Source organism: Streptomyces sp. SCSIO 75703, assembly GCF_036607905.1.
GTDB lineage: Bacteria > Actinomycetota > Actinomycetes > Streptomycetales > Streptomycetaceae > Streptomyces.
Genome location: NZ_CP144555.1, coordinates 5,719,888 through 5,834,302, shown reverse-complemented (window position 1 = coordinate 5,834,302; position 114,415 = coordinate 5,719,888). Strand labels below are relative to the sequence as shown.

Here is a 114,415-nt window from a genome sequence, read left to right as displayed (position 1 = left end):
CAGAAGATCGCCCTGGAGGTCAACCACGCCGAGACCGCGTTCGCCCACCCCCTGCCCGAGGACGCCGAGGCCGACTGGGCGCTGCGGTGGTTCACCCCCGTCACCGAGGTCGCCCTGTGCGGCCACGCCACGCTGGCCACGGCCCACGTGCTGCGCACCACCGGCGCCCACCAGGGCCCGGTCCGCTTCGCCACCCGCAGCGGCGTCCTGACCGCCGCTGCGGAGGCGGACGGCTCGGTCACCCTGGACTTCCCCACCGCCCCGCTCACCCCGGCCGGGGTCCCGGACGGCGTGGCCGCGGCGCTGGGCGCCGAGCCCCGCGCGGTGTTCGACACCGGACCGTCGGTCGGGGACCTGCTCGTCGAGCTGGCCGACGAGCGCACCGTGCGCGCGCTGACGCCGGATCACCGCGCGCTGGCCGCCTACTCCGCGCGCGGGGTCATCGCCACCGCCCCGGCCGAGGACCCCTCCCTCGGCCACGACTACGTCTCCCGCTGCTTCTTCCCGAACGTCGGCATCGACGAGGACCCCGTCACCGGCAGCGCGCACACCGCGCTCGCCCCGTTCTGGTCGGCGCGGCTGGGCCGGCCCGTCCTCACCGGCCTCCAGGCGTCACCCCGCTCCGGCCACGTCCGCACCGAACTGCGCGGCGACCGCACGCTGCTCGGGGGCCGCGCGGTCACGGTGATCGACGGCGAGCTGCTGGCGTAGCCGAAGCCCGCGCGCCCTCCGGCACAGGACGGTGCGGGAAGGGGCAGGGGAACGGGGCGTACGGGCAGCTCGTACGCCCCTCTGCCGGAGGTCAGGCGGTGGGGAGCCAGCCGACCTTGCCGGCGAGCAGCGCGTAGCCCACGAAGGCCCCGATGTCGAGCAGCGCGTGGGCCACCACCAGCGGGCCCACCCGGCCCCAGCGCCGGTACAGCAGGACGAAGACGACGCCCATCACCACGTTGCCGACGAATCCGCCGATGCCCTGGTAGAGGTGGTACGAGCCGCGCAGCAGCGAGCTTCCGGCGAGCGCGGCGACGGGCGTCCAGCCCCTCTGGCCGAGCCGGCGCAGCAGGTAGCCGACGACGATGACCTCCTCGACGACCGCGTTCTGCACCGCCGAGAGGAGCAGCACGGGGTACTTCCACCACACCCCGGGCAGCGCCTCGGGGACCACGGTGAGGTTGAAGCCGAGGGCGCGGACGGCCAGGTAGAAGGCGATGCCGGTGCTGCCGATGACGGCGGCGACGACAGCCCCGCGGCCGAGGTCGGGCCAGGGGCGGGTGCGGTCGAAGCCGAGGGTGCGCAGACTGCCGCCCTCGCGCAGCAGGAAGTGGGCGACGAGTGCGACGGGGACCAGCGCCGTGGTGATGCCGAAGAGCTGCCAGGCGAGGTCGAGCCAGGGCCGGCCGGGCGCGGCGGAGGCGTTCAGGGTGGCGGCCTGGTCCCTGAGCCCGCCGGGGCGGGTGACGGAGCCGATGAAGCTGATCAGGGCGGAGACGCCGCTGGCCCCGAGCGAGAGGGCGAGGACGAGCAGTGTCTCGTCGCGCAGGGTGCGCCGGGTGAGCCGTTCCCGGGGGGACGCCGCCCCGGACGAAGGGGTCGTACGGTCCTGGGGGGTCGAGCCCTCAGGGAGTGAATCGGCCACCGCGCCCGCCTCCGCCATGCACACCTGATCTCTGCCGGGACGTCAGAGCTTGCCCGATCAGTATGCGGCGGTGCGCACCGGGGTGCCGCGAGCGGCCCGGGAGCCCGGCGATCACCGCGCGCCCCGCTCCCGCTCCCGCTTCTCCGGCCGCCCCCGTCAGCCGCCGAGCGGCACCGGTTCGGGGAGGCCGACGGGCCAGAGGTGGACCGGGTCGCCCCGGTTGGTCAGCTCGCGGTAGCGCCGGGTCGTGGCGGCCAGCGCCTCCTCCCGGGACAGTCCGGCCTCGCGGGCCGCGTGGAAGGTGGCCGCCTGCCAGGTGGCGCCGTTGACCCGGCGCCGGCAGCGCTCCTCGATCACACCGAGGTACAGGTCCCGGTCGGCCGGCTCCACGCCCCACGCGTCGAGCCCGGCCGCGGCCAGCGGGAGCAGTTCCTCGCGGACGAGGTCCGCGGCGTCGACCTCGGCCATGCCGCCCAGCCGGCCGCGCCGGGGCCAGGCGAAGCGGGCCTCGATGCCGTGGCGGCAGGCGGCGTCGAAGTTGGCGGCGGCGGACGCGAAGGGCAGCCGGGTCCACAGCGGCCGGGGCTCCTCGGCGAGCGCGCGCACGACGCCGTAGTAGAAGGCCGCGTTGGCGATGACGTCGGTGACGGTGGGCCCGGCGGGCAGGACGCGGTTCTCCACCCGCAGGTGCGGGACGCCGTCGGCGACGTCGTAGACGGGGCGGTTCCAGCGGTAGACGGTGCCGTTGTGCAGCACCAGTTCGGCCAGCCGGGGGACGCCGCCCGCGTCCAGGACCTCCAGCGGGTCCTCGTCGTCGCAGATGGGCAGGAGCGCCGGGTAGTAGCGGCGGTTCTCCTCGAAGAGGTCGTACGCCGAGGTCACCCAGCGCTCCCCGAACCAGGTGCGCGGGCGGACGCCCTGGGCCTGGAGTTCGGGCGGGCGGGTGTCGGTGGACTGCTGGAAGAGCGGGGGCCGGGACTCGCGCCAGAGTTCGCGGCCGAACAGGAAGGGCGCGTTGGCGCCGACGGCGATCTGCGCGGCGGCGACGGCCTGGGCCGCGTTCCACACGTCGGCGAAACGTTCCGGGGTGACTTGGAGGTGCAGTTGCACCGAGGTGCAGGCGGCCTCGGGGGCGATGGACTTCGAGGTGCAGACGAGGTGTTCGACGCCGTCGATGTCGAGGGTGAAGTCCTCGCCGCGGGCGGCCACGATCTGCGCGTTGAGCAGTGCGTAGCGGTCGACGGCGGAGAGGTTGGAGGAGACCAGGTCGTCGCGGTCGAGGGTCGGCAGAATACCGATCATCGCGATTGCGGCGTCCAGCTCCCCGGCTTTCCGGTCGGCATATGCCAGTGACGTCCGGATCTCCTCCGCCAGCCGGTCGAAAACCCGGCCCCCCAAACGGTGTGGAGCTATGTTCACTTCCAGATTGAACATGGCGAGTTCTGTCTGGAAGTCGCGACTGGCGATGCGTTCGAGCACTTGGGCATTCAGCATTTTCGGCATCCCGTCGGCTCCGACGAGATTCAATTCGATCTCCAGCCCCATCAGGTTCTTCGGGCGGTCGAACCGCTTCTCCGCCAGAAGCCGCTCCAGGCCGGTCAGGCATCGCTGGAGCTTGTCGCGGTAGCGCTGGCGATCGGACAGGTCGAACTGACCTGCCACGACCTTCTCTCCCATGAGAGAGTCCCTTCTCAAAGCGGTGGGCGGAGGAGCCGGCCGCCGATGTGCCGGTCAGGGTGGATGATGCCCAGCGGAAGCGATCGATAACGTCCCCGCGACCGTCCGGCACCCGCTACCCTGATGCGGTGTGACCGCTGGCACATTCACTAGGCATGACGGTGGCCGGCGGGTCGCGGAGTACGGAAACTCGTGAAAAACGCCGATGACTACAGGCCGACCGGCCCGCCGTCATTCCCCGAGGTCATCGCCGCCCCGCCGCCGTGGAATCCGGATTTATTACAGCAAATCGACGACCGGATAGGCCCTTGTTCCGGCCGCCCGGAACGGCTAGTGGAAACACGCCCTGAACATATGTCGTATAAACTCCGGGCAGGGCAGAGGACCGGCGCCCACGGCCGAGGTTCTCACCGGCGAGCCGGCGACCGGCACGCACCCGTCCACGTCTCGGCCCGTCCCGGACCCCGGTCCCTGCCTTCGCGACCCCGTGTGCTGACAGCGTCGTCCGCCCCGCCCTCGCGCCACCGTGCCTTCGAATGAGAGGCGACCCACCATGCCGCTGCACGTCCCCCCGGCTCCCGCGCCCGCACTGCGTTCCGTCCTGACCGCCCTGTCGTCGCCCACCGCGGTCCGGGAGGCCCGCACCCCGTCCCTGCTGGCCGCGCAGGGACCGCTGACGCCCGACCTGCCGCTTCCCGTGCACGTGCTGGACGGGACGACCCCCGAGGGGGTGACGGCCACCCGCCTGGCCGGCTGGCGGTTCCTGATCCGCGCCGGCGACCGCGCGGTCGCCGCGGCGGAGACCGTGCCGACCGCCGACGGCTGGGCCTTCTCCCGCTTCTTCGAGGGCCCGTACCTCGCCTCGACCGAGCGCGCCCTGCGCCAGGCGGAGGCGCTGGGCCAGCCCTACCAGGCCCGGCTGCTGTCGATCCCGGGGCTGTACATGCTCGCGCTGTGGCTGCACGGCGACCGTACGGCCGACCCTGCGGGCGGCCACCCGCAGGCCGGGGACCTGCTGGTGCCGCTCGCCCCGGCGCCGCCCGGCGTCGCTGCCCACCGTCCCCACCGGGTCGCCGAACTCCTCCCGGTACTGTCCCACCGCGTACGGCCGGCCCGGCTGCTGCGCTCCCCCGCCGCCTGACGACGGGGCACCCGGGTGACGAGTGACAGGGGAGGGTGAACGCGCCGCACGCGCGGGTGACGCCCTCCCCCCGGAGGGCGGCGGTACCGCGAAAAGCCTGCGGACCGCCGCCCTCCGGGACAACACTGGTGGCGACGGACCCACCACCACGGGGGCGAGCATGAAGGACCCTGCACACGACCAGGCGGCCACCACCGCACCGCGCCGCGGGACGGACACCACCGCGTCCGACCGCGAGGACGGCACCACCGCGTCCCGCCACGAGGCCGGCACCGGCGGGGGCCACGAGCGCGGTCACCGCGCCGGCGGGCCCGGTTGCCCGCACCGGCCGCCGTGCCCGTCCGCCGGCTCCCCCGGCCGGGAGTCCGCCCGGCTCGTGGCCCACCACCCGGAGCAGGGATGGAGCCTGCTCTGCAACGGCGTCGTCCTCTTCGAGGACACCGGCGAGCTGCTGCCCGACGGGCGCGTCATCGCCCCGCACCGCCCGCTCACCTCGGTCTGAGCACGAGGCGGCCAGACCACGGCCGCCCGTACGACATTCCCGTGCCCGGTACGAGAACGCCCCCGCCCCTCACCCCTTCGTGGCCCCCGCCGCCAAGCCCCCCACGAGCTGGCGTTCGGCGAGCGAGTAGAAGGCGAGGGCGGGCACCATGGCGAGCACCAGGTAGGCGAAGACCCGGGCGGTGTCGGCCGCGTACTGGCCCTGGAACTGCTGCACACCGATCGGAATGGTCCACCAGGTGGACTCGGTGAAGACCAGCAGCGGCAGGAAGAAGTTGTTCCAGCTCGTGACCACGGCCAGTACGGAGACCGTGCCGAGGGCGGGCCGCGCCATGGGCAGCAGCACCCGCCAGAAGAAGCCGAAGGGACCGCAGCCGTCCAGCGTGGCCGCCTCCTCCAGCTCGCCGGGGATCTCGCGGAAGAAGCCGCGCAGGATGATGATGGTCATCGGCAGCCCGAAGGCGGCCTGCGGCAGGATCACCCCGAGCGGGTTGTCCAGCAGTCCGAGGGAGCGCAGCAGCAGGAACAGGGGCAGGGCCGCGACCGCGAAGGGGAACATCAGCCCCATCGTGAACAGCGTGAACAGCAACTCCCGGCCGCGGAAGGCGAACCGCGCGAAGGAGAAGGCGGCCAGCGCCGAGACCGCGACGACGAGGACCGTGGTCGAGACCGCGATCAGCGTGCTGCTGCCGACCAGCCGCCAGAAGGAGCCGGACGCCAGGATGTCGGTGTAGTTGGAGACGACCCACGGGTCGGGCAGTCCGACGGGGTTGCGGGAGAGCTGGTCGGTGGACTTGAAACCGGACAGCACCGCGTAGAGCAGCGGGACGGCCATCACGGCGCCCACGGCGACCAGCACCACGTGCAGCGGCAGGGCCCGGCCGGTCCGCCGGCCGCGCCCCGGCGCGCCCGCCGGGGGGACCGGCTCCGGGGCGGGGCGCTCGGGCAGGGTCTTGCGGGCGAGCGTCACGTGCCGCCTCCTCGCATGGTCGTGGTGGCCCCCTGCAGATCGCGCCGGAGCACGAACCGCTGGTAGGCGAGGGCGAAGACGAGGCTGATGCCGAACATGACGACGCTGATCGCGCTGGCGTAGCCGACCTGGTAGCGCTTGAACCCGAACTGGAACAGGGTCACCGCCATGGTCTCCGAGTGGTGGTCGGGCCCGCCCTGGGTGATCACCCACACCAGGTCGAAGAGCTGGATCGCGCCGATGACGGACAGGAAGACGCTGATCCGCAGGGTGGGCGCGAGCAGCGGCAGGGTGACGCTGCGCAGGCGCTGCCAGGCGTTGGCGCCGTCGATGAGCGCCGCCTCGTTCAACTCCTTCGGGATGGACTGGAGTCCGGCCAGGTAGAGCATCATGTGGAAGCCGAAGTACTTCCAGGTCATCACCAGGAAGAGGGTGGCCATCACCATCGACGGATCGGCGAACCACTCCCCGCCCAGCCCCTCCAGGCCGACGCCGCCCAGGATCTGGTCGGCGAGGCCGTCGCCCGGCGCGAAGATCATGCTGAAGAGCACGCCGGTGATGGCCTCGGACAGCACGTACGGCGCGAAGAACAGCATCCGGTACACCGCCCGGCCGCGCATCCGCTGGTTCAGCAGGACGGCCATGGCCAGCGCGAACGGCAGTTGCAGGGCGACGGAGAGGACGACCAGGAGCAGGCAGCGCCACAGGTCGCCGAGGAAGACCGGGTCGGCGAAGAGCCGGCTGAAGTTCTCGGTGCCGACGTAGTCGGACGGCATGCCGAAGCCGCCCCAGCGGAAGAAGGCGGCGTACAGCGCGAAGAGGATCGGCAGCAGCACCAGGACCAGGAAGAGGACCAGCGCGGGGACCTGGAAGCCGACCGCGGTGAGCCAGTGCGCGGCGCGGCGCCGGGCCCGCCCCCGGTCCGGGCCGGCGGCCGGGGGCGGTGGGTCGGCGGGGCCGGTCCGCCGGTCCGGCAGGAAGGTGGAGGTCATGGTGGGCTACTGCTCTTCCTTGGCCGTCTTCGTGATCGACTCGGCGACCTGCTGCGGGGACTTGGAGCCGGCGATGAGCGCGGCGACGCTGTCGTTGACCTCCTGGCCGACGGCGGGGGCGTACGCCTGGTCGAGGTAGAGCTGGAAGCCGGTGGTGCCCTTGAGCTGCCGCTGGACGGCCCGGAGGTTGGGGTCGGCGAGGGCGTCCTCGGCGGCCGGGACGACGGGCAGCACGCCCGTCTCGCGGACGAGTTCGCGGTCGGTGGCGGCGGAGGCGAAGAACTTCAGGAAGTCGACGGCGGCCTGCGGGGCGCCCCGGCGCAGCGCGTGTCCCCCGCCTCCGCCGAAGACCTCGGTGATCGCCCCCTTGCCGCCCTCCACGGCGGGGAACGGGAAGAAGCCGAGGTCGTCGCCGAGGCCCTTGCCCGCGTCGGCCTCGACGACCGGGGCCCACTGGCCCATCAGCTCCATGGCGGCCTTGCCGTTGCCGACGGTGGCGGCCTGGCCGGTGGGGGTGGAGTAGGCGGCGCCGAGGAACCCCTTCTGGAAGGGCTGGAGGTCGACGAGTTCCTCAAGGTGCTGTCCGGCCTGGACGAAGTCGTCGCCGGTGAAGTCCTTGTCGTCGCCTGCCTTCTGCAGGGCGGTGGCGCCGGCGGTGCGCATCGCCAGGTAGGCCCAGTAGTACATGCCGGGCCACTTCTCCTTGCCGGCCAGGGCGATGGGGGTGGTGCCGGAGGACTTGAGGGCGCGTACGGCGTCGAGGAAGCCGCTCCAGGTGGTGGGCGGCGTGCTGATGCCGGCCTTCTCGAAGTGCGCCTTGTTGTACCAGAAGCCGACCATGCCGATGTCGAAGGGGATGCCGTACACGGCGCCGTCGACGAGGTAGGGCTCCTTGGCGGCCGGCAGGAGCCCCTCGGCCCACGGCTTCGTCCGCTCGGTGAGGTCCTCGACGAGGTCCGCCGCGATCTGTTGCCGCAGGACCCCGCCGCCCCAGGTGTGGAAGATGTCGGGGAGCTTCCCGGAGGCGGTCAGGGCGGTCATCTTCGCCTTGTAGGCGTCGTTCTCCAACTGGACGATCTTTATCTTGACCTTGGGGTTCTCCGCCTCGAACCGCTTGGCGAGCGCGTCCCAGACGTCCTTGGTGGGCTGGGTGGTGGAGATGTTCCACCACTCGACGGTGGTCGTCCCCGACGAGCCGGCGTCGGAGTCGCCGCCGCAGCCGCTGAGTGCGGTCATGCCCAGACCTGCCGCGGCGGAGGCCGCCATGAAGTTGCGGCGGGACAGTGCCGGGTCGCCCATCATGCGCTCCTTGGGTACGGGACGGCGTCCGAACGACCGTCCGCTGATGCGTTCCGAAAGTTTCGGAGGAAATCCAGAAAGCTGCGTTGATGCCGCACCCTAGAGACAGGCTTCAAACCGTGGCAAGCCCTTGTACGCGATGAATCTGGCCGTGGGCGCCACAGGAGGGGCCCGACAGCCCGAACCGAGCGGAAAGCAGCCGAAACTTTCGGCCGTGCTGGCGAACGTTGGGCGGTACTCTGCGTGCACCGTCCCGGCGACAGGCCGACGGCGGTCCCGCCCCCGGGGCCCGGTCAGCCCTTCGCCGCGAGCGCCTCGAGGGCGGTGTTGAGCGCGAGCACGTTGACGCGCGGCTCCCCGATGAAGCCGAGGTCGCGGCCCTCGGTGTGCCGCTCGACCAGCGCCCGGACCCGGCCGGCGGGAAGGCCGTTCTCCCGGGCCACGCGGCGCACCTGGAGGTGGGCGTAGGCCGGGGAGATGTGCGGGTCCAGGCCGGAGGCGGAGGAGGTGACCGCGTCGGCGGGGACGTCGGACGGCCGGACGGGGTGGCCCGGCACCGAGTCGAAGCGGGCGACGGCGGCGCGGGCCTCCTCGACCCGCCGGATGAGCACGGGGTTGTCGGCCGCCAGGTTGGTCGCCCCGGAGACGAGGAGGCGGTAGCGGGTGTTGAGGGTGTTCTCCGCCAGGCCCTCGGCGGGCCGGCCCTGGAACCAGCGGGGGTCGGGGCGCGTGCCGCCGGGCAGGTCGTAGGACTGCCCGATGAGCGAGGAGCCGACGACCCGGCCGCCCGCCGACACCCGCGAGCCGTCGGCACGGCCCGGGAACAGGCCCTGGGCGACCCCCGTGACGGCCAGCGGATAGACGACGCCGGTCAGCACCGTCAGGGCGAGCAGTGCCCTCAGTGCCGCCCCGAGCAGGCGGACGGTGGAGGAGACCGAGGCGTTCACGGAGATCACCACGCTTTCGGGGCCGTCGACGGCCCGGGGGCTTCGGGGGCCGTCACAGCCCCGGGAACAGGGACAGGAGCAGGTCGATGAGTTTGATGCCGGCGAAGGGCGCGACGAGCCCGCCGAGTCCGTAGAGGGCGAGGTTGCGCCGGAGCATCCGGTCCGCGCTCGCCGGCCGGTAGGCCACACCCCGCAGCGCGAGCGGTACCAGGGCCACGATGACCAGCGCGTTGAAGACGACCGCGGCGAGGATCGCCGAGTCCGGCGAGGCCAGCCGCATCACGTTCAGCCTCTCCAGTCCGGGATGGACGGCCGCGAAGAGCGCCGGGATGATCGCGAAGTACTTGGCGACGTCGTTGGCGACCGAGAACGTGGTCAGCGCGCCCCGGGTGATGAGCAACTGCTTGCCGATCTCGACGACCTCGATGAGCTTGGTCGGGTCGGAGTCGAGGTCGACCATGTTGCCGGCCTCCTTGGCCGCCGAGGTGCCGCTGTTCATGGCCACCCCGACGTCCGCCTGGGCGAGCGCGGGAGCGTCGTTGGTGCCGTCGCCGGTCATGGCGACCAGCTTCCCGGCCGCCTGCTCCTGTTTGATCAGCGTCATCTTGTCCTCGGGGGTGGCCTCCGCGAGGAAGTCGTCGACGCCGGCCTCCCGGGCGATCGCCTCGGCGGTCAGCCGGTTGTCGCCCGTGATCATGATCGTGCGGATGCCCATGCGGCGCAGTTCCGCGAACCTCTCGGACATGCCCGGTTTGACGACGTCCTTGAGGTGGATCACGCCGAGCACCCGGGCGCCGTGCTCGTCCTCGACGGCCACCAGCAGCGGGGTGCCGCCGGCCGTGGCGATCCGTTCGACCGGCTCGCGCAGCCCCTCGGGGACCCGGCCGCCGAGCCGGCCCACCCACGCGGCGACGGCGTCCGCCGAGCCCTTGCGGACCCGGCGGCCGTCGAGGTCCACGCCGGACATGCGGGTCTGCGCGGAGAAGGCGATCCACCGGGCGCCCGCCGGCCGCTCCCGGTACCGGTCGCCGAGCCCGTACGCGTCCTCGGCGAGGGAGACGATGGAGCGGCCCTCGGGCGTCTCGTCGGCGAGCGAGGAGAGCAGCGCCGCCTCCGCCACCTCCGCCTCCCGGCCGCCGGGCACCGGCACGAACCCCGCCGCCCGCCGGTTGCCGAGCGTGATCGTGCCCGTCTTGTCCAGGAGCAGCGTGGAGACGTCGCCGGCGGCCTCGACGGCGCGGCCGGACATGGCGAGCACGTTGCGGCGCACCAGGCGGTCCATGCCGGCGATGCCGATCGCGGAGAGCAGGGCGCCGATGGTCGTCGGGATCAGGCAGACCAGCAGCGCCACCAGCACGACCAGGGTGAGCCGGGTGCCCGCGTAGGCGGCGAACGGGGCGAGGGTGGCGCAGGCCAGCAGGAAGACGATGGTCAGCGAGGCGAGCAGGATGTTCAGCGCGATCTCGTTCGGGGTCTTCTGCCGGGCGGCGCCCTCGACCAGGCCGATCATGCGGTCGATGAAGGTCTCGCCGGGCCGCGTGGTGATGCGGACGACGATCCGGTCGGAGAGCACCCGGGTGCCGCCGGTGACGGCGCTGCGGTCGCCGCCGGACTCGCGGATGACCGGGGCCGACTCCCCGGTGATGGCGGACTCGTCGACCGAGGCGACGCCCTCGACGACGTCCCCGTCGCCCGGGATCACGTCCCCGGCCTCGCAGACCACCAGGTCCCCGACGCGCAGTTCGGTGGCCGGCACCGTGCTCCCGTCGGCCTTGCGGGCCACGGTGGTGGAGCGGGCCTGGCGCAGGGTGTCGGCCTGGGCCTTGCCGCGGCCCTCGGCCACCGCCTCCGCGAGGTTGGCGAAGAGCACGGTCAGCCAGAGCCAGGCGCTGATGGTCCAGCCGAACCAGTCGCCGGGGTCGGTGAAGGAGAAGGCGGTGGTCAGCACCGAGCCGGTCCACACCACGAAGATCACCGGCGAGGAGAGCAGCCCCCGGGGGTCGAGTTTGCGCAGCGCGTCGGGCAGCGCCGCGGCCAGTTGCGCCGGGCCGAGGGAGCCGGGGCCGGCCTGGCGCCGGGCGGCGTGGTGGGCGCGGGCCCTGCGGCGGTGCGGCGGGGTGGCGGGCGCGGACGCGGTCATGTGCTCCTCGGACCTCCTTCGGGGGCCGGTCATCGCGCCAGCCCCTCGGCCAGCGGGCCCAGGGCGAGCGCCGGGACGTAGGTGAGGGCGCCGACGATCAGGATGGTGCCCACCAGCAACGCGGTGAACAGGGGTTTCTCGGTGCGCAGGGTGCCCGCGGTGACCGGGGTCGGCTGCTGGCCGGCCAGCGATCCGGCCAGGGCGAGGACGAAGACGACCGGCAGGAAGCGGCCGAGGAGCATGGCGAGTCCGGTCGTGGTGTCGAACCAGTCCGTGTGCGCGTCCAGCCCCGCGAAGGCGGAACCGTTGTTGTTGGCGGCGGACGTGAAGGCGTACAGCACCTCGGTGAAGCCGTGCGCGCCCGGGTTGAGCATCGCGTGCCGCGGGGTCGGCAGGGCCATGGACAGGGCGGTGAGGACGAGCACCAGGGCGGGGGTGACGAGGAGGTAGAGGGCGGCCTGTTTGATCTCGCGGGGGCCGATCTTCTTCCCCAGGTACTCGGGGGTGCGGCCGACCATCAGTCCGGCGAGGAAGACGGCGATGACGGCCATGACGAGCATGCCGTAGAGGCCGGAGCCGGTGCCGCCGGGCGCGATCTCGCCGAGCGCCATGCCCAGCAGGGCGATCCCGCCGCCGAAGCCGGTGTACGAGGAGTGCGCGGAGTCCACGGCGCCGGTGGAGGTGAGCGTGGTGCTCACCGCGAACAGCGCCGACCCGGCGACCCCGAAGCGCACCTCCTTCCCCTCCAGGGCACCGCCCGCGATGCGCAGGGCGCCCTCGCGGTGGGCGAACTCGGTCCACATCATGAGCGCGAGGAACCCGGCCCAGATGACGGCCGTGGCGGCGAGGATCGCGTAGCCCTGCCGCGCCGAACCGGCCAGGACGCCGAAGGTGCGGGTCAGGGCGACCGGGATGACGAGGATCAGGAAGACCTCGAAGAGGTTGGTGACGGGCGTCGGGTTCTCGAAGGGGTGGGCGCTGTTGGCGTTGAAGTAGCCGCCCCCGTTGGTGCCGAGGACCTTGATGGCCTCCTGGGAGGCGACCGCGCCGCCGTTCCACTGCCGGGCGCCCCCGGTGAACTGGCCGACCTCGTGGACGCCGGCGAGATTCTGGACGACCCCGCAGGCGGCGAGGACGAGCGCGGCGACCGCGGCGAGCGGGAGCAGGACGCGGACCACGCCGCGCACCAGGTCGGCCCAGAAGTTGCCGAGTTCGGCGGTGCGGGTGCGGGCGAAGCCCCGGACGAGGGCGACGGCGACGGCCATGCCCACGGCGGCGGAGACGAAGTTCTGCACCGCGAGGCCGCCGGTCTGCACGACGTGCCCGAGCGTCTCCTCCCCGGCGTACGACTGCCAGTCGGTGTTGGTCACGAAGGACGCGGCCGTGTTGAACGCCTGCGCCGGCGGGACGGAGGCGAAGCCGGGGGAGCCCGGCAGCACGCCCTGCAGGCGCTGGAGCGCGTAGAGCAGGAGGACCCCGGCCAGGGAGAGCGCGAGCAGGGCGCGCAGGTAGGCGGGCCAGCGCATGCGGGTGTCGGGGTCGGCGCCGACGGCCCGGTAGATCCACCGCTCGACGCGCAGGTGCCGGGTGGAGGAGTAGACCCGGGCCATGTGGTCGCCGAGGGGGACGTACACGAGCGCGAGGGCGCCGAGGAGGGCGAGGGCCTGGAGGACGCCGGCGGTGACGGGACCCATCGCGGCGCTCAGAACCTCTCCGGGAAGATCAGGGCGAGGACGAGGTAGCCCAGCAGGGCGACGGCGGCGACGAGGCCGACGATGTTCTCGACGGTCTGGGCGGTCACAGTTTCGTCACCCCGCGGGCGACGAGGGCCACGAGCGCGAAGACCGCGATCGTGACGGTGAGATAGGCCGCGTCGGCCATCGTGCGCTCCCGGGTCGGGTCGGCGGGTCGGGCGTACGGTCCGAGGAAATCCGCTGCCGGACCGGGAACGGCCGCCGTTGATGTGTCCCTTACGGCGGCCCGTCCGCCCTTGATACCGCTCTGACGGCGCCGGGCCGGGTGCGCCACGACGGGGAGGGCGCGCGGGTGACGCCCGCGGCGGGCGCGCGGCCGGGCCGTGAGCCCCCGGTCCGCGCCCTGTGGCGACGCGGGCCCGCACGTCCCGGGAGGCACGCGTCCCCCGGGTTACGGTGAGCACACTTTACGGACATATCACACGAATCGACTCGTCAGTGAGGCGCCCTCATGAGCCTGAGCATCCGCAACCAGCTCCCCGGCACCGTCACCGCCGTCCTCCCCGGCGAGGCCATGGCGACGGTCCGCGTCCGCCTGGCCGGCGGCCAGGAACTCACCGCGGCGATCACCCGGGAGTCCGTGGAGGGGCTGGGCCTGGTCCCCGGCTCGGCCGTGCGCGCCCTGGTCAAGTCGACCGAGGTCTCCCTGGCCACCGCCCCGGTCGACGGCCTCTCCATCCGCAACCTGCTCCCGGGCACGGTCACCGGCGTCACCGCGGGCACCGCGATGGCCTCCGTCAAGGTCGACGCCCAGGGCGCGGCACTCACCGCCGTGATCACCCGGGAGGCGGTGGAGGAACTGGGGCTGTCGGCCGGGGTGCCGGTCGTGGCGCTGATCAAGTCGACCGAGGTGTCGCTGGCGACCGGCTGACGGCGAGGGGCCCCGCCCGGCCGTCGCGCGGCCGGGCGGGGCCCCTCCGTCCGGGCCCTCCCGGGTCAGTCCTCGTAGGCGTCCAGCGGCGGGCAGGAGCAGACCAGGTTGCGGTCGCCGAAGGCCTGGTCGATCCGGCGCACCGGCGGCCAGTACTTGTCGGCGGTCGGCGTCCCGGCCGGGAAGACGGCCTCCTCACGGGTGTACGCGTGCTCCCAGTCGCCGGCCAGCGCGGCGGCCGTGTGCGGCGCGTGGCGCAGCGGGTTGTCGTCGGCGGGCCACTCCCCGGAGCCGGTCTTCTCGATCTCGGCCCGGATGGCGATCATGGCGTCGCAGAACCGGTCGAGCTCGGCCAGGTCCTCGGACTCGGTCGGCTCGATCATCAGCGTCCCCGCCACCGGGAACGACATGGTCGGCGCGTGGAAGCCGTAGTCGATCAGCCGCTTGGCGACGTCGTCGACGCTGACGCCGGTGGCCTTGGTCAGCGGGCGCAGGTCGATGATGCACTCGTGGGCGACGAGGCCGCCGGGGCCGGTGTAGAGGACCGGGTAGTGCGGCTCCAGGCGCTTGGCGATGTAGTTGGCGGAGAGCACGGCCACCTGCGTGGCCCGCTTGAGTCCCTCGCCACCCATGAGCCGGACGTACGACCAGGAGATCGGCAGGATGCCCGCCGAGCCCCACGGGGCCGCGGAGACCGGACCCACGCCCGTGCTCGGGCCGGCGCCGGGCTGCAGCGGGTGGTTGGGCAGGTACGGCGCCAGGTGCTCGCGCACGGCCACCGGGCCGACGCCGGGGCCGCCGCCGCCGTGCGGGATGCAGAAGGTCTTGTGCAGGTTCAGGTGCGAGACGTCGCCGCCGAAGTGGCCGGGCTTGGCGAGGCCGACCAGCGCGTTGAGGTTGGCGCCGTCCACGTAGACCTGGCCGCCCGCCTCGTGCACCTGGGCGCAGATGTCGGCGACGTGCTCCTCGAAGACGCCGTGCGTCGACGGGTAGGTGATCATCAGCACGGCCAGCTCGTCGCGGTACTGCTCGATCTTGGCGCGCAGGTCGTCGACGTCGACCTCGCCGTCCTCGGCGGTCTTGACGACGACGACCTTCATGCCGGCCATGACCGCGCTGGCCGCGTTGGTGCCGTGCGCGGAGGACGGGATGAGGCAGACGGTGCGCTGTTCGTCCCCGTTGGCGCGGTGGTAGCCGCGGACGGCGAGCAGTCCGGCGAACTCGCCCTGCGAGCCGGCGTTCGGCTGGAGCGAGACCCGGTCGTACCCGGTCACCTCGGCCAGCCGCTCCTCCAGCTCCCGGATCAGGGTGAGGTAGCCCTGCGCCTGGTCGGCCGGCGCGAAGGGGTGCAGGCCGCCGAACTCGGACCAGGTCACCGGCTCCATCTCGGTGGTGGCGTTCAGCTTCATCGTGCACGAGCCGAGCGGGATCATGCCGCGGTCCAGCGCGTAGTCGCGGTCGGCGAGGCGGCGCAGGTAGCGCAGCATCGCGGTCTCGGAACGGTGCTGGTGGAAGACGGGGTGCGCCAGGTACTCGTCGGTGCGCAGCAGCGCCGCGGGCAGGGCGTCCTCGGTCGAGGCGTCCAGCGCGTCGATGTCGGCCTCGACGCCGAAGGCGTGCCAGACGCCGCCGACCTGGGCGCGGCCGGTGGTCTCGTCGCAGGCGGCCGAGACGTGGTCGGCGTCGACGAACCGCAGGTTGATGCCGTTCTCGCGGGCGGCGGCGACGATCTCGGCGGCGCGGCCGGGCACCCGGGCGGTCACCGTGTCGAAGTAGGCGCCGTGCACGATCTCGACACCGCCCGCGGCGAGGCCCGCGGCGAGGAGGCGGGCGTGGCGGTGGGTGCGCAGGGCGATGGTCCGCAGCCCGTCGGGACCGTGGTAGACGGCGTACATGCCGGCCATGACGGCCAGGAGCACCTGCGCGGTGCAGATGTTGCTGGTGGCCTTCTCGCGGCGGATGTGCTGCTCGCGGGTCTGGAGCGCGAGGCGGTAGGCGCGGTTGCCGTCGGCGTCGACGGAGACGCCCACGAGGCGGCCGGGCAGACTGCGCGCGAACCGCTCGCGCACGGCCATGTAGCCGGCGTGCGGTCCGCCGAAGCCCATCGGCACGCCGAAGCGCTGCGTGGTGCCGACGGCGATGTCGGCGCCCAGCTCGCCGGGCGAGGTGATCAGGGTGAGGGCGAGCAGGTCGGCGGCGACGGTGACGAGGGCGCCGAGCCCGTGGGCCTGCTCGATCACCGGCCGGATGTCCCGCACGGCTCCGGAGGCGCCCGGGTACTGGATCAGCACGCCGTTGATCTCGCGCTCGGCGACCTCGGCCGGGATGCCCTCGCTCAGGTCGGCGACGACGACCTCGACACCGGTCGGTTCGGCGCGGGTGCGGATCACGGCGACGGTCTGCGGCAGGGCGTCCGCGTCGACGAGGAACAGGCCCTTCTTGTTCTTGCCCATGCGCCGGGACAGGGCCATGGCCTCGGCGGCGGCGGTGCCCTCGTCGAGCAGCGAGGCGCCGGAGGTCGGCAGCCCGGTGAGGTCGGCGACCGTGGTCTGGAAGTTGAGCAGGGCCTCCAGCCGGCCCTGGGAGATCTCGGGCTGGTACGGGGTGTACGCGGTGTACCAGGCCGGGTTCTCCATGATGTTGCGCAGGATGACCGGCGGGGTGAAGGTCCCGTGGTAGCCGAGGCCGATCATCGAGTGGAGGACCTCGTTGCGGTCGGCCAGGGAGCGCAGCTCGGCCAGCACCTCGGCCTCGGAGCGCGCGTCCGGCAGGTCCAGCGCGTCGGCGTTCTTGATCACGTCGGGGACCGCGGCGGCCGTCAGTTCGTCGAGCGATCCGTAACCGACCTGGGCGAGCATCTTGGCCCGCGCCTCGGCGTCGGGTCCGATGTGGCGTTGTGCGAAGGGCATGGCCGCTTCGAGCGCGGAGAGCGGCGTGCGGGGGACGGTCATGGCGGGGGCCTCCTGGTCTGCGCGACCTTCGAGGGGCACCACGGCGCGGGTGCCCGGACGGCCTCCCCCTCTGTCATCTCGACCTGAGAGCTTCACCGGGCCGCCCGGAGGCGCCGGCTTTCACCGTCGGTGAGAGCGGAAGCCGTCGACACCCGCCCTGCTTTCCAGAGTGACCTCGTCCGTGCGGTACGTGAGCCTGAGAGATTCCGGGGAGGAGTTGCTCCTTCGGCGCCTCCGGAGACCCCCGGAGGACTCTCCCGCACGGGGTCGTCAGCCGTTTGCCAGCCTACCAGCGAGGCCGGTGGCCGGTCCGGTCCGCGGACATCCCGGGCTTCGAGTGGCCGTGCGCCCCAATGTGCCCTTTCGTAGGAGCTACGGATGATTTCGCCGGATGCTGTGCGACCCAGTGGAGGGCCCGTGCGTACCGACATCGACCCGCGCAACCTGATCGGCCGCAAGGCGTTCGACCGCAACGGCACCAAGATCGGCACCATCGACGAGGTCTATCTCGACGACGCCACCGGCATCCCCGAGTGGGCCGCCATACGGACCGGGCTCTTCGGCCGAGACGCCTTCGTGCCCCTGGAGCCCAGCGAACTCGTGGACGGCACCCTGCGCGTGCCCTTCGACCGGGCCCTGGTCAAGGAGGCCCCCGACTTCGGCGTCGGCCGCCACCTCTCCCCGGAGCAGGAGCTCCAGCTCTACCACCACTACGGCCTCGACGTGGCCGCCCCTCCCCCGCCGCCGGACCGCGACTTCGGCAACCTGGCCGGCCGGGGCAGCGAGGACACCTGACCCGGCCCGGGGCGGGCACGGCACGCAGGGCCGGGAGCCGGCCGGTGACCCGGGAGAGGCCGCACACCGGCGGACGTCCCCCACGGCCGGTCACGCGCCCGTCGCCTCGGGGCCGCCCCCGCCCTCGCCTCCGCCCTCGCCTCCGCCTTTGCCGGGCGGGACCAGCGGCAGCGGCTCCGCCGGCTCCAGCTCCGGATCGTCCACCGGGAAGGTCCGCACCCGGCCCGGTCCGGAGTACGGCGTCTCGAACCGCACCGTGACCCGGCCCAGCCCACTGCCCTGCGCCCAGCCGTGCCCGTACCGCGCGTGCCGCAGATCGTGCCCCGACGGCCACCGGCGCCCGTCCGGCCGCCCCGCGGGCTCGGCCGGCCCGGTGGGCTCTGCCGGCTCGGCGGCCGGTTCGTCGGCACGCTCGCCCGCCGCCTGCGCGAACAGGTCCTCCTGCGTGTAGTGGGCGAGACCGCTGACGCCGACCCCGAGCAGCCGCACCCCGCCCGTGGTGTCCACCGTGTCCAGCAGCCGCCCCGCGGCCTCCCGGACCACGGCGGGGTCGTCCGTGGGCCCGCGCAGCGTCTCGGAGCGGGTCAGCGTCGAGAAGTCGTAGCGGCGGACCTTGAGGACGATGGTCCGCCCGGACAGCCCGGCCTCGCGCAGCCGCCGCACGCACCGGTCGGCCAGCCCGCGCACCTCCACCCCGACCCGCACCCGGTCGTGGATGTCGACGTCGTAGGTGTCCTCGACCGAGACCGACTTGGTCTCCCGCTCGGCGACCACCGGCCGCTCGTCGTGGGCCAGCGCCATCGCGTACAGGCCGTGCCCGTGGGCCTTGCCGACCAGCCGCACCAGTTCGTCCTCGCCCGCCTCGGCGATCTCGCCGACGGTGGTGATGCCCGCCCGCCGCAGGTGGTCGCCGGTGGCCGGCCCGACGCCCGGCAGGGTGCGCACCGGCATGGGCGCCAGCAGGTCCCGCTCGGTGCCCGGCTCGATCAGCACCAGTCCGTCGGGCTTGGCCTCCTCGGAGGCGATCTTGGCGAGCATCTTGGAGGCGGCCAGCCCCACCGAGCCGGTCAGCCCGGTGGCCTGCCGGATGCCGGCCCGCAGCCGCGCCCCCGCCTCCCGCGCCGAGGCGGCGTCCCAGGCGGCCCCGCCGGCCTCCAGGTCCACGAACGCCTCGTCCAGGCTCAACGGCTCCACCAGCGGCGACAGCGCCCGCAGCAACCCCATCACCTGCTCGCTGATCGACCGGTACAGCCCGAAGCGGGGCACCAGGTAGGCGGCGTGCGGGGCGAGCCGGCGGGCCTGGCCCATGGGCATCGCGGAGCGCACGCCGAAGACACGGGCCTCGTAGGAGGCGGTGGCGACCACGCCCCGCGGCCCGAGCCCGCCCACGACGACGGCCTTCCCGCGCAGACTCGGCTTCGACGCCTGCTCCACCGAGGCGAAGAAGGCATCCATGTCCAGGTGCAGGATCGTGGGCGCGGCTCTCACGGGTCCGATGCTGCCCTACGGCACCGACAACGGCGCTCAGGCCCGCGGGCCCCCGGCCCGCGCGCTCAGGCCCGCGGGCCCCCGGCCCGGCCAAGGGTGCCGCCGTCGTGCCGCCCGGGACCCGCAGGGCCGCCCAGGGGCCTCAGACCGCCCTGTTCCGGCGGCGGGCCAGCTCGTCGGCGGGATTGTGCCCGACGAGGGTCTCCCCCGTGTCGATGCGCTCCCCGTGGAGCTGCGACAGGGCGCCCTCGACGTCGCGCCAGACCACGCCGACGGCGATGCCGAAGATGCCCTGGCCGCCCTGGAGCAGGGCGTGGACCTCGTCGGGCGAGGTGCACTCGTAGACCGTGGCACCGTCGCTCATCAGCGTCATCCGCTCCAGGTCGCGAAAGCCCCGCTCCCGCAGGTGACGGACGGTGGTCCGGATGTTCTGGAGGGAGACGCCGGTGTCGAGGAACCGCTTGACGATCTTCAGGACGACGACGTCGCGGAAGCTGTAGAGGCGCTGGGTGCCGGAGCCGTGCGCGGGCCGCACGCTGGGCTCCACGAGCCCGGTGCGGGCCCAGTAGTCGAGCTGCCGGTAGGTGATGCCGGCCGCGGCGCACGCCGTCGGCCCGCGGTAGCCGATCTGCTCGGTCGCCATGGCCGTCGCTCCTCCGCCGCTGGGCACGGCCGTCGGTCGCTGCGGAGCGTGATCGGCCCTGCCGCCGTGCGGGGTGTGTCCCCCGCCCGGCCGGAGCCTGGCCCCCGGTGGCGGGTACGGTCCGCCCGCCCCGAGGCCGCCGGCGCCATCCCCAGCCGTACCGTCGCCGCTGATCCTCACGCCGACCTCCGTCCTTGACCCTGCCTCCTCGACGGTAGGCAGTCACCAAGGGTGCGTCAACGATCGCCACACTCGGCACGCCGAGTGATAATCACCCTTCGAGTGGTTTCGCGTGACCCACCGCGGGGAAAGGCTAGCCGAATGTGCCCGGAGGCCGGTTGTGGGGCCGCCCGGAGGCGGCCCGCGGGTCACTGATTGCTGGTGCCGAAGTCCTCGGGCGAGATCTGGTCGAGGAACTCGCGGAACTTCTCCACTTCGTCCTCCTGCTCGTCCGGAATGGCGATCCCGGCGTCGTCGAGCACCTCGTCGCTGCCGTAGATCGGCGTTCCGGTGCGCAGGGCGAGCGCTATGGCGTCGGACGGCCGGGCGCTCACCTCGACTCCGCTCGCGAAGACCAGCTCGGCGTAGAAGACCCCCTCACGCAGGTCCGTGATGCGTACTTCCGTGAGCTCCTGGCCGACGGCTTCCAGCACGTCCTTGAACAGGTCGTGGGTCAGCGGCCGCGCCGGAGCCATGCCCTGCTGGGCGAAGGCGATCGCCGTCGCCTCCCCCGGTCCGATCCAGATGGGAAGGTAACGGTCGCCTCCCACCTCGCGCAGCAGCACGATCGGTTGGTTGGAGGGCATCTCGACCCGGACACCTACGACATCGAGCTCGTTCACACAGCAACCCTAGGCCGTGCCCGGGACCTTTGGGTAGTCGGGCCGGGCACGGGTGGGAGAGATCCGGGCCGGGACCCGGCGGGTTCAGGGCAGGCGCACCCCGAGGGCGGTCCGCACCAGCGCCGCGTGCAGCCGCACCGTCAGTCCCGCCAGCTCGTTGGTGCGCTCCTCGGCATGCGCCCTGGTCTGCGGGTTGCGGTGGCGCCTGAGCGGGGCCACCACCTGCTCCACCAGACCGGCCTCCCGGTCGGCGGCGGCCTTCATCACCCGCAGGTGGCGCGGCTCGATCCCGAACCGCCCCAGTTCCGTCACGAGCGCGGCCACGGTGACCGCCTCGGCGTCGTAGGCCCCGTCGGGCAGCGGGGCGATGAGCCCGTAGGACTCCCACTCCTCCAGGTCGCCGCTGTCGATCCCGGCGGCGGCCAGCAGCTCGTCACGGCCGATACGGGCGGCCGTCGGCCCCTCGTCGGGCGCCTCGGGGGACTCACCGTCCCGCTGCCGGCCCAGGGACGGCAGGCGCACCGCCTCGCCGCGCTCCACGGCGTCCAGGTGCTCCCGGATCGCCTTGAGCGGCAGGTAGTGGTCCCGCTGTATGCGCAGCACCTGGCCGAGCCGCTCGACGTCGCGCGCGCTGAACTTGCGGTACCCGGCAGGGGTCCGCCGCGGCTCGACGAGCCCCTCCGACTCCAGGAAACGGATCTTGGAGATGGTGATGTCGGGAAACTCGTCGCGCAGCGCGTGCAGCACCGTGCCGATGCTCATCAGCCCACTGTCCGCGGCGGTGGTGCCGTGTCCGGCACCACCGCTCGGTGTTTGAAGCATGGACCTTCCCTGGTTCCCCCGGACCGGGTCCGGGGGAGAGTCAGTAGCCCCGCTGGCTCGCGTAGAAGACCAGCCGGTACTTGCCGATCTGCACCTCGTCGCCGTTCGACAGCGCGACCTGGTCGATCCGCTCCCGGTTGACGTACGTCCCGTTCAGGCTGCCGACGTCGGCCACCGTGAACGAGCCGTCCGCGCCGCGGCGGAACTCCACGTGCCGGCGCGAGACCGTCACGTCGTCCAGGAAGATGTCGCTCTGCGGATGGCGTCCCGCGGTGGTCAGCTCACCGTCCAGCAGGAAGCGGCTGCCCGAGTTCGGACCGCGGCGCACCACGAGGAGGGCGGAGCCCAGCGGCAGCGCGTCGACGGCCGCCTGCGCCTCGGGCGACAGGGACGGCATCGCCGTCTGCCCGGTGACCTCGGCGTCGTACGCCTCCAGGCCGGAGATGGAGATCGTGGACGTCGTCTCGGAGGAACGCTCCGCAGCCGCCCCGCCACGCAGCGGAGCGCCGCAGTGGGAGCAGAAGCGGCTGTTCTCCCCGTTGCGGTTTCCGCACCTCGTACAGACCAGGGCCGACATGGAGTCCTCCTGCCGCGATTGCCCGAAACCTATGCCTCCGGACTGCGCGGGGTCAACGGACGCCGCGCCCTGGCCGCCCGAAGTGTCACCGCCCGGACCAGCCACCTGGTCCCGGAACAGCGGACGCTGGCCTTCCGCCTCGGGCTGCTCCGCGCGGTGGCGGGCAGTGGCGTTGTCGCGGCCCTCTCGCGGGCTCTTGCCGAACAACTTCGCAAACAACTTCACGGGCGATTCCCCTTGACCGAAACAGACCCGCCCGTGGGGCAGGACGAACCCTTACCGAACGTACTGGTCGACCCGGACACCTTCACAACGTCCGTCTCCACCAGACAGTTTCCACCACGCACCACCCAATCGGTGCGCCGACCCCCCGCAACCTCATGCCCTCGCCGGTCGCCGCGCATGCACCACCGGTTCACCGCGAGGACGACCGAGCGTAGTCAGGCCGCTTCGCCGCTCGCAAGGCGTCCACAATGATCTTGCTCGACCGCTCCACAGTAACGGTGGCCTGTTCCTTTTCGAGAGTCTGCACGACGCCCCCAGGGATGTTGAGTGCCGGTTCCAGGTCCTGCGGCTTGCCGATGACCAGGAAACGATAGGGCGCGTTGATCTTGTTCCCGTCGACACTCACACTCTTGCCCGATTCCGTCAGATACGTGCCGGCCACGATCCGCACGCCGTTCACCTGGATCGCCTCGGCACCCGCCGCGCGCAGCTCCTGGACCGCGTCGAGCAGCATGTCCGCCTCGACCGTCCCCTTCGTGTCCTCGATCGTCATCGTGATGCCGGGCCCCTGCGCGGCCACCGTGCCCGCGAGGATGCCGAGTTGACGCTCCTTCTCCAGCGTCTGCCTGCGGGCCTCCTCGGCCTGGTCGGAGCTGTTCTCCAACTCCTCGCGCTGCTTCTCCAGGCCCCGCCTCTCATCCTCCAGACGCTCGGTGCGGTCGTCGAGTTCATCGAGGATACGGACCAGATCCTCCTGGCGGGCGCCGCGCAGCGCGCTGCCGCCGCCGCTGTTGGACGCCACCTGGACGGCCAGCCCGAAGCCGAGGCCGAACAGGAGCAGGGCGACGATGAGTTGGGCCCGGGTGACGCGGGGCGGCCACAGGCCGTTCACCAGGCGCTCCCGGCCGGTCAGCGGAGCCGGGGGCTCCGGGGCCGGTGACAGGGCGTCCGGGGCCGCGGTGGGCTCCTTGGGGGCGCCCTCCCCCGGTGCGGCGGGCTGCTCGTCCTTCCCCGCCGGGCCGTCCTTTCCGGGCGGGCCGTTCTTCCCGGGCGCGTCGGTGGGCGGCACCTCGTCGGGCAGGGCCTGGCGGAGGCGGTCGGCGGGCCGCTCGTCGTGGTCGCTCATCGGCCTCACGCCCGGAAGACGTGCCGGCGGATCGCCGCGGCGTTGGAGAAGATGCGGATGCCCAGCACGACCACGACGCCGGTGGAGAGCTGGGCGCCCACGCCCAGCTTGTCGCCGAGGAACACGATCAGCGCGGCGACCACCACGTTGGACAGGAACGACACCACGAAGACCTTGTCGTCGAAGATGCCGTCGAGCATGGCCCGCAGTCCGCCGAAGACCGCGTCGAGCGCCGCCACGACGGCGATCGGCAGGTACGGCTCGACGGCCGCCGGCACCTCGGGCTGGACCAACAGGCCGGCCACGACTCCCACGACGAGGCCCAGTACGGCGATCACGATGTGCCCTTCTCGGTTATCGGCTGTGCGGTTCGTACGATCACGCTCGGTGCGGCGGGCAGCCGGAGGTCACCCGCCTGCGACAAGGCGGTGCGGATGCCGTAGTTCTCCTGCAGCGCGTGCAGGTACAGCCCGTCGGCGCTGTCCTGGAAGGCTGTGGCGAGTTGCCTGCCGTCCCCCACCGCGAGCACCGTGTACGGCGGCACCAGCGGCCTGTTGTCGACCAGTATCGCGTCTCCCGCGGCCCTGATCGCGGACAGCGCCGTCAGCCGCTGCCCGTTGATGGAGATCGCCTCCGCCCCCGACTCCCACAGGCCGTTGACCACGCGCTGCATGTCGCGGTCGCGGACCCGGCCGGTGTCGGCGAAACCGGAGGTGCCGCGCGGCCGTCCGTCGCCGCCCGTGGCGTCCTTGGCGTCGTCGACGACCAGTTTCACCCCGGGCCCGTGCACCGCGACGGCGCCCGCGAGCACGCCGACCAGGTCGGAGCCGTCGCTGTCGCCGCTCTTCTCCAGCGCCTCGCGCCGACGCGCGTCGACGTCGTCGCGGAGTTCGTCGACGTCCTTCTCCAGCGTGTCGGCGGCCTCGGTCTCCCCCGCGATGCGGTCGATCAGCTCCTCGCGTTCCTTGGCGACGACGGGCGCGGCGACCCGTGCCTGGGCCGCGCCGACGGTGACGACCAAGGCGGCGAGCACCAGTCCGGCCGCTAGCCCGAGCTTGGAGCGGAACGTCTTCGGCAGCCCACCGGTGCCCTCGGCCTTCTTCCGCGCGGCCGCCTCGGCGTAGCCCTCGTCGAGGCTGTGGTCCATCACGTTGGTGATCAACGACATGGAGGCGTCCGGGCGTGCGGGCCGCCGCGGGGATGTGCTCCGAACGGGGGGTTGCTGCGGCATGCCGCACATCGTCGCACGCCTGGGCCGCTTGCTCCGAACGGGCCCACCGGCGTGCCGGACAGGCCCCCTTGGGGACACTTGTCCGGCACGCGCGCGTGGCGGGTGGTTTTACCGTCCGGCGCTGTCCACGACCGCCGACCACTCGTCGAGCAGGGCCTGGGCGGAGGCGTCGTCGGGTCCCTCGGCCCACAGGTGGGTGACGGCCTCGGCGGGGTCGGGCAGCACCATCACCCAGCGCCCGTCGGTCTCGACGACCCGGACGCCGTCGGTGGTGTCCACGAAGCGGTCTCCGGCCGCCTCCACGACCCGCCGCATCACCAGGCCCTTGACGGCCCACGGGGTGGCCAGGTCCCGCTTGAGGACGTGGGCCCGCGGGATGCGCGCGTCGATCTGGCTGAGGGTGAGCTGGGTCCGGGCGACGAGCCCGATGAGGCGGACGAAAGCGGCGGTGCCGTCGTAGACGCTGCTGAACTCGGGGACGATGAAGCCGCCCTTGCCGTCGCCGCCGAAGATGGTCCCTTCCTCGCGGCCCACACGGGTCAGGTCGTCCGGGGACGTCGTCGTCCACTCGACCTGCGTGCCGTGGTACGCGGCGACCTGTTCGGCGATCCTGGTGGTCGTCACGGGCAGCGCCACCCGGCCGCTGCGCCGCTCGGCGGCGATCAGGTCGAGCATCACCAGCAGGGCCCGGTCGTCCTCGATGATGCGGCCCTTCTCGTCCACCAGGGACAGCCGCTCGCCGACGGGGTCGAACCGCACGCCGAACGCGGCGCGCGAGGAGGCGACGATCTCCCCGAGCCGCACCAGCCCGGAGCGGCGCACGTCGGCCGACTCCGTGGGGCGGGACTCGTCGAGGCCCGGGTTGATGGTCAGCGAGTCGACGCCCAGCTTGCCGAGCAGGGAGGGCAGGACGAGGCCCGCACTGCCGTTGGAGGCGTCCACGACCACCTTGAGCCCCGACTCGGCGATCCCGCCGGTGTCGACGTTGCGCAGCAGCGAGCCGGTGTACGAGTCGAACACGCTGGACGGGAAGTGCAGGTCGCCGATCTCGCCGGGGAACGCGCGCCGGTACTCCTGCCGTGCGAAGACCCGGTCCAGTTTGCGCTGGCTGCCCTGCGACAGATCGGCGCCCTGGCTGTCGAAGAACATGATGTCGACCGAGTCCGGCACGCCGAGCGTGGTGCGGATCATGATGCCGCCGGCGCTGCCCCGCGCGGTCTGCTGCCGCGCCACGGGCAGCGGGACGTTCTCCAGGTCCCGGACGTCGATGGCGCTGGCCTGAAGGGCGGAGATCACGGCTCGTTTCAGCGCCCGGGCGCCGCGCGAGTGGTCGCGGGCCGTGGTGACGGTGGAGCCCTTCTTCAGGGTGGTCGCGTAGGCGCCGGCGAGCCGGACGGCCAGTTCGGGCGTGATCTCGACGTTGAGGATGCCGGAGACGCCCCGGGCACCGAAGAGGTGTGCCTGGCCGCGGGACTCCCAGATGACGGAGGTGTTGACGAAGGCGCCCGCCTCGATCGTCTTGAACGGGTAGACCCGCACGTTGCCCTGGACGATCGATTCCTCGCCGACGAGGCATTCGTCGCCGATGACCGCGCCGTCCTCGATCCGCGCGGCCCGCATGATGTCGGTGTTCTTGCCGACGACGCAGCCGCGCAGGTTGCTGTGCGGGCCGACGTACACGTTGTCGTGGACGACGGCCTTGTGCAGGAAGGCGCCGCTCTTGACGACGACGTTGGAGCCCACGACGGTGTGTTCGCGGATCTCGGCGCCGGCCTCGACCTTGGCGTAGTCCCCGATGTACAGGGGTCCGCGCAGTTCGGCCTCGGGGTGCACCTCGGCGCCTTCGGCGACCCACACGCCGGGCGAGATCTCGAAACCGTCGAGGTCGACGTCGACCTTGCCTTCGAGGACGTCGGCCTGGGCCTTCACGTAGCTCTCGTGGGTGCCGACGTCCTCCCAGTAGCCCTCGGCGACGTAGCCGTAGATGGGTTTGCCTTCCTTCATCAACTGCGGGAAGACGTCGCCCGACCAGTCGACGGAGACATCGGCCTCCACGTAGTCGAAGACCTCGGGCTCCATGACGTAGATGCCCGTGTTCACGGTGTCGGAGAAGACCTGGCCCCAGGTCGGCTTCTCCAGGAACCGCTCGACCTTGCCCTCGTCGTCAACGATGGTGATACCGAATTCCAGCGGATTGGGGACACGTGTCAGGCATACGGTGACGAGCGCGCCCTTTTCCTTGTGAAAATTGATCAGGTCGGTGAGGTCGAAGTCGGTGAGGGCATCGCCGGAGATGACGAGGAAGGCGTCATCCTTGAGCGCCTCCTCGGCGTTCTTGACGCTGCCGGCGGTGCCGAGCGGCTTCTCCTCGTTCGCGTAGGAGAGCTCCATGCCCAGCTCTTCGCCGTCGCCGAAGTAGTTCTTGACGAGGGAGGCCAGGAATTGGACCGTGACGACGGTCTCGTTGAGCCCATGCTTCTTGAGCAGCCTGAGCACGTGCTCCATGATCGGCCGGTTGGCCACCGGCAGGAGCGGCTTGGGCATGCTCGAGGTCATGGGGCGAAGGCGTGTGCCTTCGCCTCCGGCCATCACGACAGCCTTCATGTCGGAAGCGTCCTCCTCTGAGAGACGACGGTCAGGCCGACCTGCACCCCTCCAGATTGTCCCGCACTTCTGTCACGCGGGCCATCCGGCCGCTCCGGCCGCGCAATCGGCGAGTTCAGTCGGCCTCGGTGTCCGCGCGTACCAAGCGTCGGACCTGTACCACGTAGAGAACTCCTGCCCACCAGTAGAGCGTTGTACCCCATCCTGCGAACGCCCATCCGAAAACAGCGGCGAGTGACGCGATCCATCCGCTTCCGTCGCTCAGCAGGAGGAGGGGGAAGGCGTACATCAGGTTGAAGGTGGCGGCCTTCCCGAGGAAGTTCACCTGGGGCGGCGGATAGCCGTGGCGCCGGAGGATGCCGACCATCACGAGCAGGACGGCCTCGCGGGCGAGGAGGACGAGGGTGAGCCAGAGGGGCAGGATCTCGCGCCAGGTGAGGCCGAGAAGGGTGGACAGGATGTACAGGCGGTCGGCCGCGGGGTCCAGGAGCCGGCCGAGGCTGCTGATCTGGTTCCAGCGCCGGGCGAGTTTCCCGTCCAGGTAGTCGCTGACTCCGCTGAGGGCCAGCACCAGCAGGGCCCAGCCGTCGCTCTGCGGGCCGCCGAACTCGGGCCGGAGGATCAGCCAGAGGAAGAGCGGTACGCCGGCGAGGCGGGCCATGCTGAGGATGTTCGGGATGGTGAGGACCCGGTCGGTCTGCACGCGGGTCTCCTGGACCTCCACGCGGGGGCCTCCTGGGGGAAACGAGCCAATGATGCCCGCCGAGCCTACCTCAACGCGAAAAAGCTCCGGCTCTCGGGGCGTATTGCCCAAGAGCCGGAGCTGTAAAAGGAGTTCGGCGGCGTCCTACTCTCCCACAGGGTCCCCCCTGCAGTACCATCGGCGCAGTAGAGCTTAGCTTCCGGGTTCGGAATGTAACCGGGCGTTTCCCCTACGCTATAACCACCGAAACACTATAAAACCCAGCCAACAAAGACTGTTCGTGGTTTCAGAACCAACACAGTGGACGCGAGCAACTGAGGACAAGCCCTCGGCCTATTAGTACCAGTCAACTCCACACTTTACAGTGCTTCCATATCTGGCCTATCAACCCAGTCGTCTACTGGGAGCCTTACCCCATCAAGTGGGTGGGAGCCCTCATCTCGAAGCAGGCTTCCCGCTTAGATGCTTTCAGCGGTTATCCCTCCCGAACGTAGCCAACCAGCCATGCCCTTGGCAGAACAACTGGCACACCAGAGGTTCGTCCGTCCCGGTCCTCTCGTACTAGGGACAGCCCTTCTCAAGACTCCTACGCGCACAGCGGATAGGGACCGAACTGTCTCACGACGTTCTAAACCCAGCTCGCGTACCGCTTTAATGGGCGAACAGCCCAACCCTTGGGACCGACTCCAGCCCCAGGATGCGACGAGCCGACATCGAGGTGCCAAACCATCCCGTCGATATGGACTCTTGGGGAAGATCAGCCTGTTATCCCCGGGGTACCTTTTATCCGTTGAGCGACGGCGCTTCCACAAGCCACCGCCGGATCACTAGTCCCGACTTTCGTCCCTGCTCGACCCGTCGGTCTCACAGTCAAGCTCCCTTGTGCACTTACACTCAACACCTGATTACCAACCAGGCTGAGGGAACCTTTGGGCGCCTCCGTTACCCTTTAGGAGGCAACCGCCCCAGTTAAACTACCCATCAGACACTGTCCCTGATCCGGATCACGGACCCAGGTTAGACATCCAGCACGACCAGACTGGTATTTCAACGACGACTCCACACACACTGGCGTGCATGCATCAAAGTCTCCCAGCTATCCTACACAAGCCGAACCGAACACCAATATCAAACTGTAGTAAAGGTCCCGGGGTCTTTCCGTCCTGCTGCGCGAAACGAGCATCTTTACTCGTAGTGCAATTTCACCGGGCCTATGGTTGAGACAGCCGAGAAGTCGTTACGCCATTCGTGCAGGTCGGAACTTACCCGACAAGGAATTTCGCTACCTTAGGATGGTTATAGTTACCACCGCCGTTTACTGGCGCTTAAGTTCTCAGCTTCGCCCCACCGAAATGGAGCTAACCGGTCCCCTTAACGTTCCAGCACCGGGCAGGCGTCAGTCCGTATACATCGCCTTACGGCTTCGCACGGACCTGTGTTTTTAGTAAACAGTCGCTTCTCGCTGGTCTCTGCGGCCACCCCCAGCTCAGACCGAAAAGATCATCACCAGGAATGGCCCCCCTTCTCCCGAAGTTACGGGGGCATTTTGCCGAGTTCCTTAACCATAGTTCACCCGAACGCCTCGGTATTCTCTACCTGACTACCTGAGTCGGTTTAGGGTACGGGCCGCCATGAAACTCGCTAGAGGCTTTTCTCGACAGCATAGGATCATCCACTTCACCACAATCGGCTCGGCATCAGGTCTCAGCCTATTGCGAGGCGGATTTACCTACCTCACGGCCTACACCCTTACCCCGGGACAACCACCGCCCGGGATGGACTACCTTCCTGCGTCACCCCATCACTCACCTACTAACCGCTTGGTTCAGCGGCTCCACCACTCCCCTTCACCCGAAGGATCCAGGACGGCTTCACGGCCTTAGCATCACGATGCTCGATGTTTGACGCTCCACAGCGGGTACCGGAATATCAACCGGTTATCCATCGACTACGCCTGTCGGCCTCGCCTTAGGTCCCGACTTACCCTGGGCAGATCAACTTGACCCAGGAACCCTTAGTCAATCGGCGCAAACGTTTCTCACGTTTGTATCGCTACTCATGCCTGCATTCTCACTCGTCAACCGTCCACAACTACCTTCCGGTGCTGCTTCACCCGGCAGACGACGCTCCCCTACCCATCACGATCCCCGTTAGAGGTACATATCGCAATGACACGACTTCGGCGGTACGCTTGAGCCCCGCTACATTGTCGGCGCAGAATCACTAGACCAGTGAGCTATTACGCACTCTTTCAAGGATGGCTGCTTCTAAGCCAACCTCCTGGTTGTCTCTGCGACTCCACATCCTTTCCCACTTAGCGTACGCTTAGGGGCCTTAGTCGATGCTCTGGGCTGTTTCCCTCTCGACCATGGAGCTTATCCCCCACAGTCTCACTGCCGCGCTCTCACTTACCGGCATTCGGAGTTTGGCTAAGGTCAGTAACCCGGTAGGGCCCATCGCCTATCCAGTGCTCTACCTCCGGTAAGAAACACACGACGCTGCACCTAAATGCATTTCGGGGAGAACCAGCTATCACGGAGTTTGATTGGCCTTTCACCCCTAACCACAGGTCATCCCCCAGGTTTTCAACCCTGGTGGGTTCGGTCCTCCACGAAGTCTTACCTCCGCTTCAACCTGCCCATGGCTAGATCACTCCGCTTCGGGTCTTGAGCGTGCTACTCCACCGCCCTATTAGGACTCGCTTTCGCTACGGCTTCCCCACTCGGGTTAACCTCGCAACACACCGCAAACTCGCAGGCTCATTCTTCAAAAGGCACGCAGTCACGAGAGCAAGGCAAGCCTTGCTCCGACGCTCCCACGGCTTGTAGGCACACGGTTTCAGGTACTATTTCACTCCGCTCCCGCGGTACTTTTCACCATTCCCTCACGGTACTATCCGCTATCGGTCACCAGGGAATATTTAGGCTTAGCGGGTGGTCCCGCCAGATTCACACGGGATTTCTCGGGCCCCGTGCTACTTGGGTGTCTCTCAAACGAGCCGCTGACGTTTCGACTACGGGGGTCTTACCCTCTACGCCGGACCTTTCGCATGTCCTTCGCCTACATCAACGGTTTCTGACTCGCCTCACAGCCGGCAGACTGTGAACAAGAGATCCCACAACCCCGTATGCGCAACCCCTGCCGGGTCTCACACGCATACGGTTTGGCCTCATCCGGTTTCGCTCGCCACTACTCCCGGAATCACGGTTGTTTTCTCTTCCTGCGGGTACTGAGATGTTTCACTTCCCCGCGTTCCCTCCACACTGCCTATGTGTTCAGCAGCGGGTGACAGCCCATGACGACTGCCGGGTTTCCCCATTCGGACACCCCCGGATCAAAGCCTGGTTGACGACTCCCCGGGGCCTATCGTGGCCTCCCACGTCCTTCATCGGTTCCTGGTGCCAAGGCATCCACCGTGCGCCCTTAAAAACTTGGCCACAGATGCTCGCGTCCACTGTGCAGTTCTCAAACAACGACCAGCCACCCGTCACAACCCGCCGAAGCAGATCTATACCGGGGCCAGCAACCGAAGACACAGCCATCACGACCGCACCCTCAGACACCCAACAGCGTGCCCGACACGATCAGCCGCCCAGATCAGCGTTCCACACCCCGCAAAGGGGCAGTACTAGCGCCTGGTCCATCCTGAACCATGCCGAGTAGTCAACGTTCCACCCATGAGCAACCAGCACCGGACATTCGCCGATGTACTGGCCTCTGGACTGCCGAAGCAGCCTAGAAGCGCTCCTTAGAAAGGAGGTGATCCAGCCGCACCTTCCGGTACGGCTACCTTGTTACGACTTCGTCCCAATCGCCAGTCCCACCTTCGACAGCTCCCTCCCCGAGGGGTTGGGCCACCGGCTTCGGGTGTTACCGACTTTCGTGACGTGACGGGCGGTGTGTACAAGGCCCGGGAACGTATTCACCGCAGCAATGCTGATCTGCGATTACTAGCGACTCCGACTTCATGGGGTCGAGTTGCAGACCCCAATCCGAACTGAGACCGGCTTTTTGAGATTCGCTCCACCTCACGGTATCGCAGCTCATTGTACCGGCCATTGTAGCACGTGTGCAGCCCAAGACATAAGGGGCATGATGACTTGACGTCGTCCCCACCTTCCTCCGAGTTGACCCCGGCGGTCTCCCGTGAGTCCCCAGCACCACAAGGGCCTGCTGGCAACACGGGACAAGGGTTGCGCTCGTTGCGGGACTTAACCCAACATCTCACGACACGAGCTGACGACAGCCATGCACCACCTGTACACCGGCCACAAGGGGGGCACTATCTCTAATGCTTTCCGGTGTATGTCAAGCCTTGGTAAGGTTCTTCGCGTTGCGTCGAATTAAGCCACATGCTCCGCCGCTTGTGCGGGCCCCCGTCAATTCCTTTGAGTTTTAGCCTTGCGGCCGTACTCCCCAGGCGGGGCACTTAATGCGTTAGCTGCGGCACGGACAACGTGGAATGTTGCCCACACCTAGTGCCCACCGTTTACGGCGTGGACTACCAGGGTATCTAATCCTGTTCGCTCCCCACGCTTTCGCTCCTCAGCGTCAGTATCGGCCCAGAGATCCGCCTTCGCCACCGGTGTTCCTCCTGATATCTGCGCATTTCACCGCTACACCAGGAATTCCGATCTCCCCTACCGAACTCTAGCCTGCCCGTATCGACTGCAGACCCGGGGTTAAGCCCCGGGCTTTCACAACCGACGCGACAAGCCGCCTACGAGCTCTTTACGCCCAATAATTCCGGACAACGCTTGCGCCCTACGTATTACCGCGGCTGCTGGCACGTAGTTAGCCGGCGCTTCTTCTGCAGGTACCGTCACTCTCGCTTCTTCCCTGCTGAAAGAGGTTTACAACCCGAAGGCCGTCATCCCTCACGCGGCGTCGCTGCATCAGGCTTGCGCCCATTGTGCAATATTCCCCACTGCTGCCTCCCGTAGGAGTCTGGGCCGTGTCTCAGTCCCAGTGTGGCCGGTCGCCCTCTCAGGCCGGCTACCCGTCGTCGCCTTGGTGAGCCATTACCTCACCAACAAGCTGATAGGCCGCGGGCTCATCCTGCACCGCCGGAGCTTTCGAACCCTCTGGATGCCCAGAAGGATCAGTATCCGGTATTAGACCCCGTTTCCAGGGCTTGTCCCAGAGTGCAGGGCAGATTGCCCACGTGTTACTCACCCGTTCGCCACTAATCCCCACCGAAGTGGTTCATCGTTCGACTTGCATGTGTTAAGCACGCCGCCAGCGTTCGTCCTGAGCCAGGATCAAACTCTCCGTGAATGCTTTTCACGGGAGCGGAACAGTCGGAGGAATAGTCCGACCGTTCACAGCGTCCTCGCTGTGTATTTCAAAGGAACCACAACATCAGGAACAGAGTCCCGACGTCGGGGTATCAACATATCTGGCGTTGACTTTTGGCACGCTGTTGAGTTCTCAAGGAACGGACGCTTCCTTTGTACTCACCCGAGACACTGTCTCCGGCTTTCCTCCGGGCGCTTCCCTTCGATGTTTCCCACACTATCAGTGTTTCCCGGTCCCCCTGACCACCCTCCTGCGGGCATGCAGGAGCGGATCCGGAGATAGGATCTGACGAGTTGGGTGCCCGCAGGGGCGACGACGCCTTGGCGTCATTCAACCTCAAGCAGGAGTAACGACTGTACACGGAGCCGCGGAACAGGTGCAAATCCATGGGGAGTGTGGTCTAGACCTCTATTGGGACCACTCGTGCGGAACCGGTACTTCCTATGACATACGCTGCTCCCCAGTGCGCCGTCCGGGACAGGCAGTGACGGCCCCTATATATCTCCACCCCGGGAGGCTTCCCATGACCACCGTGTCGTCCCCGCTGGCCGGACGCGCCATCGGACTGGCCGCCGTGCCCGATCCGGTCTTCTCCGGGGCCATGGTCGGCCCGGGTACCGCCATCGATCCCGTGAGAGAGCCCTCCGAGGCCGTCTCCCCCGTGGACGGTGTCATCGTCTCCCTGCACCCGCACGCCTTCGTCGTCGTCGACGAGAACGGCCACGGGGTGCTCACCCACCTCGGCATCGACACCGTGCAGCTCAACGGCCAGGGCTTCGAGCTGCTGGTGAGCAAGGGCGACACCGTCGCCCGCGGCCAGGCCGTGGTGCGCTGGAACCCCGTCGAGGTCGAGGCGGCCGGAAAGTCCCCCGTCTGCCCGGTCGTCGCCCTGGAGGCATCGGCCGAGGCCCTCTCCGAACTGCGCGAGGACGGGGACGTCAAGGCCGGCGAGAGCCTCTTCCTCTGGCAGTGACGTCCGGTACGTGACGTCGGCGCCGTCGGACGACGGCGGGCAGGACAACCACCGCGGCGGCGGGATCCGCCGCACGATCGGGACGGGTGAGATGGAGACAACGCTGCGAGGCGTCGGTGTGAGCCACGGTGTGGCCATCGGCGAGGTACGGCACATGGGGACGGCGGTGCTGGAACCGCCCGCCAAGCAGATCCCGGCCGAGGACGCCGAGCGCGAACAGGGGCGTGCCCGCCAGGCCGTCGAGGCGGTGGCCGCCGACCTGACGGCGCGGGGCAACCTGGCCGGCGGCGAGGCGCAGGCGGTGCTCGAGGCGCAGGCCATGATGGCGCAGGACCCCGAGCTGATGTCCGACGTGGACCGGCGCATCGCCGTGGGCAGCACCGCCGAGCGCGCGGTGTACGACGCCTTCGCCGCCTACCGCGCGCTGCTCGCGGGCGCCGGCGAGTACCTGGCCGGGCGGGTGGCCGACCTGGACGACGTGCGCAACCGCATCGTCGCCCGGCTGCTCGGCGTGCCGATGCCCGGCGTGCCCGACAGCGACGAGCCGTACGTGCTGATCGCACGGGACCTGGCACCGGCCGACACCGCGCTGCTGGACCCGACGCTGGTGCTCGGTTTCGTCACCGAGGAGGGCGGGCCGACCAGTCACAGCGCGATCCTGGCGCGGGCGCTCGGCGTCCCGGCCGTGGTGGCGCTGCCGGGGGCCGGGGAGCTGCCGGAGGGCACCGTGATCGCGGTGGACGGCAGCACCGGTGAGATCTTCGTGAACCCGAGCGCGGAGAAGCGGGCCGCGATGGAGGCCGACGCCGCCGAGCGCAAGGCGGCGCTGGCCGCCGCGACGGGCCCCGGCGCGACCTCCGACGGTCACAAGGTGCCGCTGCTGGCCAACGTCGGCGGCCCCGCCGACGTGCCCGCCGCGGTGGCGGCCGGGGCGGAGGGTGTCGGCCTCTTCCGTACCGAGTTCCTCTTCCTGGACGACAGCGAGAACGCGCCGTCGAAGGAGAAGCAGGTCGCCGCCTACCGGCAGGTGCTGGAGGCGTTCCCCGAGGGCCGGGTCGTCGTGCGGGTGCTGGACGCGGGCGCCGACAAGCCGCTCGCCTTCCTCACCCCGGCCGACGAGCCGAACCCGGCGCTGGGCGTGCGCGGGCTGCGCTCGCTGCTGGACCACCCCGAGGTGCTGCGGACCCAGCTCGCGGCGCTGGCGGAGGCCGCCGCCGGACTGCCGGTGTACCTGGAGGTCATGGCGCCGATGGTCGCGGACCGCGCCGACGCCAGGGCGTTCGCCGAGGCGTGCCGCGAGGCCGGGCTGCACGCGAAGTTCGGTGCCATGGTGGAGATCCCGTCGGCCGCGCTGCGGGCGCGGTCGATCCTCCAGGAGGTGGAGTTCCTGTCGCTGGGCACCAACGACCTGGCGCAGTACACCTTCGCCGCCGACCGTCAGGTGGGCGCCGTCTCCCGGCTCCAGGACCCGTGGCAGCCGGCGCTGCTCGACCTGGTCGCGTTGTCCGCCGAGGCGGCGAAGGCCGAGGGCAAGAGCTGCGGTGTCTGCGGTGAGGCCGCGTCGGACCCGCTGTTGGCGTGTGTGCTGACGGGTCTGGGGGTCACCTCCCTGTCGATGGGCGCGGCGTCGCTCCCCTACGTCCGGGCGACGCTGGCGAGGTTCACGCTGGCGCAGTGCGAGCGGGCCGCGGCGGCCGCCCGCGCCGCCGACAGTGCCGAGGAGGCGCGCGCGGCGGCGCAGGCGGTGCTGTCCGGCGAGTAGGGCGAGTAGCCGGTCGGGCCGGCACGGTCAGGGGCGCTCCACCCGCGGTGGGGCGCCCCTTCGTGTCAGTGGTGGTGCCCCGGTCCGGGCCCGTCGTCCCCGAGGCCGGGCGGGGCGCCGTAGTCGACGTCCGGTTCGGGTGGGATGAGGTCGCCGGAGTCGCCGTCGGTGCAGTAGGCGTCGAAGACCTCGGCGGCGGTGAGGGGTTCGAGCCCGTAGCCGCGCAGGCGCCAGCCGTAGACCTGGTCGCGGCGGCCGGGGGCCCAGGCGCGCAGGACGAGTCCGCCGGGGCTGTGGGTGGCGAGGCCGAGCGCGAGGACGCTGGTGAACTCCAGGGCCTCGGCCTCGTCGGGCGGCTCGGGTCCGTCGGGGCCGTCGTCGGCGTGGAGGACGGAGACGAGGGTCTCCCCGGCTCCCCAGACGCTGCACACCAGGTGGCGGTGGCCCGGCGGGGCGGTGTCGAGGACGCGTCGGACGAGGTCCCCGGCGCGGCGGAAGGCGGCCAGGCCGAGGTCCTCGCCGCAGGTGGCGCAGGCGCCGAGGCGGGCGAGCAGGCCGGAGGTGTACTCGCGGACGGCCTGCCGGACGGCCTCGTCGACGAGGACCGGGACGAGGTCGGCGAGGGGCTCGCCGGCGTAGGGCACGGTGGGTCCGGTGACGGCCAGTTCGGCGGTGTAGCGGCTGCGGCTGGCGGGGGCCTCGGGGTCGAGGCCGGTGCGGTCGCAGAAGTCGGCGTACTCCTCGGGGTCGAAGAGGGCGACGGCGGTGTGGCTGCCCTGGCCGTCGCGGGCCCGGAGCAGGGCCTCCACCTGGTGGAGGTAGGTGGTGTGGTCGTCGAAGGCGAAGCTGCGGTAGCGGCGCATGGCGCGGAAGTCGTGCTCGTCGGCGAGCAGTCCGATGGTCCCGGCGATCTCGCGGCGCAGGACGCGCCGCATGGTCTGGTCGGTGAGTGTCATGTGTCCCCCCGTGCACGGTGTCCAATGCTCACTCACCGTAACCGGGGGCACTGACAACCGGGCGGCGCCGGCCGCCGGGCGGGGCGGCCGGCGCGCTCGGTGACCGGCGCGCTCGGTGACCGGTCAGGCGCGGGTGCGGGCCCGGCCCAGTTCCTCGTAGAAGCGGAGCAGGTCGACGTCGTCGACGGAGCCGGGGTTGACGGCCTTGTCGAGGGGGGTGCCCTGGAGGAGTCGCTTGACGGGGACCTCGATGCGCTTGCCGGTGAGGGTGTGCGGGATGCCGGGGACTTCGATGATCTCGTCGGGGACGTGCCGGGGGGAGCACTCCTCGCGGATGGTCCGCTTGACGCGGTCGAGGAGGGCCCGGTCCAGGACGGCGCCGGGGGCGAGCTGGACGAAGAGCGGCATCCAGTAGCCGCCGTCGGCCTCCTCGACGCCGATGACGAGGGATTCCTTGATCTCGGGGAGGCGTTCGACGGCTTCGTAGATGTCGGCTGAGCCCATGCGGACGCCCTGCCGGTTGAGGGTGGAGTCGGAGCGGCCGTGGATGACCACCGAGCCGCGGGAGGTGAGGGTGATCCAGTCGCCGTGCCGCCAGACGCCGGGGTAGGTGGAGAAGTAGCTGTCGTGGTAGCGGCTGCCGTCGGGGTCGTTCCAGAAGCGGATCGGCATCGAGGGCATGGGGTTGGTGACGACCAGCTCGCCGACCTCGTCGGTGAGGGGTTCGCCGGCCGGGTCCCAGGACTGGAGGTCGGTGCCGAGGCCGGGGGCCTGGAGTTCGCCGATGTGGACCGGGAGGGTGGGGACGGCGCCGGCGAAGCAGGAGCAGACGTCGGTGCCGCCGCTGACGGAGGCGATCCACAGGTCGGGGCGGACCTCGTCGTGCAGCCAGCGGAAGCCGTCGGGTGGCAGGGGGGAGCCGGTGGTGGCGACGCAGCGGACGCGGGAGAGGTCGTGGTCGCGTCCGGGGTGGAGGCCGGCCTTGCGGCAGGCCATGACGTAGGCGGCGGAGGTGCCGTAGAGGGTGGCGCCGGTGCGTTCGGCGATGCGCCACTGGGCGCCGGTGTCGGGGAAGCCGGGGCTGCCGTCGTAGAGGACGATCGTGGTGCCGGTGAGGAGGCCGGAGACGAGGAAGTTCCACATCATCCAGCCGGTCGAGGTGTACCAGAAGAAGCGGTCCCCGGGGCCGAGGTCGCAGTGGAGTCCGAGCTGCTTGAGGTGCTCGACGAGGATGCCGCCCTGGGACTGCACGATGGCCTTGGGCAGGCCGGTGGTGCCGGAGGAGTACAGGACCCACAGGGGGTGGTCGAAGGGGACCTGCTCGAAGACGGGCTCGGTGTCCTTCGCGGTGAGGCCGTCCCAGGCGAGGGCGCCGGCGGGGGTGTCGGTGCCGAGCAGCGGGATGTGGACCACGGCGCGCAGGGTGGGCAGTTCTCGGCGGAGTTCGGCGACGGTCTCGCGGCGGTCGTGCTCCTTGCCTCCGTAGCGGTATCCGTCGACGGTGAACAGGACGACGGGTTCGACCTGCTGGAAGCGGTCGAGGACGCTGCGCGCGCCGAAGTCGGGGGCGCAGGAGGTCCACACGGCGCCGACGGCGGCGGTGGCCAGGAGGGCGACCACGGCCTCCGGGATGTTGGGCAGGTAGCCGCTGACGCGGTCGCCGGGGCGCACGCCGAGGGCGCGCAGTTCGGCGGCGAGGGAGCCGACCTGGCGGCGCAGTTCGGCCCAGGTGACGGGGCGCGGGTCGTGGCTCTCGTCGACGTGCAGGAGGGCCGGTTCGCCGGGGCGGGAGTCGGCGGCGCGCAGGGCGTGCTCGGCGTAGTTGAGGGTCGCGCCGGGGAACCACTGGGCGCCCGGCATGGAGCGGTCGCCCAGCACGCGCGCGTACGGGGTGGTGAACCGTACGTCGAACCACTCGGTGACGGCTTTCCAGAAGGTGTCGAGTTCCTCGACGGACCAGCGGTGCAGCGCGGCGTAGCCACCGTCGGCGGGGGCGCCGTGGTGTGCGGCGGCCCAGCTCTGGAACCTGGTGATCTGTGCCTGGGCGATGCGCTGCTGGTCTGGCTGCCAGAGCGGCTGCGGGTTCTCGGTCGGCATGGGGCGGCTCCCGGACTGTGCGCGTCGTGTGCGTCCTCCGCGCACGTGCTGGGGTGTGCGCGTGACGCGGCTGACAGGGACGATGCCATGTGATCGACATCCGCACCAGGGGCCGCCCCGCGGGTGCCGGGACCGGCCGGTCGGGCGGTCAGGTGTAGCGACCCTCGAACCAGGCGCGGGCGGCGAGGGTGTGGAGGGGGAAGGCGAGTTCCTCCGGGTGCCGCAGCAGGTCGCGGGCGCCGGTCTCGTCGGTGGCCGTGAAGGGGGGCAGATCGTCGGCGGGGCGCTCGGGGAGGAGGCCGAAGAGCAGGAGGTGTCCGTCGGGGGAGCTCATGGCGTCGGCGAGGCGTACGTCGCGGCTCGCCGCCTCGATGCGGGTCTCCTCCCCGAGTTCGCGGACGACGGCGTGCCGCCAGTCCTCGCGGTCGTCGACGAAGCCGCCGGGCAGGGCGACGCCGCCGCGCGCGGGCTCCACGGTGCGGGTGATGACGACCAGGCCGGTGCCCCGGGTGTCGTACACGGGCTGGAGGGCGACGGCGACGGGCAGCGGGTTGCGGTAGGCGACGGTGCCGCAGGCGGGGCAGGCGCGGGGCCAGCCGGAGACGTGGTCTCCGTAGGGCGCTCCGCACCGCGAGCAGTGGGAGCCGGGTACGGAGGGGGGAACAGGTGCGTGGGGTTCGGACACGCGGCGGACTGTAGCGGATGCTCCGGTCCCGGGAGGGTGGGTTCGGCGCGGTCGCTCAGGGCCTGCCGGGGGCCGGGGAGCGGCCGGTGACGGGGAAGTCGAAGTAGGTGTCCGGGTGGGGCTCGTCCTGGAGGGTGTAGTGCCACCACTCCTGGGGGAGGTTGCCGAAGCCCGCGCGTTCCAGGGCGTCCTTGAGCAGCAGCCGGTGGGCGCGCTGGGTGCCGCCGACGCGCGGGTCGAGGGTGTGGGCGAGGGGGTCGAAGCAGTCGAAACCGGTGCCCATGTCGACGGAGTTGTCGGGGAAGCGTTCGCCCGCGGGCGCGTGGCAGGGCACGAGGGGCTGTCCGGGGCGGTAGGGCGGGGTCGGGCGGGCCGGGAGACGGACGAGGGTGAGGTCGACGGTGGAGCCGCGGCTGTGACCGGACCGCTCGGCGACGTAGCCGTCGGCGAAGAGGCGGTCCTTGTCGACGTCGGGGTAGAACTCGGTCTTCATCCGCTGGTCGGCGGGGTCGGCTGCCCAGCGGACGAAGTGGTCGACGGCGCGCTGCGGCCGGTAGCAGTCGTACACCTTGAGGGAGTGGCCCGCGCCCAGCAGGCGGGTCTGGGCGCGGTGGAGGGCCTCGGCGGCGGGGCGGGTGAGGAGGCATTCGGGGGCGACGTAGCCGTCGATGGGTTCGCCGGTGAAGGTGTGCGGGCCGGCGTAGCGGATCTCCTGGAGGATCGTCGGGTCGACGTCGCGCAGGGCGACGAAGTCCGCGGGCGCCCGGGGGCCGGGGGCCGCCCCGGCCGTGGCCGGGGGGAGGGCGGCCGGGGCGAGCAGGGCGGCGAAGGTGGCGGCCAGGGCGCGGACGGCGACGGACAGGCGTGTCATGTCCCCTGCCTCTACCAGGCGGCGGGGGTGAGGGGGAAGCGGCCGCGCCGGGACGCTGCGGCGCGGGTCAGGGGGCGGCGCGGCGGCGTTCGGCGGACTGGGTCATGGCGTGCTGGACGACGCCGACGATGACGTCCTTGACGGACTCCCGGTCGCGGGCGTCGCACATCACGAGCGGCACGTCGGCGTCGAGGTCGAGCGCCTTGCGTACGGTCTCCTCCGGGTAGCGGGCGGCGCCCTCGAAGCAGTTCACGCCGATGACGAAGGGGATGGAGCGCCGCTCGAAGTAGTCGACGGCGGCGAAGCAGTCCTCCAGGCGGCGGGTGTCGGCGAGGACGACCGCGCCGAGCGCGCCTTCGGAGAGTTCGTCCCACATGAACCAGAAGCGCTCCTGGCCGGGGGTGCCGAAGAGGTACAGCACCAGGTCCTCGCGGAGCGTGATCCGGCCGAAGTCCATGGCCACGGTGGTGGTGTGCTTCCGCTCCACCCCGCTGACGTCGTCGACGGGCCGGCCGGCCTCGGTGAGCACTTCCTCGGTGCGCAGCGGCCGGATCTCGCTGACCGCGCCGACGAGCGTCGTCTTGCCCACGCCGAAGCCGCCCGCCACCAGGATCTTGAGGGTGACGGGCTCGACGGGGGGCTTGCCGCGCTGGGAACGCCCGAAGATCATCGATCTGTTCTCCTCACAGTGCGCGCAGGCCGCTGATCACGTCGCGCAGGATGTTCTCGTCGGGCAGTTCGGCCGGGGGCACGGGCCGGTTCACGTGGACGAGCCCGGCGTCCACGAGGTCGCCGACCAGGACCCGCACGACCCCGATCGGCAGGTCGAGGTCGGCGGCGAGTTCGGCGACCGGCCGCGGGGCGTCCTGGCACAGGCCGACGATGTCCACGTGTTCGGGGGCGAGGGAGGCGTCCGCTTCCGGATCGTCCGCGTGGGGTTCGGCGACGACCACCGCGATGAGGTCGAGGCGGTGCTGGGCCGCGCTGGTGGTGCGGCCGCGTGTCATGGCGTACGGACGGACGACGGGGCCGGCCTCGTCGTCGAACCAGTGGTGTCTTCCCTGACCGTCTGCGCTCATGTCATCCCACTACCCGCCCGCGGGCGGTTCGGAGCGCGGGGCGGTGCCCAGGTGCACGCCGACGCGCTTGACGAGGAGGGTCATCTCGTACGCGACCAGGCCGACGTCGGAGTCGGCGTCCGAGAGGACGGCGAGGCAGCTTCCGTCGCCCGCGGCGGTGACGAAGAGGAAGGCGTCGTCGAGTTCGACGACGGTCTGCCGGACGCTGCCCGCCTCGAAGTGGCGGCCGACGCCCTTGGCGAGGCTGTGGAAGCCGGAGGCGACGGCGGCGAGGTGCTCGCTGTCCTCGCGGGTGAGGTCCTCGGAGGCGCCGGTGGCGAGGCCGTCGCCGGAGAGGATGACGGCCTTGCGGATGCTGGCGACACGGCCCACGAGGTCGTCGAGGAGCCAGTTGAGCTCCCGGGACGCGCTCGTGGTGTGGCCGGTCGTGTTCGGTGCGGTCATCGACCGTCCCCCTTCATTCCTTGCGTTTCCCCTCGCGCCGGTGGTTCCTGTGGTCCTTGCGGCGCCGGGGGTGTCGGTGGTGGCTGTGATGTCGGTGCGGGCTCGTCCGTCGGTGCCGGTGCGGGCGGCCGGGGCGCCCCGCCGTGGCCGTGGGCGTCCCCGTCGGCGGCGTTCTCCCGGCGTCCGCGCTGCCAGCCGCGCTGCAACGAGGCCATGCGGCTGCGGACTTCGTCGGCGTCGCGGTCGGCGGGGGTGGCCGGCGGGTCGGCGGGCCGGCCGGCGGCGCGCTTGAGCTGGGGGGCGAGGCTGGCCTGCCGGACGCGGCGGGGCAGCGCGCCTGTGGTGCCGGTGGCGGGGTCCTCGGGCGGGAGGCCGGGGCCGGGGGTGCCGCCCGTGGCGCCCGGGGTGCCGGCGCCGGGGCGGGGGGTCCGGCGGCGGGAGGGGAGGGAGGGCAGCGCGTCGGGCTCCTCGCGCCGGGCGGCGTCCGTCCGGCGGCGGGACGGCAGCGGGGGCGGCCCGCCCGCCCGGTCCGGCGTGTCGCCCGCTCCCCCGGGTCCGCCGTCGGCGCTCTCGGGCGTGTCGTCCGCACCGGGGCCTCCCGCGCGCGTGTCGTGCGCGGCGGAGCGGTCCGGTACGGGCCGCCCGTGCGAGCTGACGAGCTTCGGCGTACGGCGGCGCGGCAGCGGCACGGGGCCGCCGGGCGGGTCCTCGGCCGGGCCGCCGGCCGCGTCGTCACCAGGGCGCTCGGCACGTCCCCGGCCGGCGCGGCGCGGCAGGTCGTCCTCGGCGGCGGCGAGGGAGCGGCGCGGGCGGAACAGGCCGCCGTGCTCACCGTCGTCGTCGCGGTCCGGGGCGGAAACCGGCCGGCCGAGGGCGTCCAGGTCGACGGGGGCCTCCAGCTCGACCGGGCCGGCCGGCGGCCCGGAGAGTCCGGAGCGGGGCGAGGGGACCTGGGCGAGGGCGGAGCGCCGGCCGCCCTCGCGCTGTGTCCCGGCGGTGTGCTGGGGCCGGTCGAGGCGGAAGCCGACGCCGTTGGTGTCGGGGGCGTCGTCGGTGAGCAGCGCGTCGGGGATGAGGACGACGGCGGTGATGCCGCCGTAGGGGGACGGCTGGAGGGAGACGCGGACGTTCTGCCGCTGGGCGAGCCGGCTGACGACGAAGAGGCCCAGCCGGTCGGTGTCGGACAGTTCGAACTCGGGGGTCTCCGCGAGCCGGAGGTTGGCGTCGAGCAGCGCGTCGGCCGTCATGCCGAGGCCCCGGTCGTGGATCTCCAGGGTGAAGCCGTTGGCGACCCGCTCCCCCACGACCTGCACGGCGGTGTGCGGCGGGGAGAACACGGTGGCGTTCTCCAGGAGTTCGGCCACCAGGTGGGTGAGGTCGGCGACGGCCGGGCCGGTGACGGCGATGCGCGGCAGCCTGCGTACCTCGATGCGTTCGTAGTCCTCGACCTCGGCGACGGCCGCGCGGACCACGTCCATGAGCTGGACGGGCTTGCGCCACTGCCGGGAGGGGGCGGCGCCGGAGAGGATGACCAGGCCCTCGGCGTGGCGGCGCATGCGGGTGGTCAGGTGGTCCAGGCGGAAGAGGTCGGCGAGTTCGTCGGTGTCCTCGGTCCGGCGCTCCATGGTGTCGAGCAGGGTGAGCTGCTTGTGGAGGAGGACCTGGCTGCGGCGGGCGAGGTTGACGAAGACCTCGGAGACCCCGGCGCGCAGCCGGGCCTGCTTGACGGCGGCCTCGACGGCGGCGCGCTGGAGGGTGTTGAGGGCCCGGCCCACCTCGCCGATCTCGTTCTTGTCGTACTCCAGGCGTGGCACCTCGGTCTCGACGTCGACCTGTTCGCCCGCGGAGAGGCGGCGCATGACGCCGGGCAGGCGGACGCCGGACGCCTCGTGCGCCTCCAGGCGCAGTTGCCTGAGGTCGCGGATGAGGGCGCGGCCGACGCGGACGGAGAGGAAGACGGAGAAGAGCACGGCGATCAGGCCGAGGGCGCCGGCGACGACCGCCTTGGCGATGACGGACATGGCGACGGGGCGGACGCGGTCCTGATAGCGCTCTGCGGCGTGGTCGTCGAGGTCGCCGAGTTCGTCGAGGACGCTGCCGGCGGCCTGGTCCCAGCTCTGGGCGGTGATGCCGCGGGGGGTGTCGGCGCCGGAGGAGACGGCGGCTTCCTCGGCCATCCGCAGCGGGGCGGAGGAGGCGTTCTTCCAGAAGCGTTCGTAGCGGGCGCGGTCGGCGGCGGGCAGTTGCGGCAGGTTGGTCTCGTAGAGCACGGTGCGCTGGGCGATCAGGTCGGAGACGTCGCGGGTCTCGCCGCGGGTGAGGTGACCGGTGATCAGGGCGGAGCCGAGGAGGGCGTCCTCGCGGGAGAGCAGTTCGCGGGCGCGGGCGACGTTGACGAGGGCGCGGTACTGCTTGTCCAGGCCGGCGTCGTCGACGACGTGCAGGTTGGAGAGCAGGACGTGGCAGGGGTCCACCAGGCGGTTGTAGAGGGTGAGGGCCTGGGCCCGGCCGACGGTGCCCTCGTCGACGCTGCGGCGCAGCGAGCCGATGCCGTCGAAGGCGTCGAGGACGGCGGTCAGCCGGTCGGTCTCGGTGCGGCCCAGCGTGTCGCGGACCTTGTCGTCGGCGGCGTTGCGGCGGATCTCGGCGATCGCCTCGTCGGTGGCGGTGCGGCTGCGCTGGAGGGCGGCCAGTTGGTCGGAGGCGCGGGGGTCGGCGAGGTGCACGAGGGTCTGGCGGCGTTCCTGCTGGAGGACGCGGACGGTGTCCTCGACCGGGTAGCCGACCTTCTCGACGAGGGTGGAGACGCTGAACAGGCGGCCGGCCTCGCGGCCGGTGAGGACGGTGGCGAAGGCCCAGATCGCGGTGAGGGACACCAGCGGCACGAGAAGCAGCGCCACGATCTTCCGGCGGATCGACTTCCCGCGAAAGCGCATGGCCTCCCCCAGCTCGTCCCCCGTCCGGCCGGGGGTCACACGTCGGTCAACAAACGGCGCGAGCCTACTACTGACACGGGCGTAACTCGAAGGCCCTTCCGGAGTGCGAACCTCCGTACCCCTGCCGGGAGATGGATGTTTGTCCGGGTATACCATGAGATCATCGCCCGGGAGAGCGCGTTCCGGTACGGCTCCGGGTGGGCGCGATGTGCCGTGCGGGACCTGCGGTTGGCCGGAATATGTCGACCGGCGGCATCCAGGGGAATCAAACAGGCGTCCCGCTCGTCCTTCTCCATGGGACGTGGAGGCACAATCGGCCACAGGAGCCGCGTCACGCCTCCGGGCGGCGTAAAGCAAGGCAAGCCGGGCAGCCAGTGGGGAGCCGGGTCTTCGGACACGGGCGTGCGGTCTGCAGGCGGTGGGGAGTGACATGTCGATGGGCACGGCGGAGCGGCGCGAGGCGCCCGGGGGCGCGGAGAATCGGGGGGTGACGGGCCGTTCCGGGCCCGGCGCCCCGGACCGCGATGTTCCGGCGGGCGGGGACGGGGACGGCAGACGGCCGCGGCAGCGCGAGCACCCGGCCCGGCCCGAGCCCCAGGAGCAGCAGGAGCAGCAGGAGCAGCAGGAGCGTCCGCCGGCGTACCGGCCGCTGTGGACGGAGGAGCCGGCCCGCCGGCGCCGGCTGCCGGACCCGGTGCGGACGGCGGCGGTGCGCGCGGTGCTGGTGGTCGCGGTGACGCTCATCCAGGCGATGGTGGCCTTCCTGTGCACCATGGCCGGATCGTGGCTGGCCTTCCCGATGGTGCTGAGCAGCGTGGCGAGCACGGTGGCGGCGACCTGGGGCGTGCTGGACGTGTGGGTGACCCGCCAGGTGTGGAACCAGCGCCACGGCGTGGTGTCGGTGCCCAGCAGCACCGCGCGGGCCATACGCCGCGAGCGACGCCGGGCGCGACGCCGGGCACGGGCCGCCGAGCGCGCCCAGGAGCGGATACGCCGGCGCGGCGGCACGGGCCGGCTGTCACATCCCTGACGGACCGGCGGACGGGTGCCGCCGCGCCGGGCGGTGGGCGCGTCCGGGTCAGCCGGCCGCCGGGGCGGGCCGTTTGAAGGTGCGGGTCGCCGTGATCTCGCTGTGCACGGACTCCGCCTCCCCCTCCGCCTGTCGGGGCAGTCCGGGCCGCAGGTGCTCCTCCACGCTGATGTACTTCAGTCCCGCCCGCAGGTCGGCGTCGTTGCGCAGCCGGATGACGAGCGGGAACTCGGCCAGCGCGGTCGTGTCGAAGAGGCCGGTGGTGTAGAGCAGTTGCACGCCCAGCGCGTCCGACACGGCGCGCTGGAGTTCCAGCAGGTAGGTGGCGTTGGCGCGGCCGATGGGGTTGTCGAGGAAGAGGGTGCCGGCGTGCCGGTGCCGGTCGTGGCCTCGGTCGTTGCTGCGCAGCGCGGCCATCGTGCAGTAGAGGGCGATGGCGGCGGTGAGGAGCTGGCCGCCGGAGAAGACGTCGCCCATCTGCCCGACGGGCACGCGCTCGGCGCGCAGGACGGCGTCCGGCTTCAGGATCTCCACGGCGACGCCCTTGGGCCGCAGCGCCGCGGCGACCCCGCGCAGCAGCAGGGACATGCCGTCGCGGCGCAGGTCGGAGTTCTTCTTCACGGCGGCGCTGGTGGCCTCGTCGACGACCTCGCCGAGCCGTTCGGTGAGGGTGGCCTGGTCGGGTTCCTCGAAGCGGATGCGCAGGAACTCCTGCCCGGACCATTCGCCGAGCCCCTCGGGGAGCCGGGAGAGCCGCTGGGCGGAGCGCAGGGTGGCGAGGGCGGACTCGACGAGTCCGCGCAGCCGGTCGACGATCGAGTCGCGGTTGCGCTCCAGTTGGGCCAGCTCGTCGGTGAGGACGCGGAGCCGGGGCGCGAAGGCGTCGGCCCACTTGTCGGCGTGCTCGGGCAGCGCGGCGGCGGGCAGTTCGCGGATCTGCTGCCGGGCGGGGGTACGGACCTGTTCGTACCGGGTGGAGTTGGCGTGCCGGACGAGGATGTCGCTCGCCTCGCGCACCGCGGTCTCGGCGGCGGAGAGGTCGGCGGCGCAGCCGCGCAGCGACCGGCGGGTCTCGGCGGCGGACTGCCGTGCCTCCTCCAGGGTCCCCGGGTAGGGCTCGGGTTCCTCCCGCTCCTCCTCCGCCGGGTGTTCGCGCAGCAGGTCGCGGAGCATCGCGGCGATCTCGTCGAAGCCGCCGGCCGCGTCCTCGGCGGCGCGGTGGTCCGCCAGCAGGGCGGCGTGCGCCTCGCGGGCCTGTGCCAGGGCCTCGGTGCGGGAGGCCAGTTCGGCGGTGGCGGTGCGCAGCAGGGTCTGGGCGTGCCCGGCGTCGCGCGGGACGAGGTCCTCGGGGAGTCCGGTGTGGGCGTCGCCGTCCTCGGGCGCGTGCCGTTCGGCCTCGCCGCGCAGCCGGCCGAGCTGCTCGCTGGCAGTGGACATCCGGGTCTCCAGGAGCTGGACCAGTTCCTCGGCGCGGGCGGCGGCGGCCTGCCGGGAGGGGCCGTCGGAGCCGTCCGGCGATTCGAGGAGCTGTCCGGCGCGGGTGCGGACCTTGTTGCTCAGCCGGTCCAGTTCGGCGCGGGCGGCGCTCTCGTCGCTCTCGGCGCGGGCCTGTTCGGCGCGCAGGTCGGCGCCGACGCCGACCTTCTCGTACACCTGGGACGCGGCCCGGTACGCCTCCCGCAGGGCGGGCAGGGACGCCGTCGGGGCGTCGGTGCCGTCCTCGGGCACGTCGTCGGGGGCGCCGGCGATCTCGGAGCGCTCGGCGCGCAGGGCGCGGGCGGTGCGCCGGGCGTCGTCGGCGGCGCGCTGGGCCGCCCGGCGGTCCTCGTCGGCGGCGCGGGCCCGCTCCAGGCACTCCTGGGCGCGGGCCTCCGCCTCGGCGGCGTCCTCGGCGAGTTCGCGCAGGGCGGTCTGCCAGCCGGCGCGTTCACGCAGCCGGAAGGCGAGGCCGGCGAGGGCGTCGGCGGCCCGGCGGGCCTTCTGCGCGGTCTCCTGCCGTTCGTCGCGCAGCGCCCCGGCCTCGGCGGCGTTCTCCTCGGCCTCGGCCCGCAGGGTGCGCGCCTCGGCCAGCTCGGCCTCGGTCTCCTCGGCGAAGGCGCGTGCCTCCTCGGCGGTCCGGGCGAGTTCGGCGAGGTGTCCGGCGGGGCAGCCGGTGCGCCAGGAGGCGAGGCGGGCGGCGAGTTCGCGGTCCTTGGCGAGGCGGGCGGCGAGCCGGCGGATCTCCTCGTCCCGCTCCGTCGCCCGCGCGCGCAGCGCCTGCCGCTCCTCGTCGGCGGCGAGTTCGTCGTGCATGGCCGGGTTCGGCGGTACGAGGAAGACCTCGGCGTCGTCCGGGCCGGTGGCGGGGGCGGGCGCGAGCAGGGCGGCGGCCGTGCCGACGGCGACGGTGGAGCGGGGCAGCAGGGCGGCGTCGCCGAGGGCCTCCCGCGCGCGGACGTGCGAGTCGGGGTCGGTGATGATCACGCCGTCGACGAGTTCGGGCCGGGCGGCCAGGACGCGGGCGTGGTCGGTGGGGTCGACGGCCTGGGCGAGGTAGCGCCAGCCGGGCAGCGCGGGGATGCCGTGCTCGCCGAGGAACTCGACGGTGGCCAGCACGTCGGGGCCGGGCGGGAGCAGCCCGCCGTCGCCGAGGGCGCCGAGGATGCGGGAGTCGTCGGCGGCGGCGGTGCGCAGGTCGAACAGGTTCCGTTCGGCGGTGGTGACGGTGTCGTCGAGCAGGTCGCGCAGGTCGTCGGCGAAGCGGTCGAGTTCCTCGGCGGTGAGGCCGTTCGGGCCGGACCGGGGCCCGTCGGCCGGGTCCCCGTCGGTGTCCCGCCGGGGCTGGGGGATGCCGGCGCGGGTGTCGCCGGCGAGGCCGAGCAGGTCCGCGAGACGGGGCTCGGCGGCGAGTGCCTCGGCGGTGCGGCGTTCGGCGTCGTGGGCGCGTTCGGCGGCAGCGGCGGCGTCCGCGGCGCGGGCGGCGGTCAGTTCGGCGCGGGACTCGGCGGCGGCGGCCTCGCGGGCGTGTTCGCCGGCCCGGCGGGCGGCCTCGCGGGCGGCCTCCCAGGCGGCGACGGTCGTCTTCTCGGCGTCGCTGGCGGCGAGGGCGGCCCGCGCCGGGTCGGCGTCGGGGGCGCCGGCGTCGATCCAGCCGGCGCGGACCGCCTCGGCGGTCTCCTGCTCCACCTCGGTGAGCCGCTGCCGCAGGTGGCCGGCCTCGCTGCGGGCGCGCTGCGCCTCGGTGGCGGCGGTGGTGGCGTCGCGGTGGGCGGCGTCGCCGGCCTCCTGGAGGGCGGCGGAGCGGTCCTCCTCCTCGTTGGCGTGCTTTTCGGCGCGGCCGGCCGCGGCGTGCAGGGCGCGGACGAGGTCGACGGCGGCCCGGGAGCGGGCGGCGAGGGCGGGGGCGGCGTCGCGTTCGGCTTCCTGGATGGCGGCGGAGACGCGGGCGACGCGGTCGGCGGCGGCGCGGTGGCGCAGGACGGCCTCGGCGGCCTGCCAGGCGGAGTGCAGCGTACGGGCTTCGGCGAGTTCGCGTTTCTGCGCGGCCGCGGCCTTCTCGGCGGCGGTCAGGGCGAGGGAGGCGTGCCGGTAGGCGAGTTCGGCGGCGATGAGGCCCCTGCGGTCGCGGTCGCTCTCGGCGTGGGTGACGGCGTGGGAGGCGGCGGTGACGCGCTGGGCGAGGTCGCCGGCGCGCAGGCGTTCGCGGGCGCCGCGGGCGAGGAGCCGGCGGGCGAGGGTACGGGTGCGGCGTTCGGCGGCGGTGTGGACCTCGCGGGCGCGGGCGCGGGCCTCGGTGGCCTCGACGATGCGTCCGAGGAGGTCGACGGAGCCGGCGGTGAAGTCGCGTTCGGCGATCAGCTCTGCCCGCCGGCCCAGTTTGTTGCCGAAGCCGCCAACCAGGTCGGCGAGTCCGTCGGTGTCCCGGGTGTCGGTGACGGCGCGCAGCAGCAGGTCGGTGAAGTCGGAGTCCTTCTTGACCGCGAAGAGGCCGGCCGCCTCGCCCTCGTCGGCGTTCATCTCGCGCTGGTAGCGGAAGAGTTCGGGGTCGAGGCCGAGTTCGCCGAGGTGCTCGATCCAGCGGTCGTGGATCTCCTCCCAGTGCGCCTCCAGGTGCGGGTAGACCTTCCCGGCCTCGGTGAGCGCGTCCCGGAAGCCCTTCATGGTGCGGCGCCTGCCCCGTGCGCCGGAGACGCCCTCGGCGGGCGGGCGCACGGAGGTGGCCTCGGCGACGGGGAGGTTGTCCAGGGTGAGGCCGGGGCCGGGGCGGAAGGAGTACCAGGCCTCGGCGAACTTGCGCGGGTCGTTGGAGACCTGGCGTCCCCGCCACTCGCTGACCTTGCCGACGACCACGCACTCGCCGGTCTGGACGTGCTGCCACTCCAGGGCCACGTGCCCGCAGTCGTCGGCGAGCAGGAACTTGCGCAGCACGCCGGAGCTGGCGCCGCCGAGGGTGTTGCGGTGGCCCGGCAGCATCACGGAGAAGATCAGCTTGAGGAGGACGGACTTGCCGCCGCCGTTCTCCAGGAAGAGCACCCCGGCCGGGGCCGGCCGGCGGGGCGGGCCGACGGGCTCCTCCTCGAAGAACTCCGCCTGGGTGGGGGCGGGGTCGGGCACGAGGTCGCCGACACCGCGCAGGTCGAGCACGGTGTCGGCGTAGCGTGCGCCGGCCGGCCCGATGGAGTAGAGGCGGACCCGGGACAGCTCGTACATGGCGGACTCTCGTATGGCTTCGTGGCGTGGGGGCGGGCGGTCAGGAGGAGTGGAAGGGCAGTCCGGCGTCGGCGACCAGGTCGAGGTCGTCGGTGTCCTCGGCGGGCAGCAGGGTCGCGGTGCCGTCGGTGACGGGGACGATGCCCAGGTCCAGCAGTTCGGCGAGGGCGGCGCCGCCGGCCAGGTCGCGGACCTGGAGCTGGTAGCGGGCGGTGGTGCGGTAGGTGCCGCCGCCGTCGTCGCCGGTGCGCTGGAGGAAGCCGGAGTCGGTGAGGAAGGCGACGGCCTTGCCGACGATGCCGGTGGTGGAGCCGGGGAGCCGGCGGGCGTCCTTGGTGGCGCCGGTGGCACTGCGCCGGGCCCAGATCCGCCAGGCGGCCTCCAGTCCGGGGGCGTCGGTGGCGGGGTCGGTGTTCTCGCCGTCCCGCTCCGCGCGTTCCTCCAGGCGGCGGCATGCCTGGCGGACGAAGGCGTCGACGCCGTTGACGGTGACGCGGCCGATGTAGCCGTCGTCGGCGAGGTCCTCGGGCCGGGGGAAGGCGAGGGCGGCGACGGCGAGGTGGGCGAGGCCGTGCAGGAACCGGTCGCCGGAGTCGGTGGCGGCGCGGCGGGCGTAGTCGCCCATGCGGACGGCGAAGACGGAGTCCTCGGCCGCGGTCACGGCCATGCCCGCGCGCGGTGACACCTCCAGGACGACCAGGCCGAGTCCGGCGGCGACGGCGTCGGCGAGCCGCGCGAAGGCGGGGTCCTCGCGGTGGCGGCGCAGCAGTTCGGCGTACTCCTGGTCGCGGGCGGGCAGCAGCTTGGGCTGGAGGCCGAAGGCGACCAGCCGCGCGGCGTCGGCGGCGTCGGCGGGCGTGACGGGGGCGGTGGCCGGTGCGGGGGCCGCCTCCGGTTCGCGCCACTCGGCGTGCTCGGTCACGGTCGGTGCTCCTCGTCGTCCCGGGGGTGGCGCTGGGGGTCGGTGCTCATGCCGCCTCCGTCCGGTCGGCGGCCATCCCGGCGGCGTCCAGCAGGGCGGTGCCGACGATGAGGTCGGCGCCGCCGAACTCGGGGTCGTCCAGTTCGGTGCCGTCGTCGACGGCGAACAGGAGCTTCGGTTCGCCCTGGCGGTAGGCGGTGCCGACGGGCGGGCTGGCGGCGTGGACGGCGAGCAGGGCGACGAGGTGGGGCAGGTCGGCGTCGCGGGCGCGGGCGTCGGCCAGCAGCCCGGACAGGCGACGGGGCGCGTCGTGCGGGAGGTCGAGCAGTTCCATGGCGACGGCCAGTTGCTCCTCGCTGAAGCGGCTGTCGTCCGGGGTGGCGATCAGGTCGGGCTCGGGCATCTCGGCGCCGAGGTGCTCTCGCTCGACGGGCGGGGTGAGCAGCAGGTCGACGAGGTCGACGACGCGGACGGAGACGGGGGTGCGCGGTCCGGTGCCGCGGGCGAAGAAGGCGTCGGTGACGCGCAGCGCCCGGTCCACGGGGAGCGGCAGGACGGGGGCCACGAGGTGCCCGTACAGGTCGAGGCCGGAGGTGGTGGGCAGGGTGGCGAACGCCTGCCGGTCCTGTTCGGCGCGGAAGAGGGGGCCGGCCTCCAGCAGCCGGGACTGGAGCTGGGTGTGGCGGCGGATGCAGTCCTTGACGATGTCGACCAGTTCGGCGGCGCGGCGCTTCTGCTCCGGGTCCTCGGATTCGTCGCGCGCCTTGCGGATGTTGGTCAGGATCGCGTTCTCGTGCCGGTACCGGTCGGCGACGTGGTCCAGGGCCTCGGCGATCATGTCCGGTACGGCGCCGAGCCAGTCGACCGCGCGGACGTTGCGCCGGGTGGCGTCCAGGGCGCGGCGCAGGCTCTCGGAGTACTGCACGGTGCGGTACCGGGCCTGTTCGGCGGCGAGTTGGGCGTCGGCGAGCCGGCCGCGGCTGATCAGCACCTCCAGTTTGACCTCGGCGGCGATCTGGGCGCTGGTCACGTCGGTGTCGAGGGCGCCGACGAGCACGTTGACCGCCTCGTCGGTGGTGCGCAGGTAGACGGTGCCGCCGGGGCCGGGGACCTCTTCGATGAGCTTGAAGTCGTAGTCGCGGCGCACGTAGGTGCCGTCCGCGGCGAAGGTGCCGTAGACGGCGCGGAAACCGCGGTCGACGCTGCCGACGTTGATCAGGTTCTCCAGGACCCAGCGGGCGACGCGCTCGTGCTCGGCGGGGGGCCGCGTCGGGGCCTGGGCGGCGACGCGCGGGACGAGCCGGGCGACGATCTGGTCGTGGTCCGCGCCGGTGTCGAAGTCCATCGTGAGGGTGACGAGGTCGATGGCGGCGAGGGCGACCTCGGCCATCCCGTACACCGAGAACTCGCCGGCCAGGTTGGCCTTGCGCGCGTCGAGGTCGTGCAGCGGCGCGGTGCAGGCGAGCGCGCGCAGCCGCCGGGCCAGGCCCTCGTCGGCGGCCGGGCCCGGCGCAGGGCGCGGCCCCGCGCTGAGCTGGGGCGGAGCGCTGTCCGGTGGTGCGGGTGAAGTCACGGTGCACAGACTAGATCCTCGATCTGACAACAACCCAAACGACGCGGAAGCCACCGGGTGGCGGGGTGGGGGCGGGAAGAACGACGGAGGCGGTACGGCACGGAGGTTGAGGACGGGCGGGGCCGGGCGGCGGCCGGACGGGCCGCGGCGGTCCGCCCGCCGGTGCGGTACGCGTGGTGGGCCGAGGAGGGGGAGCGGGCCCCGGCACGGCCCGGTGGACGGCCGGGGGGTGGCGGGATCTGTCCGGCCGGGACCGGCGGTCGTCCTCGGGCCGGGGCCCGGTTGCGTGGGGCGGGTCGTCCCCAGGCGGGGACCCGCGGGGTGGGCGCGGGTCGTCTCCGGCCGGGACCCGCAGGGTGGGCGCGGGGCAGGGGTGGGGAGACTGGTGGGCATGACCTCGATCGACCTCAACGCCGACCTCGGCGAGGGTTTTGGCCGCTGGACCCTCACCGACGACGCGGGCCTGCTCTCGGTCGTCACCAGCGCCAACGTCGCCTGCGGCTTCCACGCCGGGGACCCGGCCACCATGCGGCGCGTGTGCGAACTGGCGGCCGGACACGGCGTGACGATCGGCGCGCAGGTCTCCTACCGCGATCTGGCCGGCTTCGGGCGGCGCGCGATGGAGGTGCCGCCCGCCGAACTCGCGGCCGAGGTGGCCTACCAGATCGGTGCCCTGGAGGTGTTCGCGCGGGCGGCGGGCACGCGCGTGGCGTACGTGAAACCGCACGGCGCCCTCTACAACCGGGTGGTGCGCGACGCCGGCCAGGCCGCGGCGGTGGTCGACGGCGTCCTCCTGGCGGGCGGGGCGCTGCCGGTGCTGGGGCTGCCCGGCTCGCGGCTGCTGGAGGCCGCCGGGCGGGCCGGACTGCCGGTCGTGGAGGAGGCGTTCGCGGACCGCGCGTACACCGACGAGGGCACGCTCGTGCCGCGCGGGGAGGCGGGCGCCGTGGTCACCGACCCGGACGCGGTCGTGGAACGCTCGGTGGAACTGGCCCGGGGCGGGGCCGTGGCCGCCCTGTCGGGGGCCCGCGTCCGGGTGCGGGCGCGGTCCCTGTGCGTGCACGGCGACACGCCCGGCGCGGTCGAACTGGCCCGGCGGGTCCGGGAACGGCTCTCCGCCGCCGGGGTGCGGGTGGTGGCCTTCGCGTGAACGTGCTGCCGGTCGGTGACGACGCCCTGCTGGTGGAGGTGGCCTCCGGGGAGGCGGCCGAGGCGCTGCGCGCGGAGCTGGAACGGCGCCGGGCAACGGGCTCGCTCGTGGCGCGGGAGATCGTGCCGGCGGCCCGTACGGTGCTGCTGGACGGGGTGGCCGACCCGGAGCGCCTGGCGCGCGAACTGACCGCCGCCCGGGTGCCGCCCGCTCCCCCGCGCGAGCCGCGCGCGGTCGAGATACCGGTCCGCTACGACGGCCCCGACCTGGCCGGTGTCGCCGCCCGCTGGGGCGTGGCGGAAGAGGAGGTGGGGCACATCCACGCGGGCGTCGAGTTCCGGGTCGCCTTCTGCGGTTTCGCGCCCGGCTTCGGGTACCTCACCGGGCTGCCGTCCCGGTACGAGGTGCCGCGCCGGGACACGCCCCGCACGGCCGTCCCGGCCGGGGCCGTGGCGCTGGCCGGCCCGTACACGGGCGTGTACCCGCGCGCGTCGCCGGGCGGCTGGCAGGTGATCGGCACCGCGGACGCCGTGCTGTGGGACCCGGCACGGGTGCCGGCGGCGCTGCTGTCGCCGGGCACGCGCGTGCGGTTCGTTCCCCGCCAGGGCGGGGGGCGCTCGTGACGGACCGTGCGCTCCTCGTCGTCCGTGCCGGAGCCCTGACGACCGTCCAGGACCGGGGCCGTCCGGGCCACGCCCACCTCGGCGTGCCGCGCTCCGGCGCGCTCGACGCGCCCGCGGCCGCCCTGGCCAACCGGCTGGTGGGCAACCCCGTCGGGGCGGCGGTGCTGGAGACCACCCTCGACGGCTGCGCCCTGCGCCCGCGTCGCCCGGTGACGGTGGCGGTGGCCGGCGCCCCGTGCCGGGTACGGGTCGACGGGCGCCCGGCTGCCTGGGGAGCGGCGGTGGACGTGCCGGCCGGCTCGCTGCTGGAGGTCGGCACGGCCGTGCGCGGGGTGCGCGCCTACGTGGCCGTCTCCGGGGGCGTCCGGGTGGAGCCGGTGCTCGGCAGCCGCTCCACCGACCTGCTCTCCGGGCTCGGTCCGCCGCCCCTGGCCGACGGCACCGTGCTGCCCCTAGGGCGGCCCGGGGTGCCCCACGCGCGCGTGGACGTCGCCCCGCAGCCGGGTCCGCCGGCCGAACTGGTGCTGCGGGTGGTGCCGGGGCCGCGCGCCGACTGGTTCACGGCCGGGGCGCTGCGGACGTTCGTCACCGGCGCGTACCGGGTGTCGGGCGCGAGCAACCGGGTCGGGCTGCGCGTGGAGGGGCCTGCGCTCCGCCGGTCCCGCCGGGGCGAACTGGCCAGCGAGGGCATGGTGCTCGGCGCGGTGCAGGTCCCGCCGGACGGCCTCCCGGTGGTGTTCCTCGCCGACCATCCGACGACGGGCGGCTATCCGGTCGTCGGCGTCGTGCGCGCCGCCGACCTCCCGGCGGCGGCCCAGGCGGTGCCGGGAACGCCGGTCCGCTTCGTGACCGTGCGGCGCCGCCGGGGCGCGGCGGCGGGCTGAGCGCACACGGTCCCGGCACGCCGTCGCCGGGGGCCCGCGTATGCCACGGTGCGGGCCGAGGGCACGGGCACGCCGGGGCGTCCGGCACGGGCGTGCCTTCCGCGCGGCCCGCCGGGGGTCCGGCCCGCCGGCATCCGCGCGGGACGGTGTCAGGCCCGCCCCGGACGCGCGGCCACCGGGGCCGGGCCCGGCCCGCCGGGCAACGGGGCACGCCTGTCCGGGGGCGGCGGAGACAGTGCGGCCAGGGCGGCGGTCACGGCCACCGACGCGCGGTGGTCGAGACGGGCGGTGGTCCCGCGCGCCTGGTGGCGGAGGTCGTCGGCGGCGAGGGCCAGCAGGTGCGGCAGCAGGTCGGTGCAGCGCCGGGCCACCCAGCCGGTGCCGGCCGTGGCGAGCCGGCGCAGGCGGGCCGAGCGGGTGGGCGCGGGGAACTCGGGCTCGGGCGAGGGTGCCGGTCCGGTGGCGGCGCCGCGTGCGGCGAGCAGCGCGTGGAAGCGCAGGGCGAGTTGGCGGTGTCCCCGTTCGCCGGGGTGGAGCCGGTCGGCGCTCCACAGGGCGCGGTCCCGGGTCCAGTCGCCACGGGCGTGCAGGTGGACGGCGTCGTAGCGGTCGGACAGGGCGTGGACCACGGCGTTGACGGCCCGTTGCCGCCGGGCCAGCGGGCGGGCCAGCGCGCCCGGGAGCCGCAGCAGTTCGCCGGGGTCGGGCAGGCAGGCGGTCACGAGCAGCGCCCCGCGTCCCGTGCAGGCGGCGTAGGCGGTGTCGAGGCCTGCGGCGACGGCGGTGAGGTCGAAGGTGTGGCGGAGCGTGTCGTTGACGCCGACGACGACGGAGACGATGTCGGGCCGCAGGGCGAGGGCGGCGGGCAGTTGCCGCTCCAGGACGTCGCGGGTCCGCGCGCCGCTGACCGCGAGGTTGGTGAAGGCCGCGGGCTCCGGGGCGAGTCCGGCGGCGAGCAGCGCGGCCCACCCGCGCCGGCCGCCGGCGGCGGGGTCGCCCACGCCCTCGGTCAGCGAGTCGCCGAGGGCCACGAACCGCACGCCGGTCATGCCGCTCCCTCCCGGACCGCCGGGTACGCGGCGGCCGGCGCGTCGTGGGCGGCGAGGAACGCGGCGACGGACCGGTCCCAGCCGAAGCACTCGGCACGCGCGCGTGCGGCTTGCCTGCGCAGGGGCTCGGGGCGGTCGAGGAGACGTTCCACGGCGTCGGCGAAGGCGTCCCCGTGGTCGGCGGCGACGGCCCCGGACGCGCCGATCACCTCGGGCAGTGCCGACGTGGCGCTGCCGATCACGGGCGTGCCGCAGGCCATCGCCTCCAGCGCGGCGAGCCCGAAGGTCTCGGCGGGCCCCGGGGCCAGGCACACGTCGGCCGACGCCTGCAGTCCGGTCAGCAGGGCCCGGTCGGCCACGTGCCCGAGGAACGTCACCGGCAGCCGTTCGTCGCCGGCCCACCGTGCGAGCCGCCCGCGCAACGGGCCGTCGCCGGCGATCACCAGGACGGCCGGGACGCCGCGCCGTCGCAGCGTCGTGAGCGCGTCGAGCGCGGTGCCGGGCCGCTTCTCCACGGACAGTCGGGAGCACATCACCAGCAGCGCCTCGTCCGCCCGCGCGTGGCGGGCGCGCAGGGCGGCGTCGTACGAGGAGGGGTTCCGTGCGGTGAGGTCGACGCCGAGCGGGGCGCGGACGACGTTGCGCGCGCCGACACGCCGGAACTCGCGCTCGGCGAACTCCGTGGTGCACACGACACGCGCGTACGCGTGTGCCGTCCGCAGGTTGAGGGCGTCGGCGGCGCGTCCGGCCGCGCCGCCGGGCAGCCCCCAGGCGCGCAGCACGCCGTCGGTGCTCTCGTGGGAGACCATCACGGCGGGGACGCGGGCGCGGCGGGCCCAGGTGCCGGTCCAGCGCAGAGTGGTGCGGTCGGACACCTCCAGCCGGTCGGGGGCCAGGTCCTCCAGGAGGCGGGCCAGGCTCCGCCTGCCGGTCAGGACGCGGTAGCCGCCGGTGCCCGGCAGCGGCGGGCCGGGGAGGGTGATCACCCGGCCCTGGTCGGTGTGCCGGTCGTCGGCGTGTGCCCCGGGCACGACGAGGACCGGTTCGTGTCCCGCCCGCCGGTAGCCGCGGCCCAGTTCGCGCAGGGCGGTGCGCAGCCCGCCCGAGGCGGGGGCGACGAAGTTGGCGAGCCGGACGATCCGCAGGGCGCTCACGCCGCCAGCACCGCCCTCCGGGTGGCGAGGACCTCGGTGTAGTGGCCGATCAGCCGGTCGCCGACGGCCGCCCAGGTGCGGCCCTCGACGGTGGCCCGCCCGGCGGAGCCGTACTCCGCCCGCCGGGCGGGGTCGGCGGCCAGCGCCGCCACGGCGTCCCGGACGGCCGCCGCGTCGCCCGGCGGCACCAGCAGCCCCGTACGGCCGGGGAGGACGAGGTCGAGGGGTCCGCCCGCGGCGGGCGCGACGACGGGGACGCCGCTCGCCATGGCCTCCTGGACGGTCTGGCAGAAGGTCTCGAAGGGCCCGGTGTGGGCGAAGACGTCCAGGGAGGCGAAGACGCGGGCGAGGTCGTCGCCGGTGCGGCGGCCGAGGAAGACCGCGCCCGGCAGGGCCTGTTCGAGGCCGGGCCGGCTGGGGCCGTCGCCCACGACGACGAGGCGCACCCCGTCCAGCGCGCAGACGCCGGCCAGCAGTTCGACCCGCTTCTCGGGGGCGAGCCGGCCGACGTAGCCGACGATCGCTTCGCCGTGGGGGGCGAGTTCGCGGCGCAGGGCCTCGTCGCGCAGGCCCGGCCGGAAGCGGTCGGTGTCCACGCCGCGGGGCCAGAGCCGCAGGCGCGGTACGCCGTGCTCGCGCAGGTCGCGCAGGGCGGCGCTGGAGGGGGCGAGGGTGAGGTCGGCGGCGGCGTGCACGGTGCGGATGCGCCGCCAGGCGACCGCCTCGCCCGCGCCCATGTAGGTACGGGCGTAGCCGGCGAGGTCGGTCTGGTAGACGGCCACGGCGGGGACGCCGAGGCGGGAGGCGGCGGCCATGCCGCGCGCGCCGAGGACGAAGGGACCGGCCAGGTGGACGAGGTCGGGCCGGTGGCCGGCGAGGGTGGCGGCGACCTTTCTGCTGGGCAGGGCGACCCGGACCTGGGGGTAGCCGGGGAGCGGGAGGGAGGGGACCGGGACGACGGGGCAGGGCGCACCGGTGTCCCGGGGGTGCGCGGCGGAGGGGGAGGCGGGGGCCGGGGCGATCACGACGCAGTCGTGGCCGCGGTCGACGAGGTGCCGGGCGGTCTGGAGCGCGCAGTGGGCCACGCCGTTCACATCGGGGGGAAAGGACTCGGTGACGATGACGACACGCATACCCGTGTTCTCGCCGGGCGGGACGTGGCCACGTCAACGTGGATCTTTCCGGGCGGGGAACGTCCCATGAGCGTTGCGCGGCCCGGCCCGTCGCGGGACCCGCGGGCGTCTCGCGCCCCGGGCGCCGGCGCACCCGGCGGCCCCTGCCCCGCGCGCCGCGCCGGCCGGGCTCGCCGCCCGGCACCGGCCCCACGACGTCGGCCCGCCGCCCCGGCAGCCCGTGGCCCGCCCCGCCGCGTCACCCCGGCGCCCGGCGGCCGGTGCCTCCGGTGGCCCACCCCGCCGCGGCTGCCCTCAGACCGCCGGGGCGTCCGGGCCGAAGCGGCTGCGGACGGCCGTCTGGACGTCGTCCTCCTCGGCCGGGTCGGCGGCGAGCCGCCGCAGCCGTTCGACGACGCGGCTGTCGCCGGTCTCGGCGTAGCGGGCGGCGATCTCGCGGGTGCTCTCCTCGCAGTCCCACAGGCATTCGACGGCGAACCCGGCGGCGAAGGACGGGTCGGTGGCGGCGAGCGCGCGGGCGGCGCGGCCCCGCAGGTGGGAGGAGGCGGTCTCCCGGTACACGTGCCGCAGTACGGGCGCGGCGCAGCCGATGCCGAGCCGGCCGGCCCCGTCGACGAGGGTCCACAGCGTCGACGCGTCGGGGCCCTCCCCGCGTACCGCGTCGCGCAGCGCGGCGAGGACCGGGGCGCGGTCCTGGACGCCGCCCCGGCAGGCGAGGACGCGGGCGGCGGCGGCACCGAGCGGGCCGGGCCGGTGGACCCAGCGGCGGGCCCGGTCGACGGCGGCGAGGCTGCGCATGCGTTCGAAGGCGTCGACGGCGGCCTCCACGACGGGGCCGGTGGCGGTGAGCGCGGCGGTCTCGATCAGGTCGAGCGCGTCGGGGTCGTTGGCGTCGGCGAGGTGGCGCAGGGCCGTGCAGCGGGCGCCCTCGGGGCCCGAGCGCGCGGCCTCGACGATCTCGGGCCGGTCCTCGGGGCCGGCCACGGCCATCAGGCAGCGGGCGGCCGGCACGTGGCGCGGGGTGCCGCGCTCGACGCCCTGCCGGGCCCAGGCGAGGACGGCGGCCACGCTCCAGCCGGGCCGGGGTCCGCAGGAGCGCATCTGCCGCTGCCAGCGGTCGAAGGACCCGGCCTCCCGGGCGGCGCGCACGCGCGTGGCGACCGACGCGCGGGGATCGTCGGCCCACAGGCGCCAGGGGCGGGGCTCGAAGGCGTCGCTCACGGTGCGGGCGAGTTCGGCCTCGCCCTCGGCGTCGCGCGGGAAGCGGGCGAGCACGGGCGCGGCGAGGGCGCGCAGGCCGGCGTCGTCGTCGCGCAGGGCCAGTTCGTCCAGGGCCCAGGCCCAGTTGGCGCCGTGGGCGGCGTAGCGGCGCAGCATGCCGAGGGCGTCCAGCCTGCCGTACGAGGCGAGGTGGCCGAGGACGGCGAGGGCCAGGCCGGTGCGCGACTCCTCGGGGTCCAGGGCGTCCTCGGGGGAGAACAGGTGGGCCTCGACGGCGTCCAGTTCGCCGTGCAGGTCGAGGTAGAGGCGGGCGTAGTAGAGGGAGCGGTTCTCGACCTGCCAGTCGTGGCGCGGGTCGTGGAGGACGCACGCGTCCAGCGCCGCGAGCGCCTCCGCGCGGGGCGCGGTGAGCGCGTGGAGCGTGCCGTCGCCACGCCCCCGCTGGAGCAGGCCGAGCAGCGTGCCACTGGGGGCTATGACCGGATCGAACATGGGAAACAGCCTCACATCAAGCGTCGACGGAACCGGGGACCACTCGTCACCTGGCCGTGCGACAACACGTCGGGGTGCCCGCCGTCTCTTGCTCGTGGTAGACCATCTTCCTCTGCCTCTCGTCGGTGGCCCCGCGGGGCCGCATCACGGCCCGCGCGGTGCGGCAACACCTGCCCAGCCATCGCGTCCGTGAATCACGTCGCCATGATGACCCGGCGGTCACTCCCGCCGCGACCGAAATTTCCGGCGCCCCCGCCGCCCCGCCGTTCCGAGCGGACCGCCTGGTCAGGGCGTCCGCTCCGGCCCGCGCCCGGCGCCGCCCGCCGGGGCGCCGGGAGTGCGCGGCCGCTGTCCGGTCACCGGACGCCGAAGAGCTCCAGCAGTTCGGTCCGGGCGAACATGCGGGCCGTGTCGACGGCCGAGGGGGTGCCGGCGGAGGGGTCGGCCCCGGCCTCCAGGAGGGCCTTGGTCACGTCGGTCTCGCCCTTGAAGGCGGCACCGGCGAGCGGGGTCTGGCCCCGGTCGTTGACCCGGTCGGCGTCGGCTCCGCGGGCCAGCAGGGCGCGCACGGCGTCGGCGTGGCCGTGGTAGGCGGCGAGCATGACGAGGCAGTCGCCGCGGTCGTTGGTCAGGTCGGCGGGGACGCCGGCGTCCACGTAGGCCACGAGTTCCTCGGTCCGCCCCTGCCGGGCCAGATCGAAGATCTTGGTCGCCAGCTCCACGACCTCGGGGTCGGGGGCTTCACTCATCGGCCGGACCGCCTCTCACTGCGAACGTACGAAGGTGGGGGAACCGCGGGTGCGCACGACGGCGAGCGGTGCCGCCGTGCGAGTGAATCGCCAGGGTACTGGCTCGCGGGGCCCCTCACCCGACACGCCCGACACGCCCGACACGCCCGGGGCGCCCCCGCGCGCGACGGCGCCGGCACGGCGGTCCGGTCCGGCGCCGGGCGGGCCGCTCGGCCACTCGGGCTCATTTCAGGGGATTTCCCTCATTTGCACCTTTTATCGTATGGATACATGCTGTGAACCTGGAAGCACTCATGGTGACTGTCCCCCCGTGAACCAGGAGAACTCAACATGATCCTCTCGATCTCCGGCGTGGTCCTGCTCGGCATCGTCGTCTTCATCTTCTTCCGCAAGGACGGCCTGAAGGCGTCGCACGCGCTGGTCGCGGTCCTGTTCGGCTTCTACCTCGCGAGCACGGCCATCGCCCCCAGCATCAAGGCGGGCGGGGAGAGCCTGGCGGGCCTGCTCGGCGGCCTCAACTTCTGACGGCAGCGCCCCCGAGCCCGACATCCGCAAGCACGTACTTCCAGGAGGCACCAGTGGCCCGGCGGCCCCTCCCCCGCATTCTGAGCAACGGTGGCGCGCAGCTCACCCGGAGCCGGGAGCTGGCCAGGACGGCGGCCGGCGGCGCCGCCGACGTCCTCCAGCCGCTGATCACGATCGCCCGCGGTCTGCGCCGGCTGGCCTCGGCCGGGCGGCGCAGATGGGCCGAGACGCCCAAGGACCGGCGCGGGGGGCTGCTGTTCCTGGCGGCCTCGGTGGTCCTGGTCGTGGCACTGGTGCCGTACGGGCCGCTGCTGGCCGCCGTCGCCCTGATGGGGGCGGCGGCCTGGACGGGCCGGGACCGCACCCCGCCCGCCACCGAGGGCCCCGACGACGACCAGACGCGGCGGCTGCGCTCGCTCTACGACGCGCTGGTGCCGTACTTCACGCACCCCGACGACCCCGATCCGCTGTACGCCCACGGGGGATCGTGGGAGAAGGCGTTCCCGTCGTACGAGTTCGACGACGACGGGCGCTTCGCCCACCTGGTGATCCGCTACCCGGCCTACTTCACCGACGGGGAGGCGCACTCCCGTACCCGGATCGAGCACCTGCTGACGGCGAAGGCGGGCCGGGGCCGCGAGTACCACTTCGCGTGGGACGAGGAGGCCAACCACCTCTCCGTCGCCGCGCTGGCGCCGCTGCCCACGGACATCGCCGCCCAGCGTTTCGTCACCGCCCCGGGCGAGACGGTGCTCGGCTTCACGGACCCCACCCGGACGCAGCGCACGCTCCCGCTCTCCCCCGGCGCCGACGGCGCGGCGTCGCGGGACGTGCCGCCGGTGGTGTGGCGCACCGGCGTCCGCTCCACGGAGCCGCACCTGCTGGTGCTCGGCCGGCCGGGCACCGGCACGTCGACGCTGCTGCGGTCGATCGCGCTCCAGGCCCTGCACCACGGCGACCTGGTGATCGTCGACGGCGGCGGAACCGGCGAGTACGCCTGCCTGACCGGGCGGGACGGCGTCCTCGCCGTGGAGTGCGGCCTCACCGGGGCGCTGACCAGCCTGGAGTGGGCGGCCCACGAGACGGAACGCCGGCTGGTCGCCCTGAACCGGGCGCGCCAGGAGGGGCAGCCGCCGCCCGAGGACACCCGGCGGCCCCTGTGGGTGCTGGTGGACCGGCCGAGCGCCTTCGCGCACCTGGCCGCCGCCGACGGGCGCCGGGACCCGCAGTCCCTGCTCCAGGTGCCCTTGCGGCACGGCCGGGCGGCCAACGTGACGGTGGCCGTCGCCGACCAGCTCGACGCCGTGGACGCCCTCGGCGACCCCGTACGGCAGCACACGCGCGCGCGGGTCGTCCTCGGCCCGGCCTCGGCGGAGGAACTGACGGCCGCGCTGGGCGTCCCCCCGCACACCACGCCCGTCGAACAGGTCCCGCCGGGCCGCGGTTACGCCCGGCTCGGCACGGGACCGGTGCACCGCCTCCAGGTCCCGGCGACGCCGGACCCGTACGACGACGCGACGAGCGACGCCCACCGGCAGGCCGTGCTCGGCCTGCTCCCGCAGCGCACCACCCCGGCGGACGGGGAACGGGCCACGGGCCCCGAGGAGGAGGAACCGGCGACGGCCCGTCTCCGCAAGACCGGCGACGGGTCGGGGCCACCGGCCGGTCCGGGCGGCCCGGCGGCACCGCCGGACGACGAGAGGTGCCCCGCGGCCCCCGAGGACACGCCGGACACAGCGCCGGTGCGCGAGACGGTCCCGGCGGAGAAGCCCGTGCGCGAGACGGTGCCCGCGGAGGCCGTCGCCGCGGAGCGCGCCTGAGCGCGCCGCGCCGGTCCCGGGCGAGCCCGCCCCGCCCCGGCCACGCCCCCGCCGCACGTCTCCGCTCCCACGACACGCCCGGCGCCCGCCGCCGCCGGCACCGCGGGAGTCGCGCCGCACGGAGCCGGGCGGGCCGCCACGCCCGGCCACACCCCGCCGCGCCCGTCCCCGGGTCCGCGACACGCCCGGCGGCGCGGCACCGTACGCGCCGGGCGAGCCCGGCCGCCCCGCCGGCCCCACCGCGCCCCGCCCCACGGGCCCCGGCACGGCCCGGCCCGGTCCGGCGCGCTCCCCGGCGCCCGCCACCACCTCGCCCCCGCGAGCCGCCGAACGCCCCCGCGGGTCAGGCCACGAAGGTCCGGGGCGACTCGCCGCCCCCCGCGCCGCCGCTGCGGACGAGCCGGGCCGCCGCCGCGAGCCGTACCGCCGCCTCCTCCGCCACGGCCCCGGCGACCGTGAACGGCAGCCGCACGTACCCCTCGAAGGCGCCGTCCACCCCGAAGCGCGGCCCGGAGGGCACCCGTACGCCCACCCGCTCCCCCGCCTCGGCGAGCCGCGAACCGGACAGCCCGCCGGTACGCACCCACAGGGTCAGCCCGCCGCGCGGCACCTCGAACTCCCAGTCGGGCAGCTCACGCCGGACGGCGGCGACCAGCGCGTCCCGGTTCTCCCGGGCCTGCGCCCGCCGCAGCCCCACCGCCTGCTCCCAGCCACCCGTGGTGAAAAGCCAGTTCACGGCGAGCTGCTCCAGGACGGGGGTGCCGAGGTCGGCGTAGGCGCGGGCGGCGACCAGGCTGCGGATCACGTCGGGGGCGGCGCGGACCCAGCCGATGCGCAGCCCGGCCCAGAACGCCTTGCTGGCGGAGCCGACGGTGACGACCGTGGACCCGGCCGGGTCGAAGGCGCACACCCGGCGCGGCATGTCGACCTCGTCGTCGAGCCACAGTTCGCTCATGGTCTCGTCGGCCACCAGCACCGTCCCGGCCGAACGGGCCGCGTCCACCAGCCGCCGCCGCTGGTCGTCGTCGGCGAGCGCGCCGGTGGGGTTGTGGAAGTCGGCGACGACGTAGGCGACGCGGGGCGCCGACTCGCGCAGCACCTGGCGCCAGCGGTCCACGTCCCAGCCGGTCAGCCCCTCGGCCATGGCGACGGGCACCAGGCGGGCCCCGGCCTCGCGCATCAACTGGAGGATGTTGGCGTAGGAGGGGGACTCGACGGCGATGCGCTCGCCGCGTCCGCCGAAGAGGTGGCAGATGGCGTCGATGGCGCCCATGGCGCCGGTGGTCACCATGATCTGCTCGGGCATGGTCGGGATGCCGCGCGCGGTGTAGCGCTCGGCGATCATCGCGCGCAGGGCGGGCAGTCCGGCCGGGTAGTCGCCGTGGGTGTGCGCGTAGGGCGGCAGTTCCTCCAGGGCGCCCCGGACGGCGCGGGTGAGCCAGGGCTCGGGCGCGGGCAGCGCCGCGCAACCGAGGTCGATCATGGAGCCGAGGGCCTCGGGCGGCAGGGGTTCGAGCCCGCGCGCGGGCAGCGGGTTGCCGGCCGGTACGGCGGTCCAGCTCCCGGCGCCGCGCCGGGACTCCAGGAACCCCTCGGTCCGCAGCGCCTCGTAGGCGGCGGCGACGGTGGTGCGGCTGACGGTCAGCGCGAGGGCGAGTTCGCGTTCGGCGGGCAGCCGGGCGGCGACCGGCACGCGGCCCTCGAGGACCAGGAGCCGGATACCGTCGGCGAGCGCCCGGTAGGCGGGCGGTCTGCGGGTGCCGGGTCCGGCCGGCCGGTCCTGCTGCGAGGCGAGCAGCCGGGCGAGCTGCACCGCCCCCACGGCCGAGGTCCACTGCGCCATGGAAATCAGTCCACCTTCCCCGTATTGGCCATGGATGGCCGTGCTTCTCGGCCCCCAGGGTGTCACGCAGCAGTCCACTACCACCACACAGGGGGGCACTCCTTGGCCACACAGCGGCGACTCGGCCGACGGCTGATCCAGCTCTACGGGGGCCTCGTGCTGTACGGCGCGAGTTCGGCGCTGCTGGTGCGGTCCGGCCTCGGCCTGGAGCCGTGGAACGTGCTGCACCAGGGGGTCGCCGAGCGCACCGGTCTGCCGATGGGCGTGGTGGTGACCGTGCTGGGCGCGCTGGTGCTGCTGCTGTGGGTCCCGCTGCGCCAGCGGCCGGGGCTCGGCACGGTCTCCAACGTGCTGGTGATCGGGGCCGCGCTGGACCTCACGCTGGCCGTGGTGCCGGACGCCCGCCCCATGGCGGTGCGGATCACGCTGCTGGTGGCGGGGATCGTCCTCAACGGCGCGGCGACCGGGCTGTACATAGCGGCGCGGTTCGGGCCGGGTCCGCGCGACGGGCTGATGACGGGGCTGAACGAACGGACGGGGCTGTCGGTGCGGCTGGTGCGCACGGCGGTCGAGGTCGCCGTCGTCGTCACCGGCTTCCTGCTGGGCGGCACGGTCGGCGTCGGCACGCTGCTCTACGCGGTGTCGATCGGCCCGCTCGCCCAGGTGTTCCTGCGCGTGTTCGCCGTCCCCGCGGCACCCGCGGGCGGGGCGGACGTTGCCGCCGGTCCACCCGACCGCGCGATACTGCCCGGGTGAGCTCCCCGATACGCCACCCCTACCTCGACCACCCCGGCCCCCTCGCCTTCGCCCACCGCGGCGGAGCGGCGGACGGCCTGGAGAACACCCTGCGGCAGTTCCGGCGGGCGGTGGAGGCGGGCTACCGGTACCTGGAGACCGACGTCCACGCCACCCGGGACGGGCGGCTCGTCGCCTTCCACGACGCGACCCTGGACCGGGTGACCGACGGCTCCGGCCGGATCGGCGCCCTCACCTGGCAGACCGTGCGGCGGGCCCGGGTCGCCGGCGTGGAGCCGGTGCCCCTCTTCGAGGACCTCCTCGACGCCTTCCCCGAGGCGCGCTGGAACGTGGACGTCAAGGAGGAGGCGGCGCTGACGCCGCTGCTGGAGCTGATCGCGCGGACCGGCGCCTGGGACCGGGTCTGCGTCGGCTCCTTCTCCGAGGCCCGCGTGGTCCGCGCCCAGCGGCTGGCCGGCCCGCGCCTGGCCACCTCGTACGGCACCCGGGGCGTGCTCAACCTGCGGCTGCGCTCGTGGGGCGTCCCGGCGGCCCTGCGGCGTTCGGCGGTGGCCGCGCAGGTGCCCGAGGTGCAGTCCGGCATCCAGGTGGTCGACCGCCGTTTCGTGCGCGCCGCCCACGCGCTCGGGCTCCAGGTGCACGTGTGGACGGTGAACGAGGCCGACCGCATGCACCGGCTGCTGGACCTCGGGGTGGATGGCATCATGACCGATCACATCGACACGTTGCGCGGGGTCATGGAGGACCGGGGCGTCTGGGTCTGAGGGCGGCCGGTATCCGGGGCGGGGCGCGCCGACGGGGGAGGCGGGGGCGCGGGTGGGCATCGACACCGTGCGGACGGACGCGGCCGACGGGGCCGAGGGACGGCGACGGGAACAACGGGGCTGGTACTTCTACGACTGGGCCTGCTCGGTCTACTCGACCAGCGTCCTCACCGTCTTCCTCGGGCCCTACCTGACGGCCGTCGCCAAGGCCGCGGCGGACGCCGACGGGTACGTCCACCCCCTGGGCGTCCCGGTGCGCGCCGGATCGTTCTTCGCGTACGCGGTGAGCCTGTCGGTGGTCGTCGCCGTCCTCGCCATGCCGCTGGTGGGCGCGGCGGCCGACCGGACGGGGCGCAAGAAGCCACTGCTGGCCGCCGCCGCGTACACCGGGGCGGCGGCGACCGCCGGGATGTTCTTCCTCGACGGCGACCGCTATCTGCTGGGCGGCCTGCTCCTGGTGGTCGCCAACGCGGCGCAGTCCGTGGCGATGATGCTGTACAACTCCTACCTGCCGCAGATCGCCCGGCCCGAGGAGCGCGACGCGGTCTCCTCGCGCGGCTGGGCCTTCGGCTACGCGGCCGGGTCCCTGGTGCTCGTCGCCAACCTGGTCCTCTACACCGCCCACGACTCCTTCGGCCTGTCCGAGAGCCAGGCGGTCCGGATCTGTCTGGCCTCGGCCGGGCTGTGGTGGGGGGCCTTCGCGCTGATCCCGCTGCGCCGGCTGCGCGACCGCCGGACCCCCGCGCGGGAGGGGGCGCCGCCGGGGCTGCGGCAGTTCGCGGCGACCGTCCGCGACATGCGGCGCCGCCCGCTGACCCTGTACTTCCTGCTCGCCTACCTCGTGTACAACGACGGCATCCAGACGGTGATCTCCCAGGCATCGGTCTACGGCTCCGAGGAACTGGGGCTCGACCAGTCCACGCTCATCGTGGCGGTGCTGCTGGTGCAGGTGCTGGCGGTGGCGGGCGCGCTGGCGATGGGCCGGCTGGCCCTGCGGCACGGCGCGAAGCGGACGATCCTCGGCTCCCTGGTCGCCTGGACGCTCACGCTGGCGGCCGGGTACTTCCTGCCGGCCGGCGCGCCGACGTGGTTCTTCGTCCTGGCGGCCGGGATCGGGCTGGTCCTGGGCGGCAGCCAGGCGCTGTCCCGCTCGCTCTTCTCCCACCTGGTCCCGCCGGGCAAGGAGGCCGAGTACTTCGCCGCCTACGAGCTGAGCGACCGGGGCATGAGCTGGCTGGGGCCGCTGCTCTTCGGCCTCACCTACCAGCTCACCGGGAGCTACCGGGACGCGATCCTCTCCCTGGTGGCGTTCTTCGTACTGGGCTTCGCGCTGCTCGCGCGGGTGCCGGTGCGCCGGGCGATCGCCGACGCGGGCAATCCCGTACCGGAAAGGATTTAGCACTCGGCGCGAAAGGGCGGTAGTGTACGCGTTTGGCCTGCCAGGCGTACCGTTACTGCGCGTCAAAGGTGCCGAAACGCTATGTCACATCTCCCAACAGAGGTGACAAACCGGACGCCGGCGGGTACTGCACTGGTTGACAAGGCTGCGGCTGCGACGGCGACGCAGGGCCCGGATCGGGAGCCGGAACGGGAATCTTTACCGCCGCCCGGACGTTGACCGGATGACGACGACAGCGACACCTGTCCTGTGGGCGACAAGCCCGGGAGGCACGATTCATGAGTGAGCGAGCTCTGCGCGGCACGCGTCTCGTGGTGACCAGCTACGAGACGGACCGCGGCATCGACCTGGCCCCGCGCCAGGCCGTGGAGTACGCATGCGAGAAGGGGCACCGCTTCGAGATGCCCTTCTCGGTCGAGGCGGAGATCCCGCCGGAGTGGGAGTGCAAGGTCTGCGGGGCCCAGGCACTCCTGGTGGACGGCGACGGCCCTGAGGAGAAGAAGGCCAAGCCCGCGCGTACGCACTGGGACATGCTGATGGAGCGGCGTACCCGCGAGGAACTGGAAGAGGTCCTCGAGGAGCGGCTGGCCGTTCTGCGTTCCGGCGCGATGAACATCGCGGTTCATCCCCGGGACAGCCGCAAGTCCGCCTGACGGGCAGGCGAGTTTCGGCACCACGCGAGCGAACCGCGGGCGCGGTACGTGACCCACGTACGGCACCCGCGGTTTCGTCATGCCCGGACACGGACCGCGCCCCGGCCCGGGCAGGCGGCGCCCGGACGGGTGCGGCCCCGGGCGCCCTGACGGGGACCCGGGCCCGGCGGTGGGTCAGCGGTCGAGGGGCGGGCGGGGCCCCCGGGACGTGTCGTCCGGCTCGTCCCGGACGACCTCGCCCTGGACGACCTTGCCGTCGGGGCGGTGCATACGGGCCTGGCGGAAGGCGTCGCCGAAGGTGCCGGGCCCGGCCTCGCGGAGCCTGCGCTCGACGCTGTGCTGGGCGCGGCGGCTCACCGCCTTCTGGACCGGGGGCAGCAGGAGCAGCAGGCCCAGCGCGTCCGAGATCAGTCCGGGCAGGATCAGCAGCAGCCCGCCCAGCATCATGAGCCCGTTGCCCTCGCTGTCGGGGCGGGCCCCGGGCGCCGTCCCGGCCTGCTGCTGTTGCAGCGTCCGCGTCAGACTGGCGAAGGCCCGGCGGCCGGCCCGCTTGATGACCACGGAGCCGAGGAACAGCCCGGCGACCAGCAGCAGGAAGACCACCAGCCCGCTGGAGGCGCCGGCGACCACGGTCAGCAGCCAGATCTCCAGCACGAGCCACGCGGCGATGCCCAACGGCAGGAAGGTGCGCAGCCGGGAGCGCCGGGGCCGGGCGGGGGGCCTGGGGGTCTGAGCGCCAGTCGTCATGTCTCCAGTGTGCCCGGACCCGGCTCAGTGCGGGATAAGGGGGTGATCAGGACGTGTCCCCGTCGGAGGTCCGCGCCGGCTTCCCGTCCGCCGCACCGGTTCCGTCACCCGGCGCGGCGTCGGAACCGGGCGCGGGGCCGGCGACGGCCCCGGGCGCCGGATCGGCGGACGTGCCCCCCGCCCCCTCCGGGGCGGGCGCCTTCCGGGCGGCGCTCTCCCCGCCGGGGGGCTCCGCTGCGCCGGTCTCCCCGCCGGGGGGCTCCGCCGGGCCGGGGGCAACGCCCTCGGTCACCCTCGCCCCCGCCTCCCCGGCCACCGCCACGTCGGCCACCGGCCGCTCCGCGGCGGGCAGGGACTCGGGCCGGCCGGCATGCTCGGGCCCGGCGGCGCGGTCGCGGCCGAGCACCTTGCCGACCCGCTCCCCCACGCCCCACGTCGTGACCCGCCACAGCGCCTCGACGAGGATGTCGCGGCTCATCTTGGAGTCGCCCAGCTCGCGCTCGACGAAGGTGATCGGCACCTCGACGACGTGGTACCCGGCGCGGATCGCCCGGCGGGCCAGGTCGACCTGGAAGCAGTAGCCCTGGGAGGCGACCTCGTCGAGGCCCAGCCCCTCCAGGGTCTCCCGGCGGAAGGCCCGGTAGCCGCCCGTGACGTCGCGCAGCGGCAGGTCGAGGGCGATGCGCGAGTACATGCTGCCGCCGCGGGAGATGATCTCGCGGGAGCGGGGCCAGTTCACCACCCGGCCGCCGGGCACCCAGCGGGAGCCGAGCACCAGGTCGGCCCCCTTGAGCGCGGTGAGCAGACGGGGCAGTTCCTCGGGCTGGTGGGAGCCGTCGGCGTCCATCTCGACCAGGACCCCGTAGCCGCGCTCCAGGCCCCAGGTGAAGCCCGCGAGGTAGGCGGCGCCCAGGCCCTCCTTGCCCTTGCGGTGCAGGACGTGGACCCGGTCGTCGGCGGCGGCCAGTTCGTCGGCGAGCTTGCCGGTGCCGTCGGGGCTGTTGTCGTCGGCCACGAGGACGTGCGCGTCGGGGACCGCCTCGCGCACGCGCTCGACGATCGCCTTGATGTTCTCCGCCTCGTTGTAGGTCGGGATGATCACCAAGGTCGTGCCCAGGGGGCCGAACCGCCGCTCTCCGCCCGCTGCCGCGGACGTCCCGTCGCCGTCGCTCACTGCTGCCCCTTCGTGTCCGTACGCAGGGGACCACCATAATGGCCGCGGCCTGCGCGGACGTGCCAGGACGTGCGGTTGGTCGCGTGATGTCCCGGAACCGGGGGCACGGGGAGCGCTTCCTGCCGTTTCGCGGCGGATGGGGGCCCGTCGCCCTTCGGGCCGGCCTGGGACCCGCTGGCTGCGGATCGACCGAGAGCCGTTGTCTACTGAGCGGACGGGCCCCACCCGGGTCACACCTCCCGACCGGGCGGAACGTTCCCTCGCGGCGGTGCTGGCGCTGCGCCTGGCTCCCAGTGGCGGTGCGCCGGTGCGGCGCTCCGTCCCTGACCCGGCGGCACCGCCGCGCGTACGCGGAGAGTTCCCCGGTCGGACGTCCGGTGGTGGACTGGGCCGAACCTACCCGTCACCTGCCGCCGCCTGTCAACAGGCGTTCTACCTGCGGCTTTCCCATCAAAGCGCAGGTCAGCGCGGTGGCGTTCCGGTCCGGCCCGGACCGAAGATCATCGCCCCGTCGGCCGTGGAGATCACTCCGCCGGGCGTACGTGGACCGTCCGGCCGCCCACCACGGTGCGCAGACAGACGGGCAGTTGGCCCCCCGGGGTGAGGTCGGGGAGGCCGGGCGTGCCGGAGCGCGGGTCGGTGGACCAGCGGGCGACCCGGTCGTCGGGCGCCTGCACCACCAGCTCGCCGGTGCGCCACACCGCGTAGTCGGCGGGGGCTCCCGGGACCAGGACGCCGGCGTCGTCGCGGCCGACCGCGCGCCAGCCGCCGCGGGTGTGGGCGGTGAACGCGGCCCGCACGGAGACCCGGTGCTCCGGCGTGCGGTGGAAGGCGGCGGCCCGGACGGTGCCCCAGGGGTCGAGGGGCGTGACCGGGCTGTCCGAGCCGAGGGCGAGCGGCACGCCGGCCCGCAGCAGGGCGGCGAACGGGTTGAGGGTGCGGGCCCGTTCGGCACCGAGGCGCTGGGCGTACATGCCGTCGTCCCCGCCCCACAGGGCGTCGAAGGCGGGCTGGACGGAGGCGGTGAGGCCGAGTTCGGCGAAGGCGGCGACGGTCTCGCCGGTGAGCATCTCGGCGTGTTCGACGCGGTGGCGGGCGGCGCGCACCCGGGCGAGGCCGACCCGCTCGGCGGCGGCGCGCACGCCCTCGACGACGGTGGTGACGGCGGCGTCGCCGATGGCGTGGAAGCCCGCCTGGAGGCCCGCCTCGGTGCACTCGGCCACGTGGGCCGCGACCGCGTCGGCGTCCAGGTAGGCGGTGCCGGTGTGGCCGGCGTCGGCGTAGGGCGCGTGCAGGCGGGCGGTGTGCGAGCCGAGCGCGCCGTCGACGAAGAGGTCCCCGGCGGCGCCGTGGGCGCCCAGCTCCCGGGCCTTGGCGACGTCCCGTTCGGCCCAGTAGCCGACCACGCGGGGGCCGTCGCCCTCGGCGGCGAGCCGCAGCAGGCCGGTGAGGTCGTCCTCGGAGGAGATGTCGGGCCCTGCGCATTCGTGAACGGTGCCGATGCCGAGGGAGGCGGCGTGGGCGAGGGCGGCGCGCTGGGCCTCGGCGCGCTGGGCGGGGGTGACGGCGCCGAGGGCGGCAGCCCGAACGGCGTGGTGGTCGGCGGCGGTCAGCGGGGCGTCGGCGCGGCTCACCCCGGCCGGGACGAGGTCGAGGAGCGCGGTGGTGACGACCGCCGAGTGGACGTCGATGCGGCTGAGGTAGAGGGGCCGGCCGCCGGTGGCCGCGTCGAGTTCGGCGCGGGTGGGCGGGAGTCCGCCGGGCCAGCGGGAGGCGTCCCAGCCGTGGCCGAGCAGGACCCGGTCGCCGGGCCGGGCGGCGGCGAACTCCCGTACGAGGGTGAGCGCTTCCTCGCGGGAGGCGGCGGCGGAGAGGTCGAGGCCGGTGAGCGCGAGGCCGGTCGAGGTGGTGTGCACGTGTGCGTCGGTGAACGCCGGGGTGACGAGCGCGCCGTCCAGGTCGACCACCTCGTCCACGCCGTCCGCGTAGGCGTCGGCGGCGCCCTCGGAGCCGACCCAGGCGATCCGGCCGCGTTCGACGACCATCGCGGTGGCGAAGGGGTCGGCGGGACTGTGCACCTCGCCGCGGCGGAGCAGCACGGTGGTGGACGGGGCGGTGGACTCACTCATGCCCCCAGTCTCGCCCCTCGCCGCCGCCGTCCGGCACGCAGGGCGGCGCCGCGCCGGGGCCGGGCGCGGCCGGGGGTCAGATACGGGGCGGGCGGGCCTCGTAGGGCGTGGAGAGCACGACCGTGGTGCGGGTGGAGACCCCGGCCAGGGAACGCACCCGGGCGAGGAGTTCCTCCAGTTCGTGGGGGGTGGCGACGCGGACCTTCAGGATGTAGTTCTCGTCGCCGGCCACGCTGTGGCACGCCTCGATCTCCGGGACGCCGGCCAGCCGGTCGGCGATGTCGTCGGGCGCGCTGGGGTCGAAGGGTTTCACGGAGATGAAGGCGGTCATCGGCAGGCCGACGGCCCCGGGGTCGACGACCGCGGCGTATCCGCGGATGACACCGCGCTGCTCCAGCCGCCGCACCCGCTGGTGCACGGCCGAGGTGGACAGGCCCGTGGCCTTGCCCAGGTCGGTGTAGCTCATCCGCCCGTCCTTGACGAGCAGCTGCACGATCTGTCGGTCCAGCTCCTCCATGGCGGAGAACCTACAGTGCGGCTGACCACCCGGGACACCGATCGGCGCGGGTCGCGGCCGGATCGCGGTCCGGCGGGGTCCCGGGGCGGGCCGCGCGGGGCCCGGACGGGGGACAAACGCACCGCACCGGGCACCCGGACGCCGCGTGTGACCAACGCCACACGTTTGCGGCGGCTCCCGTGATGTTCCCGTGATTACCGCCGAGGGTGGACGGGAAGTGCTTGGTGTGGTCGAGGCCGCAGTGCCTTCACGGCCCCAGCCCGAGGGGGAGAATCCCATGCAGAGTCTTCAGCGCCCTGGTCGCACCACGCCCAAGCGGCTCCAGCCCGTCGAGTCCGTGCCGGAGGGCGTCGAACCGGACGCCTACGACGACGAGGAACTCGACGCCTACGACACCTTCGAGATGTACCGGGTGATCTGCCCGGACTGCGCGCAGCCCATCGCGCTGCTGGCGGACGAGGAGACGCTTCCGGAGCACGCGCTGTGCGCCTCCCCGTGGAACCCGTTCGGCCTCACGGTGTGCACCGGCACCGGGCGCGAGGCCGCCGACGCGCGGCCCGCCGACGCGTCCTTCCAGCCCCACGAGCAGGACACCGCCCTGCTGTTGACGCTCCCTCGGGGGCTCGACTGGCGGACCCAGCCCTTCTCCCACGTCGGGGGTCCGGGCTCGCGTCCGATGCGGGTGCCGGTGATGCGGGCCCAGGCCGCCTGAGAGCGGTCCGCTCCGTACCGTTCCGCCGCGCCGGACCGCGCCCGCGCGGTCCGCGAGCGTGACGCGGGCGGACGCACGGCCCCCGGGCCGGCCGCCGCCCGCCACCTTCCCGACCGGTCGTCAGCCTCCTTGCGGGGCAGTGGCGTCGGCCCCTCACGCAGACGTACGTCCGGACCGCCGGCACCGCGCCGGGCGGTCCGCGAACTCACGCCCGATTCCCGGGACGGGTGACCTGTCGCCCGTCACCGCGTTGTCCGGGTATGACCCTCAGGCCCTCCTACGCGGCCCCCGGGCACCGGCACCACCTGTTCGTCCCGGTGCCCGCCGGAGCGCGTCCCCCGGCGCCGCCCCCGCAGGATCCGCCGATCTACCGCGAGCTGATGCGGGTCTGGGCCGAGCACGGCCGCACCCTTCCGGGGCGCCACGACCCGGAGTGGACCCGGCTCGCTGCGCCCCCGTACGGGCTCGGCGACTTCAGCGTCCCTCGGGTCCCGCGACGTGACGGGCGATGACCATCCGCTGGATCTGGTTGGTGCCCTCGACGATCTGCAGGACCTTGGCCTCGCGCAGGTAGCGCTCGGCGGGGAAGTCGGCGGTGTAGCCGTAGCCGCCGAGGATCTGCACGGCGTCGACGGTGACCCGCATCGCGGTGTCGGTGCAGTGCAGCTTGGCCATCGCGGCCTGCTTGGCGAAGGGCAGCCCCGCGTCCCTGAGCCGCGCCGCGGCCAGGTAGAGGGCGCGGCCCGCCTCGATCTGGGTGGCCATGTCGGCCAGCATGAAGCGCAGCCCCTGGAAGTCGGAGACGGGCTTGCCGAACTGGCGCCGTCCGGCCGCGTAGCCGACCGCCTCGTCCAGCGCGGCCTGGGCCACGCCGATCGCGCAGGCGGCGATGCCGAGCCGCCCGGACTCCAGTGCCGAGAGGGCGATGGCGAAGCCCTGGCCCTCGTCGCCGAGCCGCCGGGCGTCCGGGACCCGCACGCCGTCGAGGTGGACCTGCGCGGTGGGCGAGCCCTTCATCCCCATCTTCTTCTCGGGCGCGGCGGCGCTCAGCCCCTCGGCGTCGCCGGGCACCAGGAAGGCGGTGATCCCCCGCGGGCCCTCCACCCCCGTGCGTGCCATCACCGTGTAGAAGTCGGCGATGCCGCCGTGGGTGATCCACGCCTTGGTGCCGGTGAGCACCCAGTCGTCGCCGTCGCGCACCGCCCTGGTGCGCAGCGAGGCGGCGTCGGAGCCGGAGGCCGGCTCGGAGAGGCAGTAGGCGCCGAGCAGGCCGCCGCCGAGCATGGCGGGCAGGTGCTCGGCCCGTTGCTCCTTGGTGCCGTGGGCGGCGAGGGCGTAGGAGGCGAGGGTGTGGACGCTGACGCCGAGGCCGACGGTGAGCCGGGCCGCGGCCAGCTCTTCGAGGACCTGGAGGTAGACCTCGTAGGGCTGGTCGCCGCCGCCGTGCTCGGCGGCGTAGGGCAGGCCGAGCAGGCCGGATTCGGAGAGCAGGGAGAAGACCTCGCGCGGGAAGCGGCCGGCTTCCTCCTCCTCGGCGGCACGCGGGGCGATCTCCCGGCGCGCGATGTCGCGGACGAGGGCGATCAGCTCCCGGGCCTCCTCCGTGGGCAGTTGCCGGTCCACCGGCTGCGGGGCGCGGTCGGTCATGGCGACGCTCTCCTCCCTGTCGGGCACATCGGCGGACGGGTCCTTGGGTGGGGGCGGTTCCGCCGGGTCGTTCGGGCTGGGCCGATGCTCGCACCCCCGGGTCTCGGAAGCGGCTGACCAGCGGCTGTGCGCAGTGAGTATGCCCGATCGGACGCATGCAGTCACCAGTTAACGAGCGCTTACTTCACGAAAGTGGCCGGGGTGCGGTTCCGGACGCCGACGGGCCGGACTGGTCCGCACCATTGACCCAACTGGTCTAGTCCTCCTACGGTGGCGCACCGACCGGGGTTTCCGTGTTCATGCCACCGAAGTCATGGCCGCGGGGCCCCGACCGTCGACGCGCGTTCCCTCTTCCCCCCACGAGGAGACACCCGATGCACGTCCCGTACCTGTCCCGCGCCCTTCACCGCCTCCGGCGCCGTCCGGGCGGGGGGCGCTCCGCGCGGACGCTCCTGTCCGCCCTGTGCACCGCCGCACTCGGCGCCGGCCTGCTCGCCGGCGCCGGTACCGCAACGGCCGCCCCACCGGCCGGGCCCGACCGGGAGGCGGCCGGCTCCAAGGTGGTCGGCTACTTCACCGAATGGGGCGTCTACGACCGCGGCTACCACGTCAAGGACATCGAGACCTCCGGGTCGGCCGGGAAGCTGACCCACATCAACTACGCCTTCGGCAACGTCACCGGCGGCAAGTGCGCCATGGGCGACTCGTACGCGGCCACCGAGCGCGCCTACACCGCGCAGGAGTCCGTGGACGGCACCGCCGACACCTGGGACCAGCCGCTGCGCGGCAACTTCAACCAGCTCCGCCGGCTCAAGGAGAAGCATCCCGGCCTGAAGGTGCTGTGGTCCTTCGGCGGCTGGACCTGGTCCGGCGGCTTCGCCGAGGCCGCGAAGGACCCGGCCGGCTTCGCCCGGTCCTGCTACGACCTCGTCGAGAACTCCGCCTGGGCGGACGTCTTCGACGGCATCGACATCGACTGGGAGTACCCGAACGCCTGTGGGCTGACCTGCGACACCAGCGGGCGCGAGGCGTTCACGAGCGTGATGTCGGCGATGCGGGCCACGTTCGGCTCCGACAACCTGGTGACGGCGGCGATCCCGGCCGACGCCGGCGCCGGCGGCAAGATCGACGCGGCCGACTACGCGGGCGCCGCCCAGTACGTCGACTGGTACAACCCGATGACGTACGACTTCTTCGGCGCCTGGGACGCGGCCGGGCCGACCGCCCCGCACTCGCCGCTGACCTCCTACGAGGGCATCCCGCAGGCCGACTTCCACACCACCGCCACGGTCGACAAGCTCAAGGGCCTCGGCATCCCGGCCGACAAGCTGCTGCTCGGCCTCGGCTTCTACGGGCGCGGCTGGACCGGTGTGACGCAGGCGGAGCCCGGTGGCTCCGCGACCGGGCCGGCCAAGGGCACCTACGAGGACGGCATCGAGGACTACAAGATCCTCAAGGAGCGCTGCCCCGCGACCGGCACCGTGGCCGGCACCGCCTACGCCAAGTGCGGTGACGAATGGTGGAGTTACGACACCCCGGAGACCATCGCGTCGAAGATGACCTACAAGGAGGAAGAGGGCCTCGGCGGCACCTTCCTGTGGGAGCTGAGCGGGGACACCGCGGACGGTGAACTGATGCGCGCCCTCCGCTGACCACCCGGTCCGCCCCCGGCGGGGTGGAGGTCCGCCACGGCGGCCTCCGCCCCGCCTCACGCGTCCCGGCGGGCCGGGGCGGGGGCGGGGCAGGCCGGGTCCATCTCCTCGACGGCCCGCAGGGCGCCGCCGAGGGTCCTCACCAGCAGGTCGCGCATGGTGTCGCGGGAGAGTTCGGGGCGGCCGATCCAGTGCAGGGTGGCGCCCTCGACGCTGCACACCCAGGCGAGCAGTCCCATGCGGGCCAGCGGGCCGATGTCGGTCCGCCCGTAGGCGCCCTCGGCGATGGTGGCGACGATCGCCTCGCGCACCCCGTCGCGGATCGCGTGCACCTCGGTGTCGAAGCCGACGCCCCCGCTGACGATCGTGCGGTAGGCGGCCTGGTTCTGCTCCGCGTAGCGCAGGTAGCCGTCGATCGTGCGGTCCACGCGGTCGCGCTGCGGCAGTTCGGTGCCGCTCGCCGCGTTGGTGACCAGGTCCGCGACGGAGTCCCGGACGATCGCCAGGTAGTAGCCCCGCTTGGACTGGAAGTAGTAGTAGATCAGCCCTTTGGCGACATGGGCCTGGCGGGCGATGTCGTCCATCGAGAGCGCGTCGTAGGACGTGTGGGCGAACAGCCTCCGCCCGATGGCGATGAGTTCGGCACGGCGGGCCAGTGAGCGCTCGGTGCCGCGCGCCCGGGGACGGGCGCCGGCCCCCTGTTGACTGATATTCAAATTCGACCCTGGTCTCCTACGGGCGACAGGACATCCGCAGTATGGCAGGTCGCAACGTGGGGCAGGTCACACCAGGATCACGTCACAGCAGGCCCAACTGGACCACGAGCATCGCGGTCACCACGACGAGCGTCCATCCCAGGACGTGCTCGACGATCCCGGGACCGTCGTCGTCCCGGGGGCCTCCGGTACGGAGGCGGGCGGCGCCGGCGGTGTGTGCGGTCATGGCTTCTCGCTGTTCTCGGACGTGGACGGAATCCCCCGGGTGGCCCCGTCCACCTTGCCACCGCGTGCGGCTTTCGCGGCGGAGAGTTTGCTCACAGCCGCGACGGCCCCCGGCGAGACGCCGGGGGCCGTCGGTCCGGGGGCGGCGCGGGTCAGCGCACGCCCACCGCGTCGAGCGCCTCGCGCTGGCGGGGGGTGGGGCGCGCCGGGAAGTAGAGGTAGCAGACGCCGCCCGTGCCGGACACCACCTTGCCGTCGGCGTTGTACCGCTTGGTCCGCAGCCAGATGTTCTCGAACTCCCGCCTGCGGTAGACGCGGCGCACCGCCTCGTTGGACGGCGAGGCGGGGTCGTTGGCGATCACGTCGCCGTCCTCGGTGAAGCCGATCACGGTCATCAGGTGGCCGGCGGTGCCGTACCCCGCCCCGGTCAGTTCCTCGGCCCGGAAGGACTGGGAGGTGATGGCCGGGATGCCGGCCGCGATCAGCCGCTCCAGGTCGGTGAGGGAGCCGAGGCGGGTGACGACGGACTGGATGCCGTCGAAGGTGGCCGCGTACGCCGCGTTGAAGGGCCAGTTGCCGCACCCCTCGTACTGGTGGTCGTAGGTGTGCCGGGCCGCGTGGCAGACCTGCGGGTCGGCGTAGGAGGGGTCCACCCAGGCCAGTTGCCCGGCGGTGAGCCGGCCGCCCCAGTACTCGACGATCATCTGCGAGGAGGTCGGGCTGCACCACGCCTCGCCGCCGTTGTCGTACTCCGGGTACTGGCCCTGGTGGATCTCCTGCGAGTAGCGCGGCACGGGCAGTTCGCCGGCCGCGCCGGGCGTGGAGGCCGGCACGGTGAAGCGGTCGGGGACGTCGGAGCCCATCACGCCCAGCCGCCGGACGGTGGGGGTGGCGTTCGTGCCGGGCCTGCGGTGCAGGGTGATCCGGAGCCGGTGCGCGACCAGGCGCTCACCGCCAAAGGCGTCGTCGACGGCGAGCGTGTCGGTCCACACGGTGCTGCGGCCGTCGCCCTGCCCGTCGACCGAGGTGCGCCGGATGTCGGCGTCGCCGGAGGCCCAGCGGCCCATCACGTACCAGGGGGTGCGGGTGCCGTCGGTGTACGTGCCCTGCGCCTCGACCTGGAGCCAGGTGCCGTCCGGGGTGTGCGCGTTCCAGGAGGCGATCAGCTCGGTCGCGGGCACGGCGAGGCGGTGGACGGGCGAGGTCCAGGTCGCGTACTCCCAGCGCGCCGACGTGCCGGTGTGCGGGTCGGTGTACGTGGTGGTGCCGGCGGGGGTGCCGATCCGTACGCCGGGCCGGGGGCCGGCGACCGTGCTCGTGCCGCGGGCGGTCCCGCCGCGCCAGTCCCCGACCGTGGTCCAGGAACGGTGGTCGACGGGGCGGGCCGGGGCGCGGCCGCGGCCTCCGCCCGCGCCCGGCGCGGCCTCGGCGGCGGCCGGGAGGGCGGCGCCGGTCGCGGCGGCGGCCACGGCGACGGCCAGGACGGTGCGGCGGGAGGGCTGTCGGGCTCTGCTCATGGGCGGAACTCCCCCAGGTGTCCGGTGCGGTTCGGTGTGTGGTTCGGCGCTTCGGTGTTCGGGTCGGTGTTCGGGTCGTGGGCGAAATGCGGTGCGCCCACTATGGCGGCCCCCGCCCGCCACGGCCAGCACGCGCCCGCCCGCCACGCCACTGCGCCCCCCGATGCCGGACCTCGGCGGCCGGGTCGGGCGGGCGCCGCGCCCCCGGGCCGGGCGCCGTAGAGTTTTGGAGGTAAGACCGCACCTTCGTACGACCAGGACCCGTCATCCACGCTCTCGCCACCCGGCTGCGCCGGCTTCCCCCCTCCTGCGGACCCGTCCGGCTGATCGGCGTCGACGGACACGCCGGCAGCGGCAAGTCCACCTTCGCCGGGCGGCTCGCCGCCGCGCTGGACGGCTCGCCCGTGCTCCGGCTGGACGACGTGGCCAGCCACGACGCCCTCTTCGACTGGACCGGCCGCCTGGCGGAGCAGGTGCTCGAACCGCTCCGGCACGGCCGGACCGCGCACTACCGCCCCTACGACTGGCGGGCCCGGCGCTTCGGGCCGCCCCGGCCGCTGCCGCCCGCCCCGGTGGTCCTCGTCGAGGGCGTCGGCGCGGGCCGCCGCGCCCTGCGCCCCCGGCTGGCCGCGCTGTTGTGGATGGAACTGCCGCGCGAGGAGGCGTGGGCGCGCGGGCGGGCGCGCGACGGCGCGGAGCAGCGGACGTTCTGGGACGGGTGGATCCCCGCGGAGCGCCGGCACTTCGCCGAGGACCCCTCGCGCCCCTTCGCGCACGGTCTGGTGCGGCAGGGCGAGCGGGGTTACGAGGTGCTTCCGGGGCCGGCCGCGACCGGCGCTCCGGCCTTCTCCCTCACGCAGGGTGACGGGCCGTCCGCAGTGTGTTGAACTTGTGAAGATCCCCCTCTGGCAACTTGCCCGAGTGCCTCAACTCCGCTTGACCCGGGGGTCGTACAGGTCTTACGTTCTCCATGAGCGGCCCCAGGGAGCCGCCCGAAGACACGAAGCCCCCGGTTGTTCCCCCGTGACCGGGGGCTTCGTTCTGCCCGCGGCCACCTCGGCGACTGCTCCGCGGCGCCGGGGGGTCACCCTCGGTGACGGCGGTGCGCGCGCCCCGCGCGCCCCCGCCGCGCGAAACATGCCTCCCCGGCGCCTTCGGCGGGCGGGCCCGCCGCGGGTACCATGCCCTCGGTGCGCCGTCGGCGACCGTCGCGCGCGCAACGGCGGTGCCTGGCACCGAGGTTGGACCGAGACGCCGGCCGGCGGCGGTCCGGTGACGAACCGACGGGGGCACGCTTGGTGGGGGACGGCATGGACTTCGGCACGCAGGGGCCCCAGGCCCCCGCCGACCTCGCCTGGCTGCGCGGGGTGGACGCCTACACCATGGGCGCCTACCCGCAGGCCGAGGAGGAGTTCCGCACCGCGGTGCGCATCGACCCCGGCATGGCCGACGGCTGGCTGGGCCTGCACGCGCTGCGCGTCGACACCACCACCGCGCTGCTGCGGATGTTCCGGCACCGGAACCGCTTCGGCGAGCAGCGCGCCCGGCACCGACGCACCCTCAATTCCTGGTACTGGCTGGGCTGGTGGGTGCAGCCGGTACTGGAGAGCCCGCGGGACCTGCTGCTCGCGCACGCCTCCCACTGGCTGGACGGCCGCCACGTCCCCGAGCTGGACCGGGCGCTGGCCGGGCTGCCGCCCGTGGACGCCGACCCCCAGGTCCGCTTCCTGCACGCCTGCCGCGCCTACCTGGTCAAGGACTGGGAACAGCTCGTCCGGCACACCGACCCGCTCCTCGACGACCGGTTCCTCGGCATCGAGGCGGGCCTGTTCAGCGGCATGGCACGGGTGCGGCTGGAGATGTTCGGGCAGGCCGAGCCGCTGCTGGCGGCGGCGCTGATGCGGTGCCGCAGCGAGCAGCCGCAGCGCAAGGAGCTGCGGTACTGGCTGGCGCGGGCGCACGAGGGCACCGGCCGCAGCGCCGCCGCCCTGCCGCTGTACCGGGCGGTGTACCGGGTCGACCCGGCCTTCATGGACACCTCGGCACGGCTCGCCGCCATCGCCGAGGGCGACGGTTTCGAGGACCCGGCCGACCTCGGGTTCGTGCCCGGCGGGCCGGGGGCGGACGGGTACGACGGTTTCGACGGGCTCGACCCGCTGTTCGGCGAGGGCCGCGACCTGAAGCTGTCGGACCCGGAGCCGCCCTTCACCGCCCCGCTGCCCCCGCCCGGTCCGCCGGTGCGGGAGAAGAGTGACACCCCCGACCCCTCGCCGCCCACCGGACCGACCGATCCGGCCCTCCTCGAGGAAGCCCTCGCCGAGCTGGAGCGCATGGTCGGGCTGGAGCCGGTGAAACGGCAGGTCAAGGCGCTCTCGGCTCAGTTGAACATGGCGCGGCTGCGGGCCGGTCAGGGGCTGCCGGTCCAGCCGCCCAAGCGGCACTTCGTCTTCTCCGGCCCCTCCGGCACCGGCAAGACCACGGTCGCCCGCATCCTGGGCCGCGTCTTCTACGCCCTCGGTCTGCTCGGCGGCGACCACCTGGTGGAGGCGCAGCGGGCCGATCTGGTCGGCGAGTACCTGGGGCAGACCGCGGTCAAGGCCAACGAGCTGATCGACTCGGCGCTCGGCGGCGTCCTCTTCGTCGACGAGGCGTACGCGCTCTCCAACTCCGGCTACGGCAAGGGCGACGCGTACGGCGACGAGGCGTTGCAGGTGCTGCTGAAGCGGGCGGAGGACAACCGGGACCACCTGGTGGTCATCCTGGCCGGCTATCCGGAGGGCATGGACCGCCTGCTGACCGCCAACCCGGGGCTCTCCTCGCGGTTCACCACCCGGGTGGACTTCCCGTCGTACCGGCCGGTGGAGCTGACCGCGATCGGCGAGGTGCTCGCCGCCGAGAACGGCGACGCCTGGGACGAGGAGGCGCTGGAGGAGCTGCGCTCGATCTCCGGGCACGTGGTCGACCAGGGGTGGATCGACGAGCTGGGCAACGGGCGGTTCCTGCGCACGTTGTACGAGAAGAGCTGCGCCTACCGGGACCTGCGGCTGTCGGTCTGCCCCGGCACGCTGACCCGGGACGACCTGGCGACGCTGCGGCTGCCGGACCTGATGCAGGCGTACGGGGAGGTCCTGTCGGGGCGGGGGCCGCAGGAGTCGCCGGGTCCGTGACCCGGCGGCCGTCCCGCGGCCCCGCCCCCGTCAGCCGGCGAGCACCTCCTCCGAGGCGCCGCTGCCGCGCGGTTCGCGCACGGTGACGCGGGTGATGCCGGGCGCCTGCCGGTGGGCCGGGTCGCGGACCTCGCCGACCAGCAGTTCGAGCAGGTCCTCCAGCGCGACCAGCCCGAGCACCGTGCCGGAGGCGTCGGCGACCTGCGCCAGGTGGGTGGCGGCCCGGCGCATCACGGTGAGCGCGTCGTCGACGGGCAGTTCGGGCCGCAGCGTCGTCATCGGGCGCCACAGGTGCCGCGGGACGGGCCGGTCGGAGTCCTCCAGGTCGAGGACGTCCTTGACGTGCAGGTAGCCCGTGAAGGCGCCCCGGCCCTCGGCGACCGGGAAACGGGAGTAGCCGGTGCGGGCGGTCAGCGCGACGATCTCCCCCGGCGTGGCCGAGGGGCTGACCGTGACCAGCGACTCGCGGGGCAGCAGCACGTCGGTGACCGGGTGGGTGCCCAGTTCCAGGGCGTCGCCCAGGCGTTCCCGCTCCTCGGCGTCGAGGAGTCCGGCCTGTCCGGCGTCCTCCACCAGCCGGTTGAGCTGCTCGCTGGTGAAGACGGTCTCCACCTCGTCGCGGGGTTCGACCCGGAAGAGCCGCAGCACGCCCCGGGCGCAGGCGTCGAGGGCGGCGGTGACGGGCCGGCACAGGCGGGCGAAGGCGACCAGTCCGGGGCCGAGCCAGAGGGCGGCCTTGCCGGGGGCGGCCATCGCCAGGTTCTTCGGCACCATCTCGCCGATGACCAGGTGGCAGAAGACCACGGCGGCCAGGGCGATCGCGTATCCGAGGGGGTGGACGAGGCCCTGCGGCAGCCGCATCCCCGCGAAGACCGGCTCCAGCAGCCGGGCGACGGTGGGCTCGGCGACGGCACCGAGGGTCAGCGAGCAGACGGTGATGCCGAACTGGGCGGCGGCCATCATCTGCGGCAGCCGTTCCAGCCCGTGGAGCACCTGGCGGGCGCGGGCGGTGCCGAGGGGTTCGATCTGGCTGCGGCGGACCGAGACGAGGGCGAACTCGGCGCCGACGAAGAAGCCGTTGGCGAGGACCAGCAGGGCGGCGAAGAGGAGTTGCAGCGCGCTCACCGGGCGGCCTCCGGCACCGGGACGGGCGCGGTGCGCACCAGGCGTATGCGCTCGGCGCGGTAGTGGCCTACGCGGCGGACGCAGAAGCGCCAGCCGGGCAGCTCCACCCGGTCGCCGACGGCGGGGATGCGGCCGAGCAGGTCGGCGACGAGGCCGGCCACCGTCTCGTAGGGCCCCTCGGGCACGTCGAGGCCGATGCGTGCGAGGGTGTCGACGCGGCAGCTCCCGTCGACGTCCCAGGCCGGGCTGCCGTCCTCCGCCGGGGCGGCGGCGAGGTCGGGTGCCTCGCCGAGGGCGTCGTCGTGCTCGTCGCGGACCTCTCCGACGACCTCCTCGACGATGTCCTCCAGGGTGACGACGCCCGCGGTGCCACCGTATTCGTCGACGACGACCGCGATGGGCTGCTCGGTGCGGAGCCGGGCCAGCAGCGGCCGGACCGGCAGGGTCTGCGGGACCAGCAGGGCCGGGCGGGCGATGCGGCCGGCCGGGGTGCGCAGCCGTTCGCGGACGGGGACGGCGAGGGCGTCCTTGAGGTGGACCATGCCGGCGATCTCGTCGATCTTCTCCCGGTAGACGGGGAAGCGGGACAGGCCGGTGGCGCGGGTCAGGTTGACCACGTCCTCGGCGGTGGCCGAGGTGTGCAGGGCGCTGACCCGCACGCGCGGGGTCATGACGTGCTGGGCGGTCAGCTCGCCGAGGGACAGGGTCCGTACGAAGAGGTCGGCGGTGTCCTGTTCCAGGGCTCCGGCGCGGGCCGAGTGCCGGGCCAGGGAGACCAGTTCGCCGGGGGTGCGGGCGGAGGCCAGCTCCTCGGCGGGCTCGACGCCGAAGAGGCGGACGAGGCGGTTGGCGACGGTGTTGAGGCCGGAGATCACCGGGCGGAAGAGACCGGCGAAGGCGTGCTGCGGGCCGGCGACGAAACGGGCGACCTGGAGCGGCCGGGAGACCGCCCAGTTCTTCGGCACCAGCTCGCCGACGACCATCTGCACGGCGGAGGCCAGCAGCATGCCGACGACCACGGAGACACCGGGGACGGCGCCGGCGGGGACGCCGAGGGCGGCGAAGGGGCCGTCCAGCAGCCGGGCGAGCGCCGGTTCGGCGAGCATGCCGACGACGAGGGAGGTGAGGGTGATGCCGAGCTGGGTGCCGGAGAGCTGGAAGGACAGCTCGCGCAGGGAGGCGACGACCCGGCGGGCACGCCGGTCGCCCGCGGCGGCGGCCCGTTCGGCGTCCGCCCGTTCGACGGTCACCAGCCCGAACTCGGCCGCCACGAAGAAGCCGTTGGCGAGGATGAGCAGGGACGCGGCTGCCAGGAGCAGCAGGGGGGTGGTCATGATGCCGCCGCCTCCGCCGGGACCCGCACCGCGAGGGCACGGTCCGCAGGGTGTGGGCAGGGGGCGGCGCAGGTACTACAGGACGGTCCGTCCATCGCCGGAGGGAGTCACTCCTCGGGTAGCAGGAACCCCCGCGCACCGGGCGGAACGACAGGGGCGGAACCGCGACGACCGCGGCTTCCGTTCCCAGATTAATCACGACCGGGCCGCCCGCGGCAGAGCGGACGGCCCCGAACCGCCCCCCGGACCACCCCCGGGCACGCCGGGGCGGGACCGGGGGCGCCCGGTCAGGCGTGCGGGGTGTCCGGCGTGGCGGTGGAGTGGGCCTCGGCGAGGTCGCGCAGGGCGCGGGCGTCGGCGATGGCCCTCCGGCGGGCGATGCCGGGCTGGATGCCGAGCACGGGCAGGCTGGTGCCGTCGCTGAGGTCGAGGAAGACCCAGGGGTCGCCGGGGCGGAGGTTGACCCGGAGGATCTCCGCCCATTCGAGGCGCCGCTTGGCCGTGAGGTTGACGACGGTGACGCCGCTCTCGTCGGCGACGACCTTGGGCCGGGCCAGCAGGAGCAGGACGCCGGACAGGAGCAGGGCGGTCAGCGCGAAGCTGAGCCGCTCGCCCGGTCCGAGTCCCTTGAGCAGCAGCCCGATCGCGGTGATGGTCACGAAGGTGACGGCGGCCACGACGATCAGGACGGCGCGGGTGCTGCCGGGCCGGAAGGTGACGGGCAGGACGGGGGTGGTGTCCTGCGGGGTGTCCGACATGGTGGGGCTCCGGGGGTGGCGCTCAGAGGCGGCAGGCGTGGATGGCCGTGGTGAGGATGGCCCGCGCGCCGATGGCGTACAGGTCGTCCATGATCCGCTGGGCGTTCTTGGAGGGCACCATGGCGCGGACGGCGACCCAGCCCTCGTTGTGCAGCGGGGAGACGGTCGGGGACTCCAGGCCGGGGGTGAGCGCGACCGCCTTCTCCAACTGCTCGACCCGGCAGTCGTAGTCCATCATCACGTAGGTGCGGGCGACCAGGACGCCCTGGAGGCGGCGCAGGAACTGCTGCACCTTCGGTTCGGCGTCCTCGTCCGCGGTGCCGCCGGTGCGGCGGACCACGACCGCCTCGGACGTCATGATCGGCTCGCCGATGATCTCCAGGCCGGCGTTGCGCAGCGAGGTGCCGGTCTCGACGACGTCGGCGATGACCTCGGCGACGCCCAGTTCGATGGCGGTCTCGACGGCGCCGTCGAGGTGGACGACGGAGGCGTCGATGCCGTGGTCGGCGAAGTGCTTGGCGACGATGCCCTCGTAGGAGGTGGCGACCGTCATGCCCGCGAGGTCCTCGATGCCTCGGGCGGTGCCCGGCTTGGTGGCGTAGTGGAAGGTGGAGCGGGCGAAGCCGAGCGGGAGGATCTCCTCGGCCCGCGCCCCGGAGTCGACCAGCAGGTCCCGTCCGGTGATGCCGATGTCGAGGCGGCCGGAGGAGACGTAGATGGCGATGTCGCGGGGGCGGAGGTAGAAGAACTCGACCTCGTTGGTGGGGTCGACGATCTGCAGTTCCTTGGACTCGCGCCGCTGCTGGTAGCCGGCCTCATGCAGCATCTCCGCCGCAGGTCCTGAGAGGGAACCCTTGTTGGGGACGGCGATGCGCAGCATGAGGTCGGCTTCCTTCGCGTGAGGGGGTGTACGGGTCCGGCGGGAGGTGCGGTCAGAGGTGGGCGTAGACGTCGTCCAGGGAGATGCCGCGGGCGACCATCATCACCTGGACGTGGTAGAGGAGCTGCGAGATCTCCTCCGCCGCCGCCTCCTTGCCCTCGTACTCGGCGGCCATCCAGACCTCGGCGGCCTCCTCGACGACCTTCTTGCCGATGGCGTGGACCCCCTTGTCCACCAGCTCGGCGGTGCGGGAGGTGGCGGGGTCCCCGTGGGCGGCCTTGTGCTGGAGCTCGGCGAACAGCTCCTCGAACGTCTTCTTGGACATGGTGGCGCCCACTTTACGCGGTGTGCCGGCCGGTCTGCCGCCACGGTTCGGATACCGAACGCAGGGTGGCCGCCGTGGCCACGGCGGCGGTCACCGCCTCGTGCCCCTTGTCCTCGCTGGAGCCGTCCAGTCCGGCGCGGTCCAGGGCCTGTTCCTCGGTGTCACAGGTGAGCACGCCGAAGCCGATGGGGACGCCGGTGTCGACGGAGACCTGGGTGAGGCCCTGGGTGACGCCCTGGCACACGTAGTCGAAGTGCGGGGTGCCGCCGCGGATGACGACGCCGAGGGCGACGACGGCGTCGTAGCCGCGGCCGGCGAGGACCTTGGCGACGACGGGCAGTTCGAAACTGCCGGGGACCCGCAGCAGGGTCGGCTCGTCGATGCCCAGCTCGTGCAGGGCGCGCAGGGCGCCGTCCACGAGTCCGTCCATCACGGTGACGTGCCACTGGGCGGCGACGACGGCGACCCGCAGGTCCCCCACGTCGCGTACGGACAGTTCGGGTGCGCCCTTGCCGCTCACGTTCTCGTGTCTCCTCGGTGCTGTGCCGCTCGGCGGTCGGTCGGTCGGTGGTGGGCCGGTGGGTGGCCGGTCACTGGTCGGTGCAGGTGGCCGCGGGGACCGTGTCCAGCCAGGGCAGGTCGTGGCCCATCCGGTCCCGCTTGGTGCGCAGGTAGCGCAGGTTGTGCTCGCCGGCCTGCACGGGCATCGGCACGCGCTCGGTGACGTCGATGCCGTGGCGGGTGAGGGCGGCGGCCTTGTCCGGGTTGTTGGTCAGCAGGCGGACGGTGCCCACGCCGAGGTCACGCAGGATCCGCGCGCCGGCCCCGTAGTCGCGGGCGTCGGCGGGCAGGCCGAGTTCGAGGTTGGCGTCGAGGGTGTCCCGGCCGCGCTCCTGGAGTTCGTAGGCGCGCAGTTTGGACATCAGGCCGATGCCGCGGCCCTCGTGTCCGCGCAGGTAGACCACGACGCCGCGCCCCTCGGACCGGATGCGGTCGAGGGAGGCGTCGAGCTGGGGCCCGCAGTCGCAGCGCTGGGAGCCGAAGACGTCGCCGGTCAGGCATTCGGAGTGGAGCCGGACCAGGACGTCGCGGCCGTCGCCGAGGTCGCCGTGGACGAGGGCGACGTGCTCGACGCCGTCGACGGTGGAGCGGTAGCCGTACGCCGTGAACGCGCCGTGCCGGGTGGGCAGGCTGACCTCCGCCTCGCGGCGCACGGTGGGGTCGGCGGCGCGGCGGTAGGCGATCAGGTCCTCGATGGAGATGATCGTCAGGCCGTGCTTGCGGGCGAAGGGGACGAGTTCGGGCAGCCGCAGCATGCGGCCGTCCTCCCCGGCGATCTCGACGATGGCCCCGGCCGGGCGCAGTCCCGCGAGGCGGGCGAGGTCGACGGCGGCCTCGGTGTGGCCGTCGCGGGCGAGGACGCCGCCGGGGCGGGCGCGCAGCGGGAAGACGTGCCCGGGGCGGACCAGGTCGTCCGGGCGGGCGGTGCCGCCGGCCAGGAGCCGCAGGGTGGCGGCGCGGTCGCCGGCGGAGATGCCGGTGGTCACGCCGTGGGCGGCGGAGGCGTCGACCGAGACGGTGAACGCGGTCCGCATGGACTCGGTGTTGTCCTCGACCATCTGCGGCAGCCGGAGCCGGTCCAGTTCCTCGCCCTCCATGGGGGCGCAGATCAGGCCGCGGCACTCGCTCATCATGAAGGCGACGATCTCCTCGGTCGCCTTCTCGGCGGCGATGACGAGGTCGCCCTCGTTCTCGCGGTCCTCGTCGTCGACGACGACCACCGGGCGGCCGGCGGCGATGTCGGCGACGGCCTGCTCGATCGGGTCGAGCCGCAGGTCGTCGAAGCCGTCGGGGCCGTCGAGCGCGGGGATGGCGTTCATGCGGGCACTCCTTCCGGGACGGGCCGCGCGACCTCGCGGGAGCGCAGCCACCAGTCGCGCATGCCCCACAGGACGAGTGCGCCGTACAGGATGTAGACGAAGCCGGAGAACGCGAAGCCGTTGGCGAAGTTCAGCGGCACGCCGACCAGGTCGACCAGCAGCCAGGCGAACCAGAACTCGACCATGCCGCGGGCCTGGGCGTACATGGCGACGATGGTGCCGACGAAGATGTACGCGTCCGGCCAGGGGTCCCAGGACAGGGCCGGGACCGCGGTGAACAGGCCGCCGACGGCGAGGGTGCCGAGGGCGGCGCCGGCAAGCAGCGCGCCGCGCTCGCGCCAGGTGGCGAAGCGGACGGCGATGGAGCCGTCCTGCGCCTGGCGGCGGCCCCGGGTCCAGGCCCGCCAGCCGAAGGCGGCGACGACCATGACGACGATCTGCTTGCCCGCGCTGCCGGAGAGGTGCGCGGTGGCGAAGGCCGTGAAGAGGATGACGCCGGAGAGGAACTGGGCGGGCCAGGTCCACACCGAGCGCCGCCAGCCGAGGGCGAGGGCGGCCAGACCGATCACGTTGCCGATCATGTCCGACCACTTGATGTGCTGGTCGAACAGCGTGAACGCCTCGGAGTTGAGCCAGTTCACCGCGGGTCCCCCTGTCCGGCGAGGAGCCGCTCGACGTACTTGGCGATGATGTCGACCTCGAGGTTGACCGGGTCGCCGGGCTGCTTCAGGCCGAGCGTGGTCAGGGCGAGGGTGGTGGGGATGAGGCTCACGGTGAAGAAGTCGGGGCCGGCCTCGACGACGGTGAGGCTGATGCCGTCGACGGTGATGGAGCCCTTCTCGACGACGTAGCGCGCGAGGCCGGCGGGCAGGGAGATCTTCACGATCTCCCAGTGTTCGGACGGCTCGCGCTCCAGGATCTCGCCGGTGCCGTCGACGTGGCCCTGCACGATGTGGCCGCCGAGGCGGGCGCCGACGGCGGTGGGGCGTTCGAGGTTGACCCGGGAGCCGACGGCGAGGGCGCCGAGGCTGGAGCGGTTCAGGGTCTCGGCCATCACGTCGGCGGTGAACTCGTCGCCCTCGTGGTCGACGACGGTCAGGCACACGCCGTTGACGGCGATGGAGTCGCCGTGGGCGGCGCCCTGGGTGACGACGGGGCCGCGCAGGCGGAAGCGACAGGCGTCGTCGAGGGTCTCGACGGCGGTGATCTCGCCCAGCTCTTCGACGATTCCGGTGAACACTTCCCGGGTCCTCCTGCCTCTTCGGGCACGGACTCCGGGGCTGTCGGGAACGACAGAGAGAACGAACAGAACACCCGGGCGACACCGGACGGGACCCGTCTGCGACGGACGTCCCGGACTCGGCGGCGCGCACGAGGGCCCGCTCGCCGCGCACTGCCTCCCATCCGGACTTTAACCGTCGGTCCAGGAGTTTCACCTGGTCAACCGATCGCTGGAGGCGACCGGGTCGCGGACTGTAACCGCCGGTTCGGACTTTCACCGACCCCGGAGTGCGCTGCTTCTGGTACAGGCTCAGTGTGCCACGACCACGGCTCACCCATGCGGGTGATGCGTGTGGAGTGCCTCACAGCACCCCGACTTGGTCCATACCTATTGACGCAATGGTCTAGTCCTCTTTAGGTTCAGCGGCACGGAACCCCCACGACGTCCGGAGGCCCGGCCTGCCTCCGCGGCCGCCCCGCCTCCGGGAGGCGACCGGCCCGGCGGCGGTGACGACGGCCCTTGCCCGCCGCCGGGCCTCCCAAGGACGACGCCGCCCGGGGCGCGCGCCTGACCGCGCGTCCCGGGCGGCGTCCCGTGGGGAGACGCCCCGGTGGACGCCCCGGGGGGCCTCCCCACGCCGGCCCCGGTCCGCCCGCGCCGGGCTGCGCCACCGTGCCGCCGCGGTGAGACTGGGACGCGTACGGCGCCGGTTCACGGGGCCCGGCGCCCCCTCATGTCACGTCCACACCGGCCGGTGCGTCCCACGGAGACGAGGCGCTCCGCCCGGGAGTGCCCGCGTCCGAAGGGACTGAGCAGCATGAGCACGATCCTGGTCACGGGCGGCACCGGCACCCTCGGCCGGCTCGTCACCGAGCGGCTGCGCGAACGGGGCCACGAGGTACGGGTGCTGAGCCGCCGCGCCCAGCCGTACGCCGTCGACCTGCGCGAGGGCGGCCCCGCCCTGGACGCGGCGCTGGAGGGCGTGGACACGGTCGTGCACTGCGCGAGCACGCCCCGGGGCGGCGACGAGCGGGCGGCGGCGAACCTGATCGCGGCGGCGCGGCGGGCCGGGACGCGGCACCTGGTGTACATCTCGATCGTCGGGGTGGACCGGGTCCCGATGGGCTACTACCGGGCGAAGCTGGCGGTGGAGCGGCTGGTCGAGGAGTCGGGGCTGGGCTGGACGGTGCTGCGGGCGACGCAGTTCCACGAGCTGGTGACCGAGGTGCTGCGGATGCTGTCCAGGCCGCCGGTGATGCCGCTGCCGGCCGGGGTGTCCGACCAGCCGGTCGAGGTGGCGGAGGTCGCGGACCGGCTGGCCGAGCTGGCGGCCGGCGAACCGGCCGGGCGCGTCCCCGACCTGGGCGGCCCCGAGGTGCGCACTCTGGAGTCGCTGGCCCGCGCCTATCTGACGGCGACGGGGCGGCGGCGGGCACTGGTCCGGGTGCCGCTGGCCGGGAAGGCGTACCGGGGCTTCCGTACGGGGGGCCATCTGGCACCGGAACGGGCGGTCGGCGAGCGGACGTTCGAGGAGTACCTGGCCGGGCGCTTCGGCGACCGCGGCCGGCGGGCGTAGGGGCTTGCCAGGCGCCCGCCTCCCCGGCCGGGGAGGGCCGCCGGGCGGGACGGCCCCGCAGACGACCGGCGGACGATCCCGAAGGCGCCGGACAGCCGGCCCCGCAGACGACAGCCGCACGACCCCGAAAACACCAGGCAGCCGGCCCCGGAAGCGCCGGGCGGACGGCTCGCGGGCCCGGCGCGGCCCTCCCGGCACCCGGCGTCAGGGTGCCCGCGGCGCGAACAGCACGTCCTGGGCGCGGTCGCGGGCGGTGAGCAACGCGCCGCGCAGGACCGCGCCGCCGCCGAGGGCGGTGGGCCGCACCTCGGTGGCCAGCGGCGAGATCCGGCCCAGCCGGTCCCGCACGCGGGCGGCGAGCGCCTCGCCCCCGGCCCGGCCGATCTCGCCGGCCAGCACCAGGCACCCGGGGTCCAGCACGGAGACGACGGCGGCGGCGCCGAGGGCGACCCGGTCGGCGAGGTCGTCGAGGAAGCGCCCGGCGGCGGGATCGGCGCCGAGGTCCCGCACTGCCGCCCGGACCAGCACGGCGGCCCGGGGCTCGGGCTCGACGACGCCCTCCGGGGTGATCCGCGCCGCCGCCGGGCGGGCGACGGCGCCCGCACCGGACCCGGGGGGATCACCGGGGTTCACGGCGTCACCGGCCCGGACCCCGCCCGCCCCGGGCCCGGCGGGGCCACCCGCGTCGTCTGCCGGGCCCGCGCCCACCCCGTGCTCGGCGGCCAGCGCGGTCACCGCCGCCGCGCCGGCCAGCGAGTGGAAGCCGCCGTGGCAGTCGCCGGACGAGGGCAGGCCCCCGACGCCCGGCACCGGCAGGAAGCCGATCTCGCCCGCGCCGCCCGAGACGCCCCGCCGCAGGGTGCCGTCGAGGACCACCCCGGCGCCGATGCCGAGGCCGAGCCAGAGCAGGACGAAGGTCTCCCGGTCCCGGGCCGCCCCGTCGCGCTGCTCGGCGAGGGCGGCGAGGTTGGTCTCGTTCTCCACGCCGATCCGCGCCGCGGGGAAGCGCTCCTGGAGGGCCGCCACCAGCCGGCGGTGCCACGCGGGCAGGCCAGAGGAGTCCCGGAGTTCGCCGCCGGCCGGGTCGATCAGGCCGGGCGCCCCGATGCCGACCGTGTGCAGCCGCTCGGCCCCGGCCTCCTTCACCGTCCGCTCGACCAGCGTCACCGCCCGCTCCACGGCGGGCCCGGTGCGGGTGTCGTCGCCGATCGGCACGGACGCCTCGGCGAGCACGCGGCCGAGCAGGTCGGAGACGAGCACGGCGACGCTCTCGGTGCGCACGTCGAGGGCGGCGAGGTGCGCCCGGTCCGCGACGATGCCGTAGAGCCTGGCGTTCGGGCCGCGGCGCTGCTCGCGGGCCTCCCCCGCCACCTCGATCAGCCCGGCGGCGGTGAGGCGTTCGACGAGGTCGGCGACGGTGGGCCGGGACAGGCCGGTGAGCTGTTTCAACCGCGCCGCCGTCAGCGGCCCTTCCCGCTGGAGCAGGCGCAGGGCCAGCCGGTCGTTGAGAGCCCGTGCGGTGCTCGGGGATGCGGCCATGCCGGGGATCCTCCCAGATCGTCGGCGGGACGAGGTCGTGACCGTCAGCTATCTATCAGGCAGGGTTCCTGATAGTTTACCGCGCGGCGCGGACCCCGGCACGGAGGGCTCGCGGCGACCGGAGGACACGGGGAGCGGGAGGGCCGGCATGGGCACAGGGGGCAGCGCGCGGCGTGAGGTGACGCGGGCGCGGTACGCGGTGGCGGCGGTCTTCGCCGTGCACGGCGCGGTCACCGGCTCGTTCGCCACCCGCGTGCCGTGGATCCAGGAACACGCCGGGGTGAGCGCGGGCCAGCTCGGCCTGGCGCTGGCCTTCCCGGCGCTCGGCGCCTCGGTGGCCATGCCGCTGGCCGGCGGCGTCAGTCACCGCTTCGGCGCCCGCACGGCGCTGCGCGGACTGCTGGCCCTGTGGACGCTGGCGCTGGTCCTGCCCTCCCTCGCCCCGAACCTGGTCGCCCTGTGCGCCGCCCTGTTCGCCTTCGGCGCGACGGCGGGCATGTCGGACGTGGCGATGAACGCGCTCGGCGTCGAGGTGGAGAACCGCCTGGACAAGTCGATCATGTCGGGGCTGCACGGCATGTGGAGCCTGGGCGCCCTGCTGGGCTCGGCCGCCGGGACGCTCGCCGCCCACCTCGGCTCGGACGCCCGCACGCACCACGCGCTGGCGGCGGCGACGCTCACCGTGACGGGCCTGGTCGCCTGCGCCTGGGTGCTGGACCTCCAGCCGTCGGCGGACGAGGAGGCGCCGCCGCGCTTCGCGCTGCCGCCCAGGTCGGCGCTGCTGATCGGCGCGGTCGGCTTCTGCGCGGTCTTCGCGGAGGGCGCGAGCCTGGACTGGTCGGCGGTCTACCTGCGGGACCGGATGGACGCCTCGGCCGGTCTGGCGGCGGCCTGCACGACGGGCTTCACGCTCACCATGGCCGTGGCCCGGTTCGCCGGCGACGCGGTGGTGGACCGGTTCGGCGCCGTGCGCACGGTCCGGTTCTGCGGGGTGCTGGCGACGCTGGGCGGGCTGCTCATCGTCCTCGCGGACCGGCCGGCGCTCGCCATGACGGGCTTCGCGCTGATGGGGCTGGGCATCGCCGTGGTGGTGCCGCTGTGTTTCGCCGCGGCCGGCCGCAGCGGCGCCAACCCGAGCCTGGCCATCGCGGGCGTCGCCACCATCACGTACACCTCGGGGCTGGTGGCGCCGAGCGCGATCGGCACGCTGGCCCAGGCGACCAGCCTGATGGTGTCGTTCTGCCTGGTGACCGCGCTGACCTGCGGCCTGACGGCGTTCGCCTCGGTTCTGCGGGCCGGGGACCGCGGGCGCACGGTGGCCGGCGGGCCGGGGACGGAGCGGATCGCGGCCCGCCGGGGCGACGCCGGCTGACCCGTGCCCGCGGGCGCCGTGGTTCCCTGCCCACGGCGCGGAAGGCGTCGCTCCACGGCGCCGGGCCCTCCGCTCGGGACGTCGTGAGTTCCTCGTCGAGGCTCACCGTCGTGCCGTGGACGGAGCCCGTACGAGCCGCCCGGCCCCGGTGAACCGCCGCAGCGGCGACCCGAGGGGGACGGTCTCGACGGCGCGCGGCACCGGCCCACGGGAGCCGAGCCGGGAGCGGCGGCCGTACACCGCGCACGCCCGGCTCGTGCCGACGCGTACCGCGCCGCTCCCCGCCCCCGGCGCGGTCACCGCCGACGGGCACGCCGGACGCACCCGCGGCACGTCGCCGGGTGCGTGGTCATCAGCTCGTTCGGCCCGCACACCCGCACGTCGAGTCGGTCCGCGGTCGGCGGGGGTGGTGTCAGGGCGTGGCCGTCCGGGCCGGGCCGCCCGGTGTGTCCGTGCTCCGGGGTGCGGTGCCCGCCGGGCGCAGCAGGTCCCGGCCGGCGGCGCGGAAGGCGTCGCTCCAGGGCGCGGGGCGCAGGGTTGCGGGGTCCAGCCGGACCAGGACCCGGGTGCCGTGGGCGTACGTGGTCGCGCCGTCCGCCGAGCAGAAGCGGAATCCGTAGGTCAGGCCGGTGGTGCCGAGCCGTTCCAGCCAGAGGTGGACGGCGTGGGGGCCGGGCCGGGAGACGGGTGCCTCGTAGGTGATCCGGAACTCCCGGACCGCGTTGCAGGCGTCGCCGGCCGCCGCCCAGTCGCCCTCGAACCGGAAGCCGCGCTCGGTCCAGAGCCGCACCCAGGCCCGCTCGACCAGCAGCGGGTAGCGGGCGTTGTGCAGCAGTCCGAGGGCGTCCAGGTCGTCGAAGTGCACGGTGACGGGGACGAGCCGGCCGCGGGCCGGGGCGGCGGGGGCTTCGGCGGTCACGGCGGCCTCCTGGGGTCCGGTGTCGCTGGGGGGGCTTGCCGGGAGGCGGGCAGCGCGCGCCCTCCCCCGGCCGCTCACCGGGTCGGCGAGCACACCCGCGGGCACGGGTCCGCCCATCCTAAGCGCTCGCTCAGCCGCGCTTTCCGGGCGGGTCGCCGATCATCCGGGGGCTCGGATCAGGCCACCGACGGCCACCCCTGACAATGGTCCGGTCAATCTCCGTACAGAGAAAGCGAAACCTCACCATGGACCTCGGCGTGCGCTGGAAGCTGCACGGGGACGGCAAGGTACCCGCCCCGGGAGCGGTGGTCCGCCCCGACGAACGGCTCTCGTGGCCCCGCACGGCCGGGCTCGGCGCCCAGCACGTGGTGGCCATGTTCGGGGCGTCCTTCGTGGCCCCGGTCCTGATGGGCCTCGACCCCAACCTGGCGATCATGATGTCGGGTGTGGCGACCGTCATCTTCCTGCTCGCCACCCGCGGCCGGGTCCCCAGCTACCTGGGCTGCTCGCTCTCCTTCGTCGGCGTCGCCGCCGTGATCCGGGCCCAGGGCGGCACCAGCGCCACGGTGACCGGCGCGGTCCTCGTGGTCGGCGCCGCGCTCTTCCTGGTCGGCCTCGCCGTGCAGCGGTTCGGCGCGCGGATCATCCACGCCGCGATGCCGCCCATCGTCACGGGTGCCGTGGTGATGCTGATCGGCTTCAACCTGGCGCCGGTCACCGCCTCCACCTACTGGCCGCAGGACCAGTGGACGGCCCTGCTGGTGATGCTCTTCACCGGGCTCGCCGTGGTCTGCCTGCGCGGGTTCTGGTCCCGCATCGCGATCTTCCTCGGGCTGGTCTTCGGGTACGCGGTCTCCTGGGTCTTCGACCTGGCCTTCGGGAAGATCCACTCGGTGGACGCGAGCGGCCGGCTCACCGACCACTGGCGGCTGGACCTCTCCGCGGTCGGCCAGGCCGACTGGATCGGCCTGCCCGCCTTCCACGGACCGTCCTTCGAGTGGTCGGCGGTCCTGGTCGCGCTGCCGGTCGTCATCGCGCTGGTCGCCGAGAACGCGGGGCACGTCAAGGCGGTGGGCGAGATGACCGGCGACCCGCTCGACGACAAGCTGGGCACGGCGATCTCCGCGGACGGCGTCGGCTCGATGCTCTCCACCGCGGTCGGCGGCCCGCCGAACACCACGTACTCCGAGAACATCGGCGTGATGGCCGCGACCCGCGTCTACTCGACGGCCGCCTACTGGGCCGCCGCCGGTTTCGCCCTGCTCTTCGGCCTCTGCCCGAAGTTCGGCGCGGTCGTGGCCGCGATCCCGGGCGGGGTGCTCGGCGGCATCACCGTGATCCTCTACGGCATGATCGGCCTGCTCGGCGCTCAGATCTGGATCAACGCCAAGGTCGACCTGCGCAACCCGCTGAACCTGGTGCCGGCCGCCGCGGGCATCATCATCGGCGTCGGCAACGTCAGCATGTCGTTCACCGACACCTTCTCCCTGAGCGGCATCGCGCTCGGCACCCTGGTCGTCATCACCGGCTACCACGCGCTGCGCGCCTTCGCCCCCGCCCACCTCAAGACGCAGGAACCGCTGCTCGACGAGGGCACGTCGTCGTACGGCGGGGACGGTACGGACGGCGACGGCGGCGACGGCGGTACGCACGGCTCCGGCCCCGGGGGGCGGTGACGGCCGTGCCGGTGGCGGGCCTCAGCGCGCCAGGTCGTAGGCGTACGAGGGACTGAACGTGCCGGGCGGGCCCTCGCAGCCGTCGGACTCGCCCGGCAGCTTGACCCACAGGTAGGCGTCGATGCCCCGCTCGCCGGTGGCGAGGGTGGGGGCGCGGCCCAGAGTCCGGCCGCCGGGGTCGCACCACTGGCCGCCGGGCGGGGCGCCGTTGCCGTTGCGGCTGGTGTCGACGACGGCGCCCAGGTCCGGCGGTCCGCCGAGGGCGTCGAGCACGGCCCGGTCGTAGGCGATCTCGTCGGCCGTGGCGTGGAAGTTGGAGACGTTGCTGAAGACACCGTCGGAGGAGGCCGCCGCGCCGGCCCCGGCCTGCCGCAGCCACCCCGCCTGCCGGGCCGGCGCGTGCCAGCCGGAGTGCCCCGCGTCGTAGTAGACCCGGGCCCCCGGGGCCGCCGCCTTGAGCACCCGCCCGGCGCGGGCCAGGGAGGCGAAGCGGGCGCCGCGCTCGCCCTCGGTGAGGCACTCGGCCTGGGAGACGGAGTCGGGCTCCAGGATCACGATGACCTCGCCGGAGCCCAGCCCGGCGGCGAACCGGTCGATCCAGCCGTCGTAGGCGGCGAGGTCCGGCGCCCCGCCCCCGGAGTGGCCGCCGCAGTCCCGTCCGGGTATCGCGTACGGCACGACGACCGGGACCCGGCCCTCGGCCGCGGCGCCCGAGGTCACCTCCCGGACCCGCGCCGTGACCGTGGCCGGCGAGGGGTCGGCGAACCACACGGCGGCCGGGTGGTCGCCTATGCGGGAGGCGATGACCGCCCGGCGCGGGTCGTCCGGGTGGGCCCGCACCCAGTCGAGCACCTGCGAGCGGGGATGCCGGTAGAGGCCGGAGGCGGTGGCCGCCGACCGCTGCCGCGTGCTGTCGGGAGCGGGCCGGGAAGGGGCGCTCGGGGCCGGGGGCCCCGAGGGCGAGGGGGTGGCCGGGGCGGCCGGGGCGGACGGCGTCGCCGAGGGCGGCAGGGGCGGCGGCACCGGCAGGGCCTCCAGGCGCGGCGAGGCGGTCACCGCGGGGCGGGCCTCGTCGGCACGGCCGTCGCCGCGCAGCGCGGAGAGCGTCCCCGCGGCGGCGCCGGCGGCGACCACGACGGAGGCCGCCGCGACCATCGCGCCGCGCCGGGCGGCCCGTCTGCGTGCGGCCCGGCGATCGGCCCGGCGCCGGGCACGGTGCCCTGACACGTGGTGTCCCCCTCCCCCGCACGGCGGGCGCGTTCCCCCGTTCTGGGGAAGCGTCGGACCGCCGGCACTGCCGCCACCCTAAAGCTGCGACCCTGCCGCCATGGCGCACTGCGAACAAGTCGGCACGGCCGTCGGCACGGTGGACCCGCCCCGCTCCCGGCTGCGCGCGCTCTGCGCGGCGCTGCCCGCGCGGGACGGGGTGGCCGTCTTCACCCGCGTCTACACCGAGGCCGCCGAGGCGGCGGACCGGAGGGCCGCGGAGGGCGCGTTCCCCGCCGTCCGGGCGGCGGGCGCCCTGGACACACGGCTGGCGGAGCGCGCTCTCGCCGCCCTCGGCGCACCGGACGGGGGGCGCCGCCCGCCCGCGTGCTGGCGGCCCCTGCTCCGGTTCCGCCGCCATCCCGGCGTACGCCCCGCGCAGTTCGCGCTGGCGGGCCTGCATGCGCAGGCGGGCCACGACCTGGCGCTGGCGGTGGTGGACACCTGCCGTACGCTCGGCTGCGAACCCGTCGACCTGGAGGCCGGGTTCGACCGGGTGGGCGATCTCCTCGCCTCGGTGGAGGAGCGGATCCGCGAGGAGCTGACCCCGGGTCCCGACCGGCTCCGCCTGGCCGATCCGCTGGCCCACCTGCTCGGTGTGTGGAGCCTGGACCGGGCCCGGGACGCCGCCTGGAGCGCGGCCCGCGCCCTGTGGGCGCTGGGCGACCGGCCCGGGATCGCCGGGGAGCTGGCGGACCGTCTGGACACGACGACCGGCCTCGCGGCCCACATGCTGCTGACGCCCCTGTCCGGGCCGGGTGCGCGGGAGGCGGCCCGGTAGCGGGGCCGCCCGTCAGTCCTCGGGGAGTTCCACCGGGGCGAGGGCGTCGTAGAGGTCGCCGGGGCCGGGGTTGGCGGGGTCGGTGGCGCCGCCGAGGTGGTGCATCACGCCCCAGACCGCGTTCAGGGCCGTCTGGACGGCGCCCTCGGCCCAGCCGGCCGTCCAGGAGATGTCGTCCCCGGCGAGGAAGATCCCGCGGTGCCCGGCGGACAGGCGGTCCTGCATGAAGTGGGTGAACAGGCGCCGCTGGTAGCGGTAGTGGCCGGGCAGGTTGGCCTTGAAGGCGCCCATGAAGTAGGGCTCGTTCTCCCAGGAGACGGTCACCGGGGGGCCGATGACGTGCCGCCGGATGTCGACGTCCGGGTAGATCTCGCCGAGGGAGGCCAGCATGACCTCCATCCGTTCCTCGGCGGAGAGCGGCAGCCACTTCAGGCTGTCGTCGCACCAGGTGTAGGAGAGGCACATCACGGCGGGCCGGCCGGGTCCGTCGTCGAGGAGGTAGGTGCCGCGGGTCATGCGGTCGGTGAGCGTCATCGACATCACGTTCCGGCCCGTCTCGGGGTCCCGGTCCCGCCAGAAGGGCCGGTCCACGGGGACGAAGAGCTTGGAACTCTCCATGTAGTGGGTCCGCTCGATCGCCGTCCAGTGGTCGATGGGGAACAGCGACTCGTCGCAGGCGATCTTGGAGAGCAGCATCCAGGACTGGGCGGTGAAGACGACGGCGCGGTACGCGCGGTCCTCGCCGTCCGCGTCGGTCACGGTGATCTCCCCGTCCGGGGTGCGCCGGAGCCGGGTCACGGCCGGGCGGGGTTCGCCGCCGGGGTGCAGGGCCCGCAGCGAGGTGCCGTGCGGCCAGTGGAGGATCTTCCTCGGTTCGCGTTCCCACAGGCGCAGCGGGAGCTGCTGGGAGCCGCCGACGATGCTCTCGTGGTGGTCGTCCGCCTCCGTGTAGACGACACGCAGGATCTCCAGGATGGAGTTGGGGAAGTCGGTGTCCCAGCCGCCGGTGCCGAAGCCGACCTGGCCGAAGATCTCGCGGTGGCGGAAGGACGAGAAGGCCGGGGAGTCGCAGAGGAAGCCGTAGAAGGTCTGGTCGTCGAGGCGTTCGACGAGCCGGGACCACAGTTCGCGGATGCGGGGCACGTCCCGTTCGCGCAGGGCGCGGTTCATGGCGGAGAAGTCGGCGCCCTCCTCCAGGCACCGGGCCCAGGCGTCGGCCACGTCCCGGTAGACGCGGGGCAGGTCGTCCGGCGTCTCGGCGTAGTGGGTCTCGCCCTTGAGGTCGACGACGGTCGACTCGGTGGCCGCGGCGAGGGGGTTGGGGAAGGGCCGGGTCTCCAGGCCCACGAGGTCGATGTAGTGCCGCAGGGCCGTGGAGGAGGGCGGGAAGCGCATCGCGCCCATCTCGGCGGTGAGCGAGGGGTCGCAGCCCTCGAAGCCCACCGTGCGCAGCCGCCCGCCGATCCGGTCGGCTTCGTAGACGACCGGCCTGAGGCCCATCTTCATCAGCTCGTACGCGGCCACCAGGCCGGAGAGCCCGCCGCCGACGACGGCGACCTCGGTGCCGTGCTCGGTGGCGGGCACCTGGCCGAGGCCGGCCGGGTGGGCGAGGAAGCCGTCGTAGGCGTAGGGGAAGTCCGGGCCGATCATGGTGATCGGCGGGCGGGGGGCGTCGGCGTGCTCGGGCGCGGGGGGCACGGTGGACGTCATGGGCTGCGGACTCCTTGCGCGGCGAGCCGGAGGGCTCGGTGGGACGGGTGAAACGGGTGTGACCGGAACAGCGAGCGGGGCCGAAGGGGCGAGCCAGGGCGGCGGGCGCCGGCTCAGCCCAGGGCCGCGTACAGGCCGGGGCGGCGGTCGCGCAGGTACGGGTTGGCCGCGCGGGAGGCGGCCAGCAGCGCCGGGTCGACGTCGCCGACGATCAGCTCCTCGGCGCGTCCGGCGCGGGCGCGGCAGGTGCCGTCGGGCCCGGCCAGGGCGGAGAGCCCGAGGAACTCGAAGTCGCCCTCGTGCCCCGCCCGGTTGGCGTAGGCCACGTAGAGCTGGTTCTCGAAGGCCCGGGTGGGCACCAGGGACTCGGCGACGAAGGGGAAGGGGTGCATCAGCGCGGTCGGCACCAGCAGCAGGTCGGTACCGGCCAGGGCGTGGGCGCGGACGTTCTCCGGGAACTCGACGTCGTAGCAGATCAGCAGGCCGACGGTGAGGCCGTTCAGCTCGGCCTGGACGACCGGCCGGTCGCCGGGGGTGAAGTGCTCGTGCTCCAGGGGGCCGAAGAGGTGCGTCTTGCGGTAGTTGGCGAGCCGGGTGCCGTCGGCGCGGACCAACTGGACGGAGTTGAGGACCCGGTCGCCGTCCCGCTCGGGGTAGCCGTAGGCGATGGCGAGGCCGTGCCGGGCGGCGGTGCGCGCGACGGCGTCGGCGGAGGGGCCGTCGGCGGGCTCGGCGAGCCGGGTGAGTCCGTCGCCGACGGCGTACCCGGTCAGGAACAGCTCCGAGGTGAGGAGGAGCCCCGCGCCCGCGGCGGCGGCCCGGCCGGCGGCCTCGTCGAGGGCGTCGAGGTTCCCGGCGACGGAGCCGGGACGGCCGGAGCTCTGGAACAGGGCGGTGCGCATGCGGGAACCTCACCGGTGAACGGGGTGGCGGGGATGCCCTAGACGCTACGGTCGGCGCGCCCGGCCGGACAAGGAGGAGCCGTTGCGCGCCGACGGGCTGTTCGTTGCGTCCTCCGGCCGCTCGCCGGTGATTCGTTGCGCGGTCGGCCCGGGAGGCGTTCCCGAGCGTACGGGCGGACGTTTCCCCTGCTCACCGGGGCCCGGCGGCGGTCCGCCCGGGGCCCGGCGGCGCCTACGTCGGCGAGCCCGAGGAGAAGCGGCGCAGCAGCGGCGAGAGGACCAGTACCGACTTGGTGCGCTCCACGAAGGGCTCCCCGGCGATCCGCTCCAGCACCCGTTCGAAGTGCCGCATGTCCGAGGCGAAGACCTGGGCGATGGCGTCCGCCTCCCCGGTGACGGTGGAGGCGGACACGACCTCCTGGTAGCGCTCCAGGCCCCGCAGGATGGTCTCCGGGGAGGTGTTGCCGCGGCAGTGGATCTCGACGAACCCCTCGGTGCGCCAGCCGAGGGCGGCGGGGTCGACTCGCACCGTGAAGCCGGTGATGGCCCCGGTGGCGCGCAGCCGGTCGACCCGCCGTTTGACGGCGGGCGCGGACAGGCCGACGAGGTGCCCGATGTCCGCGTAGGAGCGGCGGGCGTCCTCGGCGAGGGCGTGCACGATGCGTTCGTCGAGATCGTTCAGCACTGCGGGGGGTTCACTTCGCTTCCGGGGGCGGTACGTCGGGACCGGCGGGTGCCGTACCCGCAGTAGACCACGGGTCGGGCCGCCGGCCCCGGCGGGTCCCGGTCAGACCCAGCTCGCGTGCAGGGGCTTGCCCTCCGCGTAGCCGGCGGCGCTCTGGATGCCGACGATGGCCTTCTCGGCGAACTCCTCCAGCGAGGCGGCGCCCGCGTAGGTGCAGGACGAGCGGACGCCCGCGATGATCGAGTCGATCAGGTCCTCCACACCGGGGCGGGTCGGGTCGAGGAACATCCGCGAGGTGGAGATGCCCTCCTCGAACAGCGACTTGCGGGCCCGGTCGTACGCCGACTCCTCCGAGGTGCGGTTGCGCACGGCCCGCGCGGAGGCCATGCCGAAGGACTCCTTGTAGAGGCGGCCGTCGGCGTCCTGCTGGAGGTCGCCCGGGGACTCGTAGGTCCCGGCGAACCAGGAGCCGACCATGACGTTGGAGGCGCCGGCGGCGAGGGCCATCGCCACGTCGCGGGGGTGGCGGACGCCGCCGTCGGCCCACACGTGCCTGCCGAGCCTGCGCGCCTCGGCGGCGCACTCCAGCACGGCGGAGAACTGCGGGCGGCCCACGCCGGTCATCATGCGGGTGGTGCACATGGCGCCGGGTCCGACGCCGACCTTGACGATGTCGGCACCGGCCTCGACGAGGTCGCGCACGCCCTCGGCCGAGACGATGTTGCCCGCGACCAGCGGCACCCCCGGGTCGAGGTCGCGCACCAGCTTCACGGCGCTGATCATCGACTCCTGGTGGCCGTGCGCGGTGTCGATGACGAGCGTGTCCACGCCCGCGGCCAGCAGTTGCGCGGCCTTGCCCGCCACGTCGCCGTTGATGCCGACGGCGGCGGCGATGCGCAGTCCGCCGTTCGCGTCCGTGGCCGGCGTGTAGAGCGTGGCGCGCAGGGCGCCCTTGCGGGTGAGGATGCCGGCGAGGCGGCCCTCGGCGTCCACGGCGGGCGCGTAGCGGCGGTTGGCGGCGTCGAGGGTGTCGAAGGCCCGGCCCGGGTCCAGGTCCGCGTCGATCAGCAGCAGGTCCTTGGACATGACCTCTTCGAGCTGGGTGAAGCGGTCCACGCCGCTCAGGTCGGCGTCGGTGACCACGCCGACCGGCCGGTGGCCCTCGTCGACGACGACACCGGCGTTGTGCGCCCGCTTGGGCAGCAGGGCGAGGGCGTCGGCGACGGTCTGGTGCGGGGCCAGCACGATCGGGGTGTCCAGCACGTGGTGGCGGCTCTTCACCCAGGAGACGACGTCGGTGACGACCTCGATCGGGATGTCCTGCGGGATGACCACGAGGCCGCCGCGCCGGGCCACCGTCTCGGCCATGCGACGGCCGGCGATGGCGGTCATGTTGGCGACGACGAGCGGGATGGTGGTGCCGGTGCCGTCCGGGGAGCTGAGGTCCACGCCCTGCCGGGAGCCGACGGCCGACCGGCTCGGCACCATGAAGACGTCGTCGTACGTCAGGTCGTACGAGGGCTGGATGTCGTTGAGGAAACGCACGTGCTGCACATCCCAGTCGTTCAGAGGTGGCCCCCGGGCAGGTCAGCCAGGGGGAAAGAGCACGTACTTCATTCTCCCACGGAGCACGCCGGATCAGTCCCGGGCGGAACGTCCAGGAGAACGCACGGACGTCTCGGAGGAATCTCCAGTCCCCCGCGTCCCACGGGCCCCGCCGGTGGCGCGGGTGACCCCTGCGGGGCCGTGGCCCGGCCCGGCCCCGGCCCCCTGTCGGCGCGCGCCGCGCGCGCCGGTACCGCATCAGACCCCGTCGGGGTCGTTCCGCTGGAGCGTCGGCTTGGGCGCCGGGCCCGCCGTCATGAGGTAGTCCGCGGCCGACGTGTCCGTCACCAGGCTGGTCACCAGCCCGGAGCGGAGCACGGCGTCGATCGCCGCGGCCTTGCGCTGCCCGCCCGCGATCGCCACGACCTCGGGGACGTGGCGGAGCTGGTCGGCGGTGACCGTGATGCACCGCTCCCCCAGGTCCCGTCCGATCCGGCGCCCCTCGGCGTCGAAGAGGAGGGCGGACATCTCGGCCGCGACACCGAGGGACGCGTAGTGGGCGCGCTCCTCGTCGCTGAGCATGTCGTGCACCGTGGAGATGCCCGGCTCCCAGGAGCCGATGGAGACGCAGGCCACCGTGACCTTGTCGAAGTACTCGAAGGCGCGGGCGATCCCGGTCTGGTGGCGCAGCGCCGCCGCGGTGGCCGCGTCCGGCAACAGCATCGGCGCGTAGATGGGGTGGGCGTCGCCCCCCGAGACCTGTGCGGCGCGGCGCACGGCCTCGACCGAACCGCGTTCGGCGGTCCCGGCGTCGTACACGCCGGTGAGCTGGACCACCGTGCAGGGCGGCAGCCGGTCGAGCGCCGCCGCCATGTGGATGGTGGAGCGCCCCCAGGCCAGGCCCAGGACGTCGCCCTCGGTGACCAGTTCGCCGAGCAGGTCGGCGGCGACCTCCCCCAGGTTCTCGGGGTCGGGGGTCTCCTCGGCGTCCGCCGGGGACTCCACCACCACGGCGTGCCGGAGCCCGTAACGGGCCCTCAGGGCGTCCGAGCGCTCGGCGTCCAGCTCGGCCGGCACCCGGATCTCGATGCGTACAAGGTCCCGCTCGAGGGCGGTCTCCAGGACCCGGGCCACCTTGAAGCGGCTGACGCCGAACTCCTCGGCGATCTGGATCTTGGATTTGCCCTCGAGGTAGAAGCGGCGGGCCATGGCCGCCGCCTGGACCAGCTCAGCGGGTCCCATCCGCATGGCTGAACGGCCCGCCGACATACCCGACACGGCGTTCTCCTCACTGCTGTTCACACTCTGGATTCACCGTTCATCCTTGCAGATGCGGCGCTTTCGATCAGCCCTGACGGCCGCCGTTCACGTTCCGGTTCCTCAGTGGTCGCACGCCCAGGACGCCTTGGCGGTCGCCGTCTCGGCGCGGGCGCGCAGGGAGCGGACGGCCTCGGCCGGGTCGGCCGCCCCGTACACGGCGGAGCCCGCGACGAAGACGTCGGCGCCCGCGTCGGCGCACCGCTCGATGGTCGCCTCCGACACTCCGCCGTCGACCTGGAGCCACAGTTCCAGTCCGTGCTTGCCGATCAGCTCACGGGTGCGGCGGATCTTGGGAAGCATGATGTCGAGGAACGCCTGCCCGCCGAAGCCCGGCTCAACCGTCATGATCAGCAGCATGTCCAGCTCGGGCAGCAGGTCCTCGTACGGCTCGATCGGCGTCGCGGGCCGCAGTGCCATGGAGGCGCGGGCGCCCTTGGCCCGGATCTCGCGGGCCAGCCGGACCGGCGCGGCGGCGGCCTCGACGTGGAAGGTGACGGACCCGGCCCCCGCCTCCACGTACTGCGGCGCCCAGCGGTCGGGCGCCTCGATCATCAGGTGGCAGTCCAACGGGGTGTCCGTCGCACGGGCCAGGGACTCCACGACGGGCACGCCGAGGGTGAGGTTCGGGACGAAGTGGTTGTCCATGACGTCGACGTGGAGCCAGTCGGCTCCCTCCACCGCCCGTGCCTCGTCCGCGAGGCGGGCGAAGTCGGCGGACAGGATGCTGGGGTTGATCTGCGCGGCCATGCCCCAAGCCTGCCATGCCCGGCCCCCGGCGGGGGTGCCCGGTCCAGACCACAGGACGCCCGTCGCGCGCCCGCCCCTCCGGGTGCCCGGACCGGGGGCTCGTACGGGTACCGACCCGGGCCGGGGCCTCGTACGGGTACCGACCCGGGCCGGGCGGCGGGCGGGGCGCCGGGGGGTGGTGCGGCGGGCGGGGTGCGGGGGTCAGACGGTGCGGGGGTCAGACGGTGCGGGGGTCAGACGGTGCGGGGGTCAGACGGTGCGGCGGATCAGCGCCAGGTACATGGCGTCCGTCCCGTGCAGGTGCGGCCAGAGCTGCACGTCGGGGCCCTCCCCGAGGTCGGGAACGCCGGGCAGCAGCGGCCGGGCGTCGACCAGTTCCGTGCCGGGGTGCTGCTTGAGCACGTCGGCGACGACGGCCCGGGTCTCGGCGAGGTGCGGGGAGCAGGTCGCGTAGCCGACGACGCCGCCGGCCCGGACGGACTCCAGGGCGCCGCGCAGCAGCCCGCGCTGGAGCGGGGCGAAGCCCTCCAGGTCCTCGGGGCGGCGCCGCCAGCGGGCCTCGGGACGGCGGCGCAGCGCGCCGAGCCCGGTGCAGGGCACGTCGACCAGGACCCGGTCGAAGACGCCGGGTGCCCAGGCCGGGCGGGTGCCGTCGGCGGCGATCACCCGGTACGGGCCCGGGTTGCCGTCCAGCGCCCTGGCCACCAGCCCCGCCCGGTGCGGCTGCTTCTCGGAGGCGAGCAGGAAGGCGCCCCGTTCGGCGGCGAGCGCGCCGAGCAGCGCGGCCTTGCCGCCCGGTCCGGCACAGGCGTCCAGCCAGCGCCGGTCCGGACCCTCCAGCGGGGCCGCGGCCAGCGCCAGTGCGACGAGCTGACTGCCCTCGTCCTGCACACCGGCGCGGCCCTCGCGCACCGCCTCGACGGCCCCGGGCTCGCCGCCCTCGCTCAGCCGCACCGCGTACGGGGACCAGCGGCCCGGCACGGCCGCCTCCTCCGCCAGCAGTTCCGCGGCGGAGGCCCGGCCGGGGCGGGCGACGAGGGTGACCTCGGGCCGCTCGTTGTCGGCGGCCAGCAGCGCCTCGATGCCGGACCGGCCGCCACCGAGCGAGTCCCACAGCGCGGAGACGACCCACCGGGGGTGCGAGTGCACGACGGCGAGGTGGTCCTCCGGGTCCTCGTCGTACGGCGGTGCGACGCGGGCCAGCCAGCCGTCGAGGTCGTCTCCGGCGATCTTGCGCAGCACGGCGTTGACGAACTTGGCCCGTCCGTCGCCGAGCACGACCCGCGCCAGCTCCACGGAGGCGGAGACGGCGGCGTGGCTCGGGATGCGGGTGCCGAGCAACTGGTGCGCGCCGAGGCTCAGCACGTCCAGCACCGGGGGGTCCACCTCGCGCAGCGGACGGTCCACGCAGGCGGCGATGACGGCGTCGTAGGTGCCCTGCCGGCGCAGCGTGCCGTAGACCAGTTCGGTCGCGAGGGCGGCGTCACGGGCGTCGAAGCCGTCCCGTTCCCGGGCGGCGCGCAGCAGCGGCGGCAGCACGAGGTTGGCGTAGGCGTCCCGCTCGTCCACGGCCCGGAGCGCCTCGAAGGCGAGGATGCGGACGGGGTCCTTGCGCGGCCTGCGGTAGGGCTTGCCGGGCGGGCGGGGACGGCGGGGCTGCTGACTCACGAAAAGGTGCTCCGGATGTGGGATGACAGGCGCCCCCAGCGTACGTCGGCGCCCCCGCCCGCCGCGGCACGGGTCACGCGCCGAGCAGTTCGCCCTCGGTGACGCGGGCGCCGCGCGCCCAGTCCGCGGCCCGCATCGGCTTCTTGCCCTGGGCCTGCACCCAGAGCAGTTCGACGGCGTGGGAGCCGGTGCCGACGTGGACGCTGTTCTTGCCGACCGCCGGACGGCCGGGGGCCAGGTCGGTGCGGTCGGGGGCGGGCGCGGTCTGGACGAGCTTGAGGCGTTCGCCGCGGAAGGTGGTCCAGGCGCCAGGCGCGGGGGTGCAGCCGCGCACCACCCGGTCCACCCGCAGCGCCGGGGCCGACCAGTCGATCCGGGCGTCCTCGACGGTGATCTTCGGGGCGAGGCTGACGCCGTCGGCGGGCTGCGGCACGGGCTTGAGGGTGCCGTCCTCGATGCCGTCCATGGTGGCGGCGAGCAGTCCGGAACCGGCGAAGGCGAGCCGGGTGAGCAGGTCGCCGCTGGTGTCGGTGGGGCGGACCTCCTCGGTGACGGTGCCGTAGACCGGTCCGGAGTCGAGCCCCTCCTCGATGAGGAAGGTCGAGGCGCCGGTGATCTCGTCCCCGGCCATCAGCGCGTGCTGCACGGGGGCGGCGCCGCGCCAGGCGGGCAGCAGCGAGAAGTGCAGGTTCACCCAGCCGTGCGCGGGGACGTCCAGGGCCCGGCGGGGCAGCAGCGCGCCGTAGGCCACGACCGGGCAGCAGTCCGGGGCGATGGCCCGCAGCCGCTCCAGGAACTCCGGGTCGCCGGGCCGGGCCGGCTTGAGCACCTCGATCCCGTCCTCCTCGGCCCGCTCGGCCACCGGTGAGGCGATCATCCGGCGCCCGCGTCCGGCCGGCGCGTCGGGGCGCGTGACGACTGCGGCCACCTCGTGGCGCCCGGAGGCGATCAGGGCGTCCAGGGCGGGGACGGCGACCTCGGGGGTGCCGGCGAAGACGAGCTTCATGGGTGGGGACGGGCCTCTCGGGCGGGGGCGGATGCGGGCGGCCCACCAGTCTACGAGCCCCGGCCCGCCGGGGCCCGCCGGCCTCCCGGCGCCCGGTGCCCCGCGCACGGCGGCGGCGCAGTGGTGCGCGGGCGGAAGGCGCCCTCGCCCGGGTACGCGGGCGGGAGAACACCCCGCGCCCGGGTGCGCGGCGCACAACCCGGCCGCGAGGGCGCGCACATGTGCTCCCACGCCCCCACACCGTGACCAGCGGAGCGCCCACGCGTTGGTCAAGCAACAGTTGACCACGCCGGACCGCCCGTGCGGTCCGATCCCTTTCAACGCCGGTTCGAGAGGCTTGTTCATGGCCGACCACGCAACCCACGACGCCCAGGCTCGGGCCAGCCTGCACTTGCTGGTGCGGGACATCGAGCGGGTCCGCCGGCAGGTGGACGCACTGCGCACCCTCACCGCCCAGTTGGGCAACGTCTACCGCCCGCGCCGCTCCGGCCCCGCGACGGGCTTCGTCGTCTACGGACGCGCCCCCGCCCCGACCGTCCGGCTCGCCCAGGAACTGCGGGACAGCGTCGAAACGCTGGTCACGGCCGCGGTGGACTTCGACCGCTCGCTCGGCTTCTCCTGGGACGCGGTGGGCTCGGCGCTCGGTGTCACCAAGCAGGCCGTGCACCGCAGGTACGGCGCCCGCCGGGCCGCTGCGCAGGCCGCCGCCGCGGAGGCCGCCGAGCACGCCCAGGAGGCGGCCGGCACCGGTTCCCGGGTCAACGTGGGCCCCGTCCCCACGGTCCCCGCGGCCCGCTCCATGCCGACCCAGCCGACCTCCGGCAGCCCGGCCTTCCCCCACGACCCCTCCCGCCCGGCCCCGTTCCCCTCCCCACGCAACGGCTGACACTTCGGTCCGCGCGAAGCGCACGCTTCGCCCCCGTGCCGGTGCCGGCCGCGCGGGACGCCGGCCCCGACCTCCGGCCCCGGGCCCCGCGAGAGCCCTGTGAGACCGCCGGGTCGACCCGAAGGCCGCCGTGCCCCGAAGGCCGTGTGAGGGCTCCGTCCCGACCGCCGGGCAGGTCGGAGGGCCACGTGAGGGCCCGCGCCGGAACCGCTCGGCGAGCCGCCGTGAGGCAGTGATCCGGGTGCGCCCGGTGACCGTCGGCCGAGCGAGAGCCCCCTCCCGGCCGCCGAGTTGGCGTCAGCCTGCGCAAGACGCCCCGCCCGTCACCGAGTCGGCCGCAGGCCACGTCCCGGCCGCCGCGTCGCCGCGGGCCACGCGTGGGGCGCTGCTCCGGGTGCGCCCGGTGGGCCGTCGACGGCGTCAGATCGCCCCGGCCCCCGGCGGGGCCCTGGGGCGCGGAGGACGCCGATCAGCGGCGCCCGGTGGGCCGCCGGACCGCGGGGCATCACCGGGACCACCCGGGGGCTGGGGCCACGTGAGGCACCGCTCCGGGCCATGCGGCGGCCCCCGGCCGCTCACCGGGCCGAGCCCACCGCCCGCTGAGCCGGCGCCCGCCCGACCGGCCCGATCCGCCCGCCCGCCTGGTGAGCGGTCCCCCGCGCGGAGGAGGGACCCGGCCGCCCGAGGGACCTGCGGCGACGGCCGGCATCTCGGGCGGTCAGGCACCACCCGCCGCGCCACGGACACCCCCCGGCGGCCCACCGGATCGACGGCCGCCGCCCCCTCGCACCGGCCCCGGCCCGGCGGACCCGCCCGAGCCCCGTGCCGGGGTCAGCCGATGTCGAGGGGGTCGACCCGCACCCAGACCGGGGCCGCGCTCCCCCGGGCCGTCCGGGACGCCTGTGCCGCCTTCAGGGCCGCGGCGAGGGCCGCGCCCCGGCCCGGCGGCACCCGCACCAGGGCCCGCTCCCAGTGCTCGCCCGGCGGCGGGGCGCCCGATCTGCGCGGGCTGCCCGCCGCCGTGACCGGGAGCGGCACCGGGCCCAGCACCTCGGCCTCGGCGGGCAGCTCCACCGCGCGCAGGAATTCCGCCACCGCCTCCGCCGGCCCCGCCACCGACGCCATCCGCGAGACCGGCGGGAAGCCCAGCTCCGCCCGCTCGGCCAGCTCCCGCACCGCGTGACCCGCCGGATCCCAGCGCACCAGCGCCTGCACCGGCCGCAGCGTCGGCTCGGCGACCACCACGACCGTGCCGCCCGCGCCCTGCGGACGCACCAGCGCGGCGGCGGCGAGCCAGCGCCGCAAGGCGTCCTCACCCGCCCGCAGGTCGGGCCGCCCGAGCATCGCCCAGCCGTCGAGCAGCAGCGCCGCCGCGTACCCGCCCTCCGCGACCGGCTCCGCGCCCGGCGTGCTCACGACCAGCGCAGGGCCCGGCGGCACCGTGTCGAGGACGTGCTCCCGCCCCGAGGTGCGCACCGGCACGGCCGGGAACGCGCGCCCCAGCTCCTCGGCGGTGCGCCGGGCCCCCACGATCTGGGCGCGCAGCCGGAAGGACCCGCACTCCGGGCAGTGCCGGCCGCCCTCCTCCCGCCCGCACCAGCCGCACCGCGGCGCCGCCCCCGACTCCTGCGCCTGCAACGGCCCCGCGCAGTGCCCGCACCGCGCGGGCGTCCGGCACACGGCACACGCCATCCGCGGTACGTAGCCACGCCGCGGCACCTGCACCAGCACCGGCCCGTGCCGCAGCCCCTCCCGGGCCGCCTGCCAGGCGAGCGTCGGCAGCCGGGCGGCGCGCGCCGCCTCGTCCCGGGCCAGGTCGGTGTCGCCCACCGTCCGCACCAGGGGGGCGGTGGTGCGCACCCGCTCACGCGGGGCGATCAGCGGGCGGGCCCAGCCGGTCTCCACGAGCTGGGCGGCCTCCACGGTGCAGTTCCAGCCGCCCAGCAGGAAGGCGCACCGGTCCAGGGTGGCCCGCAGCACCAGCACCTCGCGGGCGTGCGGCTGCGGGGCGTGCTGTTCGGCGAGGGAGTCGTCGCCGTCGTCCCAGAGGGCGACGAGGCCGAGGTCGCGCACCGGGGCGAACATGGCCGCCCGGGTGCCGACCGCGGCCCGTACCGCCCCCCGGCGCACCGCGAGCCACTGCGCGTACCGCTTCTCCGGTCCCGCGTCGGCGGTGAGCACGGCGTGCCGGCCCTCGCCGAGGAGCGCGGTCAGCGCCGCGTCCGCCCGCGCCACGGCCCGCCCGTCCGGCAGGACGACGAGGGCGCCGCGGCCGGAGGCCAGCGTCGCCGCGACGGCCCGCGCCAGCTCCTCGGCCCACTCGGGGCCGGGCAACGCGTTCCACACGGCGCGCGGCGCGGCTCCCGAGGCGAGGGCGGCGAGGAAGGCGGGGCCGTGTTCGTAGCGCCCCCAGGTGCCGGGGGCGGGGGCCTCGGGGGGCGGCAACGGCTCGGGCGAGGGACGCCGCTCGGCGCGGGCGCTGCGCGGCGGGACGGCGAGCTGCAGCACGTCGGCGAGGCTGCCCGCGTACCGGTCGGCGACGGCGCGGGCGAGGCCGAGCAACTCCTCGTCGAGGACCGGCTCGGGCGAGACGACCTGGGCCAGCGCGGCCAGCGGACCGGAGTAGTCGGACGCGGCGAGCCGCTCGACGAGGAAGCCGTCGACGAGCCCGCCGCCCTCGCGCCGCCCGTCCCGCACCCGGTGCCGCCCGGCGCCGAAACGCACCCGCACCCGCACGCCCGGGCGGGCGTCGGCGTCGAGTTCCTCGGGGACGGCGTAGTCGAAGTACCGGTCGAGGTGGAGGACGCCCTTGTCGACCAGGACGCGGGCGACGGGCAGCTCCCTGGCGAGGGCCGCGCCGCGCCAGGTGCGGGGCTTCGCCCGCGGCGGCCTGGCCGCGCGCACGGTCTCCCGGATGAGCGCGAGCTGCTCCGGCGGCGTGTCCTCACCGCCGGCTTCCGGGGGTCCGTTCTCGCTGCTCACGCTTGCATTCTTACCAAACGGGACCGACAACCGCGGGCCCCGCCGGGGGCGGGGGCGGCACCGCGCCGCCCCCGCCCGGCCCACCGCGCCCCGTCTCCGGAACCGGGCGAGGCCCGGCACCCCTGTCGGGGCACCGGGCCTCGCGCCGTGTCGTCGGCGCGGCGCGCCGTCGGGGCCGTCCTACAGTCCCGCCGCCTTGCGCAGCGCGTCCACGCGGTCCGTGCGCTCCCAGGTGAAGTCGGGAAGCTCACGGCCGAAGTGGCCGTACGCCGCGGTCTGGGCGTAGATCGGGCGGAGCAGGTCGAGGTCGCGGATGATGGCGGCCGGCCGGAGGTCGAAGACCTCGTCGATGGCCTTCTCGATCTTCTCCGGCTCGACCTTGGCGGTGCCGAAGGTCTCCACGAAGAGGCCGACCGGCTCGGCCTTGCCGATCGCGTAGGCGACCTGGACCTCACAGCGGGCGGCGAGCCCGGCCGCGACGACGTTCTTGGCGACCCAGCGCATCGCGTAGGCGGCGGAGCGGTCGACCTTGGACGGGTCCTTGCCGGAGAAGGCGCCGCCGCCGTGGCGGGCCATGCCGCCGTAGGTGTCGATGATGATCTTGCGGCCGGTCAGGCCCGCGTCGCCCATCGGGCCGCCGATC

The 114,415-nt window shown here is 73.9% G+C and carries 92 protein-coding genes, 3 rRNA genes, 2 pseudogenes and 2 riboswitches (2 of these 99 running past the window's edge); of the genes and pseudogenes, 26 read left to right on the top strand and 71 right to left on the bottom strand.

Annotated features, from left to right (window positions below):
* A protein-coding gene (locus VM636_RS25715) for a PhzF family phenazine biosynthesis protein (protein ID WP_338485862.1) crosses the window boundary here: on the top strand, positions 1-711 show its 3' portion. It extends 99 nt beyond the left edge of the window; only the last 711 of its 810 coding nucleotides appear in the window; the start codon falls outside the window, past its left edge; it ends in the stop codon at positions 709-711.
* A gap of 91 nt (positions 712-802) precedes the next feature.
* On the opposite strand, the gene VM636_RS25710 is transcribed toward VM636_RS25715, so the two are convergent.
* Both VM636_RS25710 and VM636_RS25705 read right to left on the bottom strand, forming a co-directional pair.
* Positions 803-1,654 carry a type II CAAX endopeptidase family protein gene (locus VM636_RS25710; RefSeq protein WP_338485861.1) on the bottom strand — a complete coding sequence of 284 codons (852 nt, stop codon included), beginning with the start codon at positions 1,652-1,654 and terminating at the stop codon, positions 803-805.
* A 138-nt stretch (positions 1,655-1,792) separates the two neighbouring features.
* Complete coding sequence (locus tag VM636_RS25705) at positions 1,793-3,313, bottom strand: glutamate-cysteine ligase family protein (protein ID WP_030418677.1); 1,521 nt, start codon at positions 3,311-3,313, stop codon at positions 1,793-1,795.
* Between the two features lie 553 nt (positions 3,314-3,866).
* Here VM636_RS25705 and VM636_RS25700 point away from each other — a divergent pair.
* A complete protein-coding gene (locus VM636_RS25700; RefSeq protein ID WP_053914110.1) occupies positions 3,867-4,454 on the top strand; it encodes a hypothetical protein in 588 nt (195 codons plus the stop codon).
* A gap of 322 nt (positions 4,455-4,776) precedes the next feature.
* Positions 4,777-4,956, top strand: a pseudogene (locus VM636_RS25695) (DUF5999 family protein); the annotation flags it as partial.
* A 69-nt stretch (positions 4,957-5,025) separates the two neighbouring features.
* On the opposite strand, the gene VM636_RS25690 reads toward VM636_RS25695, so the two are convergent.
* From VM636_RS25690 to VM636_RS25655, 8 genes are all read right to left on the bottom strand, one after another.
* Positions 5,026-5,790 carry a carbohydrate ABC transporter permease gene (locus VM636_RS25690; protein WP_234312512.1) on the bottom strand — a complete coding sequence of 255 codons (765 nt, stop codon included), beginning with the start codon at positions 5,788-5,790 and terminating at the stop codon, positions 5,026-5,028.
* A gap of 131 nt (positions 5,791-5,921) precedes the next feature.
* Positions 5,922-6,917 (bottom strand): sugar ABC transporter permease, encoded by a 996-nt coding sequence (locus VM636_RS25685; protein WP_338485860.1) that lies wholly within the window; start codon positions 6,915-6,917, stop codon positions 5,922-5,924.
* A 6-nt stretch (positions 6,918-6,923) separates the two neighbouring features.
* The gene (locus VM636_RS25680; protein WP_030418682.1) at positions 6,924-8,216 is read right to left on the bottom strand and encodes an extracellular solute-binding protein; all 1,293 of its coding nucleotides are present in this window, start codon (positions 8,214-8,216) and stop codon (positions 6,924-6,926) included.
* A 293-nt stretch (positions 8,217-8,509) separates the two neighbouring features.
* A complete protein-coding gene (gene kdpC, locus VM636_RS25675) occupies positions 8,510-9,163 on the bottom strand; it encodes a potassium-transporting ATPase subunit KdpC (protein WP_053914124.1) in 654 nt (217 codons plus the stop codon).
* 52 nt (positions 9,164-9,215) lie between these two features.
* Positions 9,216-11,303 carry a potassium-transporting ATPase subunit KdpB gene (gene kdpB, locus VM636_RS25670; RefSeq protein WP_199809337.1) on the bottom strand — a complete coding sequence of 696 codons (2,088 nt, stop codon included), beginning with the start codon at positions 11,301-11,303 and terminating at the stop codon, positions 9,216-9,218.
* 29 nt (positions 11,304-11,332) lie between these two features.
* A complete protein-coding gene (gene kdpA, locus VM636_RS25665; RefSeq protein ID WP_030418685.1) occupies positions 11,333-12,997 on the bottom strand; it encodes a potassium-transporting ATPase subunit KdpA in 1,665 nt (554 codons plus the stop codon).
* 8 nt (positions 12,998-13,005) lie between these two features.
* The gene (gene kdpF, locus VM636_RS25660; protein WP_030418686.1) at positions 13,006-13,104 is read right to left on the bottom strand and encodes a K(+)-transporting ATPase subunit F; all 99 of its coding nucleotides are present in this window, start codon (positions 13,102-13,104) and stop codon (positions 13,006-13,008) included.
* Entirely contained in the window at positions 13,101-13,331 is a 231-nt protein-coding gene (locus VM636_RS25655; RefSeq protein WP_338485859.1) for a hypothetical protein, read from the bottom strand. Before VM636_RS25655 ends, kdpF begins: the two co-directional genes overlap by 4 nt.
* A gap of 177 nt (positions 13,332-13,508) precedes the next feature.
* Here VM636_RS25655 and VM636_RS25650 point away from each other — a divergent pair, with 177 nt between their 5' ends.
* The gene (locus VM636_RS25650) at positions 13,509-13,928 is read left to right on the top strand and encodes a TOBE domain-containing protein (RefSeq protein ID WP_053914114.1); all 420 of its coding nucleotides are present in this window, start codon (positions 13,509-13,511) and stop codon (positions 13,926-13,928) included.
* 65 nt (positions 13,929-13,993) lie between these two features.
* Here VM636_RS25650 and gcvP read toward each other — a convergent pair whose 3' ends face one another.
* The gene (gene gcvP, locus VM636_RS25645; protein WP_338485858.1) at positions 13,994-16,879 is read right to left on the bottom strand and encodes an aminomethyl-transferring glycine dehydrogenase; all 2,886 of its coding nucleotides are present in this window, start codon (positions 16,877-16,879) and stop codon (positions 13,994-13,996) included.
* Between the two features lie 174 nt (positions 16,880-17,053).
* Positions 17,054-17,149, bottom strand: a riboswitch (glycine riboswitch).
* A 147-nt stretch (positions 17,150-17,296) separates the two neighbouring features.
* Between gcvP and VM636_RS25640 the strand changes: the two genes are divergently transcribed.
* Complete coding sequence (locus VM636_RS25640; protein WP_030418689.1) at positions 17,297-17,674, top strand: PRC-barrel domain-containing protein; 378 nt, start codon at positions 17,297-17,299, stop codon at positions 17,672-17,674.
* 90 nt (positions 17,675-17,764) lie between these two features.
* Here VM636_RS25640 and VM636_RS25635 read toward each other — a convergent pair whose 3' ends face one another.
* The 13 genes from VM636_RS25635 to VM636_RS25575 form a co-directional block, all read right to left on the bottom strand.
* Positions 17,765-19,162 (bottom strand): DNA polymerase IV, encoded by a 1,398-nt coding sequence (locus VM636_RS25635; RefSeq protein WP_338485857.1) that lies wholly within the window; start codon positions 19,160-19,162, stop codon positions 17,765-17,767.
* Between the two features lie 142 nt (positions 19,163-19,304).
* Complete coding sequence (locus VM636_RS25630) at positions 19,305-19,985, bottom strand: MerR family transcriptional regulator (protein WP_078855728.1); 681 nt, start codon at positions 19,983-19,985, stop codon at positions 19,305-19,307.
* A gap of 188 nt (positions 19,986-20,173) precedes the next feature.
* Entirely contained in the window at positions 20,174-20,647 is a 474-nt protein-coding gene (locus VM636_RS25625) for a bifunctional nuclease family protein (RefSeq protein ID WP_030418692.1), read from the bottom strand.
* A gap of 84 nt (positions 20,648-20,731) precedes the next feature.
* Positions 20,732-21,469: a MerR family transcriptional regulator gene (locus VM636_RS25620; protein ID WP_030418693.1), complete on the bottom strand. Its 738-nt coding sequence runs from the start codon at positions 21,467-21,469 to the stop codon at positions 20,732-20,734.
* Between the two features lie 40 nt (positions 21,470-21,509).
* Positions 21,510-22,046, bottom strand: coding sequence for an FHA domain-containing protein (locus VM636_RS25615; protein WP_030418694.1), 537 nt, complete (start codon positions 22,044-22,046; stop codon positions 21,510-21,512).
* A gap of 415 nt (positions 22,047-22,461) precedes the next feature.
* Complete coding sequence (locus tag VM636_RS25610) at positions 22,462-23,397, bottom strand: DUF881 domain-containing protein (RefSeq protein ID WP_053914116.1); 936 nt, start codon at positions 23,395-23,397, stop codon at positions 22,462-22,464.
* A 5-nt stretch (positions 23,398-23,402) separates the two neighbouring features.
* Positions 23,403-23,735, bottom strand: coding sequence for a small basic family protein (locus VM636_RS25605; RefSeq protein ID WP_030418696.1), 333 nt, complete (start codon positions 23,733-23,735; stop codon positions 23,403-23,405).
* Positions 23,732-24,565 carry a DUF881 domain-containing protein gene (locus VM636_RS25600; protein ID WP_030418697.1) on the bottom strand — a complete coding sequence of 278 codons (834 nt, stop codon included), beginning with the start codon at positions 24,563-24,565 and terminating at the stop codon, positions 23,732-23,734. The genes VM636_RS25605 and VM636_RS25600 overlap by 4 nt, the downstream gene beginning before the upstream one ends.
* A gap of 171 nt (positions 24,566-24,736) precedes the next feature.
* Complete coding sequence (locus tag VM636_RS25595) at positions 24,737-27,232, bottom strand: mannose-1-phosphate guanyltransferase (RefSeq protein WP_030418698.1); 2,496 nt, start codon at positions 27,230-27,232, stop codon at positions 24,737-24,739.
* 115 nt (positions 27,233-27,347) lie between these two features.
* Positions 27,348-27,956 (bottom strand): CDP-alcohol phosphatidyltransferase family protein, encoded by a 609-nt coding sequence (locus VM636_RS25590; RefSeq protein ID WP_053914117.1) that lies wholly within the window; start codon positions 27,954-27,956, stop codon positions 27,348-27,350.
* Positions 27,957-28,066: 110 nt separating this feature from the next.
* Positions 28,067-28,183: ribosomal RNA gene (rrf, locus tag VM636_RS25585) — 5S ribosomal RNA — on the bottom strand.
* Between the two features lie 68 nt (positions 28,184-28,251).
* Positions 28,252-31,372 (bottom strand): 23S ribosomal RNA (locus VM636_RS25580).
* A 315-nt stretch (positions 31,373-31,687) separates the two neighbouring features.
* Positions 31,688-33,212: ribosomal RNA gene (locus VM636_RS25575) — 16S ribosomal RNA — on the bottom strand.
* The 16S, 23S and 5S rRNA genes sit together here, the layout of an rRNA operon.
* Positions 33,213-33,756: 544 nt before the next feature.
* On the opposite strand from VM636_RS25575, the gene VM636_RS25570 reads away from it, so the two are divergent.
* Both VM636_RS25570 and ptsP read left to right on the top strand, forming a co-directional pair.
* The gene (locus VM636_RS25570; protein ID WP_030420932.1) at positions 33,757-34,206 is read left to right on the top strand and encodes a PTS glucose transporter subunit IIA; all 450 of its coding nucleotides are present in this window, start codon (positions 33,757-33,759) and stop codon (positions 34,204-34,206) included.
* A 91-nt stretch (positions 34,207-34,297) separates the two neighbouring features.
* Positions 34,298-35,968, top strand: coding sequence for a phosphoenolpyruvate--protein phosphotransferase (gene ptsP, locus VM636_RS25565; protein ID WP_338485856.1), 1,671 nt, complete (start codon positions 34,298-34,300; stop codon positions 35,966-35,968).
* A 65-nt stretch (positions 35,969-36,033) separates the two neighbouring features.
* On the opposite strand, the gene VM636_RS25560 is transcribed toward ptsP, so the two are convergent.
* From VM636_RS25560 to VM636_RS25525, 8 genes are all read right to left on the bottom strand, one after another.
* Positions 36,034-36,924: a hypothetical protein gene (locus VM636_RS25560; protein WP_338485855.1), complete on the bottom strand. Its 891-nt coding sequence runs from the start codon at positions 36,922-36,924 to the stop codon at positions 36,034-36,036.
* Positions 36,925-37,047: 123 nt separating this feature from the next.
* Complete coding sequence (locus VM636_RS25555; protein ID WP_030420929.1) at positions 37,048-39,021, bottom strand: acetoacetate--CoA ligase; 1,974 nt, start codon at positions 39,019-39,021, stop codon at positions 37,048-37,050.
* Between the two features lie 148 nt (positions 39,022-39,169).
* Positions 39,170-39,706, bottom strand: a complete 537-nt coding sequence (locus VM636_RS25550; RefSeq protein WP_338485853.1) for an NUDIX domain-containing protein — start codon at positions 39,704-39,706, stop codon at positions 39,170-39,172.
* A gap of 55 nt (positions 39,707-39,761) precedes the next feature.
* Positions 39,762-40,577, bottom strand: coding sequence for a M15 family metallopeptidase (locus VM636_RS25545; RefSeq protein WP_030420927.1), 816 nt, complete (start codon positions 40,575-40,577; stop codon positions 39,762-39,764).
* A gap of 67 nt (positions 40,578-40,644) precedes the next feature.
* Positions 40,645-41,247 carry an ATP/GTP-binding protein gene (locus VM636_RS25540; protein ID WP_030420926.1) on the bottom strand — a complete coding sequence of 201 codons (603 nt, stop codon included), beginning with the start codon at positions 41,245-41,247 and terminating at the stop codon, positions 40,645-40,647.
* Positions 41,248-41,260: 13 nt separating this feature from the next.
* Entirely contained in the window at positions 41,261-41,656 is a 396-nt protein-coding gene (locus VM636_RS25535; RefSeq protein WP_030420925.1) for a DUF742 domain-containing protein, read from the bottom strand.
* A 9-nt stretch (positions 41,657-41,665) separates the two neighbouring features.
* On the bottom strand, positions 41,666-42,100 hold the full coding sequence (locus VM636_RS25530) for a roadblock/LC7 domain-containing protein (RefSeq protein ID WP_338485852.1): 435 nt from the start codon (positions 42,098-42,100) through the stop codon (positions 41,666-41,668).
* Complete coding sequence (locus VM636_RS25525; RefSeq protein WP_338485851.1) at positions 42,097-45,036, bottom strand: nitrate- and nitrite sensing domain-containing protein; 2,940 nt, start codon at positions 45,034-45,036, stop codon at positions 42,097-42,099. Before VM636_RS25525 ends, VM636_RS25530 begins: the two co-directional genes overlap by 4 nt.
* A gap of 430 nt (positions 45,037-45,466) precedes the next feature.
* On the opposite strand from VM636_RS25525, the gene VM636_RS25520 reads away from it, so the two are divergent.
* Positions 45,467-46,066, top strand: coding sequence for a hypothetical protein (locus VM636_RS25520; protein ID WP_338485850.1), 600 nt, complete (start codon positions 45,467-45,469; stop codon positions 46,064-46,066).
* A gap of 48 nt (positions 46,067-46,114) precedes the next feature.
* Here VM636_RS25520 and VM636_RS25515 read toward each other — a convergent pair whose 3' ends face one another.
* Genes VM636_RS25515 through VM636_RS25505 form a run of 3 tightly spaced genes read right to left on the bottom strand, consistent with a single transcriptional unit; the run spans position 46,115 to position 53,250 of the window.
* Complete coding sequence (locus VM636_RS25515; protein WP_338485849.1) at positions 46,115-50,755, bottom strand: hypothetical protein; 4,641 nt, start codon at positions 50,753-50,755, stop codon at positions 46,115-46,117.
* Between the two features lie 40 nt (positions 50,756-50,795).
* Positions 50,796-51,677, bottom strand: coding sequence for a hypothetical protein (locus VM636_RS25510; RefSeq protein WP_030420921.1), 882 nt, complete (start codon positions 51,675-51,677; stop codon positions 50,796-50,798).
* 46 nt (positions 51,678-51,723) lie between these two features.
* Positions 51,724-53,250: a membrane protein gene (locus VM636_RS25505; RefSeq protein WP_030420920.1), complete on the bottom strand. Its 1,527-nt coding sequence runs from the start codon at positions 53,248-53,250 to the stop codon at positions 51,724-51,726.
* Positions 53,251-53,641: 391 nt separating this feature from the next.
* Between VM636_RS25505 and VM636_RS25500 the strand changes: the two genes are divergently transcribed.
* The 3 genes from VM636_RS25500 to VM636_RS25490 are packed head-to-tail and all read left to right on the top strand — an operon-like array spanning position 53,642 to position 55,907.
* Positions 53,642-54,400, top strand: coding sequence for a 5-oxoprolinase subunit PxpA (locus VM636_RS25500; protein ID WP_030420919.1), 759 nt, complete (start codon positions 53,642-53,644; stop codon positions 54,398-54,400).
* Positions 54,397-55,023 carry an allophanate hydrolase subunit 1 gene (locus VM636_RS25495; protein ID WP_030420918.1) on the top strand — a complete coding sequence of 209 codons (627 nt, stop codon included), beginning with the start codon at positions 54,397-54,399 and terminating at the stop codon, positions 55,021-55,023. The genes VM636_RS25500 and VM636_RS25495 overlap by 4 nt, the downstream gene beginning before the upstream one ends.
* On the top strand, positions 55,020-55,907 hold the full coding sequence (locus VM636_RS25490; RefSeq protein ID WP_053913401.1) for a biotin-dependent carboxyltransferase family protein: 888 nt from the start codon (positions 55,020-55,022) through the stop codon (positions 55,905-55,907). Before VM636_RS25495 ends, VM636_RS25490 begins: the two co-directional genes overlap by 4 nt.
* A 149-nt stretch (positions 55,908-56,056) precedes the next feature.
* Here VM636_RS25490 and VM636_RS25485 read toward each other — a convergent pair whose 3' ends face one another.
* From VM636_RS25485 to VM636_RS25465, 5 genes are all read right to left on the bottom strand, one after another.
* The gene (locus tag VM636_RS25485) at positions 56,057-56,956 is read right to left on the bottom strand and encodes an SGNH/GDSL hydrolase family protein (protein WP_338485848.1); all 900 of its coding nucleotides are present in this window, start codon (positions 56,954-56,956) and stop codon (positions 56,057-56,059) included.
* Positions 56,953-58,110: a glycosyltransferase gene (locus VM636_RS25480; RefSeq protein ID WP_338485847.1), complete on the bottom strand. Its 1,158-nt coding sequence runs from the start codon at positions 58,108-58,110 to the stop codon at positions 56,953-56,955. Before VM636_RS25480 ends, VM636_RS25485 begins: the two co-directional genes overlap by 4 nt.
* On the bottom strand, positions 58,107-59,243 hold the full coding sequence (locus tag VM636_RS25475) for a glycosyltransferase family 1 protein (protein WP_338485846.1): 1,137 nt from the start codon (positions 59,241-59,243) through the stop codon (positions 58,107-58,109). The genes VM636_RS25480 and VM636_RS25475 overlap by 4 nt, the downstream gene beginning before the upstream one ends.
* A 294-nt stretch (positions 59,244-59,537) precedes the next feature.
* Entirely contained in the window at positions 59,538-60,956 is a 1,419-nt protein-coding gene (locus tag VM636_RS25470) for a HEAT repeat domain-containing protein (protein WP_338485845.1), read from the bottom strand.
* Between the two features lie 356 nt (positions 60,957-61,312).
* Positions 61,313-61,705 (bottom strand): ankyrin repeat domain-containing protein, encoded by a 393-nt coding sequence (locus VM636_RS25465; RefSeq protein WP_030420912.1) that lies wholly within the window; start codon positions 61,703-61,705, stop codon positions 61,313-61,315.
* 330 nt (positions 61,706-62,035) lie between these two features.
* On the opposite strand from VM636_RS25465, the gene VM636_RS25460 reads away from it, so the two are divergent.
* Together VM636_RS25460 and VM636_RS25455 are read left to right on the top strand one after the other, a co-directional pair.
* The gene (locus tag VM636_RS25460) at positions 62,036-62,230 is read left to right on the top strand and encodes a hypothetical protein (RefSeq protein ID WP_030420911.1); all 195 of its coding nucleotides are present in this window, start codon (positions 62,036-62,038) and stop codon (positions 62,228-62,230) included.
* Between the two features lie 53 nt (positions 62,231-62,283).
* Entirely contained in the window at positions 62,284-64,050 is a 1,767-nt protein-coding gene (locus VM636_RS25455; protein WP_338485844.1) for a hypothetical protein, read from the top strand.
* A gap of 343 nt (positions 64,051-64,393) precedes the next feature.
* Here VM636_RS25455 and VM636_RS25450 read toward each other — a convergent pair whose 3' ends face one another.
* On the bottom strand, positions 64,394-65,893 hold the full coding sequence (locus VM636_RS25450) for a PLP-dependent aminotransferase family protein (RefSeq protein ID WP_030420909.1): 1,500 nt from the start codon (positions 65,891-65,893) through the stop codon (positions 64,394-64,396).
* 102 nt (positions 65,894-65,995) lie between these two features.
* On the opposite strand from VM636_RS25450, the gene VM636_RS25445 reads away from it, so the two are divergent.
* The 4 genes from VM636_RS25445 (at position 65,996) to VM636_RS25430 (ending at position 69,465) form a co-directional block, all read left to right on the top strand.
* Complete coding sequence (locus VM636_RS25445; RefSeq protein WP_030420908.1) at positions 65,996-66,649, top strand: membrane protein; 654 nt, start codon at positions 65,996-65,998, stop codon at positions 66,647-66,649.
* Entirely contained in the window at positions 66,646-67,413 is a 768-nt protein-coding gene (locus VM636_RS25440) for a glycerophosphodiester phosphodiesterase (RefSeq protein WP_338485843.1), read from the top strand. Before VM636_RS25445 ends, VM636_RS25440 begins: the two co-directional genes overlap by 4 nt.
* Positions 67,414-67,465: 52 nt before the next feature.
* Positions 67,466-68,812 carry an MFS transporter gene (locus VM636_RS25435; RefSeq protein WP_030420906.1) on the top strand — a complete coding sequence of 449 codons (1,347 nt, stop codon included), beginning with the start codon at positions 67,466-67,468 and terminating at the stop codon, positions 68,810-68,812.
* Between the two features lie 278 nt (positions 68,813-69,090).
* The gene (locus VM636_RS25430; RefSeq protein ID WP_003977404.1) at positions 69,091-69,465 is read left to right on the top strand and encodes an RNA polymerase-binding protein RbpA; all 375 of its coding nucleotides are present in this window, start codon (positions 69,091-69,093) and stop codon (positions 69,463-69,465) included.
* Positions 69,466-69,639: 174 nt separating this feature from the next.
* Here the strand turns inward: VM636_RS25430 and fxsA are convergent, their stop codons facing one another.
* The 4 genes and pseudogenes from fxsA to VM636_RS25410 all read right to left on the bottom strand — a co-directional run bounded on the left by fxsA (position 69,640) and on the right by VM636_RS25410 (position 74,032).
* Positions 69,640-70,212: an FxsA family membrane protein gene (gene fxsA / locus VM636_RS25425; protein ID WP_030420905.1), complete on the bottom strand. Its 573-nt coding sequence runs from the start codon at positions 70,210-70,212 to the stop codon at positions 69,640-69,642.
* Positions 70,213-70,600: 388 nt separating this feature from the next.
* Positions 70,601-71,386: pseudogene (locus VM636_RS25420) on the bottom strand (polyprenol monophosphomannose synthase); the annotation flags it as partial.
* 524 nt (positions 71,387-71,910) lie between these two features.
* Complete coding sequence (locus VM636_RS25415) at positions 71,911-73,515, bottom strand: amidohydrolase (protein WP_338485839.1); 1,605 nt, start codon at positions 73,513-73,515, stop codon at positions 71,911-71,913.
* A 76-nt stretch (positions 73,516-73,591) separates the two neighbouring features.
* Entirely contained in the window at positions 73,592-74,032 is a 441-nt protein-coding gene (locus VM636_RS25410) for an Lrp/AsnC family transcriptional regulator (RefSeq protein WP_030420902.1), read from the bottom strand.
* A 277-nt stretch (positions 74,033-74,309) separates the two neighbouring features.
* On the opposite strand from VM636_RS25410, the gene VM636_RS25405 reads away from it, so the two are divergent.
* On the top strand, positions 74,310-74,744 hold the full coding sequence (locus VM636_RS25405; RefSeq protein ID WP_030420901.1) for a hypothetical protein: 435 nt from the start codon (positions 74,310-74,312) through the stop codon (positions 74,742-74,744).
* 474 nt (positions 74,745-75,218) lie between these two features.
* Here the strand turns inward: VM636_RS25405 and VM636_RS25400 are convergent, their stop codons facing one another.
* Positions 75,219-76,391 carry an acyl-CoA dehydrogenase family protein gene (locus tag VM636_RS25400; protein WP_030420900.1) on the bottom strand — a complete coding sequence of 391 codons (1,173 nt, stop codon included), beginning with the start codon at positions 76,389-76,391 and terminating at the stop codon, positions 75,219-75,221.
* Positions 76,392-76,765: 374 nt separating this feature from the next.
* On the opposite strand from VM636_RS25400, the gene VM636_RS25395 reads away from it, so the two are divergent.
* Entirely contained in the window at positions 76,766-78,043 is a 1,278-nt protein-coding gene (locus VM636_RS25395; RefSeq protein ID WP_030420899.1) for a glycoside hydrolase family 18 protein, read from the top strand.
* Between the two features lie 56 nt (positions 78,044-78,099).
* On the opposite strand, the gene VM636_RS25390 is transcribed toward VM636_RS25395, so the two are convergent.
* The 3 genes from VM636_RS25390 to VM636_RS25380 form a co-directional block, all read right to left on the bottom strand.
* Entirely contained in the window at positions 78,100-78,759 is a 660-nt protein-coding gene (locus VM636_RS25390; RefSeq protein ID WP_030420898.1) for a TetR/AcrR family transcriptional regulator, read from the bottom strand.
* Positions 78,760-78,841: 82 nt separating this feature from the next.
* Positions 78,842-78,985, bottom strand: coding sequence for an SCO1431 family membrane protein (locus VM636_RS25385; RefSeq protein WP_107091339.1), 144 nt, complete (start codon positions 78,983-78,985; stop codon positions 78,842-78,844).
* Positions 78,986-79,136: 151 nt separating this feature from the next.
* A complete protein-coding gene (locus tag VM636_RS25380) occupies positions 79,137-80,501 on the bottom strand; it encodes a peptidase C39 family protein (protein ID WP_030420897.1) in 1,365 nt (454 codons plus the stop codon).
* A 266-nt stretch (positions 80,502-80,767) separates the two neighbouring features.
* Here VM636_RS25380 and VM636_RS25375 point away from each other — a divergent pair, with 266 nt between their 5' ends.
* Both VM636_RS25375 and VM636_RS25370 read left to right on the top strand, forming a co-directional pair.
* Positions 80,768-81,388: a hypothetical protein gene (locus VM636_RS25375; protein WP_107091340.1), complete on the top strand. Its 621-nt coding sequence runs from the start codon at positions 80,768-80,770 to the stop codon at positions 81,386-81,388.
* A gap of 423 nt (positions 81,389-81,811) precedes the next feature.
* Positions 81,812-83,668 (top strand): AAA family ATPase, encoded by a 1,857-nt coding sequence (locus tag VM636_RS25370; protein ID WP_338485835.1) that lies wholly within the window; start codon positions 81,812-81,814, stop codon positions 83,666-83,668.
* A gap of 30 nt (positions 83,669-83,698) precedes the next feature.
* On the opposite strand, the gene VM636_RS25365 is transcribed toward VM636_RS25370, so the two are convergent.
* From VM636_RS25365 to VM636_RS25325, 9 genes are all read right to left on the bottom strand, one after another.
* Positions 83,699-84,793: a hemolysin family protein gene (locus VM636_RS25365; RefSeq protein ID WP_030420894.1), complete on the bottom strand. Its 1,095-nt coding sequence runs from the start codon at positions 84,791-84,793 to the stop codon at positions 83,699-83,701.
* A complete protein-coding gene (locus VM636_RS25360) occupies positions 84,790-86,127 on the bottom strand; it encodes a hemolysin family protein (RefSeq protein WP_053913418.1) in 1,338 nt (445 codons plus the stop codon). Before VM636_RS25360 ends, VM636_RS25365 begins: the two co-directional genes overlap by 4 nt.
* 287 nt (positions 86,128-86,414) lie before the next feature.
* Entirely contained in the window at positions 86,415-86,885 is a 471-nt protein-coding gene (locus tag VM636_RS25355; RefSeq protein WP_030420892.1) for a PH domain-containing protein, read from the bottom strand.
* 22 nt (positions 86,886-86,907) lie between these two features.
* Positions 86,908-87,765 (bottom strand): ATP phosphoribosyltransferase, encoded by an 858-nt coding sequence (hisG, locus tag VM636_RS25350; protein ID WP_338485832.1) that lies wholly within the window; start codon positions 87,763-87,765, stop codon positions 86,908-86,910.
* Between the two features lie 52 nt (positions 87,766-87,817).
* Positions 87,818-88,090, bottom strand: coding sequence for a phosphoribosyl-ATP diphosphatase (locus VM636_RS25345; RefSeq protein WP_030420890.1), 273 nt, complete (start codon positions 88,088-88,090; stop codon positions 87,818-87,820).
* 13 nt (positions 88,091-88,103) lie between these two features.
* A complete protein-coding gene (ribH, locus tag VM636_RS25340; RefSeq protein WP_030420889.1) occupies positions 88,104-88,610 on the bottom strand; it encodes a 6,7-dimethyl-8-ribityllumazine synthase in 507 nt (168 codons plus the stop codon).
* A gap of 70 nt (positions 88,611-88,680) precedes the next feature.
* Positions 88,681-89,970: a bifunctional 3,4-dihydroxy-2-butanone-4-phosphate synthase/GTP cyclohydrolase II gene (locus VM636_RS25335; protein WP_030420888.1), complete on the bottom strand. Its 1,290-nt coding sequence runs from the start codon at positions 89,968-89,970 to the stop codon at positions 88,681-88,683.
* Positions 89,967-90,611 (bottom strand): nicotinamide mononucleotide transporter family protein, encoded by a 645-nt coding sequence (locus tag VM636_RS25330; protein ID WP_030420887.1) that lies wholly within the window; start codon positions 90,609-90,611, stop codon positions 89,967-89,969. The genes VM636_RS25335 and VM636_RS25330 overlap by 4 nt, the downstream gene beginning before the upstream one ends.
* Positions 90,608-91,210 carry a riboflavin synthase gene (locus VM636_RS25325; protein WP_030420886.1) on the bottom strand — a complete coding sequence of 201 codons (603 nt, stop codon included), beginning with the start codon at positions 91,208-91,210 and terminating at the stop codon, positions 90,608-90,610. Before VM636_RS25325 ends, VM636_RS25330 begins: the two co-directional genes overlap by 4 nt.
* 146 nt (positions 91,211-91,356) lie before the next feature.
* Positions 91,357-91,487, bottom strand: a riboswitch (FMN riboswitch).
* A gap of 522 nt (positions 91,488-92,009) precedes the next feature.
* Here VM636_RS25325 and VM636_RS25320 point away from each other — a divergent pair.
* Entirely contained in the window at positions 92,010-92,768 is a 759-nt protein-coding gene (locus tag VM636_RS25320) for an SDR family oxidoreductase (RefSeq protein ID WP_030420885.1), read from the top strand.
* 204 nt (positions 92,769-92,972) lie between these two features.
* On the opposite strand, the gene VM636_RS25315 is transcribed toward VM636_RS25320, so the two are convergent.
* Entirely contained in the window at positions 92,973-94,307 is a 1,335-nt protein-coding gene (locus tag VM636_RS25315) for an ROK family transcriptional regulator (protein WP_030420884.1), read from the bottom strand.
* A 148-nt stretch (positions 94,308-94,455) separates the two neighbouring features.
* Between VM636_RS25315 and VM636_RS25310 the strand changes: the two genes are divergently transcribed.
* Positions 94,456-95,679: an MFS transporter gene (locus VM636_RS25310; protein WP_030420883.1), complete on the top strand. Its 1,224-nt coding sequence runs from the start codon at positions 94,456-94,458 to the stop codon at positions 95,677-95,679.
* Between the two features lie 412 nt (positions 95,680-96,091).
* Here the strand turns inward: VM636_RS25310 and VM636_RS25305 are convergent, their stop codons facing one another.
* On the bottom strand, positions 96,092-96,598 hold the full coding sequence (locus VM636_RS25305; RefSeq protein ID WP_338485829.1) for a thioesterase family protein: 507 nt from the start codon (positions 96,596-96,598) through the stop codon (positions 96,092-96,094).
* A 245-nt stretch (positions 96,599-96,843) separates the two neighbouring features.
* Between VM636_RS25305 and VM636_RS25300 the strand changes: the two genes are divergently transcribed.
* Positions 96,844-98,274 carry a solute carrier family 23 protein gene (locus VM636_RS25300; protein ID WP_030420881.1) on the top strand — a complete coding sequence of 477 codons (1,431 nt, stop codon included), beginning with the start codon at positions 96,844-96,846 and terminating at the stop codon, positions 98,272-98,274.
* A gap of 21 nt (positions 98,275-98,295) precedes the next feature.
* Here VM636_RS25300 and VM636_RS25295 read toward each other — a convergent pair whose 3' ends face one another.
* Positions 98,296-99,429, bottom strand: a complete 1,134-nt coding sequence (locus VM636_RS25295; RefSeq protein WP_338486455.1) for a glycoside hydrolase family 6 protein — start codon at positions 99,427-99,429, stop codon at positions 98,296-98,298.
* 172 nt (positions 99,430-99,601) lie between these two features.
* Between VM636_RS25295 and VM636_RS25290 the strand changes: the two genes are divergently transcribed.
* Positions 99,602-100,321, top strand: a complete 720-nt coding sequence (locus tag VM636_RS25290) for a DUF5995 family protein (RefSeq protein WP_030420879.1) — start codon at positions 99,602-99,604, stop codon at positions 100,319-100,321.
* Positions 100,322-100,333: 12 nt separating this feature from the next.
* On the opposite strand, the gene VM636_RS25285 is transcribed toward VM636_RS25290, so the two are convergent.
* From VM636_RS25285 to fmt, 8 genes are all read right to left on the bottom strand, one after another.
* The gene (locus tag VM636_RS25285) at positions 100,334-102,031 is read right to left on the bottom strand and encodes an NAD(P)/FAD-dependent oxidoreductase (RefSeq protein WP_338485827.1); all 1,698 of its coding nucleotides are present in this window, start codon (positions 102,029-102,031) and stop codon (positions 100,334-100,336) included.
* Between the two features lie 113 nt (positions 102,032-102,144).
* Positions 102,145-102,933, bottom strand: a complete 789-nt coding sequence (locus tag VM636_RS25280; protein WP_338485825.1) for a carbon-nitrogen hydrolase family protein — start codon at positions 102,931-102,933, stop codon at positions 102,145-102,147.
* A 232-nt stretch (positions 102,934-103,165) separates the two neighbouring features.
* Complete coding sequence (locus VM636_RS25275; protein WP_030420876.1) at positions 103,166-103,618, bottom strand: Lrp/AsnC family transcriptional regulator; 453 nt, start codon at positions 103,616-103,618, stop codon at positions 103,166-103,168.
* A gap of 102 nt (positions 103,619-103,720) precedes the next feature.
* Positions 103,721-105,163, bottom strand: a complete 1,443-nt coding sequence (locus VM636_RS25270; protein ID WP_030420875.1) for a GuaB1 family IMP dehydrogenase-related protein — start codon at positions 105,161-105,163, stop codon at positions 103,721-103,723.
* A 258-nt stretch (positions 105,164-105,421) separates the two neighbouring features.
* Positions 105,422-106,465: a sugar-binding domain-containing protein gene (locus VM636_RS25265; protein WP_051821395.1), complete on the bottom strand. Its 1,044-nt coding sequence runs from the start codon at positions 106,463-106,465 to the stop codon at positions 105,422-105,424.
* Positions 106,466-106,543: 78 nt separating this feature from the next.
* Positions 106,544-107,230 carry a ribulose-phosphate 3-epimerase gene (rpe, locus tag VM636_RS25260; RefSeq protein ID WP_053913428.1) on the bottom strand — a complete coding sequence of 229 codons (687 nt, stop codon included), beginning with the start codon at positions 107,228-107,230 and terminating at the stop codon, positions 106,544-106,546.
* Between the two features lie 249 nt (positions 107,231-107,479).
* Complete coding sequence (locus tag VM636_RS25255) at positions 107,480-108,898, bottom strand: transcription antitermination factor NusB (protein ID WP_030420872.1); 1,419 nt, start codon at positions 108,896-108,898, stop codon at positions 107,480-107,482.
* A 73-nt stretch (positions 108,899-108,971) separates the two neighbouring features.
* On the bottom strand, positions 108,972-109,904 hold the full coding sequence (gene fmt, locus VM636_RS25250; RefSeq protein ID WP_030420871.1) for a methionyl-tRNA formyltransferase: 933 nt from the start codon (positions 109,902-109,904) through the stop codon (positions 108,972-108,974).
* Between the two features lie 343 nt (positions 109,905-110,247).
* Between fmt and VM636_RS25245 the strand changes: the two genes are divergently transcribed.
* A complete protein-coding gene (locus tag VM636_RS25245) occupies positions 110,248-110,790 on the top strand; it encodes a hypothetical protein (protein ID WP_030420870.1) in 543 nt (180 codons plus the stop codon).
* An 831-nt stretch (positions 110,791-111,621) separates the two neighbouring features.
* On the opposite strand, the gene VM636_RS25240 is transcribed toward VM636_RS25245, so the two are convergent.
* Complete coding sequence (locus tag VM636_RS25240; RefSeq protein ID WP_030420869.1) at positions 111,622-113,772, bottom strand: primosomal protein N'; 2,151 nt, start codon at positions 113,770-113,772, stop codon at positions 111,622-111,624.
* A gap of 180 nt (positions 113,773-113,952) precedes the next feature.
* Positions 113,953-114,415 carry the 3' end of a methionine adenosyltransferase gene (gene metK, locus VM636_RS25235; protein WP_030420868.1) on the bottom strand. The gene runs 755 nt beyond the window's last position, so only the last 463 of its 1,218 coding nucleotides appear in the window; its start codon lies beyond the right edge, outside the window; its stop codon occupies positions 113,953-113,955.

Bases quoted from the DNA above. Each gene is read 5' to 3' on its own strand.
- VM636_RS25710 (WP_338485861.1), bottom strand. From the start codon at position 1,654: ATGGCGGAGGCGGGCGCGGTGGCCGATTCACTCCCTGAGGGCTCGACC.
- VM636_RS25705 (WP_030418677.1), bottom strand. From the start codon at position 3,313: ATGGGAGAGAAGGTCGTGGCAGGTCAGTTCGACCTGTCCGATCGCCAG.
- VM636_RS25700 (WP_053914110.1), top strand. From the start codon at position 3,867: ATGCCGCTGCACGTCCCCCCGGCTCCCGCGCCCGCACTGCGTTCCGTC.
- VM636_RS25690 (WP_234312512.1), bottom strand. From the start codon at position 5,790: ATGGCCGTCCCGCTGCTCTACGCGGTGCTGTCCGGTTTCAAGTCCACC.
- VM636_RS25685 (WP_338485860.1), bottom strand. From the start codon at position 6,917: ATGACCTCCACCTTCCTGCCGGACCGGCGGACCGGCCCCGCCGACCCA.
- VM636_RS25680 (WP_030418682.1), bottom strand. From the start codon at position 8,216: ATGGGCGACCCGGCACTGTCCCGCCGCAACTTCATGGCGGCCTCCGCC.
- kdpB (WP_199809337.1), bottom strand. From the start codon at position 11,303: ATGACCGCGTCCGCGCCCGCCACCCCGCCGCACCGCCGCAGGGCCCGC.
- kdpA (WP_030418685.1), bottom strand. From the start codon at position 12,997: ATGGGTCCCGTCACCGCCGGCGTCCTCCAGGCCCTCGCCCTCCTCGGC.
- VM636_RS25650 (WP_053914114.1), top strand. From the start codon at position 13,509: ATGAGCCTGAGCATCCGCAACCAGCTCCCCGGCACCGTCACCGCCGTC.
- gcvP (WP_338485858.1), bottom strand. From the start codon at position 16,879: ATGACCGTCCCCCGCACGCCGCTCTCCGCGCTCGAAGCGGCCATGCCC.
- VM636_RS25620 (WP_030418693.1), bottom strand. From the start codon at position 21,469: ATGCTTCAAACACCGAGCGGTGGTGCCGGACACGGCACCACCGCCGCG.
- VM636_RS25615 (WP_030418694.1), bottom strand. From the start codon at position 22,046: ATGTCGGCCCTGGTCTGTACGAGGTGCGGAAACCGCAACGGGGAGAAC.
- VM636_RS25610 (WP_053914116.1), bottom strand. From the start codon at position 23,397: ATGAGCGACCACGACGAGCGGCCCGCCGACCGCCTCCGCCAGGCCCTG.
- VM636_RS25600 (WP_030418697.1), bottom strand. From the start codon at position 24,565: ATGTCGTTGATCACCAACGTGATGGACCACAGCCTCGACGAGGGCTAC.
- VM636_RS25595 (WP_030418698.1), bottom strand. From the start codon at position 27,232: ATGAAGGCTGTCGTGATGGCCGGAGGCGAAGGCACACGCCTTCGCCCC.
- VM636_RS25570 (WP_030420932.1), top strand. From the start codon at position 33,757: ATGACCACCGTGTCGTCCCCGCTGGCCGGACGCGCCATCGGACTGGCC.
- ptsP (WP_338485856.1), top strand. From the start codon at position 34,298: ATGGAGACAACGCTGCGAGGCGTCGGTGTGAGCCACGGTGTGGCCATC.
- VM636_RS25560 (WP_338485855.1), bottom strand. From the start codon at position 36,924: ATGACACTCACCGACCAGACCATGCGGCGCGTCCTGCGCCGCGAGATC.
- VM636_RS25555 (WP_030420929.1), bottom strand. From the start codon at position 39,021: ATGCCGACCGAGAACCCGCAGCCGCTCTGGCAGCCAGACCAGCAGCGC.
- VM636_RS25545 (WP_030420927.1), bottom strand. From the start codon at position 40,577: ATGACACGCCTGTCCGTCGCCGTCCGCGCCCTGGCCGCCACCTTCGCC.
- VM636_RS25540 (WP_030420926.1), bottom strand. From the start codon at position 41,247: ATGATCTTCGGGCGTTCCCAGCGCGGCAAGCCCCCCGTCGAGCCCGTC.
- VM636_RS25535 (WP_030420925.1), bottom strand. From the start codon at position 41,656: ATGAGCGCAGACGGTCAGGGAAGACACCACTGGTTCGACGACGAGGCC.
- VM636_RS25530 (WP_338485852.1), bottom strand. From the start codon at position 42,100: ATGACCGCACCGAACACGACCGGCCACACCACGAGCGCGTCCCGGGAG.
- VM636_RS25525 (WP_338485851.1), bottom strand. From the start codon at position 45,036: ATGCGCTTTCGCGGGAAGTCGATCCGCCGGAAGATCGTGGCGCTGCTT.
- VM636_RS25520 (WP_338485850.1), top strand. From the start codon at position 45,467: ATGTCGATGGGCACGGCGGAGCGGCGCGAGGCGCCCGGGGGCGCGGAG.
- VM636_RS25515 (WP_338485849.1), bottom strand. From the start codon at position 50,755: ATGTACGAGCTGTCCCGGGTCCGCCTCTACTCCATCGGGCCGGCCGGC.
- VM636_RS25500 (WP_030420919.1), top strand. From the start codon at position 53,642: ATGACCTCGATCGACCTCAACGCCGACCTCGGCGAGGGTTTTGGCCGC.
- VM636_RS25485 (WP_338485848.1), bottom strand. From the start codon at position 56,956: ATGACCGGCGTGCGGTTCGTGGCCCTCGGCGACTCGCTGACCGAGGGC.
- VM636_RS25475 (WP_338485846.1), bottom strand. From the start codon at position 59,243: ATGCGTGTCGTCATCGTCACCGAGTCCTTTCCCCCCGATGTGAACGGC.
- VM636_RS25470 (WP_338485845.1), bottom strand. From the start codon at position 60,956: ATGTTCGATCCGGTCATAGCCCCCAGTGGCACGCTGCTCGGCCTGCTC.
- VM636_RS25465 (WP_030420912.1), bottom strand. From the start codon at position 61,705: ATGAGTGAAGCCCCCGACCCCGAGGTCGTGGAGCTGGCGACCAAGATC.
- VM636_RS25460 (WP_030420911.1), top strand. From the start codon at position 62,036: ATGATCCTCTCGATCTCCGGCGTGGTCCTGCTCGGCATCGTCGTCTTC.
- VM636_RS25450 (WP_030420909.1), bottom strand. From the start codon at position 65,893: ATGGCGCAGTGGACCTCGGCCGTGGGGGCGGTGCAGCTCGCCCGGCTG.
- VM636_RS25430 (WP_003977404.1), top strand. From the start codon at position 69,091: ATGAGTGAGCGAGCTCTGCGCGGCACGCGTCTCGTGGTGACCAGCTAC.
- fxsA (WP_030420905.1), bottom strand. From the start codon at position 70,212: ATGACGACTGGCGCTCAGACCCCCAGGCCCCCCGCCCGGCCCCGGCGC.
- VM636_RS25415 (WP_338485839.1), bottom strand. From the start codon at position 73,515: ATGAGTGAGTCCACCGCCCCGTCCACCACCGTGCTGCTCCGCCGCGGC.
- VM636_RS25410 (WP_030420902.1), bottom strand. From the start codon at position 74,032: ATGGAGGAGCTGGACCGACAGATCGTGCAGCTGCTCGTCAAGGACGGG.
- VM636_RS25405 (WP_030420901.1), top strand. From the start codon at position 74,310: ATGCAGAGTCTTCAGCGCCCTGGTCGCACCACGCCCAAGCGGCTCCAG.
- VM636_RS25400 (WP_030420900.1), bottom strand. From the start codon at position 76,391: ATGACCGACCGCGCCCCGCAGCCGGTGGACCGGCAACTGCCCACGGAG.
- VM636_RS25395 (WP_030420899.1), top strand. From the start codon at position 76,766: ATGCACGTCCCGTACCTGTCCCGCGCCCTTCACCGCCTCCGGCGCCGT.
- VM636_RS25385 (WP_107091339.1), bottom strand. From the start codon at position 78,985: ATGACCGCACACACCGCCGGCGCCGCCCGCCTCCGTACCGGAGGCCCC.
- VM636_RS25380 (WP_030420897.1), bottom strand. From the start codon at position 80,501: ATGAGCAGAGCCCGACAGCCCTCCCGCCGCACCGTCCTGGCCGTCGCC.
- VM636_RS25370 (WP_338485835.1), top strand. From the start codon at position 81,812: ATGGACTTCGGCACGCAGGGGCCCCAGGCCCCCGCCGACCTCGCCTGG.
- VM636_RS25360 (WP_053913418.1), bottom strand. From the start codon at position 86,127: ATGACCACCCCCCTGCTGCTCCTGGCAGCCGCGTCCCTGCTCATCCTC.
- VM636_RS25355 (WP_030420892.1), bottom strand. From the start codon at position 86,885: ATGTCGGACACCCCGCAGGACACCACCCCCGTCCTGCCCGTCACCTTC.
- hisG (WP_338485832.1), bottom strand. From the start codon at position 87,765: ATGCTGCGCATCGCCGTCCCCAACAAGGGTTCCCTCTCAGGACCTGCG.
- VM636_RS25345 (WP_030420890.1), bottom strand. From the start codon at position 88,090: ATGTCCAAGAAGACGTTCGAGGAGCTGTTCGCCGAGCTCCAGCACAAG.
- VM636_RS25335 (WP_030420888.1), bottom strand. From the start codon at position 89,970: ATGAACGCCATCCCCGCGCTCGACGGCCCCGACGGCTTCGACGACCTG.
- VM636_RS25320 (WP_030420885.1), top strand. From the start codon at position 92,010: ATGAGCACGATCCTGGTCACGGGCGGCACCGGCACCCTCGGCCGGCTC.
- VM636_RS25315 (WP_030420884.1), bottom strand. From the start codon at position 94,307: ATGGCCGCATCCCCGAGCACCGCACGGGCTCTCAACGACCGGCTGGCC.
- VM636_RS25310 (WP_030420883.1), top strand. From the start codon at position 94,456: ATGGGCACAGGGGGCAGCGCGCGGCGTGAGGTGACGCGGGCGCGGTAC.
- VM636_RS25300 (WP_030420881.1), top strand. From the start codon at position 96,844: ATGGACCTCGGCGTGCGCTGGAAGCTGCACGGGGACGGCAAGGTACCC.
- VM636_RS25295 (WP_338486455.1), bottom strand. From the start codon at position 99,429: ATGGTCGCGGCGGCCTCCGTCGTGGTCGCCGCCGGCGCCGCCGCGGGG.
- VM636_RS25290 (WP_030420879.1), top strand. From the start codon at position 99,602: ATGGCGCACTGCGAACAAGTCGGCACGGCCGTCGGCACGGTGGACCCG.
- VM636_RS25285 (WP_338485827.1), bottom strand. From the start codon at position 102,031: ATGACGTCCACCGTGCCCCCCGCGCCCGAGCACGCCGACGCCCCCCGC.
- VM636_RS25280 (WP_338485825.1), bottom strand. From the start codon at position 102,933: ATGCGCACCGCCCTGTTCCAGAGCTCCGGCCGTCCCGGCTCCGTCGCC.
- rpe (WP_053913428.1), bottom strand. From the start codon at position 107,230: ATGGCCGCGCAGATCAACCCCAGCATCCTGTCCGCCGACTTCGCCCGC.
- fmt (WP_030420871.1), bottom strand. From the start codon at position 109,904: ATGAAGCTCGTCTTCGCCGGCACCCCCGAGGTCGCCGTCCCCGCCCTG.
- VM636_RS25245 (WP_030420870.1), top strand. From the start codon at position 110,248: ATGGCCGACCACGCAACCCACGACGCCCAGGCTCGGGCCAGCCTGCAC.